At 59.2% G+C, this 114,321-nt stretch carries 103 protein-coding genes, 2 tRNA genes and 3 rRNA genes (2 of these 108 cut by a window edge); 52 read left to right on the top strand and 56 right to left on the bottom strand.

The window, feature by feature from the left end:
* Positions 1-856: the 5' portion of a class II 3-deoxy-7-phosphoheptulonate synthase gene (locus tag K5K95_RS32615; RefSeq protein ID WP_222587864.1), read on the bottom strand. Its footprint begins 491 nt before the window's first position; 856 of the gene's 1,347 nt are visible here — the first part of the coding sequence; it begins with the start codon at positions 854-856; its stop codon lies off the left edge, out of view.
* A 148-nt stretch (positions 857-1,004) separates the two neighbouring features.
* Between K5K95_RS32615 and K5K95_RS32610 the strand changes: the two genes are divergently transcribed.
* Positions 1,005-1,760 carry a spermidine synthase gene (locus K5K95_RS32610; protein ID WP_222587863.1) on the top strand — a complete coding sequence of 252 codons (756 nt, stop codon included), beginning with the start codon at positions 1,005-1,007 and terminating at the stop codon, positions 1,758-1,760.
* A 116-nt stretch (positions 1,761-1,876) separates the two neighbouring features.
* Here K5K95_RS32610 and K5K95_RS32605 read toward each other — a convergent pair whose 3' ends face one another.
* Complete coding sequence (locus K5K95_RS32605; RefSeq protein WP_222587862.1) at positions 1,877-2,668, bottom strand: crotonase/enoyl-CoA hydratase family protein; 792 nt, start codon at positions 2,666-2,668, stop codon at positions 1,877-1,879.
* A 422-nt stretch (positions 2,669-3,090) separates the two neighbouring features.
* Between K5K95_RS32605 and K5K95_RS32600 the strand changes: the two genes are divergently transcribed.
* On the top strand, positions 3,091-4,764 hold the full coding sequence (locus K5K95_RS32600; protein ID WP_059403638.1) for a DEAD/DEAH box helicase: 1,674 nt from the start codon (positions 3,091-3,093) through the stop codon (positions 4,762-4,764).
* Positions 4,765-4,873: 109 nt separating this feature from the next.
* Here K5K95_RS32600 and K5K95_RS32595 read toward each other — a convergent pair whose 3' ends face one another.
* Positions 4,874-5,641 (bottom strand): DODA-type extradiol aromatic ring-opening family dioxygenase, encoded by a 768-nt coding sequence (locus tag K5K95_RS32595; protein WP_222587861.1) that lies wholly within the window; start codon positions 5,639-5,641, stop codon positions 4,874-4,876.
* Between the two features lie 103 nt (positions 5,642-5,744).
* Here K5K95_RS32595 and K5K95_RS32590 point away from each other — a divergent pair, with 103 nt between their 5' ends.
* Positions 5,745-6,398, top strand: coding sequence for a thiopurine S-methyltransferase (locus K5K95_RS32590; RefSeq protein ID WP_222587860.1), 654 nt, complete (start codon positions 5,745-5,747; stop codon positions 6,396-6,398).
* Positions 6,399-6,569: 171 nt separating this feature from the next.
* Here the strand turns inward: K5K95_RS32590 and htpX are convergent, their stop codons facing one another.
* Together htpX and K5K95_RS32580 are read right to left on the bottom strand one after the other, a co-directional pair.
* A complete protein-coding gene (gene htpX / locus K5K95_RS32585) occupies positions 6,570-7,457 on the bottom strand; it encodes a protease HtpX (protein ID WP_123409452.1) in 888 nt (295 codons plus the stop codon).
* 316 nt (positions 7,458-7,773) lie between these two features.
* Positions 7,774-8,985: a pyridoxal phosphate-dependent aminotransferase gene (locus tag K5K95_RS32580; RefSeq protein ID WP_222590496.1), complete on the bottom strand. Its 1,212-nt coding sequence runs from the start codon at positions 8,983-8,985 to the stop codon at positions 7,774-7,776.
* A gap of 225 nt (positions 8,986-9,210) precedes the next feature.
* Between K5K95_RS32580 and msrB the strand changes: the two genes are divergently transcribed.
* From msrB to K5K95_RS32565, 3 genes are all read left to right on the top strand, one after another.
* Positions 9,211-9,606 carry a peptide-methionine (R)-S-oxide reductase MsrB gene (gene msrB, locus K5K95_RS32575; RefSeq protein WP_010461282.1) on the top strand — a complete coding sequence of 132 codons (396 nt, stop codon included), beginning with the start codon at positions 9,211-9,213 and terminating at the stop codon, positions 9,604-9,606.
* Between the two features lie 103 nt (positions 9,607-9,709).
* On the top strand, positions 9,710-10,195 hold the full coding sequence (locus tag K5K95_RS32570; RefSeq protein ID WP_222587859.1) for a glutathione peroxidase: 486 nt from the start codon (positions 9,710-9,712) through the stop codon (positions 10,193-10,195).
* On the top strand, positions 10,192-10,653 hold the full coding sequence (locus K5K95_RS32565; protein WP_222587858.1) for a MarR family winged helix-turn-helix transcriptional regulator: 462 nt from the start codon (positions 10,192-10,194) through the stop codon (positions 10,651-10,653). The genes K5K95_RS32570 and K5K95_RS32565 overlap by 4 nt, the downstream gene beginning before the upstream one ends.
* On the opposite strand, the gene K5K95_RS32560 is transcribed toward K5K95_RS32565, so the two are convergent.
* Positions 10,637-12,958, bottom strand: a complete 2,322-nt coding sequence (locus K5K95_RS32560; protein WP_222587857.1) for a response regulator — start codon at positions 12,956-12,958, stop codon at positions 10,637-10,639. The genes K5K95_RS32565 and K5K95_RS32560 overlap by 17 nt on opposite strands.
* Positions 12,959-13,126: 168 nt before the next feature.
* Here K5K95_RS32560 and K5K95_RS32555 point away from each other — a divergent pair, with 168 nt between their 5' ends.
* Both K5K95_RS32555 and K5K95_RS32550 read left to right on the top strand, forming a co-directional pair.
* The gene (locus K5K95_RS32555) at positions 13,127-14,017 is read left to right on the top strand and encodes an ATP-binding protein (RefSeq protein WP_222587856.1); all 891 of its coding nucleotides are present in this window, start codon (positions 13,127-13,129) and stop codon (positions 14,015-14,017) included.
* Positions 14,014-14,496, top strand: coding sequence for a GAF domain-containing protein (locus tag K5K95_RS32550; protein WP_090186394.1), 483 nt, complete (start codon positions 14,014-14,016; stop codon positions 14,494-14,496). The genes K5K95_RS32555 and K5K95_RS32550 overlap by 4 nt, the downstream gene beginning before the upstream one ends.
* Here the strand turns inward: K5K95_RS32550 and K5K95_RS32545 are convergent, their stop codons facing one another.
* The 9 genes from K5K95_RS32545 to K5K95_RS32505 form a co-directional block, all read right to left on the bottom strand.
* Positions 14,497-17,442: an HD domain-containing phosphohydrolase gene (locus tag K5K95_RS32545; protein ID WP_222587855.1), complete on the bottom strand. Its 2,946-nt coding sequence runs from the start codon at positions 17,440-17,442 to the stop codon at positions 14,497-14,499. It abuts the gene before it with no gap.
* Positions 17,443-17,490: 48 nt separating this feature from the next.
* Positions 17,491-21,132: a transporter substrate-binding domain-containing protein gene (locus K5K95_RS32540; protein ID WP_222587854.1), complete on the bottom strand. Its 3,642-nt coding sequence runs from the start codon at positions 21,130-21,132 to the stop codon at positions 17,491-17,493.
* A gap of 8 nt (positions 21,133-21,140) precedes the next feature.
* Positions 21,141-21,767 (bottom strand): response regulator transcription factor, encoded by a 627-nt coding sequence (locus K5K95_RS32535; RefSeq protein ID WP_090186388.1) that lies wholly within the window; start codon positions 21,765-21,767, stop codon positions 21,141-21,143.
* A 246-nt stretch (positions 21,768-22,013) separates the two neighbouring features.
* Positions 22,014-22,418, bottom strand: coding sequence for a response regulator (locus K5K95_RS32530; RefSeq protein WP_222587853.1), 405 nt, complete (start codon positions 22,416-22,418; stop codon positions 22,014-22,016).
* Between the two features lie 159 nt (positions 22,419-22,577).
* Positions 22,578-23,909 (bottom strand): deoxyguanosinetriphosphate triphosphohydrolase, encoded by a 1,332-nt coding sequence (locus tag K5K95_RS32525; RefSeq protein WP_222587852.1) that lies wholly within the window; start codon positions 23,907-23,909, stop codon positions 22,578-22,580.
* 67 nt (positions 23,910-23,976) lie between these two features.
* Positions 23,977-25,140, bottom strand: coding sequence for an EAL domain-containing protein (locus K5K95_RS32520; protein ID WP_222587851.1), 1,164 nt, complete (start codon positions 25,138-25,140; stop codon positions 23,977-23,979).
* 126 nt (positions 25,141-25,266) lie between these two features.
* Positions 25,267-25,608 (bottom strand): hypothetical protein, encoded by a 342-nt coding sequence (locus K5K95_RS32515; RefSeq protein ID WP_222587850.1) that lies wholly within the window; start codon positions 25,606-25,608, stop codon positions 25,267-25,269.
* The gene (locus tag K5K95_RS32510; RefSeq protein WP_222587849.1) at positions 25,605-25,994 is read right to left on the bottom strand and encodes a phage holin family protein; all 390 of its coding nucleotides are present in this window, start codon (positions 25,992-25,994) and stop codon (positions 25,605-25,607) included. The genes K5K95_RS32515 and K5K95_RS32510 overlap by 4 nt, the downstream gene beginning before the upstream one ends.
* A 2-nt stretch (positions 25,995-25,996) precedes the next feature.
* The gene (locus tag K5K95_RS32505; protein WP_109633587.1) at positions 25,997-26,311 is read right to left on the bottom strand and encodes a YqjD family protein; all 315 of its coding nucleotides are present in this window, start codon (positions 26,309-26,311) and stop codon (positions 25,997-25,999) included.
* 305 nt (positions 26,312-26,616) lie between these two features.
* Between K5K95_RS32505 and K5K95_RS32500 the strand changes: the two genes are divergently transcribed.
* Positions 26,617-27,825 (top strand): ammonium transporter, encoded by a 1,209-nt coding sequence (locus K5K95_RS32500; protein WP_222587848.1) that lies wholly within the window; start codon positions 26,617-26,619, stop codon positions 27,823-27,825.
* Position 27,826: 1 nt separating this feature from the next.
* Here the strand turns inward: K5K95_RS32500 and K5K95_RS32495 are convergent, their stop codons facing one another.
* On the bottom strand, positions 27,827-29,542 hold the full coding sequence (locus tag K5K95_RS32495; RefSeq protein WP_222587847.1) for a cation:proton antiporter: 1,716 nt from the start codon (positions 29,540-29,542) through the stop codon (positions 27,827-27,829).
* A 208-nt stretch (positions 29,543-29,750) separates the two neighbouring features.
* Here K5K95_RS32495 and K5K95_RS32490 point away from each other — a divergent pair, with 208 nt between their 5' ends.
* The 3 genes from K5K95_RS32490 to K5K95_RS32480 all read left to right on the top strand — a co-directional run bounded on the left by K5K95_RS32490 (position 29,751) and on the right by K5K95_RS32480 (position 31,434).
* On the top strand, positions 29,751-29,987 hold the full coding sequence (locus tag K5K95_RS32490; protein WP_222587846.1) for a glutaredoxin family protein: 237 nt from the start codon (positions 29,751-29,753) through the stop codon (positions 29,985-29,987).
* Positions 29,988-30,154: 167 nt separating this feature from the next.
* Entirely contained in the window at positions 30,155-30,472 is a 318-nt protein-coding gene (locus K5K95_RS32485) for a transcriptional regulator (protein ID WP_208669291.1), read from the top strand.
* Positions 30,473-30,543: 71 nt separating this feature from the next.
* The gene (locus tag K5K95_RS32480; protein ID WP_222587845.1) at positions 30,544-31,434 is read left to right on the top strand and encodes a pseudouridine synthase; all 891 of its coding nucleotides are present in this window, start codon (positions 30,544-30,546) and stop codon (positions 31,432-31,434) included.
* 69 nt (positions 31,435-31,503) lie between these two features.
* On the opposite strand, the gene K5K95_RS32475 is transcribed toward K5K95_RS32480, so the two are convergent.
* Positions 31,504-31,725 carry a YgdI/YgdR family lipoprotein gene (locus K5K95_RS32475; protein WP_222587844.1) on the bottom strand — a complete coding sequence of 74 codons (222 nt, stop codon included), beginning with the start codon at positions 31,723-31,725 and terminating at the stop codon, positions 31,504-31,506.
* A 76-nt stretch (positions 31,726-31,801) separates the two neighbouring features.
* Positions 31,802-32,404, bottom strand: a complete 603-nt coding sequence (mobA, locus tag K5K95_RS32470) for a molybdenum cofactor guanylyltransferase MobA (protein ID WP_222587843.1) — start codon at positions 32,402-32,404, stop codon at positions 31,802-31,804.
* Positions 32,405-32,485: 81 nt separating this feature from the next.
* On the opposite strand from mobA, the gene moaB reads away from it, so the two are divergent.
* The gene (gene moaB / locus K5K95_RS32465; protein ID WP_090186349.1) at positions 32,486-33,025 is read left to right on the top strand and encodes a molybdenum cofactor biosynthesis protein B; all 540 of its coding nucleotides are present in this window, start codon (positions 32,486-32,488) and stop codon (positions 33,023-33,025) included.
* A gap of 22 nt (positions 33,026-33,047) precedes the next feature.
* Positions 33,048-34,235 carry a gephyrin-like molybdotransferase Glp gene (gene glp / locus K5K95_RS32460; RefSeq protein WP_222587842.1) on the top strand — a complete coding sequence of 396 codons (1,188 nt, stop codon included), beginning with the start codon at positions 33,048-33,050 and terminating at the stop codon, positions 34,233-34,235.
* Positions 34,236-34,300: 65 nt separating this feature from the next.
* Here glp and K5K95_RS32455 read toward each other — a convergent pair whose 3' ends face one another.
* The gene (locus K5K95_RS32455; protein ID WP_222587841.1) at positions 34,301-34,609 is read right to left on the bottom strand and encodes a hypothetical protein; all 309 of its coding nucleotides are present in this window, start codon (positions 34,607-34,609) and stop codon (positions 34,301-34,303) included.
* A 323-nt stretch (positions 34,610-34,932) separates the two neighbouring features.
* Here K5K95_RS32455 and yegS point away from each other — a divergent pair, with 323 nt between their 5' ends.
* Positions 34,933-35,838 carry a lipid kinase YegS gene (gene yegS, locus K5K95_RS32450; RefSeq protein WP_222590495.1) on the top strand — a complete coding sequence of 302 codons (906 nt, stop codon included), beginning with the start codon at positions 34,933-34,935 and terminating at the stop codon, positions 35,836-35,838.
* On the opposite strand, the gene K5K95_RS32445 is transcribed toward yegS, so the two are convergent.
* The 3 genes from K5K95_RS32445 to K5K95_RS32435 all read right to left on the bottom strand — a co-directional run bounded on the left by K5K95_RS32445 (position 35,835) and on the right by K5K95_RS32435 (position 38,283).
* Positions 35,835-36,494, bottom strand: a complete 660-nt coding sequence (locus K5K95_RS32445) for a response regulator transcription factor (RefSeq protein WP_222587840.1) — start codon at positions 36,492-36,494, stop codon at positions 35,835-35,837. The two genes, yegS and K5K95_RS32445, sit on opposite strands and share 4 nt — an antisense overlap.
* A complete protein-coding gene (locus tag K5K95_RS32440) occupies positions 36,491-37,384 on the bottom strand; it encodes a sensor histidine kinase (RefSeq protein ID WP_222590494.1) in 894 nt (297 codons plus the stop codon). The genes K5K95_RS32445 and K5K95_RS32440 overlap by 4 nt, the downstream gene beginning before the upstream one ends.
* Before the next feature lie 428 nt (positions 37,385-37,812).
* Positions 37,813-38,283: a hypothetical protein gene (locus K5K95_RS32435; RefSeq protein ID WP_222587839.1), complete on the bottom strand. Its 471-nt coding sequence runs from the start codon at positions 38,281-38,283 to the stop codon at positions 37,813-37,815.
* Positions 38,284-38,745: 462 nt separating this feature from the next.
* Between K5K95_RS32435 and K5K95_RS32430 the strand changes: the two genes are divergently transcribed.
* Positions 38,746-39,681 carry a chemotaxis protein CheV gene (locus K5K95_RS32430; RefSeq protein ID WP_046032376.1) on the top strand — a complete coding sequence of 312 codons (936 nt, stop codon included), beginning with the start codon at positions 38,746-38,748 and terminating at the stop codon, positions 39,679-39,681.
* A gap of 92 nt (positions 39,682-39,773) precedes the next feature.
* Entirely contained in the window at positions 39,774-40,580 is an 807-nt protein-coding gene (locus K5K95_RS32425; protein WP_222587838.1) for an MOSC domain-containing protein, read from the top strand.
* 73 nt (positions 40,581-40,653) lie between these two features.
* On the opposite strand, the gene K5K95_RS32420 is transcribed toward K5K95_RS32425, so the two are convergent.
* The 8 genes from K5K95_RS32420 to K5K95_RS32385 all read right to left on the bottom strand — a co-directional run bounded on the left by K5K95_RS32420 (position 40,654) and on the right by K5K95_RS32385 (position 49,982).
* Positions 40,654-40,938: a pyrimidine/purine nucleoside phosphorylase gene (locus tag K5K95_RS32420; protein ID WP_010461229.1), complete on the bottom strand. Its 285-nt coding sequence runs from the start codon at positions 40,936-40,938 to the stop codon at positions 40,654-40,656.
* Between the two features lie 61 nt (positions 40,939-40,999).
* The gene (locus K5K95_RS32415; RefSeq protein ID WP_222587837.1) at positions 41,000-41,548 is read right to left on the bottom strand and encodes an exonuclease domain-containing protein; all 549 of its coding nucleotides are present in this window, start codon (positions 41,546-41,548) and stop codon (positions 41,000-41,002) included.
* A 71-nt stretch (positions 41,549-41,619) separates the two neighbouring features.
* Entirely contained in the window at positions 41,620-43,581 is a 1,962-nt protein-coding gene (locus K5K95_RS32410; RefSeq protein ID WP_222587836.1) for an acetyl/propionyl/methylcrotonyl-CoA carboxylase subunit alpha, read from the bottom strand.
* Between the two features lie 118 nt (positions 43,582-43,699).
* Positions 43,700-44,497: an enoyl-CoA hydratase/isomerase family protein gene (locus K5K95_RS32405; RefSeq protein WP_222587835.1), complete on the bottom strand. Its 798-nt coding sequence runs from the start codon at positions 44,495-44,497 to the stop codon at positions 43,700-43,702.
* Positions 44,494-45,651 carry a citronellyl-CoA dehydrogenase gene (gene atuD / locus K5K95_RS32400; RefSeq protein ID WP_222587834.1) on the bottom strand — a complete coding sequence of 386 codons (1,158 nt, stop codon included), beginning with the start codon at positions 45,649-45,651 and terminating at the stop codon, positions 44,494-44,496. The genes K5K95_RS32405 and atuD overlap by 4 nt, the downstream gene beginning before the upstream one ends.
* Positions 45,652-45,677: 26 nt before the next feature.
* Positions 45,678-47,294, bottom strand: coding sequence for a geranyl-CoA carboxylase subunit beta (gene atuC / locus K5K95_RS32395; RefSeq protein WP_222587833.1), 1,617 nt, complete (start codon positions 47,292-47,294; stop codon positions 45,678-45,680).
* 3 nt (positions 47,295-47,297) lie between these two features.
* Positions 47,298-48,167: an SDR family oxidoreductase gene (locus K5K95_RS32390; protein WP_222587832.1), complete on the bottom strand. Its 870-nt coding sequence runs from the start codon at positions 48,165-48,167 to the stop codon at positions 47,298-47,300.
* Between the two features lie 12 nt (positions 48,168-48,179).
* Positions 48,180-49,982, bottom strand: coding sequence for an acyclic terpene utilization AtuA family protein (locus K5K95_RS32385; RefSeq protein ID WP_222587831.1), 1,803 nt, complete (start codon positions 49,980-49,982; stop codon positions 48,180-48,182).
* Positions 49,983-50,159: 177 nt separating this feature from the next.
* On the opposite strand from K5K95_RS32385, the gene K5K95_RS32380 reads away from it, so the two are divergent.
* From K5K95_RS32380 to K5K95_RS32370, 3 genes are all read left to right on the top strand, one after another.
* Complete coding sequence (locus tag K5K95_RS32380; RefSeq protein WP_222587830.1) at positions 50,160-50,786, top strand: TetR/AcrR family transcriptional regulator; 627 nt, start codon at positions 50,160-50,162, stop codon at positions 50,784-50,786.
* A 92-nt stretch (positions 50,787-50,878) separates the two neighbouring features.
* Positions 50,879-51,673 carry a substrate-binding periplasmic protein gene (locus tag K5K95_RS32375; protein WP_222587829.1) on the top strand — a complete coding sequence of 265 codons (795 nt, stop codon included), beginning with the start codon at positions 50,879-50,881 and terminating at the stop codon, positions 51,671-51,673.
* A gap of 162 nt (positions 51,674-51,835) precedes the next feature.
* The gene (locus tag K5K95_RS32370; protein WP_222587828.1) at positions 51,836-52,648 is read left to right on the top strand and encodes an alpha/beta fold hydrolase; all 813 of its coding nucleotides are present in this window, start codon (positions 51,836-51,838) and stop codon (positions 52,646-52,648) included.
* Between the two features lie 48 nt (positions 52,649-52,696).
* On the opposite strand, the gene dsbG is transcribed toward K5K95_RS32370, so the two are convergent.
* The 3 genes from dsbG to dsbD are packed head-to-tail and all read right to left on the bottom strand — an operon-like array spanning position 52,697 to position 56,045.
* Positions 52,697-53,467: a thiol:disulfide interchange protein DsbG gene (gene dsbG, locus K5K95_RS32365; RefSeq protein WP_222587827.1), complete on the bottom strand. Its 771-nt coding sequence runs from the start codon at positions 53,465-53,467 to the stop codon at positions 52,697-52,699.
* Entirely contained in the window at positions 53,443-54,309 is an 867-nt protein-coding gene (locus K5K95_RS32360) for a TlpA family protein disulfide reductase (protein WP_222587826.1), read from the bottom strand. Before K5K95_RS32360 ends, dsbG begins: the two co-directional genes overlap by 25 nt.
* Positions 54,309-56,045: a protein-disulfide reductase DsbD gene (gene dsbD / locus K5K95_RS32355; RefSeq protein ID WP_222587825.1), complete on the bottom strand. Its 1,737-nt coding sequence runs from the start codon at positions 56,043-56,045 to the stop codon at positions 54,309-54,311. The genes K5K95_RS32360 and dsbD overlap by 1 nt, the downstream gene beginning before the upstream one ends.
* Before the next feature lie 151 nt (positions 56,046-56,196).
* On the opposite strand from dsbD, the gene K5K95_RS32350 reads away from it, so the two are divergent.
* The 5 genes from K5K95_RS32350 (at position 56,197) to leuD (ending at position 61,189) form a co-directional block, all read left to right on the top strand.
* The gene (locus K5K95_RS32350; protein WP_222587824.1) at positions 56,197-56,877 is read left to right on the top strand and encodes a response regulator; all 681 of its coding nucleotides are present in this window, start codon (positions 56,197-56,199) and stop codon (positions 56,875-56,877) included.
* The gene (locus K5K95_RS32345) at positions 56,874-58,199 is read left to right on the top strand and encodes an ATP-binding protein (protein WP_222587823.1); all 1,326 of its coding nucleotides are present in this window, start codon (positions 56,874-56,876) and stop codon (positions 58,197-58,199) included. Before K5K95_RS32350 ends, K5K95_RS32345 begins: the two co-directional genes overlap by 4 nt.
* Before the next feature lie 211 nt (positions 58,200-58,410).
* Complete coding sequence (locus K5K95_RS32340; protein WP_222587822.1) at positions 58,411-58,923, top strand: GNAT family N-acetyltransferase; 513 nt, start codon at positions 58,411-58,413, stop codon at positions 58,921-58,923.
* Positions 58,924-59,156: 233 nt separating this feature from the next.
* Positions 59,157-60,578, top strand: coding sequence for a 3-isopropylmalate dehydratase large subunit (gene leuC / locus K5K95_RS32335; RefSeq protein WP_222587821.1), 1,422 nt, complete (start codon positions 59,157-59,159; stop codon positions 60,576-60,578).
* On the top strand, positions 60,575-61,189 hold the full coding sequence (gene leuD, locus K5K95_RS32330) for a 3-isopropylmalate dehydratase small subunit (RefSeq protein ID WP_222587820.1): 615 nt from the start codon (positions 60,575-60,577) through the stop codon (positions 61,187-61,189). Before leuC ends, leuD begins: the two co-directional genes overlap by 4 nt.
* A 26-nt stretch (positions 61,190-61,215) precedes the next feature.
* On the opposite strand, the gene K5K95_RS32325 is transcribed toward leuD, so the two are convergent.
* The 5 genes from K5K95_RS32325 to soxR all read right to left on the bottom strand — a co-directional run bounded on the left by K5K95_RS32325 (position 61,216) and on the right by soxR (position 65,802).
* Entirely contained in the window at positions 61,216-62,166 is a 951-nt protein-coding gene (locus K5K95_RS32325; RefSeq protein ID WP_222587819.1) for a LysR substrate-binding domain-containing protein, read from the bottom strand.
* A gap of 20 nt (positions 62,167-62,186) precedes the next feature.
* A complete protein-coding gene (gene dctA, locus K5K95_RS32320) occupies positions 62,187-63,485 on the bottom strand; it encodes a C4-dicarboxylate transporter DctA (protein ID WP_222587818.1) in 1,299 nt (432 codons plus the stop codon).
* 96 nt (positions 63,486-63,581) lie between these two features.
* On the bottom strand, positions 63,582-64,457 hold the full coding sequence (locus K5K95_RS32315; RefSeq protein WP_222587817.1) for an alpha/beta fold hydrolase: 876 nt from the start codon (positions 64,455-64,457) through the stop codon (positions 63,582-63,584).
* Between the two features lie 214 nt (positions 64,458-64,671).
* A complete protein-coding gene (locus tag K5K95_RS32310; protein ID WP_222587816.1) occupies positions 64,672-65,130 on the bottom strand; it encodes a VOC family protein in 459 nt (152 codons plus the stop codon).
* A gap of 198 nt (positions 65,131-65,328) precedes the next feature.
* Positions 65,329-65,802 (bottom strand): redox-sensitive transcriptional activator SoxR, encoded by a 474-nt coding sequence (gene soxR / locus K5K95_RS32305; RefSeq protein WP_222587815.1) that lies wholly within the window; start codon positions 65,800-65,802, stop codon positions 65,329-65,331.
* Between the two features lie 95 nt (positions 65,803-65,897).
* On the opposite strand from soxR, the gene K5K95_RS32300 reads away from it, so the two are divergent.
* Positions 65,898-66,278 (top strand): antibiotic biosynthesis monooxygenase, encoded by a 381-nt coding sequence (locus K5K95_RS32300; protein ID WP_222587814.1) that lies wholly within the window; start codon positions 65,898-65,900, stop codon positions 66,276-66,278.
* Here K5K95_RS32300 and K5K95_RS32295 read toward each other — a convergent pair.
* From K5K95_RS32295 to msuE, 4 genes are all read right to left on the bottom strand, one after another.
* A complete protein-coding gene (locus K5K95_RS32295; protein ID WP_222587813.1) occupies positions 66,275-67,378 on the bottom strand; it encodes a sigma-54 interaction domain-containing protein in 1,104 nt (367 codons plus the stop codon). The genes K5K95_RS32300 and K5K95_RS32295 overlap by 4 nt on opposite strands.
* 24 nt (positions 67,379-67,402) lie before the next feature.
* Entirely contained in the window at positions 67,403-68,590 is a 1,188-nt protein-coding gene (locus K5K95_RS32290) for an acyl-CoA dehydrogenase family protein (protein WP_222587812.1), read from the bottom strand.
* A gap of 147 nt (positions 68,591-68,737) precedes the next feature.
* On the bottom strand, positions 68,738-69,883 hold the full coding sequence (ssuD, locus tag K5K95_RS32285) for an FMNH2-dependent alkanesulfonate monooxygenase (RefSeq protein ID WP_222587811.1): 1,146 nt from the start codon (positions 69,881-69,883) through the stop codon (positions 68,738-68,740).
* A gap of 10 nt (positions 69,884-69,893) precedes the next feature.
* Positions 69,894-70,457 (bottom strand): FMN reductase, encoded by a 564-nt coding sequence (gene msuE, locus K5K95_RS32280; RefSeq protein ID WP_222587810.1) that lies wholly within the window; start codon positions 70,455-70,457, stop codon positions 69,894-69,896.
* 401 nt (positions 70,458-70,858) lie between these two features.
* Here msuE and K5K95_RS32275 point away from each other — a divergent pair, with 401 nt between their 5' ends.
* From K5K95_RS32275 to K5K95_RS32260, 4 genes are all read left to right on the top strand, one after another.
* Positions 70,859-71,128, top strand: coding sequence for a hypothetical protein (locus tag K5K95_RS32275; protein ID WP_222587809.1), 270 nt, complete (start codon positions 70,859-70,861; stop codon positions 71,126-71,128).
* 101 nt (positions 71,129-71,229) lie between these two features.
* The gene (locus tag K5K95_RS32270; RefSeq protein ID WP_222587808.1) at positions 71,230-71,844 is read left to right on the top strand and encodes a LysE family translocator; all 615 of its coding nucleotides are present in this window, start codon (positions 71,230-71,232) and stop codon (positions 71,842-71,844) included.
* Between the two features lie 204 nt (positions 71,845-72,048).
* Positions 72,049-73,206 (top strand): cysteine desulfurase family protein, encoded by a 1,158-nt coding sequence (locus K5K95_RS32265; RefSeq protein ID WP_222587807.1) that lies wholly within the window; start codon positions 72,049-72,051, stop codon positions 73,204-73,206.
* A gap of 66 nt (positions 73,207-73,272) precedes the next feature.
* Positions 73,273-75,081, top strand: coding sequence for an aminopeptidase P family protein (locus tag K5K95_RS32260; RefSeq protein WP_222587806.1), 1,809 nt, complete (start codon positions 73,273-73,275; stop codon positions 75,079-75,081).
* 46 nt (positions 75,082-75,127) lie between these two features.
* Here the strand turns inward: K5K95_RS32260 and K5K95_RS32255 are convergent, their stop codons facing one another.
* The gene (locus K5K95_RS32255) at positions 75,128-75,718 is read right to left on the bottom strand and encodes a 2-hydroxychromene-2-carboxylate isomerase (RefSeq protein ID WP_222587805.1); all 591 of its coding nucleotides are present in this window, start codon (positions 75,716-75,718) and stop codon (positions 75,128-75,130) included.
* 36 nt (positions 75,719-75,754) lie between these two features.
* A complete protein-coding gene (locus tag K5K95_RS32250) occupies positions 75,755-76,483 on the bottom strand; it encodes an SDR family oxidoreductase (RefSeq protein WP_222587804.1) in 729 nt (242 codons plus the stop codon).
* A 92-nt stretch (positions 76,484-76,575) separates the two neighbouring features.
* On the opposite strand from K5K95_RS32250, the gene K5K95_RS32245 reads away from it, so the two are divergent.
* Positions 76,576-77,148, top strand: a complete 573-nt coding sequence (locus tag K5K95_RS32245) for a TetR/AcrR family transcriptional regulator (RefSeq protein WP_208669249.1) — start codon at positions 76,576-76,578, stop codon at positions 77,146-77,148.
* On the opposite strand, the gene K5K95_RS32240 is transcribed toward K5K95_RS32245, so the two are convergent.
* Positions 77,135-77,416, bottom strand: coding sequence for a hypothetical protein (locus K5K95_RS32240; RefSeq protein WP_222587803.1), 282 nt, complete (start codon positions 77,414-77,416; stop codon positions 77,135-77,137). The two genes, K5K95_RS32245 and K5K95_RS32240, sit on opposite strands and share 14 nt — an antisense overlap.
* A gap of 168 nt (positions 77,417-77,584) precedes the next feature.
* Positions 77,585-78,472: a threonine/homoserine exporter RhtA gene (gene rhtA, locus K5K95_RS32235; RefSeq protein ID WP_222587802.1), complete on the bottom strand. Its 888-nt coding sequence runs from the start codon at positions 78,470-78,472 to the stop codon at positions 77,585-77,587.
* Between the two features lie 663 nt (positions 78,473-79,135).
* Here rhtA and K5K95_RS32230 point away from each other — a divergent pair.
* The 5 genes from K5K95_RS32230 (at position 79,136) to rrf (ending at position 84,355) form a co-directional block, all read left to right on the top strand.
* A 16S ribosomal RNA gene (locus K5K95_RS32230) occupies positions 79,136-80,672 on the top strand.
* An 82-nt stretch (positions 80,673-80,754) separates the two neighbouring features.
* Positions 80,755-80,831: transfer RNA gene (locus K5K95_RS32225), tRNA-Ile, on the top strand.
* A gap of 28 nt (positions 80,832-80,859) precedes the next feature.
* A tRNA-Ala gene (locus tag K5K95_RS32220) sits at positions 80,860-80,935 on the top strand.
* Between the two features lie 250 nt (positions 80,936-81,185).
* A 23S ribosomal RNA gene (locus tag K5K95_RS32215) occupies positions 81,186-84,076 on the top strand.
* A gap of 163 nt (positions 84,077-84,239) precedes the next feature.
* Positions 84,240-84,355: ribosomal RNA gene (rrf, locus tag K5K95_RS32210) — 5S ribosomal RNA — on the top strand.
* The 16S, 23S and 5S rRNA genes sit together here with 2 tRNA genes alongside, the layout of an rRNA operon.
* A 111-nt stretch (positions 84,356-84,466) precedes the next feature.
* On the opposite strand, the gene K5K95_RS32205 is transcribed toward rrf, so the two are convergent.
* Positions 84,467-85,390, bottom strand: a complete 924-nt coding sequence (locus tag K5K95_RS32205) for a TIGR03571 family LLM class oxidoreductase (RefSeq protein WP_222590493.1) — start codon at positions 85,388-85,390, stop codon at positions 84,467-84,469.
* Between the two features lie 273 nt (positions 85,391-85,663).
* Here K5K95_RS32205 and mrdA point away from each other — a divergent pair, with 273 nt between their 5' ends.
* From mrdA to K5K95_RS32180, 5 genes are all read left to right on the top strand, one after another.
* The gene (gene mrdA / locus K5K95_RS32200; protein WP_222587801.1) at positions 85,664-87,556 is read left to right on the top strand and encodes a penicillin-binding protein 2; all 1,893 of its coding nucleotides are present in this window, start codon (positions 85,664-85,666) and stop codon (positions 87,554-87,556) included.
* 257 nt (positions 87,557-87,813) lie between these two features.
* Complete coding sequence (locus K5K95_RS32195; protein WP_222587800.1) at positions 87,814-89,718, top strand: sigma-54-dependent Fis family transcriptional regulator; 1,905 nt, start codon at positions 87,814-87,816, stop codon at positions 89,716-89,718.
* Positions 89,718-91,436 (top strand): ABC transporter ATP-binding protein, encoded by a 1,719-nt coding sequence (locus K5K95_RS32190; protein ID WP_222587799.1) that lies wholly within the window; start codon positions 89,718-89,720, stop codon positions 91,434-91,436. Before K5K95_RS32195 ends, K5K95_RS32190 begins: the two co-directional genes overlap by 1 nt.
* Positions 91,426-92,103: a S8 family serine peptidase gene (locus tag K5K95_RS32185; protein WP_222587798.1), complete on the top strand. Its 678-nt coding sequence runs from the start codon at positions 91,426-91,428 to the stop codon at positions 92,101-92,103. Before K5K95_RS32190 ends, K5K95_RS32185 begins: the two co-directional genes overlap by 11 nt.
* Positions 92,100-93,389, top strand: a complete 1,290-nt coding sequence (locus tag K5K95_RS32180; protein ID WP_222587797.1) for a lycopene cyclase family protein — start codon at positions 92,100-92,102, stop codon at positions 93,387-93,389. Before K5K95_RS32185 ends, K5K95_RS32180 begins: the two co-directional genes overlap by 4 nt.
* 126 nt (positions 93,390-93,515) lie before the next feature.
* On the opposite strand, the gene K5K95_RS32175 is transcribed toward K5K95_RS32180, so the two are convergent.
* The gene (locus K5K95_RS32175; protein WP_222587796.1) at positions 93,516-95,006 is read right to left on the bottom strand and encodes an aldehyde dehydrogenase family protein; all 1,491 of its coding nucleotides are present in this window, start codon (positions 95,004-95,006) and stop codon (positions 93,516-93,518) included.
* A 274-nt stretch (positions 95,007-95,280) separates the two neighbouring features.
* On the opposite strand from K5K95_RS32175, the gene K5K95_RS32170 reads away from it, so the two are divergent.
* Positions 95,281-95,535 (top strand): DUF1652 domain-containing protein, encoded by a 255-nt coding sequence (locus K5K95_RS32170; RefSeq protein WP_222587795.1) that lies wholly within the window; start codon positions 95,281-95,283, stop codon positions 95,533-95,535.
* 48 nt (positions 95,536-95,583) lie between these two features.
* Here the strand turns inward: K5K95_RS32170 and K5K95_RS32165 are convergent, their stop codons facing one another.
* On the bottom strand, positions 95,584-95,940 hold the full coding sequence (locus K5K95_RS32165) for a hypothetical protein (RefSeq protein WP_222587794.1): 357 nt from the start codon (positions 95,938-95,940) through the stop codon (positions 95,584-95,586).
* Between the two features lie 347 nt (positions 95,941-96,287).
* Between K5K95_RS32165 and peaA the strand changes: the two genes are divergently transcribed.
* The 4 genes from peaA (at position 96,288) to peaD (ending at position 100,852) form a co-directional block, all read left to right on the top strand.
* A complete protein-coding gene (peaA, locus tag K5K95_RS32160) occupies positions 96,288-97,868 on the top strand; it encodes a quinohemoprotein amine dehydrogenase subunit alpha (RefSeq protein WP_222587793.1) in 1,581 nt (526 codons plus the stop codon).
* A gap of 84 nt (positions 97,869-97,952) precedes the next feature.
* Positions 97,953-99,383 carry a quinohemoprotein amine dehydrogenase maturation protein gene (gene peaB, locus K5K95_RS32155; protein WP_222587792.1) on the top strand — a complete coding sequence of 477 codons (1,431 nt, stop codon included), beginning with the start codon at positions 97,953-97,955 and terminating at the stop codon, positions 99,381-99,383.
* 1 nt (position 99,384) lies between these two features.
* Positions 99,385-99,708: a quinohemoprotein amine dehydrogenase subunit gamma gene (gene qhpC, locus K5K95_RS32150; RefSeq protein WP_008145336.1), complete on the top strand. Its 324-nt coding sequence runs from the start codon at positions 99,385-99,387 to the stop codon at positions 99,706-99,708.
* A gap of 25 nt (positions 99,709-99,733) precedes the next feature.
* Positions 99,734-100,852, top strand: coding sequence for a quinohemoprotein amine dehydrogenase subunit beta (peaD, locus tag K5K95_RS32145; RefSeq protein WP_222587791.1), 1,119 nt, complete (start codon positions 99,734-99,736; stop codon positions 100,850-100,852).
* A gap of 87 nt (positions 100,853-100,939) precedes the next feature.
* On the opposite strand, the gene K5K95_RS32140 is transcribed toward peaD, so the two are convergent.
* Positions 100,940-101,341: a lysozyme inhibitor LprI family protein gene (locus K5K95_RS32140; RefSeq protein WP_222587790.1), complete on the bottom strand. Its 402-nt coding sequence runs from the start codon at positions 101,339-101,341 to the stop codon at positions 100,940-100,942.
* A gap of 62 nt (positions 101,342-101,403) precedes the next feature.
* Positions 101,404-101,802, bottom strand: coding sequence for a GFA family protein (locus K5K95_RS32135; protein ID WP_222587789.1), 399 nt, complete (start codon positions 101,800-101,802; stop codon positions 101,404-101,406).
* 213 nt (positions 101,803-102,015) lie between these two features.
* Here K5K95_RS32135 and K5K95_RS32130 point away from each other — a divergent pair, with 213 nt between their 5' ends.
* The gene (locus K5K95_RS32130; RefSeq protein WP_222587788.1) at positions 102,016-102,504 is read left to right on the top strand and encodes an SRPBCC family protein; all 489 of its coding nucleotides are present in this window, start codon (positions 102,016-102,018) and stop codon (positions 102,502-102,504) included.
* Between the two features lie 585 nt (positions 102,505-103,089).
* On the opposite strand, the gene inhA is transcribed toward K5K95_RS32130, so the two are convergent.
* The gene (gene inhA, locus K5K95_RS32125) at positions 103,090-103,767 is read right to left on the bottom strand and encodes an isonitrile hydratase (RefSeq protein WP_222590492.1); all 678 of its coding nucleotides are present in this window, start codon (positions 103,765-103,767) and stop codon (positions 103,090-103,092) included.
* 91 nt (positions 103,768-103,858) lie between these two features.
* Between inhA and K5K95_RS32120 the strand changes: the two genes are divergently transcribed.
* The gene (locus K5K95_RS32120) at positions 103,859-104,842 is read left to right on the top strand and encodes a GlxA family transcriptional regulator (protein WP_222587787.1); all 984 of its coding nucleotides are present in this window, start codon (positions 103,859-103,861) and stop codon (positions 104,840-104,842) included.
* Here the strand turns inward: K5K95_RS32120 and K5K95_RS32115 are convergent.
* From K5K95_RS32115 to K5K95_RS32100, 4 genes are all read right to left on the bottom strand, one after another.
* Positions 104,811-105,713, bottom strand: coding sequence for an alpha/beta fold hydrolase (locus K5K95_RS32115; RefSeq protein ID WP_222587786.1), 903 nt, complete (start codon positions 105,711-105,713; stop codon positions 104,811-104,813). The genes K5K95_RS32120 and K5K95_RS32115 overlap by 32 nt on opposite strands.
* 34 nt (positions 105,714-105,747) lie before the next feature.
* Entirely contained in the window at positions 105,748-106,137 is a 390-nt protein-coding gene (locus K5K95_RS32110; protein WP_222587785.1) for a hypothetical protein, read from the bottom strand.
* A 421-nt stretch (positions 106,138-106,558) separates the two neighbouring features.
* The gene (locus tag K5K95_RS32105; protein ID WP_222587784.1) at positions 106,559-108,385 is read right to left on the bottom strand and encodes a glycoside hydrolase family 15 protein; all 1,827 of its coding nucleotides are present in this window, start codon (positions 108,383-108,385) and stop codon (positions 106,559-106,561) included.
* Positions 108,378-109,178, bottom strand: a complete 801-nt coding sequence (locus tag K5K95_RS32100; RefSeq protein ID WP_222587783.1) for a glucose 1-dehydrogenase — start codon at positions 109,176-109,178, stop codon at positions 108,378-108,380. The genes K5K95_RS32105 and K5K95_RS32100 overlap by 8 nt, the downstream gene beginning before the upstream one ends.
* A 538-nt stretch (positions 109,179-109,716) precedes the next feature.
* On the opposite strand from K5K95_RS32100, the gene mgtA reads away from it, so the two are divergent.
* The 4 genes from mgtA to K5K95_RS32080 all read left to right on the top strand — a co-directional run.
* Complete coding sequence (gene mgtA, locus K5K95_RS32095) at positions 109,717-112,419, top strand: magnesium-translocating P-type ATPase (RefSeq protein WP_222587782.1); 2,703 nt, start codon at positions 109,717-109,719, stop codon at positions 112,417-112,419.
* Positions 112,420-112,521: 102 nt separating this feature from the next.
* Positions 112,522-112,956: a response regulator gene (locus K5K95_RS32090; RefSeq protein WP_222587781.1), complete on the top strand. Its 435-nt coding sequence runs from the start codon at positions 112,522-112,524 to the stop codon at positions 112,954-112,956.
* A gap of 142 nt (positions 112,957-113,098) precedes the next feature.
* Complete coding sequence (locus tag K5K95_RS32085; protein WP_222587780.1) at positions 113,099-113,719, top strand: response regulator transcription factor; 621 nt, start codon at positions 113,099-113,101, stop codon at positions 113,717-113,719.
* 35 nt (positions 113,720-113,754) lie between these two features.
* A protein-coding gene (locus K5K95_RS32080; protein ID WP_222590491.1) for a response regulator crosses the window boundary here: on the top strand, positions 113,755-114,321 show its 5' portion. The gene runs 2,619 nt beyond the window's last position; 567 of the gene's 3,186 nt are visible here — the first part of the coding sequence; it begins with the start codon at positions 113,755-113,757; its stop codon lies off the right edge, out of view.

Raw genomic sequence — 114,321 nt, 5'->3', positions numbered from 1 at the left:
TCGGGTTGTTCACCCCACGCAGGAATTCGACGTGGGCGCCGTCGAGCTGGCGAGTGCGGTCGCCGATCCACAGCATGTGCGCCGAGCAATCGTAATAATCGTTGGTCAGGCTGTCGCGGCGCACGAAGGCTTCTTCGTAGTTCAGCAGCAAGGCTTCGTGGGCGGTGAAGAAACTGGTCTCGCGCAATTGTGGCGAGCTGTCCATGCCGCAGGCGCGCATGAAGGCCAGGGTTTCATCGATGCGATCGGCCAGGTGGCTGTATTTTTCAGCCAGCGCCGAGTTGGCGATGAAGTCCAGGTTCCATTTGTGCACCTGATGCAGATCGGCAAACCCGCCCTGGGCGAAGGCACGCAGCAGGTTCAGGGTTGCGGTGGACTGATGATACGACTGCAGCAGGCGTTCCGGGTCCGGCACGCGGCTCTTTTCGTCGAAGCCGATACCGTTGACGATGTCGCCACGGTAGGCGGGCAGGGTGACGCCATCGATGGTTTCGTCGTTGGACGAACGCGGCTTGGCGAACTGACCGGCCATGCGCCCGACCTTGACCACCGGACAACCGGCGGCGAAGGTCATGACGATCGCCATTTGCAGCAGCACTTTGAAGGTGTCGCGAATTTTCGCGGCGGAAAACTCGGCGAAGCTCTCGGCGCAGTCGCCACCTTGCAGCAGAAACGCGCGGCCTTGGGTCACTTCGGCAAACTGACGGCGCAACTCCCGAGCCTCACCGGCAAACACCAGCGGCGGATAACTGGCCAGGGTTTGCTCGACCTGCTGCAAATGTGCGGCGTCAGGGTAGTGGGGTTGTTGCTGGATCGGCAGGGCGCGCCAGCTGTCAGGACTCCAGGGTTGGCTCATCATGTTCTCTAGGTTTTTCCGCTCGGACCTCCATGTTATCAGCAAATTAGTGCGTGACCTGTTCCGGTCGCTTCGCGGACAATCGCGCCTTTGCCGCTTCATGTTGCGGTTTATCGCGTTGCCGGGCCGGTGACGATCAGGAGACGAAATGACTGAGGAGCGCGTCGAGCATCTGCTCGCCGAGGTACAGGATGAGTTCGGCGTGATTCGCGTGCTGGAAGTGGCCGATTACCGGTTTCTGGAGTTCGGTGATGCCATCGAGCAGAGCTGCGTATTTACCGCCGATCCAAGCTGGCTCGAGTACGATTACACGCGGGCAATGCTGATTGGCGCGCTGTGTCACGAACACCCGGAAAGTGCTTTGTTTCTGGGGCTCGGGGCCGGCACGCTGACTCAGGCGTGCCTCAAGTTTCTGCCGCTCGAAGACGTCGAAGCCATCGAGTTGCGCCCGGACGTGCCGCGCCTGGCCATCGAATACCTTGGGCTGGATGACGATCCGCGTCTTTACATTCGCGTCGGCGATGCACTGGAGCTGCTGGAGACGGCAGAGCCGGCGGACCTGATCTTTGTCGACCTTTACACCGATGTCGGCCCGGGTGTCGGGCATCTGGCGTGGGGTTTTCTGGAAAACTGTCAGAAACGCCTGAATCCGGGTGGCTGGCTGGTGATCAATCAATGGGCCACCGACGACGGCAAACCATTAGGCGCGGCGCTGTTACGCGGGCTCTATCACCGCCATTACTGGGAGCTGCCGGTGAAGGAGGGCAACGTGATTCTGCTGGTGCCTTCGGAACTGGACCAGGAGCTGGACATGGATGGGCTGATTGCCCGGGCTGAAGGGTTGGCGCCGCGGTTGGGCTATTCGTTGCAGTCGTTGATCAAGGCGATTCGCCCGGCGACATGATTGGGTGTCTGTGAAGGCCCTTCGCGGGCAAGCCCGCTCCCACAGTTATTTGCATCGATCACAAAACCTGTGGGAGCGGGCTTGCCCGCGAAGGGGCCTCATAGCCAACACATCCCTCAAATCCCTTTAAAGACGCCGGGCCGTTTTTCGATCATCGACCGCACACCTTCCTTGGCATCCTCGCTCGCCAACAGCTTCTTCACCAGCGGCGGTAACGCCTTTGCCGCCACGGTTTCCCCTTCATAACGAGCCTGGCGCGCAGACATCAACGTCGCCTGTACCCCCAGCGGGGCCTGCCGGGCAATGCGCTCAGCCAATTCAATCGCCCGCGGCAGCAGATCCTCGCTGGCCATGACTTCCTGCACCAACCCCAGGTGCAGCGCGTCATGGGCGTCGAATTCATCGCCGGTCAGCAGCCAGCGCATGGCATTGCCCCAGCCGGCGACTTGATGCAAGCGCAAGGTGGCACCGCCGAAGGGGAAGATCCCGCGCTGCACTTCTTTCTGGGCAAAACGGGTATTGCTGGCGCAGAGATTGATGTCGGCGGCCAGCATCAACTCGATACCGATGGTCAGGCAGTAGCCTTGGGCGGCGACAATCACCGGTTTGCTGACCCTGGGTCCGGCAAACACACCCCACGGATCGCAACCTCCGGGCGGCGCCTGCCAGCCTTCGGCCAGGGCCGCGCTGGCGCTGACCAGGTCGAGCCCGGCGGTGAAATGCTCGCCATGACCGAACACCACGGCCACACGCGCCTCGCTGTCGGCCTCGAACTCGCCATAGGCCAGGCTCAGTTCATTTAGCAGGTCGAGGTCGAACGCATTGCGCTTGGCCACCCGATCCAGGCCGATCATCAGGACATGACCGTGTCGCTCGCGGGTTACACGACTGGAGCCGGACTGATTCATGAAGCTTTTCCTCGGGGCGCAAAGGAGAGGTCAGACCGAAGGTCTGCATCGCAAGGGTGAACCGTTTTAGCGTCATCGTCAGCGGGGCCGGGCCTTTGAAAAATAGACCGTTGCACAAATATCCGCAAAGCCTGTGACACAACGGTGAATCCGTCAGTTTTCCGACAAATAATGCTCCCTTTTTGGGCGAATTCCGGTATAGTGCGCGCCGGCCTTTAACCGGGCCGCGTTTAGGTAGCGCAATTCCCCGAAGTCAGCTTCGGCTGCACGTCCGCACAGCGGACTCTCCCTTAACGAATCTTTTTCATTCATTCGTTTTCGCAAATCCCCGCCGACAAAGCAGCCAGGGCGACTCTTGAGTCTTACACGGCATGCGCAGCTTTGGAGCATGGGTCTTTGCGGATGCACTTAGAGGCAGACCCATGACCCAGGAAACCGGCGGCTTCGCCGCTTTTAATCTTAATCCGAATATCCTTGCAGCCGTCATCGCGACCGGCTACGAAGAGCCTTCGGCTATTCAGCAGCAATCGATCCCGATCATCATGGCCGGTCACGACATGATTGGTCAGGCGCAAACCGGTACGGGTAAAACCGCCGCGTTCGCCCTGCCGATCCTGCATCGCATCGATCCTGCAAAGCGCGAGCCGCAAGCCCTGATCCTGGCGCCAACCCGTGAGTTGGCGCTGCAAGTAGCAACCGCTTTCGAAACCTACGCCAAGCAAATGCCGGGCGTTACCGTTGTGGCCGTTTACGGCGGCGCCCCGATGGGCCCACAACTGAAAGCAATCCGTAATGGCGCACAGATCGTTGTCGCCACTCCGGGCCGTCTGTGCGACCACCTGCGTCGCGACGAAAAAGTCCTGTCGACCGTGAACCACCTGGTTCTGGACGAAGCGGACGAAATGCTCAAACTGGGTTTCATGGACGACCTCGAAGTCATCTTCAAGGCTCTGCCTCCAACCCGTCAGACCGTATTGTTCTCGGCCACCTTGCCGCAGTCTATCCGTGCCATTGCCGAACGCCATCTGCGCGATCCGCAACACGTGAAGATCCAGACCAAGACTCAGACCGTTACCGCGATCGAACAGGCTCACCTGTTGGTTCACGCTGACCAGAAGACCTCGGCTGTATTGAGCCTGCTGGAAGTGGAAGACTTCGACGCCCTGATCATGTTCGTGCGCACCAAGCAAGCGACCCTGGACCTGGCCAGTGCCCTGGAAGCCAAAGGCTACAAAGCCGCTGCGCTGAACGGTGACATTGCCCAGAACCAACGTGAGCGCGTAATCGAATCCCTCAAGGATGGCCGTCTGGACATCGTTGTGGCGACCGACGTTGCTGCTCGTGGCCTGGACGTTCCGCGTATCACTCACGTGTTCAACGTGGATATGCCTTACGACCCGGAATCCTACGTTCACCGTATCGGCCGTACTGGCCGTGCCGGTCGCGAAGGTCGTGCGCTGTTGCTGGTGACTCCACGTGAGCGCCGCATGCTGCAAGTGATCGAGCGTGTAACCGGTCAAAAGGTTGCCGAAGTTCGCCTGCCGGATGCCCAGGCTGTTCTCGATGCTCGCATCAAGAAGTTGACCAACAGCCTGTCGCCGCTGGTCGCTGATGCCGAATCGACTCACGGTGAACTGCTGGATCGCCTGACTGCCGACATCGGTTGCACCCCGCGTGCACTGGCCGCTGCTCTGCTGCGCAAGGCAACCAACGCCCAGGCGCTGACCCTGGCCGCGATCGAGAAAGAACGTCCACTGGTGCCGAACAACGCACCGCGTGGCGATCGTCCAGAGCGTACCGGTGATCGTCCGGACCGTGGTGATCGTGAGCGTCGTGCTCCGGTTCCACTGGCCGAAGGTCGTGCCCGTTGCCGTACCGCGCTGGGTGCGCGTGACGGTATCGCCGCCAAGAACCTGTTGGGCGCTATCCTCAACGAGGGTGGCTTGGCGCGTGAAGCGATCGGTCGCATCCAGGTGCGTGACAGCTTCAGCCTCGTCGAACTGCCTGAAGATGGTCTGGAGCGTCTGCTGACCAAGCTTAAGGACACTCGCGTTGCTGGTAAGCAGTTGAAGCTGCGTCGCTATCGCGAAGATTGATCCGCTCTCGGGCTGATTGATCGCACATAAAAAATCCCCGACTGGTTCGGGGATTTTTTTTTGCCTGCGATTTATGCCTGCTCGTGTAGGGCGTGAATCGGTTTACAGGTTATCCAAACCGGTAAATGTCCATGCCCAACGCTCCCATGGTGAATCCTTGATGGGCAATGTTGAACGCTCCGCCGGCACCCCGGGCAAAGTACAACGGCAGTAAATGCTCATCGCTGGGATGATTGCGCGCCGCGTTCGGTGCCTGCTGACGATAATCGTGCAGCGCGGCTTCATCGTTGGCCGCGAGTTTTTCAATCATCCAGTCACGAAAGGATTTCGCCCAAGGCTCCACGCTTTCCGGGCCGGCATGCCAGTCCAGTTCGCGCAGGTTATGGGTGATGCTGCCGGAGCCGATCAATAGCACGCCGTGTTCGCGCAGGCTTGCCAGCGCATGACCGACACGGGTTTGCAGGGCCGGACCGCCACGGGTTGGCAGCGACACTTGCACCACCGGAATGTCGGCCTGCGGGTACATCAATGACAGCGGCACCCAGACGCCGTGATCGAACGGCCGCTTGGCGTCGATGCGCGCCGGCAATTCAGCAGCCTTCAATAACTCGACAACCTCTGCCGCCAGTTGCGGATCACCGGGCGCGGGGTATTGCACCTCGAACAAGGCCTTGGGGAAACCACCGAAGTCATGCCAAGTGTCGGGCTGCGGGTTGCCGCCGACCAGCAGCTCGTTGCTTTCCCAGTGCGCGGATACAATCACGATGGCCCTGGGCTTGGGCATTTGTGCAGCCAGGCGCGCGAGAGCCGGACCGCTGGCACCCGGTTCCAGTGCCAACATCGGCGAGCCATGGGATATGTACAGGCTGGGGAACATGAAAGAGCTCCTGAGGGGTAAGATGGCACCATCTTCAGTCAGATCATTGATCTAAATCTAATATAAGTTTTAGAGTCTTTTGATCGAATTTTCGGGATTAATTATGCAGCCGGAGTTTTGGCACAAGCGGTGGACGTCGAATCAGATCGGCTTTCACCTGCCGCAAGTGAATCCATATCTGCAACGGTACTGGCCGCAGCTGGACCTGGAAGAGGGCTCGCGCGTACTGGTGCCTTTGTGTGGCAAAAGCCTGGACCTGCTGTGGCTGGCGAAATGCGGTCACGAGGTGCTGGGGGTCGAGTTGTCGGAAAAAGCGGTGGAAGACTTTTTCCACGAGCATCAATTTGACCCGGATGTCAGCGACCAAGGCCCTTTCACGGTCTATCGCGCAGGCTCGATCGAAATCTGGTGTGGTGATTTCTTCGCGCTGACGGCTGGCGATGTTGCCGATTGCAGCGCGCTGTACGACCGCGCTGCGCTGATCGCCTTGCCGCCGAAGATGCGTGAGCAATACGCCGAACATCTGAAGCGGATCGTGCCGAAGGATTCCCTGGGTCTGTTGATTACCCTGGATTACGACCAGGCACAAATGGAAGGGCCGCCATTTGCCGTGCTGGATAACGAAGTGCAGCGGCTGTTCGGCTCATCGTGGACGTTGAAGATTCTCGAGGATCAGGACGTGTTGAGCGAGAACGGGAAGTTCATCGAGAACGGCCTGACGCGGCTGGAAGAACGGGTGTATCGGGTTTCCAGCTGATAGGTTGTAGCCCCTTCGCTCGCAAGCCCCATTAGACCGTGCCCGTTTAAACGACTCGGTCAACTGTGGGAGCGGGCTTGCTCGCGAAGGCGCCCAGAAGAGCGCCACACTCATCATCAGACAAAAAAAGGCCCGCATCGCTGCGGGCCTTTTCTATTGGTGCGGAACCGATCAGCCCCGACGACGCAACGCGTCGATACGCTCTTCCAGCGGCGGGTGGCTCATGAACATGCGGGCGAACCCTTGCTTGATGCCACCATTGATGCCAAAGGCGTTCAAGGTGTCCGGCATGTGCACCGGCAGACCTTGTTCGGCCCGCAGGCGCTGCAGGGCCCCGATCATTGCGCCGGTACCGGCCAGCCGTGCGCCGGCTTCGTCAGCACGGAATTCACGTTTGCGCGAGAACCACATGACGATCGAGCTAGCCAGAATGCCCAGGACCAGTTCGGCGAAGATGGTCGCCACGTAATAAGCGATGCCCTGGCCTTCTTCGTTCTTGAAAATCACCTTGTCGACGAAGTTGCCGATGATCCGGGCGAAGAACATCACGAAGGTGTTCACCACGCCCTGGATCAATGCCAGGGTCACCATGTCGCCATTGGCCACGTGGCCGATTTCGTGGGCCAGAACCGCCTTCACTTCATCCGGCGAGAATCGCTCGAGCAAGCCCTGGCTGACCGCGACCAGTGCGTCGTTCTTGTTCCAGCCCGTGGCGAACGCGTTCGCCTCGTACGCCGGGAAAATCCCGACTTCGGGCATCTTGATCCCGGCTTCGCGGGACAGTTGCTCGACGGTCTGCAGCAGCCATTGTTCATGACGGGTGCGTGGCTGGCTGATGATTTGGGTGCTGGTGCTCATCTTCGCCATCCACTTGGAGATGAACAGCGAGAACAACGAGCCTGCGAAACCAAAGACCGCACAGAAAATCAGCAGCTGATTGAGGTTGAGATCAACCCCGTTGGCCGCCATGAACCCGTTGAAGCCGAAAAGGCTCAGGGTGATGCTGGCAATCAGCACGACCGCCAGGTTAGTGGCCAAAAACAGCAGGATGCGCATCATGGTTGTAGAAATCTCCTCATGCTAAAGATGTAGCGTACTGCGGGGTATATAAGGTGCTGCACCGGGCTATTCAACCGGGTGACTATTTCAAACTGTGTCCTACGGCAACAGTCTAGCTGCATGCAGGGCATTTCCGAGGTTGATGCGCGATGTGTTTGTCAGCCGATTCGCGTCCCGGACCCCGTCGTTGTTAGGCGCGGCCACGCAACGTGGCAAGAGCCAGCGTTGGCGGCGGTGATGTCAGGCGGGACGCAGAGATATGTTGCTGAATCAATCACCGTGCGACATTCGTAGGCGCCGCACGGTAACAGTCCGCTTACTGGCGATAGGTTTTGAGGAAGTTGCCGATCCGGCCGATGGCCATGTCCAGATCATCGACCCGCGGCAGGGTCACGACGCGGAAGTGGTCCGGCCAAGGCCAGTTGAACGCCGTGCCTTGTACCACCAGCAGCTTCTCGGAGAGCAGCAGGTCGAGCACGAATTTTTCATCGTTGTGGATCGGGCAGACTTTCGGGTCGATCCGCGGGAACGCATACAACGCACCCATCGGCTTGACGCAGCTCACGCCCGGAATATCGTTGAGCAGTTCCCAGGTACGATTGCGTTGTTCCAGCAGGCGACCTTGCGGCAGCACCAGGTCGTTGATGCTTTGGTAACCGCCCAGGGCGGTCTGGATCGCGTGTTGGCTCGGCACGTTGGCACACAGGCGCATGTTGGCCAGCATGTCGATGCCCTCAATGTAGCTCTGGGCGTGGTGTTTCGGACCGGAAATGGCGATCCAGCCGGAACGGAATCCGGCGACGCGATAGGACTTGGACAGGCCGTTGAAGGTCAGGCACAACAGGTCCGGCGCCAGGGATGCGGTGCAGATGTGCACCGCATCGTCGTACAGGATCTTGTCGTAGATTTCGTCGGAAAAAACCACCAGGTTGTGCTGGCGGGCCAGTTCGAGCATGCCCAGCAGCACTTCCCTGGAGTACACCGCGCCGGTCGGGTTGTTCGGGTTGATGATCACCAGCGCCTTGGTGTTCGGGGTGATTTTGGCCTTGATGTCAGCCAGGTCCGGCCACCAGTTGGCCTGCTCGTCGCACAGGTAATGCACCGGGTTGCCGCCGGACAGGCTGACAGCGGCGGTCCACAGCGGGTAGTCCGGGGCCGGCACGAGTACTTCGTCGCCATTGTTCAGCAATGCCTGCATCGACATCACGATCAGCTCGGAAACGCCGTTGCCCAGGTAGATGTCTTCAATGCCGACACCTTCGACCTGTTTTTGTTGGTAATACTGCATGACGGCTTTGCGCGCGCTGAACAGGCCCTTCGAATCGCTGTAGCCCTGGGCGGTCGGCAGATTGCGGATCACGTCCTGAAGGATTTCATCCGGCGCTTCGAAACCAAAAGGCGCCGGGTTGCCGATGTTCAGCTTGAGGATGCGATGGCCTTCCTCTTCCAGGCGTTTGGCGTGCTTGAGCACTGGGCCGCGAATGTCGTAGCAGACGTTGGCGAGCTTGTTCGATTTGCTGACCTGCATGGCGATGTGTTCCCGAAAATGAACGATCCAGGCGTCGTATGAACGACCGTGCTGGGAATCCTGCGTCTTCACACAGGTCTGACGCCTTGAGTCGCGGCATTCATAATCCGTTTGAATGCGCGTGGCGTGGCTGCCAGACTGGCGTTTGACGAGGCGCAATCATACGTGCCGCCTGATCCGTGGAAAAGATACAGATCGGGCTTTTTCAGCTGCTGAGGTGTGACGATGGAAAAGTTGGATAAAACCCTGGAAGAATGGAAGGCAATGCTCGATCCGGAGCAATACAACGTTTGCCGCCTCAAGGGCACCGAACGTCCGTTCTCCGGTAAATACAACGACACCAAGACCGACGGTGTGTACCACTGCATCTGCTGCAATGAGCCGTTGTTCGACTCCAAGACCAAGTTCGACTCCGGCTGCGGCTGGCCGAGCTTTTACGCGCCGATCGGTGACAGTGCGATGGTCGAGATCCGTGACGTCAGCCACGGCATGATCCGCACGGAAGTGGTCTGCGCCAAATGTGATGCACACCTGGGCCACGTGTTTCCGGACGGCCCGCCGCCGACCGGCCTGCGTTATTGCATCAACTCGGTGTGCCTGGACCTGGTGCCGCGCGAGTAAGAATTCGGGAGCGATCCATTGATCGCTCATCGGATTATTAAATTGCACACAATTCAATTGCTCGCTATGTTTAGCCCATCTTCCCTCATTCAGAGTCCGGACCATGAGCGACAATCTGCTGAGCATCCCTTGCACCACTATCACGGGTGAGCAAAAGACCCTGGCCGATTACGCCGGCAAGGCCGTGCTGGTGGTCAACACCGCCAGCAAATGCGGATTCACTCCGCAGTACAAAGGCCTTGAAGAGTTGTGGCAGACCTATAAGGATCAAGGTCTGGTGGTCCTAGGCTTTCCGTGCAATCAGTTCGGCAAGCAGGAGCCGGGCAATGAAGGGGCGATCTCCGAGTTCTGCGAGCTGAATTTCGGTGTCAGTTTCCCGTTGTTCAAAAAGATCGAAGTCAACGGCGCCGGGGCTCACCCGCTTTTTGTGCAGCTGAAAAAGCGCGCCCCGGGCGTACTCGGTTCCCAGGGCATCAAGTGGAACTTCACCAAGTTCCTGATCGGCAAGGACGGTAAGCTGGTCAAGCGCTTCGCTCCCGCGACCAAGCCGCAGGACCTGAGCCGCGAGATCGAAGCCCTGCTCAAATGAACACGTTGTCAGTCGATTCGCTCAAGCTCGACAGTCAGCTGTGTTTCAAGCTGTACGCTGCGTCGCGGGCGGTGATCCGTGCCTACAAGCCGATGCTCGATCAACTCGGCCTGACCTACCCGCAGTACCTGGCGATGCTGGTGTTGTGGGAATGGCAGGAAGCGGCTCCAGAACAGCCGACGGTCAAGGCGCTGGGTGAGCGTCTGGCGCTGGACTCCGGCACTCTGACGCCGCTGCTCAAGCGTCTTGAGCAGCTGCAACTGGTGCAGCGCCAGCGTTCGGCGCGCGATGAGCGCGAAGTGCACTTGAGCCTGTCACCAGCTGGCAAGGCATTGCGCGATCAGGTCGGGCCGCTCAAGGCTCGCCTGTTGTGTGACAGCGGCGTGGATCTGGATCGCCTGAGCGATTTGCGCGAGGGCCTGGATCACCTGTTGGGGCAAATCAAAGCACTGTCGTAGTCGGTATCCACAAGTCGAGCAGGGTGGCCAACTCTTCCCGGCGGAAGGGCTTGGCCAGGTAGTCGCTCATGCCCGCTGCGCGGCAGCGTTCGCGTTCCTCGGACATGGCGTTGGCAGTCAGGGCGACAATGGGTAATTCTGGCCAGCGCCCGCTGCGACGGATCTGCCGACTGGCTTCATAGCCGTCCATCACCGGCATGTTGCAGTCCATCAACACCAGGTCGAATTCACTTTGCTCGAGCTGATCCAGCGCTTCAGCGCCATGAGCGGCGACGACCACCTCGCAACCGAGCTTTCCAAGCATGCCCTTCGCCACCAGTTGATTGACCGGGTTGTCTTCCACCAACAGGACGCGCCCGCGTTTCAGGGCGGTGAGTGCTGCGACCCGGGCGCCGTTGATCAGGTTGGTTTCCGGCTGCAAAATTCGCCGCAATGTCTGGTAAAGCGCATTGCGCGCCAGAGGGCGCGCCTGCTGTTGCAAGGGCGCCAGGGCGCTCGCTTGTTCGCTCGGCATGAAATTGCCGTAGGCGGTCACCAGCAGAATCGGGGCATCCAGAGTAGGGCGCAGGCGGAACAGGCATTCGGGGCAGTCAGTAATCAGTACGTCGCAGTTCAGACCGATCAACGAGTCATCAATGGAACGCTGTTGATAGTCGAGTCCCCAGCCGGGCAACAGTTTTTTCAACAGTTCGGCCAAGCCGCTGCTGGCGGCAGTGATCGCGATAACCTTGCCGGGCAAAGGTACCGGCGGCATGGCCCGGGTGTGTGAGGGCAATGGCAGGTCGGCGCAGAACTGGCTGCCGAAGCCCGCTTCAGAGCTGATGGTCAGACGCCCCTGCATGGCTTCGCAGAGGTTGTAGGTCAGCGCCAGACCCAGACCGGTGCCGCCGAACTGACGGGTGATGCCAGCACCTGCCTGCGTAAAGGGTTGGAAAATCTTGACCTGGGCATCCTGGGCGATCCCGATCCCGGTGTCGCATACTTCAATGCGTACGCCGTCCTCGAACGTGGAAAGACGCACGTCGACGCGACCGAAGCGGGTGAACTTGAGGGCGTTGGACAACAGGTTGCTGACGATCTGCCGGACCCGGGTCGGATCCCCCATAACCAGCGCCGGAAAGTACGGATCGATCAGGCATGTCAGTTCGACGCTGGGCGCGGCGTTCTGCGACAACAGGTTGGCGGTGTCTTCGATCAGCGAGCCGAGATCGAAGGGGATGTGTTCGAGTTCGAGCTGGCCGGCATCGAACTTCGACAGGTCGAGGATATCGTTGAGCAGTTCCACCAGCACTTTGCCCGAGTCATGGGCGATGGACAGCTGTTGCTGTTGCTCGGCATTGAGCGGGCCGTCCAGCGAGAGTGCGATCATACCCAGCAAGCCGTTGAGCGGCGTGCGGATTTCATGGCTCATGTTCGCCAGGAACGCCGCACGCGCCTCGGCCATGTCCAGCGCGGTGCTGCGGGCGACTTCCAGTTCCTCATTGGATTGACTGAGCCTGGCGTTGATCGCCTTGAGTTCGGCGGTGCGGGCCGAGACGATGTTTTCCAGTTGCCCTAAATAGTCGGTGAGCCTATTTTCCGCGTTGCGTCGTTGCTGAATCTCGGTGGCAATGTTTTCGAACTGTTGATTGGCCACACTGACCAGGACGCCAATTTCATCGTTGGAGTGCCCGGCCGGGCATTCCAGTGAAGTAGGCTCCGCGCTGCGCGGATCGCGACCACTGAGTTCACGGATGACCCGCACCAGTGGCTTGGTCAGCATGACGTAGAACAATGCGAGCAAAATGCCGGTCAGGATCAGGCTGCGGGCGAAACCGTTGAGCAATGTCACTTCGGCGCGGCGCAGGAAGCGGCTGCCAAAGGCGTATGTATCGACTTGCAGCTGCAAGGTGCCCAATGATTCGTTCGGCAAGTGGTCGAGGTAAAGGCGGTCTTCAAATTGGCGGTTGGCGCCGAACAGGAAGTCGCTGATCATCCGGTAATTGTTTTGCATGGCCGGGCGTTTGACGCTGGCCAGCACTGTATTGTTGTTGTCGGTCAGTTTCGCGTTGATGATCGCCGGCGAGCGCAGCAGGCCCATGGTCAGTTCCTGGGCGAGTTCAGCGTCGATGTTGTAAGCGATACGCGATGCCGGGTTATGGCTGATTTCCAGCAAAGACAGTATTTCGCGGTTGATGGAAGCGTCTTCACTGGCATAATCGATGCCAATTTGCAGCAGGCTGAGCAGCGTGCCCAGAATGAATCCGACAAGCACAGTAAGCCTGGCTTGCTTGTATGACAGCCGCTGGGTGAACTTGATATCCATGGGGTGTTGAACCACTTCCGTTTCCCTTCGCTGCTCAAGCATAGTCGATCATGCATCGATACCGATGTTCTCGCGAGCCCTTGCATAACAAGGGATGCGCCGAACCCCGAACGCTGTGTTTCTTCGTTGTAATGCCATCATCACTGTGAACGTGCCCGAGGAGAAGACGTGGATTCCCGATTGAATGCTTTTCTTGAACGCGCCGATGCCGTTCTGGCCCGTATCGAGCCACTGCTGCCTGCGCCTCGGCAAGCCATCGACTGGACGCATTGCCTGGCCGCACGCTGGCAGCGTGAGGGGCGCAGCGGTTTTCTGTTGCCACTGCAAGTAAGCCTCGACACGCGCTTGTCCGACCTGATCGGTGTCGACCGCCAAGTGGAACAATTGGGGCGCAATACCCAGCAATTCCTCGACGGCATGCCCGCCAACCACGCCTTGCTGTGGGGCTCGCGCGGCACCGGTAAATCGTCGCTGGTGCGCGCCTTGCTGGCCGAGCACGCTCACGCCGGCTTGCGATTGATCGAGATCGAGCGCGATCACCTGGCGGATCTGCCGCGAGTGGTCGAACAGATTGCCAGGTTGCCCCAGCGTTTTGTGTTGTTTTGCGATGACCTGTCGTTCGAGTCGGGCGAGGGCGACTATCGCGTGCTCAAGAGCGTGCTCGACGGCTCGCTTGAACAGGCGCCGGATAACGTTTTGCTGTACGCCACCTCCAACCGTCGCCACCTGGTGCCGGAAAAGGAAAGCGATAACGAAAACTGGAAAAGGGTCGACGGCGAATTGCATCCCAGCGAGGCGGTGGAAGACAAGATCGCGCTGTCGGACCGTTTTGGATTGTGGCTGTCGTTCTATCCATTTACTCAAGAGCATTTCCTCAACGTCGTCGAACACTGGATCGGGCAATTGGCCGATAAAGCGGGCCTGGCGTGGCAGCGTGACGAACAACTGGACATCCTCGCGGTGCGCTGGGCCACGGGCCGAGGCAATCGCAACGGACGTTGCGCGTATCAATTTGCCCGCTATTGGGTCGGGCTGAAGTTGTTGGAGCAAAAAGCATGATCGATTTACAGAAGAGCGGCCAAGGCCTGGATGGTTACGGCATGTTGTGGGCGCAGTTGGAGTCGTTGCTGGCCGATGAGCGTGATTTTATCGCGAACGCAGCGCAGTTCTCGGCATTTCTGTTCAACCAGCTCGACGACCTGAACTGGGCCGGTTTCTACCTCAATCGCAACGATGAGCTGGTGCTGGGACCGTTTCAGGGGCAGATCGCTTGTGTACGGATTCCGTTCGGTCGCGGCGTATGCGGAACCGCTGCATCCACCTTGCAGACCCAGCGTGTGGAAGACGTGCACGCATTTGCCGGGCATATCGCGTGCGACAGTGCCTCCAATAGCGAACTCGTCGTGCCGCTGGTCAAGGACGGTCGCCTGATCGGTGTGCTGGACCTGGACAGCCCGAAGCTGGCGCGTTTTACCGTTGAAGATCAGGCCGGTATCGAGCAGCTGGCGGCGATTTTTCTGCGTCTGACCGATTGTTGATTATCCTTTCAAGCCTGCCTTTAGCAGCAGGCTTGAAGGGTCGACCGTGTCGATTTGCTGCGGGTCGAGGAAGCGCTCGGCGTACTGCTTATAGATGCCGGCGTTGATGAACAATCCAAACAACTCCGGATCGATATGGGCGTCACGGCACATGGTGGCCATGATGCCCAGCGCTTCGCTCAGGGTCTTGGCCTTCTTGTAGGGCCGATCGGCGGCGGTCAGTGCCTCGAAAATATCGGCAATCGCCATCATCCGCGCCGGCAGGCTCATTTCTTCACGCTTCAACTGTTTGGGATAACCGGTGCCGTCCATTTTCTCGTGGTGGCCGCCAGCTATTTCCGCGACATTCTGGAGGTGGCCAGGGAAGGGCAGGTGGCTGAGCATCAGGATCGTCTGCACCATGTGGTGGTTGATGATGTAGCGCTCCTCGCGGGTCAGCGTGCCTCGGGTGATGCTCAGGTTATAGAGCTCGCCCCGGTTGTATTTGTAACGCGGTACATCCAGTTTGAAGCCCCATGGGTTGTCCGGTGGAATCAGTTCGCTTTCGGCACGTTCGAACAGGTGCTCGGGTTTGTCCGCCAACAAGGGCTCACTGACAGGCAAGGTCGGCGCCGGGGTTCGTGCCTGGCGACGATTTTCTTCCCAGGACACACCCAGACGGTCATCCAGGGTTCGGGTCCAGGTCCGTTGGGCAATGCTGCGCAGGCGTTGCAGATCAGCTTCGACCATGGCCTCGCCGCCCAGATTGCAACGGGCGACAAAGGCGAAATCATCATCGAGCGCCGCCAGTGTGGTATTGCGCAATTCAGCCAGAGCCTGCTCGTCACCGCCAGAAGCGATGGCCTGCCAATAGGCGATCCAGGCATCGCGCTTGAGCACTTCGAAACGGGTACGAACCTCGTGAATGCGGTCGTTCAGGGTTTCCAGTTTGGTGGCCTTGTCGACCACGTACTCTGGTGTGGTGACCTTGCCGCAGTCGTGCAGCCAGGCTGCAATGTGCAGCGCCTCCCATTCGTCTTCGGTGGGTTGATAGCCGCTGAAGGCCGGTTCCTGGCTGTCAGCGGCAGCCTGGGCGAGCATCAGCGTCAGTGCCGGGACTCGCTGGCAATGACCGCCGGTGTAAGGGCTTTTGGAATCGATCGCGCCAGCGAGCAATTGAATGAATGAATCCAACAGCTGTTTCTGTTTGGCTTGCAGACGCTGACTCTCAATGCTCACGGCCGCCGCGCCGGAAACAGCCTGGAGAAACGCAATGCGATCCGGGCGGAGTTTGTCCAGGTCACTTGGCGTGCCGCTGTCGGCCAACAGCAGAATAAGCAAGCCCACGGTTTCGTTGTGTCGATTGTGCAAACGGATGCCGATCAGGTGAACCCGGGGACATTCCAGCGCGAGCAAGACTTTTTGCAGATCCCCCGCCTGTTCGAAACCCAGTCTGGTCACGACATTGTCGGCATTCGACAGCGACTGCATCCACTGAGGGCTCCGCGGGTCGTGAAGGTCGTGACCTTCAACAGCGAACGACGGCAATGCCTGTGACGTGTCGTTGATGACCAGGCCATGGGGCTCCATGCGATCGCTATCACGCTCGCGCAGGTAAATGAGACCCGCCTGGGCTTGCCCGATCTTCACGGTTTCAAACAGCACCCGTTGCAGCAAGGGCTCGAAACGGGTCTCGGCGCTCAGGCTGTCGGTAATCTGGAAAAAACTCCCCAGGGTGTCCTTCATCCGCGCCATCGAAACGCTCAGTTGGTCGACCTCGAGCACCGGCGAGCGATGGCCGACGGGAAAATTGAAATTGAAACTGCGCACAGCATCGGCTTCCTGCACCAGCGCACGCAGTGGCTTGACCAGGATTCTTGAGATCAGCCATCCCACCGGCAGGCACAACAGCAACGTCGTCAGGGTAATCAGCGCACCTTGCCAGCGCATGCGGTAGGCATCGACGAGCAATTCGTCCTCGGGCACCAGCAGCGCCAGTTGCAGTCCCTGGGGGCCGCCTTCCTGCATGCTGCTCCGCGCCACGATCCATTGACGGCCTGCGGCGTGCAGGCGCTTGCCGGTCGATGGGTGGGCGAGCAGGGCACTGAGACCGGGGCTCAGGTCGGCTGCCTTGATCAGGCGGGCGGTCTGGTCGTCGACGATCAGTTTGCTGCTGTCGGGGTAGGCAATCGCGTTGCCCTGGGCATCGAACAGTACGATTTCGGTATGGGGGGTGACCACATGCTTGGCCAGGGTTGCCGATAATTCGGCCAGCGTCAGGTCGGCACCGATCACTGCGTCTTCGCCACTGCGCCGGGCCAGGGTGGTGCCGATGTTGTGGGTGGAGAAAAAAATGTAGGGTTCTGTGGTGATCTGGCCCTCGTCGCCGCGCGCGCTGGGAAACCAGGCCCGAGTGCGCGGATCGAAGGTTTCGTCGGGATTGTCCTGGCGGCCGAGCAGGCTCAGGGATTGATCAAAAAACAATGATTGGGAGCGGGGTTGACCACCGTTAACGTCGTGTTCGATGCTCCAGACTTGATACGCCGCTGTATCCGGCGCCTTCAAGGCTGTCTTCAGGGCCGTGGTTCGCAGGGGCCGAACCATGAAAAAGTCGCCGTTGCTGTAGCCCAGATACAACGATGCCAGATTGGGATTGTCTTTGAGCGATTGGCTGAACGGCTTGAGCAATGCCAGGCGCTGCTCCAGATCCGGCGCCTGAGTCGCCGGGTAGTCCACCAGCAGGCTTAGCAAATGGCGAATGGGTTCATAGGTGCCTTGCAGGTCCAGGCGGACATCCTGCTCGATGCGGTTGAAGAGCTTTTCGCTGCTGGAAAGAATGATCTGAGTGGTCTGCCCGTAGTGGAAAATGCCCAGCACCACACCGGTCAGCAACAGCAGGAAGGTGAACATCACACTGATGTGAACGTGCAGGGGAAACCGACGTTCGGGGCGCAGTGGGCTGGGCATTGCGGTCTCTCCATGATGTTTAACACACTGCTCAGCGTCCAAGCATAGTTAAGGCTCCGTCGTTCTGCCTTTGTCGTTTTGCGCTATTTGCTGTTGCAAGGCATGCTCCAGTTCGTGCATGGCACGCTCCATGGCTTTGACGCAGTGAGCCACTTCATCGTGGTGAAACGCCGTGTGGCAGGCGGTTTCGAGCGCCTCGCAGCTGTCGATCAATCGGCAGGCCTGGACGATGCGCGCGGCACCCTTGATTTTATGGGCAACGTCGATGAATGACTGTCGGCCTTGTGAAGGGGCCAAGGCTTGCAACTCTTGCCGGTCCAGGCGGTTGCTGTTCAGTAGCTCGGACAACAATCGCTGGTCCAGGATCGGATTGCCCCCCGTCAACAGGTGCAGACCTTCCAGGCTGAAAGCCGGATCGCGGACCGTCGGTGCCCTTCCTTCGACCCACTGACTCAACGCGGTCAGACTAAGTGGTTTAAACAGGCAGTCGTCCATCCCGGCGTGTTTGCAGCGCTGAATTTCCTCCAGCTGCGCGTTGGCGGTGAACCCCAGAATGGTGCATGGCCTGGCCAGGGTTTGTTGTTCGTGTTGGCGAATGGAGCGAGCCAGTTCGTATCCATTCATGAGGGGCATGTTGCAGTCGGCAATCACCAGGTCAAACGCTCCGTCCTTCCACGCTTGCAGTCCCGCCTCGCCATCCGGTGCAGCGCTGAAGCGATGCCCCAGGAACTCCAGTTGCTGGCACATGAGCAAGCGATTGGCCGGATGATCATCGACCACCAGGACGTTCAACGCAGCCTGGGTGGTGTGGATCTGCGGGGCAGCGGCTTCGGGCGCCTGTCTGGGCGGTAGCGTTGCAAGGTGCAACGAGACCTGGACCTGAGTGCCAACACCGCTCTGGCTGCTCAATTGCAGGCTGCCGCCCATCATTTCGCACAGGTTGCGACTGATCACCAGGCCCAGACCTGCACCACCTCTGGCCGATTGCTCCGAATGATCAGCCTGGGCAAAAGGCTCGAACAGACGCTGTTGATCCTGTTCGCTGATCCCCATCCCGCTGTCCTGAACCTGTAACTGCAGCAGGACCCTGTCGGCGTCATCGGTGGGATGCAACTCGACCACGATCCTGATCTGACCCTGCTCGGTAAACTTGATGGCGTTGCTCACCAGGTTGGACAGCACCTGCTTGAAGCGCATCGGGTCCAGCAGGACGTCGCAGGGCGGGTTGCCAGGATCGAAGTCAAGCAGCAGGACCAGATTTTTCTGGCGCGCCAGACCGTCGAAAATACGAACGACCGATATCACCGTTTCACTCAGGTTGACGCGTTCCGGGCTCAGGCTCAAACGTCCGGATTCGATTCGCGCAATGTCCAGAATGTCCCCGATCAGCTCCAGTAACTCTTTGGCCGAGTGATAGGCCACCTCAATGCCCGGACGATCGCAATGGTTGTGATCGATGCGTTTGAGGGTGAGCTCAAGCATGCCGATAATCGCGTTCATCGGCGTGCGGATCTCATGACTCATGGTGGCCAGAAAGGTACTTTTGGCGCGGCTGGCCTCATCTGCACGCTCTTTGGCAGCCCGCAGGTCGTCGAACAGTTGTCGTCGATCGCTGATATCGATCCAGCCGCCGATAACGCCTTGAACCTCGCCGGTAGAGTCCCGGTAGGGAAGAATCCAATGATAAATCGTCAGCATGCGGTCACCGATGTGCAGTGGCCGGTCGAGAATCAGCGGCCTGCCTTCGGCCACGACGCGCTGGTAATCCGCTTGATACGCTCGCGCTTCGGAGGTGTTGTTCATGCTGCCCTGCGTGACATTCTTGCCCATCACGTCTTCGCGTTTCACGCCAAACGTTTCCAGGTAACTGTCGTTGCAGCTTTGCAGCAGGCCTTGGCGATCACGCACGTAGATCGGATGAGGCGTGCCATTGACCAGCGATCGCATGAATTCGAGTTGATCGTTCAGCGCCAGTTCGGCGGCTTGGCGCTGACGGATCTGGCGACGCATGTAAGCATTCCAGGTGACGGAAATCAGTAGCAGCACGCCGACGCCGATAACGATCTGATAGAACACTCGATGATAGTTGCGCCAGGTTTGCGAGACCGACGAGTAGCCTCGCCAACGGCTATTGATAATGCCCAGTTCTTCCGGCGTGATGCTCAGCAGCGCCTTGTCGAGGATCGAGTTCAATTCGTTGTCGTCGTGTCTGGTTGCCAGGGAGAACGCGGCTTGCTGGGTGCCAATGGTGGTGCTGATCTGGAGGGTGTTTTCGAAGATTCTGGAGGAGATGAAATAGTTGGCGATCACCAGTGAGTTCACGGCACCTTCAGCCTGGCCCTCGGCGAGCATTTCCACGGCACTGAAGGCGTCCGGGGTTTCTATCAGGTGGATACCGGGGAAGTCGCGACGAAGGTAATTCACCAGTGGATTGCCTTGGGCAATCGCCAGGCGCTTGCCTGACAGCTGCATCAGCGTGGTGGGGCTGCCAGCCGCCTTGCGCGTCAGCAGGACAATCGAGTTTTGCAGATAGGGGCGGCTGAAGTTCAGCTCCGTTTCCCGTTGCGTGCTTGGCAGCAGGGCGGCGATGAGGTCGGCCCGATGGCTGCTGACCTGCTCGATCATCTCGTCATCGTTGCGGCTGCGATGAATCTCGAAGCGCAAACCGGTGCGCAACCTGATCAGTTCGAGCAAGTCTGCGGTAACGCCTCGAAAGTTGGCGTCGCTGTCGAAAAAAGTCAGCGGTGCGTATGCCTCGTTGACCACGACGCGCACCACAGGATGTTGCGCCAGCCAGCCCTCTTCGCGGTGGGTGAGCTGCAACTTCTGATCGGTGAGCAGGATGTCACTGCCGGCACTCCAGCGTTTGGCGATGTTTTCCCGTTCATTGGCAGGGATGGCTTTGAGTATCGCGTTGATGATCTCAAGCAGTTGCGGGTTGTCTTTGTGCACGGCAAAGCTGAATCCATGGGCCTCGTGTTTACCGAAGTTGGCCATGCGGATGTTGTTCAGATAACCCTTGTTGATCATGTAGTGGGTTGAAATCGTATCGCCGAGGAACACATCGGCCTGGCCGAAGGCCACCGCATTGATTGCATTCTGGTAGGAGGGGTAGGCGGTGATGATCGCCTTCGGATACAAAGCTTTGACCTCTTCCAGCGGTAGATAGTGGTACACCATGCTCAGGCGCAGCCCGGCCAGGCCATCGCTCAGGGATCGGCTCTCTCCTTCGCGTGTCACCAGAACCGGTTGATCCACGGCATAGGGTGTGGAAAGCACAATATCGGCATTGCGAGCCTCAAAACCGTTGGCGCTACCGAGCAGGTCGACCTCGCCTTTTTCCAGTGCCTGGATCGCATCTCCCCGGGACGCGTAACGCTGAACCTTGACGGGTAACCCGATGGTCTGGCCCAGGATGCCCGCGTAGTCGGCGGTAAAACCTTCATAGTCGCAGCCACTGGCGGTCAGGTCGAAAGGAGGGTAATCGGGGGCAGACGTGCCCAGAATCAATTCACGCTTATTGTTAACCCATTGGTGTTGGGAATTATCCAGTTGGACTTCCATGTTCCCGATCATTGAACGACTGAGCAAGGTGAAGGCCTTGCTGGCGGTCGGCGCGGCTGGCGCTGAGGTGCTCAGGCATAAACCCACCGTCATCAATAGTAAATAATCCTTTAAACGACTGGGCATCCGGTCTCTCACACTAATGCGTTGCGTTTTGCCATATCAATAAGTTCAACGAGCGACTTGGCTTTGAGTTTTTGCATGAGGCGTTTTTTGTAGGTGCTGACGGTCTTGTTGCTCAGGAACATGCCCTTGGCAATTTCCTTGTTGGTGCGGCCTTGGGCAAAAAGTTGCAATACCATTAATTCCCGGTCGTTGACTGATTTGAATAACTCAAGGTCGGCGTATCGAATGTCATCACTTCGAACCGGGTTCAAGGCCTGGCTTGGGAAATAGTTGTAACCTGATAGTACCGCTTTGATTGCACTCACCAGTTCACTGAGATCCTCTTGTTTGCAAACATACCCTGACGCGCCGGATTGCATGCAGCGAATACCGAAAAGCGTCGGGCATTGTGCCGTTAACACTAGTGTTTTAAGGGGGGTACTCATGGCGTTGAATCGGGAGAGAACTTCCAGCCCATCCAGCTTGGGAATGCTGATGTCGAGAATGACCAGGTCGGGCATGCATTCACGCACCATCTGCATGGCGTCGACCCCGTTGTCCGTTTCGCCGACAACTTTGTAACCTTCGTGTTCGAGCAACATTCGGACTGCAAGACGGATGACGGGGTGATCGTCGACAATAAAAACGGAGTTCATAATCAGATCCCATACGAGCTCAAATAAAGCGCGCACCTTAGCTCAGATAGTTGAGGGGGCGCATGAACTGACTGGGCGATAGCAGCAATATAGGACAAATCCTACAAAGGAAGAAGAATCAGACTACGTATCAACTAGGTTCTGCATGAGGACTAGTGAAAGAGTTGCAGAAGTGTCTGCGTCGCTGGAGAACTGAGTTAGTCGTCTTGTTATTGTTGAATATAGTCTATGTTTGTTGGCGTGGTTTTACAGTGAGGCCAAGGTCAACAAGTTTCTAAAGTCTGATTGTTTCAATGGTTTTATCAAGTAGCCCAATAACGGTAGTCTGTGTTCGCAGGCCACTCTTTCAAGTTCGTCCAGTTCAATGGATGTCAGGCTGCTCAGCAGTATCGCTTGCCTGATCATTCCCCTCTGGCTCGCCAGTTCGATCAACTCCAGGCCGGGAAGATCGGGCAGGCATTGATCGCACAGGAGAATGTCGAAGGGGTGCGATGCATCGAACATCTGCTGCAAGGCGGATTCGGCGCTGTCAGTGGCGGTGAGTTGGGTGAAGCCGTAACTCTCAAGCAGATATTGGGTCGCCCTGAGCTGAAAGGGATGGTCTTCCACCAGCAGGATGCGCCAATCGTTTTTGAACTCAGGATTTTTCATACTTCATCTGTCGGGCAGAGAGGGCGCCCATTATTTCGCGATTCGCCCGTGCAATCGATCAGTCCGCTCTGTACAGGGTGTAGGGCAATTCGTTTGACGTTGAAGTGCGGGTGACTGTCGATCAGCCGTCGCCAGTCGTGACGGCTGATCGAAAGGTTCTCACCCGTGGCTGGCGCGACCGGTCATTTCCAGTGCCATTTCACTGGCATAGCTGTCGGTCATGCCGGCAATGAAGTCGATCATTCTCAGGAACGAGTTGTGTAAAGGACCATGAGGATCAGGCGCATTGTTGCCCAGCAGGTCCAGGATGCGGCGGCTCTTGAAGGACGGCGTCCGGCCGTTGTGTTGTTCCAGTGCCGCACCACAGAACGCGTTGAGCAGGATTTCCAGCGTGGTGTAAGCGCCGATTTCATGCAGTGTCTTGCGCTTGTCCTGGAAGATCTTTTTGCGCGCCATGTCTTTGGCATTCAAGACGCAACGTTTGGCCGGCCCGTGCATGTGTTCCACCAGGTCGCCGGTCAGCGTGCCAGCCAGCAGCGCGTCCTGTTGCTCGACGAAAGCCCGGGCTGCGGCATTGGTCAGGTGCTCGATGGCTTTGCCTCGCAGGATTGCCAATTTGCGACGACGCGAATCCAGTGGCCCCAATTGGCGATAGGTTTGCGGAAGATCGTCGCCCACCAGGTCAAGGAGCAGCGACTCGACCTCGGCGTACTCAAGCAGATCCATCTCCAGACCATCTTCCAGATCGATCAGCGCGTAACAGATGTCATCGGCAGCTTCCATCAAGTACACCAGCGGATGTCGCGCCCAGCGCTGTTCCTCCAGTTGGGGAAGACCGAGTTTCTGAGCAATCTGCTCCAACAGTCCAAGCTCGCTCTGGTAGCAGCCGAACTTGTGTTTTTTGTAGCCCAGTGAGTCGGCGTGTTTTGCCGTCCATGGGTACTTCAGGTAAGTGCCCAGGGTGGCATAGGTCAGTCGGGTGCCGCCGTCGAACTGGTGGTATTCCAGTTGGGTGAGCACCCGAAAACCTTGAGCGTTGCCTTCGAAATTAAGGAAGTCGTCACGTTCGACCTCGCTCATGGCGTCCAGCCAGCCCCGGCCTGCGGCTTGCTGGAACCAGTGACGAATCGCGTCTTCGCCGGAATGACCGAAGGGCGGATTGCCGATGTCGTGGGCAAGACAGGCCGATTGCACCACCATCCCCAGATCGCTCGGTTCGCACCAGTCAGGCAAGGCGCCGCGTATGGTTTCACCGACTCGCATGCCCAGGGATCGACCCACACAACTGACTTCCAGCGAGTGAGTCAGGCGTGTGTGGATATGATCGTTGCTGGAGACTGGATGAACCTGGGTCTTGCGCCCGAGGCGGCGAAAAGCCCCCGAGAAAATAATGCGGTCGTGGTCTTTGTGGAAAGGGCTGCGGCCGAGTTCTTCAGGGCTGTGCAGCGGCTTTCCGAGGCGTTCGCGGGTAAGCAGGGTTTGCCAATCCAAGGCTGGGCTCTCCGTCAGGTGACTGATGCTCTAGCTTCGGGGTTCCCGCCTGTGCCCGCAAGTGGAACTAGAGCCCGGCAGCGTCGATGTCGATGAGCAGCAGTCGCTCGCCGTTGTCAAAAAATTGCCCGGCGGTAAGGCAGTACTGATTGCTGGTGGCATCGCGGTAGGTGCTCGAGAGTGTCAGGCGCCGTTCTTCCCAGCCTTCGGCCAGCAAGTGATAAAAGTAAGGACGCCATGACCAGTTGTGACCCAGGTAGCGGTTATCGGCCTCCCAGCCGTTGTTGCGCCATTCCAGATTGGGCGTCAGCTGCGTGCCATGGCGGTCGCATTGATAGAAGCGCAACAGCCAGGGAAATGCGTCCAGTTGTGGCAAGGCGCTCAGCGGTGCACGGGCCTGGGCCCAGACTTGCAGAATGGCCATCAACTCGCAGAGTTGCTGGCGCATGGTATTCAGTCGGCTGCGTTCGTCCAGCTTCTGTTGAACATAGCGTTGGCGCAGTTGTGCGAAATGCTCGACGAAGGCATTGGAAGCGAAAAAGTCCGCTTGCGCCCGGGCAAACAGAAAACCCTGCACATAGCGTGAGCCGCACTCGAGGGCAAAATTCAGTTGGGCTTCGGTTTCCACGCCTTCGGCGATGATCCAGCAACCGGTTTTCTCGGCCATTTGCGCCAGTGCCTTCACCACGTCACTGCTGGGACCGCCCAATGCCGCAGCCTGGAACAGCCGCATGTCGAGCTTGAGAATGTCCGGCTGCAGGGCCAATACGCGATCGAGCTGAGAGTAGCCGGCACCGAAGTCATCGATGGCGATCCGTGCGCCGGCCTGTCGGTAGCGGGCCACGACATCGGCCAGACGCTGAATGTCGCCCCCAAGCTCGGTGATTTCGAAGACGATGCGTTGCGGGTCGACATCGTGCCTGACCAATTGCTTGAGGCTCGGTAGCGCCTGGTTCGGCCGCAAGCGGTTGATCCATCGGGGTGAAATGTTCAGGCTCAGAAACCAGTCCGCAGGCGCTTCATGCAGGCGGCTCAGGGCGTTGTCGCGAATCTGGCGATCAAGACGACGCAGGGCAACGGCGGGCGTTCGCGGGTCCGCAAACAGCGGTCCCACCGAGGCAAGTTGACCGTCGGGTTGTCGAAGTCGACCCAGCGCTTCGACACCCGCGATACGGCCCGTAGCGGTATCGATGAACGGCTGAAAGCAGGCGAGCGGTTGCCCGTCGATCACGAGGCCTCCTTAGTAAGGTCTTGTTTTTGGATAAACCTGCTCACCGGATAGGCACACAGGATTGAACCTCTCGATAAAGAGGTTAATCCCGGTGGTATTGCAAGAATGCAGCCAGATAAAGACTGTTCAGTCTTTGCGCGGAGAGTTTTGCAGGACGAGCTTGATCAATGGCCCAAGCGAGGTGCCCAGGCGAACCAGTCGAGTCAGGCTGCTCACACCACCGCTCTTGGCACCTTTGCCGGTCAGAAACCCGAGCAATGTCACGGCCGCCATGCCCCACAGCGGGGCGTGCTTGATGCCGAAGCCGTCCTGCAGGTTTTGCGTCATCCCGCGTACTCGCTGCAAGGGCAGCAGCAGTTGCGCCGATTCGTGGCGAATTTCCTGGCGATGCATTTCCATGCGCAGACGGATCAACGCCTTGCGCATTTCGGTGCGGGAGCTGTTATGGGGAAGTTCAGGCAGGCTCATGGCAGCAGGCGCTCCCGATCGTTGGCCAATTCTTCCAGGGTGCCGTGGAAGGGTGAGGACTCATCGAAAATGGCTGCCTTCAGGCGCATGGCACAGAAGATCGCCGCGAGCGTATAGAACACGCAGAGCCCGATGATCGCCGGCAAGCGGTAAGTGTCCCAGAACAGGATCAACACCAGCGTCGACAACCCCACCAGCAACAGCAAGGCAAAGACCAGCGCCAGGCCTGCGAACAGCAGCAGGCTTACGGTGCGCGCTTTTTGTTCCTGCAACTCGATGCCGAACAGTTCGACATGGCTGTGCAACAGTCCAAGGAAAGCGGCACCCAAGCGCCGCGATGAAGCGCTTGTGCCCGTCGCGGACGAGCTGGATTCACCGATAGCCATAATTAGCGCCGAGTAGCCAGCAGGCCAATCAGGAAGCCGACGCCCGCTGCGATCCCGACCGATTGCCATGGATTGGTTTGAACATAGTCTTCGGCAGCGGTGACGGCTGCCTGGCCGCGTTCGCGCAGGGAATCTTCGGTCAGCTTCAGGGTTTCGCGGGCGCGCAGCAGGCTGTCGTGAATCTGGCTGCGCAACTCGTCGGCCTGATCGCCAGCCAGCGTAGCGGTGTGCTCCAGCAACCGTTCGGTGTCGCTGACCAGTGTTTGAAAATCGTTCATCAGGATTTCTTGAGCAGTCTTTGCTTTGATGCTGGCCATTGATGATCTCCGTAAGTGGCTTCTGAAACGTTCGAGTATGAGCCCAGTGTGAAGGTTCAGTACAAATGAGTGGTACAACTTTTGCTATGTGATGGTGCGTTAATCCGTGCCACTGCGCTGTTGCCGGGCATGATTTCAGCAAAACCCTAACTCAAACAAACAAAACTCGCGTGAAGGTGACGACCTTGTGCGCCAAAGCGGTTCATCGCGACCACGCGTTGATCATGGCGAGCCGCAACTTGGTGCACGAACGACTCTGCGCGAACCGCTTTGGTGCTTTTTTAGCCTTCAGGTCTGCCAACTCCATGGAAAATCTGCAAAGCGCTGTGGACAGTCTGGTCCATAGCTCCAATACGTTGTTCATCCTCATCGGCGCGGTCATGGTGCTGGCCATGCACGCCGGTTTTGCCTTTCTTGAAGTCGGCACGGTTCGACAGAAAAACCAGGTCAATGCCTTGTCGAAGATCCTCAGCGACTTCGCCATTTCGACCCTGGCCTACTTCTTTATAGGCTATTGGATTTCCTATGGGGTCACCTTCCTTCAGCCGGCGGCGGTCATTAACGCCGATCATGGCTACGCACTGGTGAAGTTTTTCTTTCTGCTGACCTTTGCCGCCGCCATTCCCGCGATTATTTCCGGGGGCATTGCCGAGCGCGCCAGGTTTGTCCCGCAGCTGTGTGCCACGGCGCTGATCGTGGCATTCATCTATCCGTTCTTCGAGGGCATGGTGTGGAATGGCAATTTCGGCTTGCAAGCCTGGTTGCTGGCGCGTTTTGGCGCCAGCTTCCATGATTTCGCAGGTTCTGTAGTCGTCCATGCCATGGGCGGCTGGCTGGCGCTCGCGGCCGTGTTGTTGCTCGGGCCACGGCAAGGGCGTTATCGCGAAGGGCGGCTGGTGGCGTTTGCTCCCTCGAGCATTCCCTTTCTCGCGCTGGGCTCGTGGATTCTGATTGTCGGCTGGTTCGGCTTCAACGTCATGAGTGCGCAGACACTGCAAGGCGTCAGCGGTTTGGTAGCGGTCAATTCGTTGATGGCCATGGTCGGCGGCACGATGGCGGCGTTGATCGTCGGGCGCAATGACCCAGGGTTTTTGCACAATGGTCCATTGGCCGGGTTGGTGGCGATCTGTGCAGGTTCGGACCTGATGCACCCGGTCGGCGCACTGGTGACGGGTATCATCGCAGGCGCGTTGTTTGTCTGGTGCTTCACCGCGGCTCAAGTCAAATGGCGTATCGATGATGTGCTGGGTGTCTGGCCGTTGCATGGATTGTGCGGTGTCTGGGGCGGGATCGCTTGCGGCATTTTTGGCCAGAGCGCATTGGGTGGCTTGGGAGGCGTTAGCCTGATCAGCCAGTTGATCGGCACCGCTCTGGGGATCGTCGTGGCGTTGGCCGGCGGCTTTACGGTGTATGGCGTGATCAAGGCGTTCCATGGTCTGCGTCTTAGCCAGGAAGAGGAGTATTACGGCGCGGACTTGTCGGTGCACAAGATCGGTGCCGTAAGCCAGGACTGACTCACTGTTCTTCATCGTCGTCGGCTCCAGGATAAAAGCCGTGCAGCAGGCGATAACGATCATGGCGTATCTGGTCAGCCCGTTCCTGGACCTGGTGGGCGGGCAACCCCAGCATGATCAGTGCGTGGGAGGCCAGCATCAGGCTCGACTCCAGCAACTCAGGGACGACTTCACTGGCGCCGGCCGCTTTCAACTCGGTCAGCTGACTGTCGTCCCGGGTGCGTACCAGGATAGGAATCGTCGAGTTCAAGCGGCGAGCCTCCTTGAGAATCAGCAGCGCTATGTCGCTCTGGTCCACGGCGATCACCAGCAGTTTTGCGCGCGCCAGGCCTACCGCGAGCAGCAGTTCACCGCGGCGTGAATCGCCGTAATGCACGCAGCTTTCATTGACTGCGGCCTCCTGGACACGCACCGGATCGGTGTCCAGCGCAACGTAGGGTTGTTTGGCGTTGCGTAGGGCTCGGCCGATCGACTGACCGACGCGACCATAGCCACAAATCACCACATGGTTGTGCAAGTCGGCAGTGAGCGCGCTGATTTGCGCCAGTTTTACTTCTTCGTTCGGTTTGCGATGCAGGCGTGTCGCGAGGTGGGGCGCGGCGCGCAGCAATAATGGAGTGACCAGCATCGAGCAGAATGTCGCAGCCAGCAAAAGACCGCCGAAATCGGCGGGCATCATTTTGTTTTGCTGCATCTGTGCCATCAGCGCAAAGCAGAACTCGCCGCCCTGAGCCAATGCCAGACCACTGCGCCAAGCGGTTTCTCCATCGCTGCCGCGCCATTTGACCAGCAACGCAACGACCGTGCCCTTGATCGCCAGCAACCCAAGTGTCAGTCCAAGGATCGCCAGGCCGTGACTGGCAAACAACTTCAAGTCGATCAACATGCCGATACTGACGAAAAACACCCCGAGGAGAATGTCGCGGAATGGCCGGATATCGGCCTCGATCTGATGCCGATAATGGCTTTCCCCCAGCAGCATGCCGGCCAGAAATGCGCCCAGGGCCGGGGAGAGACCGAGCAAGTGAGTCAGCCAGGCAGTAAGCAAAACGATGACCAGCGCCAGCAGCACGAAAAGTTCGGGTGAGCGGGCGGCGGCGACTTCATGAAACAGGCGGGGCAGCAGCCAGCGGCTGGCCAGCAGCAGGCCGATAAACAGCACAATCGTCTTGCCCAGTGTCAGGGGCAAAGCCCAGTACCAGGCCTGGTCGCTGTTGCCGGCGAACACCGGCACCAGGGTCAGCAGCAACACTGCGACCACATCCTGGAACAGCAGCACGGCGATGGCATTCTGGCCGTGACTGCTGAAAATCTCGCCAAGGCTGCTCAGCTCTTTGCTGACAATCGCCGTTGAGGACAGCGAAAGGCCAGCGCCCAGTAACAGAGCTGGGGTGGTCGGCATGCCAAGCGACATCAGCAAGGCACCCAGCACCGCCCCCGTACCGAGTACTTGCAGGCTGCCCAGACCAAACACGACTTGGCGCAGCGCGATCATTTTCGACAGGGAAAACTCCAGCCCGAGGGAGAACAACAGGAACACCACACCCAGTTCGGCAAGGTCTGGCAGCTCTTCGCTTTCATTCACCCAGTTGAACGCCGTCGGCCCGATCATCAACCCCACGCACAGATAGCCGAGCACCGGTGGCAACCGCAGGCGCTGGAACAGTGCAATCACCACCAGTGAGGAGGCGAAGATGATCAACAGGTTGGCGAACACAAAAAACTCCGGTGCTGGGTTCTGGCTATTCAAGCGTAGAACTAAAAGAAACCTGAGCATCGCGTAAATGACATTTATGGCGACTGATATGAATCAGGGTTTTGCCGGTGTCATGGTGATTTGTGCGCCAAGACCAGAAGATTCAATGGCTCGACGGCTTTTGGGGGCAGGCCTAGAATAGTCATTTAATCTCTTAGGTTGAGCGCTCATGCCTCCTGAATGTCAGCTGTTCGGTACTCTTGGGTGCCATCTCTGTGAAGTCGCCGAAGCCGAGCTGATGCCGTTTGTCGAACATGGTCTGCTGGTTGAATTGGTGGATATCGCTGAAAGCGAAAGCTGGTTTGAAGCCTACAGCCTGCGTATTCCGGTGTTGCGTCGGATCGATACCGGGGCTGAGCTGGGCTGGCCATTCAGTGCCGATGAGGTGGTAGCGTTCCTGAGTTAATTGGTTTTTGCGACCTCACTTACCCGTCTGTCGAACTTTGCGATGGATCCCCTTGGCTTAATCGGTCCTCTTCGGATACTGTATGCGCATACAGCTATTCGTTTGTCTGACGGCGACTCCTGATTTTCTGGGGGGAGAGTCGGTTCGGGGCATGAGAGGGATTCATCGTGGTCAATGTCGAGCAATTGAAAAACAGCGTGAACAAGATGTCGGTCGATGTTGTACGCGAGGCTGTCCTCGAGTTGCGTCTGGACGGTCTGGTCACGGAAGGAAAAACTCCGTTCAACAAGCTGCATTTCAATACCTGTTTCGCCGAAATCGAGGCGTTGTTCCAGCGTGCGGGTTATCACCGGCAGCTGGATGTCGTGGGTTATCAGGGGTTGTTGTATGCGCTTTATGACCCTGGTCGCTGGGAAGCGGTTGATGTGCTGCGCTGGCTCAAGGAGTTCACTGAGGCCGCAGCGCGTACGCAGATACCGGCGTGAGGATTCTCTTCTAGGTGTGATCGGGCCAGTGCGGGATAATGCCGTCCTGCATTAAGGGTCAGAGCTTTCGTATGTCCACTTCATCTTTTTCTGCTGCACACCACCAGGCCAGCACGCTTTATTTGCCGCCGGGGCCGTGGCAGACCGTCCTCGATTGTTTGTGCGAACATTTCAGTGCAATCGGTCGTGAACAATGGCTGGCCCGAATTGCACGCGGCCGTGTGCTTGACGCGCAAGGGATGCCGATCGCACTTGATCTGCGTTACAAGGAAGGACTGCGGATTCACTATTTTCGTGAGGTCCCGGACGAAAAAGAGATTCCGGTGGTCGAGTCGATCCTGTACGCCGACGAACACCTGGTGGTGGCGGACAAACCGCATTTTCTGCCAGTGACTCCGGCTGGCGAGTATGTAGAGCAGACGTTGTTGCGACGGCTGATCCGTCGACTGGATAACCCGCATCTGGTGCCCTTGCACCGCATCGACCGGCATACCGCAGGGTTGGTGCTGTTTTCAGCGAACCCTCAGAGCCGTTCGGCTTACCAGTCATTGTTTCCTACACGACAAATCGAAAAACGCTACGAAGCAATTGCCCCGGCATTACCTGAGCTTTCGTTTCCACTGGTTCATAAAAGCCGGATGATCGATGGCGAGCCGTTCTTTCGCATGCAGGAAGGTCCGGGCGTCAGCAACACCGAGACAGCCGTCGAGGTCAGGGAGAGGAACGGTGACCTCTGGCGCTATGGGCTTTATCCCGTGACCGGCAAGAAACATCAGTTGCGGGTGCACATGACCGCGCTGGGCGCCAGTATCTGCAACGATCCGTTCTATCCACAGGTACTCAAGGATATTGAGGACGACTACGCCAATCCCTTGAAATTGCTGGCGCAGGGTTTACGGTTTTTGGACCCGGTCACCGGGCTTGAGCGTGAATTCGAAAGCGCCATCACCCTGCAATGGTGATAGCAGTCCTCCAGGCACGAAAAAGCCCGCATCAAGCGGGCTTTTTCGTATCCGGTAATGCCGTAAAGATTACAACTCTTTGACGGTACGGACCTGATCCTTGTTGATGCGAGTGCGTTTGCCATCGAGTTGTTCGAACTCGTAGAAACCTGACTTCTCATCGTATTTTGGCGCGTCGACGGCCTGGATTTCGCGACCATCATTCAAGGTGATCACTGTAGGCGATGCGCAACCGGCGAGGGTCGCAAGGCCCAAGGCGAGCATGAAAGAGGCGAGGGTCCGTTGAGTCATGAGTGTGTCTCCGAATATGAATTCTTTTGGTTACTGAGCTTGAGACGTATGCATCGTGCGCAAGTTCCTTCTTGCGTCAGTCTGACACAGTGTTGTGTGAGCTTAATAGCTCCGGTGTATTGAGGTTGGCCAGGCGAGGGTCATTTTCGGGGCATTGCAGGGCAGTAGCGCCCAGGTTGCGCATGATCCGCCCCGGACTGCGTTCACCCTCATTCCACGCCTTTTCGAAATCCACCAGGAGTGCCGTCGGGATAATGCAAAGCAAGGGTTCCCAGTGCTCGCCATGCCGCAGCATCAACGGTTTATCCGGATGCTGGTGGGCGGTTTCGCGCATGTCATGGAGCAGGGCGGCATCAATGCGTGGCACGTCGCAGGGCAACACCAGTAAAAAAACATGACGGGCAGCCTTGAGGCCGGCGCGAATACCCGCCAGCGGCCCCGGGAAATCACCTTCGTCGTCATGGACCAACTGGTCGGCGTAAGGCGCGTATTTTTCCATGTTTCTGTTGCAGGAGATGATCAGGTCATCGCTCAACTCACGGGTTTTGCGATGCAGATGCGCGATCAGCGGCTCGCCATGCCATTGCAGCAACCCCTTGTCCTGACCACCCATGCGTTGGCCTCGTCCCCCCGCCAGGAGCAGAATGGAACAGGGCGGTAAATCTGTATTCGGGGTCATGGCAAGTCTCCATGGGGGCGTCGAAAAAATGAGGCGCTGTGATATAACACCGGGCTGTTTATCCTACAACTGGACGAGCCTATGAAAGCCAAGGCTGATGTACCTTTCGCGCCGCTCAATATCGCGGTGTTGACGGTCAGCGATACCCGTACCCTGGAAACCGATACGTCAGGACAGGTCTTTGTCGACCGCTTGAGCGCTGCCGGGCATAACCTGGCCGCTCGGGTTTTGCTTAAAGATGACCTCTACAAAATTCGTGCACAAGTCGCCAACTGGATTGCCGACGATGTCGTGCAAGTGGTGTTGATCACCGGTGGTACCGGGTTTACCGGTCGCGACAGCACCCCGGAAGCGGTGAGTTGCCTTCTGGACAAGCAGGTCGATGGTTTCGGCGAGTTGTTCCGGCAGATTTCCGTCGCAGACATCGGCACTTCGACAGTTCAGTCTCGAGCTTTGGCGGGGTTGGCCAATGGCACGCTGGTCTGCTGTTTGCCCGGCTCGACCAACGCGGTGCGCACCGGTTGGGACGGCATTCTTGCCGAGCAGCTGGATTCGCGGCACCGCCCATGCAATTTCGTGGCTCATCTGAAACAGGCGGCACCCTGTGAATCCCGCGGGTAAGCCCGGCAAAACCGGCAGCCTCATGCCCGTTGAGGTAGCGTTGGCGCGTCTGTTGGAAATGGCGGAGTCGTCAAAAATACTTGAGCGTGTACGCCTGCCGTTGGCGCAGGCCGAAGGGCGCGTATTGGCCGAAGACCTGATCTCGACGCTCGATCTGCCCCCTTGGCCAAACAGTGCCATGGACGGCTATGCCTTGCGCATCGCTGACTGGACAGGAGAACCGCTGCCAGTCAGCCAGAAGATTTTTGCCGGTCAGGCGCCCGAGCCGTTGAAGCCAGGAACCTGTGCCCGGATTTTCACTGGCGCACCGGTACCTGCTGGGGCCGATTGCGTCGAGATGCAAGAGAACGCCGAGGTTCAGGCGGATGAGCGAGTCCGATTCATCGAGACCCTGAGTGTCGGTCAAAATATTCGGCCGCAAGGCCAGGAAACGACTGTTGGCGAACTTGTAATGCCCGCAGGTACGCGCTTGGGTCCAATCGAACTGGGCCTGGCGGCGTCGTTGGGACGTGCTGAGCTGGAGGTGGTGCGCAAGGTTCGGGTTGCAGTCCTGTCTACCGGAGACGAATTGGTAGAGCCGGGGCAGGCGCTTGGGCCGGGACAGATTTACAACAGCAATCGCGTGCTGCTGTGCAGCTGGTTGTGGCGCCTGGGTTGTGAAGTGATCGATGCCGGCATCCTTCCCGATGATTTATCAACCACCCGTGCTCGCCTGGAAGAGTTGAAGGATGTCGACCTGATCCTTTCTACCGGCGGAGTGTCTGTGGGTGAGGCGGATTTCCTGGGCATAGCCTTGCGCGAAGAAGGTGAGTTGTCCTTGTGGAAACTCGCCATCAAACCTGGCAAACCGCTGACAGTCGGACATTTTCACGGCGTGCCGGTGATCGGTTTGCCCGGTAATCCGGCGTCGACCCTGGTCACCTTTGCCTTGTTGACCAGGCCCTATCTCTTGCGCCGACAAGGAGTGAAGGAGGTTGAGCCGTTAAAATTTCAGGTGCCCGCGGGATTCGACTGGCCCAAGGCTGGCAATCGCCGAGAGTACCTGCGCGGACGCCTGGAAAATGGTCGGGCAATCATCTACAAGAACCAGAGTTCTGGCGTACTTCGCAGTGCCGCCTGGGCTGATGGTCTGGTCGAGGTGCTGGAAGATCGCACGCTGGTTGCCGGTGAATATGTGAGCTTCATTGCGCTGAGCGAGTTGCTGGTCTGATCCCTGTCATTGTGTAGTCGCGCAAACCCGGTTGCATCTACCGGGCCTTGCGTGATGTCTGAGGGTCAACGGGCCAGGAGTGTCACGACCTGTTCAAAGCGGCTGTTGGCGACCCAGCCCAGCAACCCAAGGATCACGGCTGTTCCGCCTGCCGAGTAGGCCAGTCGGTGTTTGATGGATTTAACGTCGTTACGCATTTCGTCCATGTCCCTGCGGATGTATTTGAGGTGTGTCTCCAGTTCAATGACGCGAGGTTCCATTTCAACTCCTCCAGTGGGCTTTGCACCGTTGTCAGATTCAGCTTGATGATTGATGCGACTTTCTGCGAACGGCGGTACCGCACCGATCGGCAACCTGAAGTCATGGCTTTGCATGGGCTGAAACGCTCCTTGCGTTGAAATCACTGGAGCGGCCGATCCCGTTGTCGATTGTGCTATTCAGGGCTTTTGCAGCGGGGTTGTTCATTGCATGCACGTCCTTGTGGGGTTGCTAATGATGATTGAGAACCACAGACACCAAGGTCTACTAATCACCCTGGCTGGTCAATTGAGCCGATTCCTCACGTTTCGTAAGAAAAATCCCAGGCCTGTAGGACGCCAACGCAGTGGCGCTGAAATAATTCAATTTCTACCGACTTTTTTCGGCACCCCTGAGGTCAACATCTCTCATAGGGATTTCAATCATGGGGGCGACAACAATGGGTGAGCGCAAGGCGCTGTTGATTCTGCACGGCAAGCAGGCACTCAACGAGGAGGTCCGCGCGGCCGTCGAAGGCAAACGCCAGCAGGGCTGGGAACTGGCCGTCCGCTTGACCTGGGAGGCAGGTGACGCGCAGCGACTGGTAGGAGAGGCGCTGAGTGCAGGGTATACGCACCTGATTGCTGGCGGCGGTGATGGCACCCTGCGTGATATCGCCGAGGCCATGGCGGTGCAATCGACCCAGGCCAGTCTGGTACTGCTGCCTTTGGGGACCGCGAACGATTTTGCCCGCGCCGCCGGCGTGCCGTTGGAGCCTGCGCCAGCCCTGGACCTGCTGGAGGCTGCTCCTCACGCCATCGATATGGGGGAAGTTGGGGGGCAGATGTTTCTTAACATGGCCACCGGTGGATTCGGTAGCCGGGTTACGGCGAACACTTCCGAAGACTTGAAAAAGGTACTCGGTGGGGCCGCCTATCTGTTCACCGGTTTGTCGCGCTTCAGCGAGTTGCATGTCGCCTATGGTGAGTTACAGGGACCGGACTTTCACTGGAGTGGCGAGTTATTGGCCTTGGGCATCGGCAATGGCCGGCAAGCGGGGGGCGGTCATGTGCTGTGCCCGCAAGCGCTGGCGGACGATGGTCTGCTGGATATCAGCATCTTGCCCGCGCCGCAGGAGGTGGTGAGTACGTTGAAGACCTTGCTGGCCGACGGATTCGGCATCGACAACATGTTTGTGCGAGCCCGCTTGCCATGGGTCGAGATCAAGGTTTCCGAAGGTCTGCACATTAATCTGGATGGCGAGCCCCTGGAGGGTGACAGCCTGCGCTTCAGTGCGCGCCCGGCAGCGTTGCGCGTGCATTTGCCTGAAGACTCGCCACTGCTCGGTAACTCGAAAAACGGCTAGTCGTCCAGGCTGATGATTTGCTCGCGTACGGCAAACAGGACCAGGCCTGCCACGTCGTAGATCTGCAAGCGCTTCATGATCTGCGAGCGATGGGTTTCAACGGTCTTGATGCTGAGGCCCAGGCCATTGGCGATTTCCCGGGTGGATTTTCCGCGGACAATCAGTCGCAGGATTTCCAGTTGCCGCGCGGTCAGGTTGTGCGAGTCCGTTACCTGCGGCTGCTGTTTCTGATTGCGGATCAGTGCCTGGTTGATCACCGTGTGAGCGATGGCCGGGCTCAGATAACGTTCGTTGTTACGTAAGGCGTCCAGGGCATGTTCCAGCTCGGTCGCCGTGGTGTCCTTGAGCAAATATCCGTGAGCTCCCGATTCCAGCGCTTGCATGATGAGCGCAGGATCTGTGTGCATCGAAAGGATCAGCACCTTGCTTTGCGGGCGCACCCGCTTGAGCCGTTGCAAGGCTTCAAGGCCACCGGTCTCCCTCATGGAGATATCCAGCAGAACGATGTCGGGGGACAGTTTCTCGACCATTTCCAGTAGTTGCGAGCCGTCGTTGGCCTCGCCGATTACCGCGTAGCCAGGAATGTCCAGCACCAGAGCGCGCACGCCGGCCCTGATAAGCGAGTGGTCATCCACCAGAAGTAAGTTACAAGTCAATGCATAACCTTATTCGAACTGGCCCGTTCAAGCGCTCGGGGCGCCCAGGGAAAAAGTGCTTCGATTTGAGTGCCTTTGCCCGGCTCGCTGGTCACGGCCAGGGTACCGCCCAGTTGCTCGATCCGTTCCAGCATCCCGGCCATCCCGCGTTGTCCCTCTCTGCCGGGGTCGGCTGCTGGCGCGAAACCCAGGCCGTCGTCGCTGATCAACAGCGTCAGGCCCTGGGGCAAACGTTGCAAGCGGACCAACAGATTTTTCGCTTCGGCGTGACGCAGAATATTGGTCACCGCTTCCTGGGTGATTCGAAAGGCGGCCACCGACATTTCCTCCGGTATTCCGGTCAGGCGCTGATGGCATTCCAGGCTCCAGTGTATGGAGGTATTGGCCAGGGTCTTGAGCAGGTGTGCCCGCAGGCTGGCTTCCAGGCCGAGACTGGTCAATTGTCTGGGGTTGAGGATGGCCGAGACATCGCGAACCTTGGCCAGGGTTTCGTCCAGTGTGTCGATGAGCGTTGAGCACTGGCCCTGCATTTCTTCCGGCATCCGGCGTTTGAGCCATTCACTTTGCAGTTTTGCAGCGGTCAGCAACTGGCCGATGTCGTCATGTAATTCGCGACTGAGTCGGTGGCGTTCGTTTTCCTGGACTTGCAGCAGGCGGTCCGCCAGTTCTTGCGGCTGAAATTTTATCGACTTGCGCGAGAAATGACCTTGCCCCCACACAACCGCCAGCACCACAAGGTTGAGGACCATCAGGCTCGCCGGCAGCGGTGTGGAAGTGCCGAAAATCAGCACACTGCCAAACGCCGAACACAGGCACAGCAAAAGCGTGAGCCGTCGCGCATTTTTTGCGGAGGGTGGCCATGGCGTGAGTGATTTGAGGCTGGCGTACATAGCGGATGGAGCCAATGAATGTTCGCTGCGGGCAGCTCCGCCATGGTCGTTGACGGGACTGTATTTGGAAATCTGTAGTGACTCGCTTCAAGCAAGGTGCGGTCCCGTGATTAAGAAAGCTTCGAACTTCCATGGGCGCTGTTTCTTGCTCTGGCGTCACTTCGCCATTAATTGGCGTCAACTAATGGTCGGCATAATAACACTTAAGATACCGTCGGTCGCGTTTGGTATATATGCCCATATGGTCAGGAAAATCGCTATTGGACGATAGTTCCACAATGGAAAAAGTATGCGGGAATGGGGAGTTTTTATTGATGTCAAACTGTCGTTGACAGGTATGAAATATTCAATTGCGACATGAGCGTACTCAAGTTACCGAGCAGCCTCATGGCAATAAGAATAGGTGACACGGCAGGGTATCAGGCGAATTAGGCCTGGCGTTCCGAATAAGCAACGAGCGTGAACGGTTTGGAATTAACCGATGGCTGAAATTGACGGTGTCCGACCTGAAACGCAAAGGCTTCGATCAGGGAAGTCTGTTCACTGTCATCCAGGCTGAGCTGGCCTGTGGTCTGATCGATAAGTTCGAGTTGCCAGGCCATCAACGTGAAGCAGTCCTTCAAGGCATCCAGCGCCTGTTCGTGCAGGTCCATGTGGTTTTGGGCGTGATTCAATAAACCATGAATATGCAGCGAAAATTCAGACACGGCTTCCAGTGCGAGGGCATCGGCCCTGCTCGCCAGCTTGAGCAGGCTGCTGAGGATGCAATCGATTGCGTCTTTGTCATTGCTGATGAGTTGCAGATGGCTGAGGCACTCCTCCGACTTGGCCAGGAGCGTTTCAGCTTCGACAAGGAACTCGGGTAGCCGCTGGGCCCACTGCTTGGGTTGGTTTGGCATGCTTATCTCCACAACGTCATGTCAAATGAGGGGATGTCGCGTGTGTCGACGCGGGCGTCCAGCGCCCTGACACTGCCATGCCGGCATGAGATCGCGCTCCGGCAAGCCTGGACGCAGGCTGGGGAACTCGAGAGGGTGGATGGCCACTTACCTGCGATCGCACACAAAAGCCTGACTCCGTTCATGCAATGAGAATGGCGTCACATTAATGGCTATTGGATATTGCGAACATCAGGTTGGGCCTGATTGTTACTAGGGGAATCCCTTACACGCGGGAACCGAACGGGCAAACCGAGGTCGCGCCGCAGGGAATGTAGCAGATGAAATCACGTAGTCAGTAAAGCATGATGTTAATGTGACATCAATGTTCGTTCGTGGCATTTTGTCTTGGGGTCAAGATCCGGCGATAACAGCCGATAACTCCCTTTAGTGAATTCATCAGAACAAGCCCAGGAGTCATTGATGGCCGGCATTCTCGACACGGTAGACCAACGCACACAACTAGTGGGTGAGAATCGCCTGGAAATTCTCATGTTCCGGTTGGCCGGCCGGCAATTGTTCGCAATTAACGTCTTTAAAGTGCAGGAAGTGTTGCAACTGCCAAAACTGACGTTGATGCCGCAGCGCCATCCCTTTGTCTGTGGCGTGGTCAATCTGCGTGGCCAGACGTTGCCGGTGATCGACTTGTCCCAGGCCATCGGCATGCGTCCGCTGGTGCCAAGCCCGACCAGCACGATTATCGTCACCGAATACAACCGCTCGGTGCAGGCGTTCCTGGTGGGGGGCGTGGATCGCATCGTCAACATGAACTGGGAAGCGATCCTGCCGCCTCCTACCAGCGCCGGCCGCCAGCATTACCTGACGGCCATCAGTAAAGTCGACGACCAGTTGGTGGAAATCATCGACGTCGAAAAAGTGCTGGCTGAAATCGTGCCTTACAACGCCAAGGTCTCCCGTGAAAAACTCGAAGACCCGGTGCTGGAACGCGCCCGTGGTCGTGAAGTGCTGTTGGTGGATGACTCCAATGTGGCCCTGTCGCAATTGCGCGACACGCTGGGTCAGTTGGGCGTGAAGATGCACATCGCCAGTGACGGCTTGAAGGCGCTGAACATGCTCAAGGCATGGGCCGATACGGGTGTGTCGATGACCGACAAACTGTTGATGGTGTTCACCGACGCAGAAATGCCGGAAATGGACGGCTATCGCCTCACCACCGAAATCCGCAACGACCCGCGCCTGCGTGGGCTTTACGTTGTGCTGCACACGTCGTTGTCGGGCAGCTTCAACGACTCGATGGTCAAGAAGGTCGGCTGTGACAATTTCCTCTCCAAGTTCCAGCCGGACAAACTTGTCGACGTCGTGCGTCAGCGCTTGATGCTCGACGAAGTCCCGGCCTGATGACAGCCCGACAGGCTGGCGCTGATGCCAGCCTTTGATTCGGCGATCAAGCTCGTATAGGGTGGCGTTTTTTGTCCACCAGGGAGCTGGCCATGCTGCGTCTGAGCGCGCTTTACCGTTATCCATTGAAATCCGGCAAGGGCGAGAGCCTGCAATCGATCGGCCTCGACAAACTGGGGTTGGACGGTGATCGACGCTGGATGCTGGTGGACGAGGCCAGCGGGCGCTTTCTGACCCAGCGTGCGGTGGCACAGATGAGTCAGTTGTCGGCGTTGTGGAACGCCGATGGCGGCTTGACCCTCAGCGCTGCAGGCCGCACACCCATCGACATCGCTTTGCCCGCCAGCGACGCGGAACTGCGTGGCGTGACGATCTGGCGCGACACCTTGCGTGTGCCGGATGCCGGCGTTGAGGCGGCGGCCTGGGTCAGTGAATTCATCGGTAAACCGACGCGGCTGGTGCAAGTGCCGCTTGATCGCGCGCGGACAACCCAATCGGGTTACGGCAAGGACGATGATCAGGTGGCGTTCGCCGATGGCTTCCCGCTGTTGCTGATCGGCCAGGCGTCCCTGGAGGACTTGTCGCAAAAGGTCGGACGCCCGCTGGAAATGCTGCGCTTTCGGCCCAATCTGGTAATCGAGGGCAGCGATGCGTATGCCGAGGATGGCTGGAAGCGCCTGCGCATTGGCGATGTCGAGTTCCGTGTGGTCAAGTCCTGCGCGCGCTGCATTCTGACCACTATCGACCCGCAAACCGGTGAGCGCAGTGAAGACCGCGAACCCTTGGCCACCTTGCAGAAATACCGTTCCGAGGCCGATGGCGCGATGTTCGGCCAGAATCTGGTCAACGACAGCACCGGCCAACTTGAAGTCGGTATGCCGGTGACGATCCTGGAGTAAAACGCCCTGAACGAAAAATGCCCGCGTCCCAAAAGGACGCGGGCATTTTTTGTCGCGGTGAAAACCCGGGGTTTTAGCCGCGGTATTCGCACAGGTAAGCGGTGTCGACGGCCACTTTCAGCTGGAACTTGCTGTTGGCGGGCACGTTGAACTGGCTGCCGGCGGCGAAGGTTTCCCAATCGGTGCTGTCAGGCAGTTTGACGGTCAGGGCGCCGGTCACCACGTGCATGATTTCACGCTGGCTGGTGCCGAATTCGTATTCGCCCGGAGCCATGACGCCGATGGTCGCAGGACCTTCAGCGGTGCCAAAGGCGATCGACTTGACGGTGCCGTCGAAGTACTCGTTGACTTTAAACATGGGCGATTCCTCGAAAAGGGCTAAAAAGGGCTGGCCAGTATGCACAAGGCCTCGAACGCCGTCACCTTTCGAGGGGGAGAACCTGTGGCAACAAACGCGCTGTATTACGCGCATCTTCCAGCGCCCGATGCTGTTGGCCATTGAACTGCATGCCCGCCATTTGCAATGCGGCGTTGAGTCCCAGCGGGCGCTCCAGGCGTCGGGCCTTGGCAAAGCGTTGTTTGAGATTCATGTGCGGCACGCTGCCAAGGGCGCTGTCCAGTTGCAGACGCTGCCACTCCTGCAGCAGTTGCTTGCGATCGTAGTCGCCCCAACTTGCCCAGCCCTCCAGAACCGACTGATGTTGCCCCAGCCACTGCTCGAACGACGGCCAGACCTCGCTCAGCGTCTGCGCGGCGTCGACGTTTGCCTGAGTGATGTGCGTCAGCTCCCGGCAAAACGGCGTCAGCAGCGGTCGTTTCAAGGGTCGAACGAAGCACTGGAAAAAATCCACTTCGCGCCCTTTACGATCCACCAGGGTGGCACCGATTTCGATTATTTCCATTTCTGTAACAGGCCAGCCACCGTCATCGGTGGTGGCTTCCAGATCGATTACCAGCCAATGAGGCATCGCAGGGTTCCTGGTATCCGCGTCCTGATAGGACTTGAGCGTAGCCAAACCCGACGGATCCGCCTAGCGGCTTATTCAACCTCCAACAAAATCTGACGATTTTTAACCTGATCGCCGACCCGGACCTGCAAGCGCTTGAGCACTCCGTCGATGCCGGACTTGAGCGGATGCTCCATTTTCATCGCTTCGAGCACCACCAGCAGTTGGCCCTTGCTGACCGGGCTGCCCTCACTGACCAATACATCGACGATCGCTCCGTCCATCGGTGCCTTCAGGGTGCCGTTGCTGACGCTCGCCTGAGAGCTGACCAGCGCCTGGGTCCGATCGATCAGCCGCAGACTGCCGGGACGGGTGGACAGCCACAGTTGGCCAGCGTCGAGACGGTAGGCATAGCGCTGACGAATGCCGTCGATGTCCAGCGTCGCCCAGCGCCCGTCGCACTGGATGACCTTCAATTGGAGGGTTCGGGCGCCGACCGTCAACCGGTAAGGCTGGTCAGGCAGTGCGTTCAGTTCCACCTGCCAGTCCTGATCCTCCACGCCGATGCGATAGTGCAGGGGCACACTGGCGTTGTTGCGCCAGCCGGCCAGTGGGGCGAGGTAGGCCTGGGCTGAGGCGTGATAGAACAACGCCACAGCGATGGCCAATTCTTCAGCGACTGGAACGTGCGGATGCAGGCAAGGATGGTCGGCGAAACAGCTCGGGATGAACCCGGTACTGAACTCGCCACTGATGAACTGCGGGTGTTGCAGCAAACTGGCGAGTAAACGCTGATTGCTTTGCACCCCCAGCAACACGTTGTCCTGCACGGCCCGCAGCAACTTGCGCCGGGCCTCTTCGCGGGTAGAGCCATGGGCGATGATTTTGCCAAGCATCGGGTCATAGAACGGGCTGATGGCCTGGCCTTCGATCAAGCCATGATCGATGCGCACACCGTCCTGCAACGCAAGCTCCCAGGCCTCGATCCGACCGGTTTGCGGTACAAAACCCTGCGCCGGATCTTCGGCGTACAAGCGCGCTTCCATGGCGTGCCCGTTGAGTGGCACCTGCTCCTGTTGCAACGGCAGCGGCAAGCCTTCGGCGACCTGCAGCTGCCAAGCCACAAGGTCCAGGCCGGTGATCAATTCGGTGACCGGGTGTTCCACTTGCAGCCGGGTGTTCATCTCCAGGAAATAAAACTGTCCGCGCGCATCGAGCAGGAATTCCACGGTACCGGCGCCGACGTAGTTGACCGCGCGCCCAGCCTTGAGCGCCGCGTCGCCCATGGCCTGACGCAACTCGGTGTTCATGACCGGGCAGGGCGCTTCTTCGATGACTTTCTGATGGCGACGCTGGATCGAACAGTCGCGCTCGCCGAGGTGGATCAAGTGACCGTGTTGGTCGCCGAACACTTGCACTTCGACATGCCGTGGATCGATCAGCGCTTGTTCGAGGATCAGCTCGTCGCTGCCAAACCCGTGCAGGGCTTCGGAACGCGCGGTTCGCAATTGTTCCAGCAGGTCCCCGGCGCTGTGCACCAGGCGCATGCCGCGTCCGCCACCTCCGGCGCTGGCCTTGATCATCAGCGGGTAACCGATGCGCTCGGCTTCGCGGCTCAGGGTCGCATCGTCCTGTTCAGGGCCTTGATAGCCGTCGATGCAGGGCACGCCGGCCGCAAGCATGGCGAGCTTCGACAGGCGCTTGCTGCCCATCAGCTCAATGGCTTCCGGGCTCGGGCCGATGAAGGTGATGCCGGCGTTTTGGCAGGCGCGGGCGAATTCGGCGTTTTCGGAAAGGAAACCGTAGCCTGGGTGAATCGCGTCGGCACCGCTGCGGCGGGCGGCCTCGAGGATGGCCGGGATGTTCAGGTAGGACTGCTGCACCGGGGCTGGGCCGACGTTGACGGCCTGGTCGGCCATTCGCACGTGCAGGGCATCGGCGTCGGCATCGCTGAAGACAGCGACGGTGCGGTAGCCCAGGGCTTGGGCCGTGCGCTGGATGCGGCAAGCGATTTCACCACGGTTGGCGATCAGGATTTTTTTAAGGGCGGGCATTGGGTCTTCTCTTAAGGTATGCGGTGACAGTGATGGCCTCTTCGCGAGCAAGCCCGCTCCCACATGGGTTCTGTGTCGTTCCAAAAAACCTGTGGGAGCAGGCTTGCCTGCGATGCTTTTAAGAAGCCCACCCCGGTTTGCGTTTTTGCACGAACGCCATCGTCCCCTCGATCCCTTCTGCACCAGTCACCGCTTCGCTGAACCACTCAGCCGCCTCATCCAGCAACGCATCGGATGGCTGGCCGGCGCTCGCCAGCAACAGTTTTTTCGTCGTCGCATTTGCCCCTGGCGCGCAGCACAACACATGGGCGAGCACTTCATCGAGGCGCTCGGCCAAGGCTTGCGCGTCATGCTCGACGAAATGCACCAGCCCCATACGCCGCGCCTGGATGCCATCGAACCGCGCCGCTGTCAGCGCCAGTCGACGTGCGTGGGTCAGGCCGATGCGCTGGACCACGAATGGCGCAATCTGCGCTGGCAGCAGACCCAGGCTGGTTTCCGGCAGGCCGAATTGCGCGTTGTGATCGGCCAGGGCAATGTCGCTGACGCACGCCAGGCCCAATCCACCGCCGAGCACCGCGCCTTGCAGCACGGTGATGACCACTTGCGGCGCGTGTTGCACCGCTTGCAGCAGCGAACCGAAGGCTCTGTTCAAGTCGCGATAGGCACTTGCCCCATGAGTGCGTGCATTGGCCATGTCCTTGATGTCGCCACCGGCGCAAAAATGCCCGCCGGCACCACCGATCACCAGTGCACGAACCGCTCGATCGTCGCGCACCGTCGCCAGCACCGCGCGCAGTTCGTCGACCATCTGCAAGCTCATGGCGTTGCGGCTGTCCGGGCGATTGAGGGTGATGTGCAGCACGCCGTTGTGTGATTCCAGCAGCAGGGTCTGGCAAGCAGGCAGGGCGCTCATTTCTTTTTCCCCGGCAGGATGCCCATGAGTTTGCAGATGATCCCCAGCATGATTTCGTCGGCGCCGCCGCCGATCGATACCAGCCGCACGTCACGGTAGGCGCGGGCCACCGGGTTGTCCCACATGAAACCCATGCCGCCCCAATATTGCAGGCAGCTGTCGCTGACCTCGCGACCCAGGCGTCCGGCCTTGAGTTTGGCCATCGAAGCCAGGCGTGTGACGTCCTGGCCTTTGATGTATTGCTCGGTGGCCTGATAGACCAGCGCACGCAAGCATTCGATTTCGGTCTGCAGTTCGGCGAGTCGGAAGTGAATGACCTGGTTATCGATCAGCGCGCTGCCGAACGTCTTGCGTTCCTTGCAGTACTCGATGGTGCTGTCGACGCAGTATTCCAGGCCCTTGATCATGTTCGCCGCGCCGAACAGGCGTTCTTCCTGGAACTGCAGCATCTGCATCATGAACCCCGCACCTTCGTGGCCGATGCGATTGCGCTGCGGTACGCGCACGTTGTCGAAAAACACCTGCGCGGTTTCCGAACTGCGCATGCCGAGTTTGTCCAGGTGCGAGCTGAGGCTGATGCCCGGGGTGTTCATCGGCACCATGATCAGCGACTTGTTGACGTGCGGTTTGTCGTCCGAGGTGTTTGCCAGCAAACAGATGAAGTCGGCGCTCGGAGAGTTGGTGATCCACATTTTGCTGCCGTTGATCACGTAATCGTCGCCGTCCTTGCGGGCGGTGGTTTTCAACCCGGCCACGTCGGATCCGGCGCCGACTTCAGAGACGCCGATGCAGCCAACTTGTTCGCCGGTAATTGCCGGGCGCAGGAACTCTTCGCGCAATTCATCGGAGCCAAAGCGGGCGAGGGCTGGCGTGCACATATCGGTCTGCACGCCGATGGACATCGGAATGCCGCCGCAATGGATGGTGCCGAACTCTTCGGCCGCGACGATCGAATAGCTGTAGTCGAGGCCCATGCCGCCAAACTTTTCCGGTTTGGAAATCCCCAGCAACCCGAGGTCACCGGCCTTGCGGAAGATCTCGTGAATCGGGAAGCGCCCGGCCTTTTCCCATTCCTCGACGTGCGGGTTGATCTCGTGATCGACGAACTGGCGGACGGTGCGACGCAGTGCTTCGTGTTCCTGGGTGAAGATCATTCTTATTGTTCTCCTGTGACCTGCGATCAGAATCTCGCGACGCCAAAACTGTTGGTTTGCAGCGGCCGTACGTCAGCCTCATGACAGATGTCCAGCAGATACCCGAGCAACGTGCGGGTATCGCGCGGGTCGATCAGACCGTCGTCCCACAGATTGGCGCTGCCATAAAGCGCCGTGGATTGGCTGTCGAGTTTTTGTGCGGTGACCTGCTCCAGCATGTCGAGCATTTTCGGGTCGGGCACCAGACCGTCCTTGAGCTGCTTGGCCTCGGTGACGATGCGCAGCACTTTGCCGGCCTGGGCGCCGCCCATCACCGCCGTGCGGCTGTTGGGCCAGGCGAAGATGAAGCGCGGGTCGAGGCCACGGCCGCACATCGCATAGTTGCCGGCGCCATAGGAACCGCCGACGACGATGGTCAGCTTGGGCACCCGGGCGTTGGCCACCGCTTGAATCATCTTCGCGCCGTGCTTGATCACGCCTTGCTGTTCCGATTCGGTGCCGACCATGAACCCGGTGGTGTTGTGGAAAAACAGCAGCGGTGTCTGGCTCTGGTCACAGAGCTGAATAAACTGCGCCGCCTTGCTCGCCCCCTTGGGCGTGATCGGGCCGTTGTTGCCGATGAATCCGCAGGCACGTCCCTGAATGTGCAAATGGCCGCAAAGGGTTTGCTGATCGAACTCGCTCTTGAATTCGAGGAAGCTCGAACCGTCGGCAATCCGCGCGATGATTTCGCGCACGTCATAGGGCTTTTTCGGGTCGTCCGGAATCAGCCCGAGCAGTTCGTCGATAGGGTAGAGCGGGTCTTCCCAATACCGGGCGGGCGCGGCGGGCAAGCGTTCGTTCCACGACAGCAGGCTGACGATTTCGCGGACCTGGCGCACGCCATCGGCGTCGTTCTCGGCCAGGTATTCGGCAGTGCCGGCGGTTTGCGCGTGCATCTCGGCGCCACCCAGTTCTTCGTCGGTCGCAACTTCGCCAGTGGCGGCCTTTAGCAGCGGCGGGCCGGCCAGAAACAGCTTGGCTTTGCCCCGCACCACCACCACGTAATCCGAGAGCCCCGGCTGGTAAGCACCGCCCGCCGTGGCCGAGCCGTGGACCACGGTGATCTGCGGCAGGCCCATGGCTGACATCCGCGCCTGATTGGCGAAGGTGCGCGCGCCTTCGACAAAAATCTCTGCCGCGTAATTGAGGTTGGCGCCGCCGCTCTCGGCGAGGGTGATCACCGGCAGTTTGTTTTCCATGGCGATCTGTTGCAGGCGCAGGGACTTTTTCAAACCGCTGGGGGATATGGTTCCGCCCCTGATCGCGCTGTTGTTCGCCACCACCAGCACCCGCGCGCCGGAGACATAACCGATGCCGGCAATCAGCCCGCCACCGGCCGAGCTGCCGTCCTTGTCGTCGTGCAATTTATAGCCGGCCAGGCTCGCCAGTTCGAGGAACGGCGCGCCAGGGTCAAGCAGCAGGTTGAGGCGTTCGCGGGGCAGCAACTGGCCGCGCTTGTCGAACTTGTCCTTGGCTTCGGCCGCTTTGTTCAGCAGATTGTGTTCGAGCTGGCGCACCTGCTCGATGCCGGCCAGCATTGCGACACGGTTGTGGGCGAACTGTTCGCTGAGCGGGTCGACTTGAGACTGGATGACCGGCATGGCTTATTCCTTGTCCTTAAGCACTTCGGGTAAGTAGGCGCGGTGGAAACCGTTGTACGACACACTGTTGGTGGCCTTGTGAATCGGCCACGCCCGGCCGCCCAGGCTCGCCGCGCCGTCGATTCGCAAGGTGCTGCCGCTGATGAACGCGGCGGCCGGGCTCAGCAGGAAAACAATCGCCGCGCTGACTTCCGATTCCGTGCCGATGCGTTTGAGCGGCACGTGTTCGCGCAGGGTCGGAATTACTGCTTTGAACGCGCCTTCGTAAGTGTCCATGCCGCTGGAGGCGATCCAGCCAGGCGCCACGGCGTTGACCCGCACCCCGGCGTAACCCCATTCGAATGCGGCAGTCTTGGTCAGGTTGTCCATGCCCGAACGCGCTGCGCCCGAATGGCCCATGCCGGGCATGCCGCCCCACATGTCGGCGAGCATGTTGACGATGGCGCCGCCGTGCTTGCTCATGGATTGATTGAACACTTCCCGGGCCATCAGGAAACCGCCCACCAGGTTGGTGCGCATCACGGTTTCGAAGCCCTTCTGATTGATCGAAGCCAGCGGCGAGGGGTATTGCCCGCCGGCATTGTTGACCAATCCATGAATCGGCCCGTGCTTGCGAATCAACTCGCTGACCAGGTGCGTGACCGCGTCTTCCTCGCGAATGTCGCAGGTGGCCCAGTCCGCCGTGCCGCCATCTTCGGCTATCTCGGCAGCGACGCTTTTCAACTTGTCTGCCTTGCGCCCGATCAACAACACATGTGCGCCGAGGGCCGCCAGTTCGTGGGCGGTGCAACGGCCGATGCCACTGCCGCCGCCGGTGACGATGATGGTTTGGCCGGCAAACAGATCGGCTCTGAAAATCGAATCGTAAACCATGGCGACAGTCCTCTAGTTGACCTGGTCGGCGATGCTCTGGGGCACCGGAATCTGGATCTCCAACAGCTGCTGGGCGAACGCCTTGCCTTGCGGATCGATGCGCAGGCTGGCCACGCCACCGCCGCCGAGCGCGTTCTCCAGAAGAAAATTGAAGCTGTGGGTGCCGGGCAAATACCAGCGTTCGACACGTCCGTGAATCGGGTCGAGGACGTGGCTCATCCAGTCGACCATCACTTCGGGCGTCAGGGCTTCGGCGATCCACGGCAGATACTCGGGCTCGCGGGCCATGACGCCGATGTTGCTGTGATTGCCTTTGTCACCCGAGCGGGCCACGGCGAGTTTGATCAGCGCCACGCTGGCATCGGCGCGGCCAGTGGGTTGTGGCGGATCGAACGGTACGGGCAAGTCAGCCGGGTCGAGTACATCGACGGCGGGCAGGGCGCACGGGTGGCGTTGCCCCTTGAGATCAATCTCCATCGTGCAGGCGGTTTTGTCGATGAGGAACGAGAACAGCCGGATCAGCGGATACACCGTCGGGCGGCCTCCGACAATTCCGGTCAACCCCGGCGCCATGCCCGTCGCGGCCTGGGCTATTTCCCTGGAGAACACAATCAAGGCTTGTTTGCTCGGATGGCGCACGGCGAGTTTGATCACCACTTCGCGACTGTCCTGGCGCTGGCCGTGCGGGCCGTAGGTGGCCTCGCTGCCGAGCAGTTCGATGTTCACTTCGCTGTAGGGTGCCCAGCCGCGTTGGCTGAAGATTTCCGAGGTCTTGTTGATGATCGCCTCGCTGACTCGACGGGCCTTGTCGACCGCGTCGATCCCTGCGATCAGGCAACTGGCGGTGCAGCGGAACCCGTCCGGGTACGTGGCGCTGACCTTGTACTGATCGGTGGGCGGCAGGCCTTTTGCGCCGTGCACCTGAACCGCGTTTACGCCTTGTTGCACCAGTTTCACTTCAGTGAAATCGCAGACCACGTCCGGCAAAAGATAGGCCTGCGGGTTGCCGATTTCATACAGCATCTGCTCGCCGACGGTCAGCGGCGTGACCAGTCCGCCCGAGCCTTCTGGTTTGCTGACGATAAATTGGCTGTCGGCACTGACCTCGACGATGGGGAAACCGATGTGTTCGTAGTCGGGCACGTCACGCCAGTCGGTGAAATTGCCGCCGGTGCATTGGGCGCCGCATTCGATGATGTGCCCGGCCAGGGCGGCCTGGGCCAACTTGTCGTAGTCGCGCCAGGACCAGCCGAATTCATGCACCAGCGCGGCGCTGACCACCGCGCTGTCGACCACGCGTCCAGTGATGACGATGTCGGCGCCTGATCGCAGGGCTTCGACGATGCCCGGTGCGCCGAGGTAGGCGTTGGTCGAGACGCACATCGGTGGCAGGGGCGCGCCGCTGAACATCTCCTGGACGCCAAGGCTGCTCAGCTGTTTGAACTGCGGTTGCAGGTCATCGCCCAGCAGCACGGCGATTTTCAACGCCACGCCGGCTTTGTCGCATGCGGCTTGCAGGGCGGCGGCGCAGGCTTGCGGGTTGATCCCGCCGGCGTTACTGATGACCCGGATCCGTTGTTCGGCGAGTTGCCCCAACAGCGGGCTGAGGACTTCGATGAAGTCCCCCGCATAGCCTGCCTGCGGGTCTTTCATCCGTGCGCCGGCCATGATCGACAGGGTTATTTCGGCCAGATAATCAAAGACCAGGTAGTCCAGGCGCCCACCTTCCACCAGTTGCGCGGCAGCGGTCGAGGTGTCGCCCCAGAACGCGCTGGCGCAGCCGATACGGATCGTTTTAGGCGCAGTCAATTCCATAACCTCCTCCGACAGAAGTGTATCGAGACTACCAAGCAAGCGCTTGGTTTGTAAACGGCTGAAATATCTTCTCCCCGAGCGCTTGCTTGGTAGCCGTTGCCAGCTTAAATTGCCCGCGCATCCCGCTGTTTTCGCGGCGAGCGGCGCATCTGATTGATCGACTGTAGGAGAGAACGGGTGGACGAGCAAAAAGCCCTGAGGGTCATGCGCGAATTGGTCGACAGCGGCCAATTGACCGACCCGGACAGCGCCCGTGGCAAATTGCTGCAAGTGGCGGCTCACCTGTTTCGCAACAAAGGTTTTGAACGCACCACCGTGCGCGATCTGGCCGGCGCCGTGGGCATTCAGTCGGGCAGCATTTTTCATCACTTCAAAAGCAAGGACGAAATCCTCCGGGCGGTGATGGAGGAGACCATCCGCTACAACACGGCGTTGATGCGCGCAGCCCTGGCCGAGGCGAGCAACGTGCGCGAGCGCGTTTTGGCGCTGATTCGCTGCGAATTGCAGTCGATCATGGGCGGCAGTGGCGAGGCGATGGCGGTGTTGGTGTATGAATGGCGTTCGCTCTCTGAAGAAGGGCAAGCGCAAGTGCTGGCCTTGCGTGACATCTATGAAGCGCTTTGGCTGCAGGTGCTGGGTGAAGCCAAGGACGCCGGTTTCATCCGTGGTGATGTGTTCATTACGCGTCGCTTCCTGACCGGTGCATTGTCCTGGACCACCACCTGGTTTCGTGCCGATGGCAGCATGAGCCTCGATCAATTGGCCGATGAAGCATTGATTCTTGTACTCGAAGAAAAACATTAAGCTTGTTCTAAGGTCGCAGGAAACTGGCTAAGTGGCCGAAACCGCCTAGCTTGAATGCATTGATGCGTATTTTTGGGGAGTGGGTTGTTTTGATGTCTTCGCCAATCAGGATGGCCTCGCGGCTTTTGCTGGCATCGCTTGCAGCGTTATGCGTATTGCCGTCCCAGGCTGCGCAATTGGTGCGGATCGGTGCCGCACATTTTCCGCCCTATACCGTGCGCCCCGAATCCGGTGCCGACACGGGCCTGCTCCCGCAATTGGCGGAAGCCTTGAATCGGTTGCAGAGCGACTATCAGTTCGTCCTGGTGCCCACGTCGATTCCCCGGCGATTCGGTGATTTCAAGCAAGGCCGGGTCGACATGGCGATTTTCGAGAACCCGGATTGGGGCTGGAAGGACATTCCCCACGTCAGTGTCGATATGGGGCTTGAAGACGCCGAAATTTTTGTCGCGCAACGCGAGCCCGATCGCCAGCAAAACTATTTTGCCGATCTCACCGGCAAACGTCTGGCGCTGTTCAGCGGTTATCACTACGAGTTCGCCAACTTCAACGCCGAACCGAAATTTCTCGCGCAAAACTACAACGCCACGCTGACCTATTCCCACGACAGCAACCTGCTGATGGTGCTGCGCGGGCGAGCGGACATTGCCTTGGTGACGCGCTCTTACCTGAGCGATTACCTGCTGCGTAACGAGAAGGTCGCCGATCAGTTGCTGGTGTCCCAGCGTATCGATCAGGTGTATCACCATTACGCCATCCTCCGCCCGGCCGCCCCCATCAGTGGCGAAGCGTTCGGCAAATTGCTGCAACGGTTGCGGGACAATGGCGAGATGCTGAAGATTTTCGATCCGTACAAAATCGCTGTGGTGCCGGTTCCAGGAAGCTGAAGCCGCGTCACAGGTCGCCCGGCTGCCGCCACGGATCTGTGTTCGCAGGATTCATGTGGGAGCGAGCCTGTTCGCGATGGGGGCGGCGCAAGCACCACAAGGTTGACTGCGGATCGCTGGCGGCACAGTCTTCCCGCTCCAGTTTTCAAGAGGAGACAGTCAATGCCTTTCGCCACGGTTGACGGACAAGCCCTTCACTACATCGATCAAGGCAACGGTCCGGCCGTTCTGCTGGCCGGCAGTTACCTGTGGGACCAGGCCATGTGGGCGCCGCAGATTGCTGCCTTGTCGCAGCACTATCGGGTGATTGCCCTGGACCTGTGGGGCCACGGTGAATCCGGTCCTCTTCCCGAAGGCACGAAGTCACTGGATGACATTGCCCGTCAGGCCCTGGCCTTGCTCGATCATCTGAACCTTGAGCGTGTCACCCTGATCGGCCTGTCGGTCGGTGGCATGTGGGGCGTGCGTCTGGCGCTCTCGGCGCCACAGCGAGTCAACGGCCTGGTGCTGATGGACACCTATGTCGGTGTCGAACCGGAACCGACTCGCCAATACTACTTCTCGCTGTTCAAACAGATCGAAGACACCGGCGTAATTGCCCCGCAACTGCTGGATATCGTGGTGCCGATTTTCTTCCGTCCGGGGATCGATCCACAGTCGGCGCTGTATCAGGAGTTTCGCGCGAAGCTGGCGGCGTTACCGCCGGAGCGGCTACGTAGAAGCATCGTGCCGATGGGGCGGATAACGTTTGGACGCGATGATCTGTTGCCGCGTCTGGGCGAGCTGAATGCCGCGAACACGCTGGTGATGTGTGGTGATCAGGACAAACCGCGGCCACCGAGTGAAACGAAGGAAATGGCCGAGTTGATCGGTTGCCCTTATGAGCTGGTGCCGGAGGCGGGGCATATCTCCAATCTGGAGAATCCGCAGTTTGTGACTGAGGCGCTGCTGAAGTTTCTGTCTGAAAGAAATTAGTCGAGCTTGCTGGCCCATCGCAGACTTGCCCACGATGGGCCAGTGAATTCACTTCGGCCCGAGAATCTTCGCCAGTTTGTCCGGCGACGGCGCACCTTGCTGTTGTTGCAGCTCGCCTTTGTCATCCATATAGAAAATCGCCGGAGTGGCCTGTAGCTCCAGGTCTTCCATCAACTGCATGTTGGCTGCGAGCTTGGCCTGAATCGCTGGCGGTACATCTTTCAGGGCTTTGAGCGAACTGCCCTTGCCAGACTTCTCGTGCTCTTCCAGTGCCTTGCTCGGGTCCTTGGCGGCGAGCAACGCGGCGGACTTGCCCGGGCTGTCTTCGCGAATGATTCCGACCATGATATGGCGCAGTTGCACCTTGCCGGCCTTGACCCACGGCCGTGCCTGTTCCCAGAACATGTTGCAGTAAGGGCAGTTCGGATCGCTGAACAGGTAGACGACACGCGGTGCATCCTTGGCGCCGTCACCGATCCAGTTGCTGGCTTCCATTTTCCCCCAGACTTCCTTGGCCATTGGCGCGTAGACCAGCTTCTGCAACGGGGCGTTGCTCAGGTCATTGCCCTCGGCGTCGTACAAACTTCCCAGCAGCACGTGTTTGCCATCCGGGGTCAGGTACAGCGCCATGCCACGGTTCTGGTATTGCGCCGCGTAACCACGCAGGCCATCGGGCGCATCGAACTGACCGACGATTTTGGCGCCCTTGGCTTCGATTTTCTTGATCGCGTCAGGCAATTCTTCGGCGGCCTGCACCGACGGCAGATGCAGAAGCGCAGCACCGAGGGTCAGTGTCAGCAAGTGGCGGAGGCGGGGCATGGCAGTTTCCTTGAAGGGGTGGCCGAGGCGGCAGGAAGAGGGGAGTCGAAGTTTTCCAGGGCGCGGGCCAGGCTGGCCTGCGAGAGTTCGCCCAAATGGCTGCCCAGCAGTCGACCGTCCGGGCTATAGAACAGCGTTGTCGGCAATGCCATGGAGCCCACGGCCTGGCCCAATCGACCGCTGCCATCGAACAGCACGTTGGCCAGGCTCAGGCCTTGGGTCTCCAGGAACGTGCTGACGCTTTGCATGCTTTCGGCTTGATTGACGAACAGGAAGGTCAGGTCCGGCCGCTGTTGCTGGGCATTTTCCAGCACCGGCATTTCCCGACGGCAGGGCGGACACCAAGTGGCCCACAGGTTGATGACCAACGGGCCGCCCTTATAGTCCGCCAGTTGCACGGTTTCACCAGCGGCATTGCGCAGGGTGATTTCCGGCAGGCGGGTGCCTTGTTCGTAAATGCTCAGCGAGAAGGTCGCCAACAGCCAGAACGCCAGGCCGCTGGCCACGCCAAAGCCAAGCGGACGGCGCAGACCCGGACGTCGCCAGCCGCGATACAACGCCGCGAGCAACAGCACCAGGACCCCGGGCCAGGCAAGGAAACCACCGTCACGCAGATCGATGATCTGCCACGGATTGTTGCGATATTGGGCCCAATAGGCGACCACGAAACAGAACCTGGCTGCCAGCAGGCCGAGTAAAAACAGGCTGAACAGCGCCGACTCCGGATTTTCGCCGCCGCGCTTGGCCACTCGCCAGCCGACAAAAGTCGCCAGCGCCAGCGCACTGATCAGCAGCAAATGGTTAAGCGCGATGGCAAAAGTGCCGAGGGTAAAAGTCAGCATTAACGAGCGTCTCGGGTGGTGGTCCAGCGTTGCAGGAATGTGTCGGCATCCACCTCACCGGTGATGCGCTGGCTGCGGCGCTCTTCACCGTCGGCGCCGATCCACACGAAACTCGGTGGCCCCGGCACTTTATAACGGCCGAGCAGTTCGCGGCTGGCGGCATTGTCGGCCGTCACGTCCAGCCGTAGCAAGCGCACATCGCTCAAGGCTTGCATCACGTTGGCCTTGCCGAAGACCGTTTTTTCCATGACCTTGCACGACACGCACCAGTCAGCGTAGTAGTCCAGCAGCACCCATTGGCCCTGGGCCTTGGCGGCGTCCAGTTCCTGTTGCAGCGCTTGTGGACTGTTTATTGTGGTGAACGCCTCATGACCGCCTGGGCGGGTGGTATTGCCGGAAGCTGTGGCGCTGTAGATCTGCAACGGTTTGAGCAGATCACCACTGCCTCCGGCGGCACCGATTAGCAGCAGACTGCCCCAGATCCCGAGCAACAGTGAGCTTGCGCCGAACAGATGGGCGATGCGGCCAAACCCTTGTGACTGTTTCCAGGCACTGAACGCGGCGATCAGCAGCAACGCACCGCACAGGCCGATCCACAACGACTCATCCAGCACCGGGCGCAACATCAGCAGAGCCGTCGCCAGGAACAGGAAACCGAACACGCCTTTGAGCAGGTTCATCCAGGCGCCGGGTTTGGGCAGGAAGCGATTGCCCACCGTCACCAGCAACAGCAGCGGCACACCGATGCCGATGCCCATGGCAAACAGAATCAGCCCGCCATGCAACGCGTTGCCGCTTTGCGCGATATAGAGCAGGGCGCCGGCCAATGGCGCGGTCATGCACGGGCCGACCAGCAAACCGGACAAGGCCCCCAGCACGCCGGCACCGATCAGGCTACCGCCACGCTGATTGCGCGAGACGTTTTCCAGTCGATCACGCACGGCCACCGGCAGTTGCAACTCGAAGAAGCCGAACATCGGCAATGCCAACAGCACAAACACCGCCGCGAAGCTGCCCAGCAGCCACGGGTTCTGCAACAGCGCCTGAAGGTTCGCACCGAGCATCGCGGCCAACACGCCCATCGCGGCATACACCAGCGCCATGCTGACGACGTAGCTGCCCGCCAGGGCAAACCCGCGTTTGGGCGCCGCGCCACTGCCGACGATCAAGCCAGCCAGGATCGGCAGCATCGGCAACGAGCAAGGGGTAAACGCCAGCAGCAGCCCCAAGCCAAAGAACACCAGCAAGCTCCAGCCCAGCGCACGTTGTTGCAGGTCACTGGCCAGGGCTTGATCCGGCGCCTCGCCGGTCGCAGCAATGGTCGATGTTGCGCCCAGATTCACAACCTGGGTTTGCGGTGGATAACATAAGCCAGCATCGGCGCAGCCCTGGAAGCCGACCTTGATCAGCCCGGTCACGCCTGCTGGAATCTTCAGTTCAAGGCCCTGGCGATAAACCTCTTGTTCACCAAAGAACTCGTCACTGTGGGACTCGCCTTCCGGTAAAACCGGATGGTGCTCAGTGGGCAATCCATCAAACTTCAGGCGTTTCTGATAAAGGTAATAGCCGTCCGTAATTTGCCAATAAAGCTGTGTTTCACCTGATTCGAGGCGCTCGGTGGTAAAGACAAACGCCTTTTCCACCGGCAAAAATTCAGGTTTGGTTTCGAACGGATTGGTCCCTGCCTGGGCCACACCCGAGATCAAGAGAACAAAAAGTAAAAACAGTCGACGCATGGGTAAGCCTTATCCCTGTGCAAGTGAGGTGCACAATGGGCAGCGGCGATTAACCGATGATTAACCGCAACGGCCTTGTGGCTGTGGTTCGGGGCATAATGTCGGCTTAATCGGCCAACGGCTTAATCAGCTTTTTTCTACGGGGCTCACCATGCATGTACTTGTCTGCGAAGACGATGAGCTAATTGCCAGCGGCATTGTCGCGGGGCTCACCGCCCAAGGTCTGACCGTGGAGCATGTCGCCACTGCCTCGGCTGCCAGGGCCATGCTCAAGGTCGCCGAGTTCGACGTGATGGTGCTCGACCTCGGCCTGCCCGATGAAGACGGCCTGAAGCTGTTGCAGCAGTTGCGACTGCATGGCCTGGAGATTCCGGTGCTGATCCTGACCGCGCGGGACTCGGTCACCGACCGTGTCGATGGCCTGCAAGCCGGGGCCGATGATTACCTGCTCAAGCCATTTGACCTGCGCGAACTGGCCGCGCGCCTGCACACGCTGTTGCGGCGAGTGGCGGGACGCAGCGTCAACCTGATCGAACACGGCCGTTTGACCTACGACCCGAGCAGCCGGGAAACCATGCTGGGCGGTCAGCCGGTGGACCTGTCACGTCGCGAGCAGTCGCTGTTGCAGGCCTTGCTGCATAACCGCGGGCGGGTGCTGTCCACCGAACAACTCAAGGACAGCGTCTACGGTTTTAACGACGAGCTGGAGAGCAACGCCCTCAACGTGCATATCCATCACCTGCGGCGCAAACTCGGCAATGGCATTGTCGAGACGGTGCGCGGCCTGGGCTATCGCCTGGGGCCGGCCGATGGCGGAGAAGAGTCGAAGTGATGAGCCTGCGTTTGAGCCTGAGCCTGACGCTCGGCGCCGCCTTTGCGTTGATCTGGGCCCTGGCGGCGGCCTGGATGCTCAGCGACTTGCGCAATCAGATGATGTTTTCCCTCGACCAGCGGCTGGTGGCGTCGGCGCGTATGGTCGCCGGCCTGATGGAGCAATTGCCGCCGTTATCGACCAAGGGCGAGGGTACGCATTTCAGCGCCGAACAATTGAACATCCCCGGCGGCATGGCCTGTCAGGTCAGTTCCTTGCGTGGCGAAATCCTCGCCCGCAGTCACAGCGAGCCGCAACAAACGCTGGAAGCCGAGAAACTGGGCTTCCACGACCAGATGATCGATGGTGCGCCATGGCGCAGTTTCACCCTGGCGCGCGGTGATCTGCGCATCACCACCGCCGATCGGCAGATCGAGCGTGAAGCCTTGAACATGTCGATCCTACTGGCCGCGTCGGTGCCAGTGGGCGTCGCGTTGCTCGGTTGCCTGTGCCTGCTCTGGCTCGGCATCGGCCAAGGGCTGGCGCCGCTCAACCGGATGCGTGATGCGCTGATGCGGCGCAGCGCCGACTCCCTTGAGCCGTTGCAAATCCAGCCGTTGCCCAGTGAGCTGCAACCGCTTTTGGACACCCAGAATCAACTGTTCCAGCGCATCGGCAAGACGATCGAACGCGAGCGACGCCTGACGGGTGACGCGGCGCATGAACTGCGCAGCCCGCTGACCGCAATCAAGACCCATCTGCAAGTGGCGCGCATGACCGACGGCGCCGCGCGGGATCAATCTCTGGCTCGGGCCGAAGAGGGCGCTGACCGCATGCATCGCACCTTGGAACAGTTGCTGTTGCTGGCGCGCGTCGAAGGCAGTCTGTCGTTCGATGACGGTGTGCAATGCAGCGCCGAGCAAGTGGCGAAACTGGCGATTCAGGATGCGGCCAGTGGTGATCGTCAGCGGATAAAATTCCAAACGCCTGCGAAGTTCTCCGCTGCACCGGTGCAGATGCCGGCCGTGTTGTCGATTGCGGCATTGCGCAACCTGCTGGACAACGCCCTGCGCCATACCCCGGGTGATGGGCCGGTTGAGCTGACCCTGGAAACCACCGGCAATCGGGCACGCTTTCTGGTCCGCGATCACGGCCCTGGCATTGCCGAAGACGACCTGCAACACCTGACCCAACGCTTCTGGCGCAACGGCCAGAGCACCGGCTGCGGCCTGGGCCTGGCCATTGTCCAGGCGATCGTCCAGCGCTGTGGCTGCACATTGCATTTCGACAGCCGGCCGGACGGGTTGCGTGTCGAACTGACCATGCCGTTGCAAACCCTCTAGCCAACACCCCAATCCCCAGTGGGAGCGAGCTTGCTCGCGATAGCGGCGTCACATCCAAATTGATGTGACTGACATACCGCCATCGCGAGCAAGCTCGCTCCCACAGGGGGCTATGTTGCACATCAAAAGTAACGTCTCTCCATTAGTCGCTGGGCTCGAACGGCGCTATCGTCCCCGGCAGCTTTTTCTCAATGGATTGAGGTACAGCGCCATGGATGCACCCCTGCATATCTGTCAGGCCACCCCCGCCGACGCCGGCATTATCAGCCGGATCGTCGAGCGTTCCATTCGCGTCGGCTGCGCGCTCGACCACCGTAACGACCCGCGAACCGTTGCCGCCTGGACCCGCAACAAAAACACCGAACACATACAGCCATGGCTGACCGATCAACGGTATTACCTGAACATCGCCCTGTTGCAGGACAAACCGGTGGGTGTCGCCATGGCGGCAATCAACGGCAAGGTTGCGTTCTGCTACGTGCAGCCTGAATGGTTTCGTCGCGGTGCCGGAGCGGCGCTGGTGCACGACCTTGAAGGCTGGCTGATCGAGCGGGGCGCACATCAGGCTCGACTCAACAGCACCCGCACCAGCGAGGCCTTTTACCGCCATTTGGGTTACCGGCCCTGCGCCGACACCTTCGCCGTGGCAGGTCTTCATGCCATCCCCATGCACAAGACGTTGGTGCCCCGTTTAGATACCCCACCCCAAAATATTCTTGAGTGAACAGCATGACCTGTGGGAGAGGGCTTTCATTCGATATGGATGTTGGCTGGCCCACCGCAATCGCGGGCAAGCCCGCTCCCATAAAGAACCAGTGTTCAGTTCAGGTTGGGATATTCCTCGATCCAACACGAAACATGGTTCACGGGATCACTGTCCGGCCATTGATGGGCAGGTCCGACTGCCTAAGATGGAGCGCAGACGCCTGAACCCCGCGAGCCCGAGCGAGCCTCTACATGACTTCAGCAAGAACCCTTTACGACAAACACATCGATTCCCATACGGTGTGTCGCCTCGATGACCAGGGCCACGTCCTGTTGTACATCGATCGCCAGGTCATCAACGAATACACCAGCCCCCAGGCATTCAGCGGTCTGCGCGAGGCCGGGCGCGGGGTCTGGCGTGCCGGCACCGCGTTGGCTGTGGTCGATCACGTCAACCCCACCGCACCGCTGCGCATCGCCGCCATGCCGGACCCCGGTGGTGCGCGGCAGGTGTCGTACCTGGCGGAAAACTGCCGGGATTTCGGCATCGAATTGATCGACATCCTCAACAAACGCCAAGGCATCGAACACGTGATTGCGCCTGAGCAGGGTTTCATCCTGCCCGGCATGGTGATCGCTGCCGGCGACAGCCACACCACCACGTATGGCGCTCTCGGCGCGTTCGGTTTCGGCATCGGCACCTCCGAGATCGAGCACCTGCTGGCGTCCCAGACCCTGGTCTACAAACGCCTGAAAAGCATGCGCGTGACAGTAGAGGGCGAGCTGGCACCGGGGTTGACCTCCAAGGACGTGATCATGGCGCTGATCGGCCAGATCGGCGCATCCGGGGCCACGGGTTATGCCATTGAATTTTGCGGCTCGACCATCAATGCCTTGAGCGTCGAAGCGCGCATGACCATTTGCAACATGGCGGTGGAGGCTGGCGCCCGAGGTGCCTTCATGGCGCCGGACGAAAAAGTCTTCGCCTACCTCAAGGACAAACCCCGCGCTCCTAAAGGTGAATTGTGGGAGCGCGCCGTCGAGAAATGGCGGGGCTTGTACAGCGACCCGGATGCGCAGTTCGACCGCGATGTGACAGTGGACGCAAGCGCGCTGGAGCCGATGGTCACCTGGGGCACCAGCCCGGACCAGGCCTCGCCCATCGGCGCCCGCGTGCCTGATCCGCAAGATGTCAGCGACTTGATCCTGCGCCAGGACATGCGCCGCGCGCTGAAGTACATGGGGCTGGAAGCCGGCATGCCGCTCAGCGACATCGTCATCAGCCATGCCTTCATCGGCTCGTGCACCAATGCGCGCATCGAAGACCTGCGCGATGCTGCCAGCGTGGTTCGCGGCAAACACGTCGCCGACCATGTACGGGCGATGATTGTGCCGGGCTCCACCGAAGTGCGCGATCAGGCCGAAGCCGAAGGGCTGGCGGCGATTTTTATCGAGGCCGGTTTCGAATGGCGCCAGTCCGGTTGCTCGATGTGCCTGGCGATGAACGACGACGTGCTTGCCCCCGGCGACCGCTGCGCGTCCAGCACCAACCGCAATTTCGAAGGCCGTCAGGGGGCTGGCGCCCGCACGCACCTGATGAGCCCGGCCATGGTTGCGGCTGCCGCCATCACCGGACGCTTGACCGATATCCGTCACTTTGGAGACCGCGCATGAGCCTGCAACCATTCACTCAAGTCACCGGCAAGGCGGCCCCGATGCTCGCGGCCAATATCGACACCGACGTGATCATGCCCAAGCAGTTTCTCAAGGGCATCGACCGCGCCGGGCTGGATCGGGGTTTGTTTTTTGATCTGCGGTTTTTGCCGGACGGTTCGCCAAATCCCGAGTTCGTGTTGAATAAGCCCGCATGGCAGGGCGCGAGCTTCATGGTGGTCGGGCCGAATTTCGGCTGTGGGTCGAGCCGCGAGCATGCGGTCTGGGGCTTGAAACAGATGGGGATTCGGGCGCTGATCGGCAGCAGCTTTGCCGGGATTTTCTATGACAACTGCCAGCGTAACGGGGTGTTGTTGATTACCCTCGAAGAAGCAGTGTTACAGCGGCTCGGGCAAGTGGTCAGCGAGCCGGACAGTGCGTTGATCAATGTCGTTCTGGACGCTCAGGAGATTCGCCTTCACGGGGGGCAGGTCATCCCGTTTGAAATCGACACCTTGCGCAAAACCGCGCTGCTCCTCGGCCTCGACGCCATCGGCAGCACCTTGCAGCGCAGCGAGAAAACCAAAGCCTTCGAGCGTAATCACCTGGCGGCCAACCCCTGGCTAAACTGAAACACACATCCAACTGTGGGAGCGGGCTAAACCGACAACCCCTTGAAGTGCTCCTGCAGAAACTCCACACACGCGCGCAATTTCCCGGAATACGCCAACCGCGTCGGGTATACCGCCCAGACGTTGGCGCTCTGGGTGTATTCAGGCAGTACCTGGACCAGCCGCCCTTGTTCCAGCAACGGTTTCACATCCCACAATGAGCGCAGCAACACCCCGCGCCCATCCAATGCCCACTGCAAGACAATCTCCCCATTGTTGGACGACAGCGGCCCGCTGACCCGCACGCTGTCCTGAACCCCGTCGCGTTCCAGGTTCCAGATGCCGAACGCGTTGTCGCGCTCCTTGATCACCAGGCAATGCTGCTGTTCGAGATCCGCCAGCGTCTGTGGCGTACCATGGCGCTCCAGGTAAGCGGGGGCGGCGCACAACACCCGCCGGTTGCTCACCAGATGCCGGCCAATGTGCTGGCCGGGAATGTCGTCGCCGACACGGATCTCCAGATCAAAGCCTTCGTTGACGATGTCCACCACTCGATCGAACAGGTCCAGGCGAATCTCCAATTCCGGATAACGCTCGGCCAGCAACGAGAGGGCCGGCGCCACATGGTTACGGCCGAAACCGAAAGTGCTGCATAAATGCAGGCGCCCGCGAGGGCTGTCGTGGGCGTCGGAAAGTTCGTCGTGCAGTTGCTGGAAGTCATCGAGAATGCGCAGCGCCCAACGCTGAACCCGCTCACCGTCCTCGGTCAGGGCGATGCGCCGGCTGGTGCGATGCAGCAGGCGCGTGCCGAGGGTGGTTTCGAGAATCTGGATGCGCTTGCTGACGTAGGCGGGCGACAGGCCCAGTTCATCGGCAGCGGCGGCGAAACCGCTTTTGCGAATGACGGTGAGTAAAACACGCAAGTCTTCGGGTAAGGGCACGGTGTCTTTCTTGAGGGTCATGACAGAACGGGCACTGGCGGCATGAGCCGCCAGCATAACATCGCGGGGAGAGGTTCTTATTCAGCGGATAGCTTGGCTGCGGCCCGGGCATGGCGCCCACGCTTGAGGGCAATCGGCGCCATTTTGCTGCGGTCCAGTTCACCTTCCCACGCCGCTACCACCAACGCAGCCACCGCGTTGCCGATGATGTTGGTCAGGGATCGGCATTCAGCCATGAACCGGTCCACGCCGAGGATCAAGACCATCGCCGCCACCGGCACCGTTGGCACCACCGCCAGGCTCGCCGCCAACGCCACGAACCCCGCGCCAACCACCGCGCCCGCGCCTTTTGAGGTGAGCATCGCCACCGTCAGCAAGGTCAATTGCTGCTCCAGCGTCAGGTCGATATTGGTGGCCTGGGCCAGAAACAACACCGCCAGGGTCATATAGATATTCGTACCGTCGAGGTTGAACGTGTAGCCGGTCGGCACCACGATACCGACCACGCCCTTCGACGCGCCGAGGCTTTCGAGTTTCTGGATTAACTGCGGCAGCGCCGATTCCGAGGAGCTGGTGCCGAGCACGATCAACAACTCAGCTTTTATGTATCCCAGCAGTTTGAAAATGTTGAACCCGGCATAGCGGGCGATGCTGCCCAGCACACAGGCGACGAAGATGAACGCGGTGAGGTAGAACGTGCCGATCAGTTTCAGCAGCGGCAATAACGAGCCGAGGCCGTACTTGCCGATGGTGAAGGCAATCGCGCCGAAAGCACCAATCGGCGCCACGCGACTGATGATGCCGACGATGCGGAAAAACACCTCGCTGGCCTGGTTGATGATGCCAACCAAGGGCCGACCCTTTTCGCCGACCATCACCAGCGCAATGCCGAACAACACAGAAACGAACAGCACCGGCAAGATTTCGCCCTGGGAGAACGCCTCGAAAAACGTCGTCGGAATTACGTGCAACAGGAAGCCGGTCACGCCTTCGCCGTGTTGCGCCTGGCCGACAAAACCGGCGATGGCGGAGGTGTCGAGGGTCTTCACATCAATGTTGAAACCGGCGCCCGGATGCAACGCATGGGCGGCCAGCAGGCCGATCAACAGCGCGACGCTCGAGACCACTTCGAAATACAGCAACGCCTTGCCGCCGACCCGACCCACCTGCTTCACGTCGTGCATGCTGGTGATCCCGGAGACCACGGTGCAGAAGATAATCGGGCCGATGATCATCTTGATCAGCTTGATGAAACCGTCGCCCAACGGCTTGAGGTCGATGCCGACTTGCGGCCAGTAATGCCCGATAGCGATGCCCAGCGCGATGGCGATAAGCACCTGTACATAGAGGGTTCCCAGCAGTTTTCTGATTGTCATTTTTATTATCTCCAGACGTTTTTTGGGCGTGACGATCCCGCGCAGGCCAGTGACGGCCCGCGGTGGGAATGGACTCAGGTCAGTGAGACGCGGCGATCAGCGCAGGAAGCCGAGGACTTCGGCGAGCAGCAGTTCGGGGGCTTCTTCGGCGATGTAATGGCCGGCGGGCAGGGCTTTGCCGCGCACGTCGGAGGCGACGAGTTGCCATTCCTTCAGCGGCTCGAAACAACGTCCGACCGTGCCTTCGGCGCCCCACAGGATCAGCAATGGCAGGTGCAGGGACTGGCCGCCCGCGATGCTGGCCCGGTCATGGTCCAGATCGATGCTGGCGCTGGCGCGATAATCCTCGCAGATCCCGCGCGCGGTGCCCGGCAGTTTCAGGCAGCGCAGGTATTCGGCGAATGCTTCAGGCGTGAACGGTTTGAGCCCGGCGCTGCGGCTGCCCATGACGCTGCGCAAGTAGGCTTCAGGATCGGCTTCGATCAGGGTTTCCGGCAGCGGCGCCGGGCGAATCAGGAAAAACCAGTGCCAATAGGCACGGGCGAAGGCTTCGTTGGTTTGCTCATACATCGACAAGGTCGGAGCGATGTCCAGCAGCACCATGCGTTGCACGCTATCGGGATGATCCAGCGCCAGGCGATGGGCCACCCGGGCGCCACGGTCGTGGGCCAGCACCGAAAAGTGCTCGAAGCCCAGGGACTGCATCAACTCGACGCCATCCTTGGCCATTTCGCGTTTGCAATAGTTGGTGTGGTGATCATTGGCGGGTGGTTTAGCGCTGTCGCCGTAACCGCGCAGGTCGGCGGCAACCACAGTGAAATGCTCGGCCAGTTGCTCGGCGACCTTGTGCCAGATGACGTGGGTTTGCGGGTGACCGTGCAGCAACAGCAAGCCCGGCCCGGTGCCGCCGATACGGTAGGCGATGTCCACGCCGTTGACGTGGCGCTGGTCTTTCAGGAATCCGGCGAACATGGGGAATGACTCCTTGTTGTAGTTGCCTGCATCCTGGAAGTGTTGTGCGGTTAGGGCAAGGCGCAAAGCGTGTAGGGCTTGTTCATGAAGTGTGTTCCGGTGGCGTTGCTGATGGCCCCATCGCGGGCAAGCCCGCTCCCACAATGATTTGTGTACGCCTGCCCATGTGGGAGCGGGCTTGCCCGCGATGAGGCCTGATCAGACAGTGAAAATCTCAGCCCTGCTGAAACATCTCTTTGGCCCGCTGCTCAATCTGCGCCTGGGTCAAATCCTCCTTGCGCGTGGCCAGAAACCACAGATGCCCATAGGGATCTTTCAAGGTCCCCGAGCGATCGCCATAAAACTGATCCTTGACCTCGGACACCACCGTGCCGCCGGCCGCAATCGCCTGTTTATAGGACTTGTCCACATCGTTCACATACAGATGCAGGCCCACAGACGGCGACTTGTCCGGGTTGCTCAACGGCCCCTGATCACACGGCGTGCCCAGCATGATCGGACAATCGCCAATCCTCAGCTCGGCATGCCCGATGCCACCATCCGGCATGGACAGGCGCATGACTTCGGTGGCACCAAAGGCTTTCTTGTAGAACTCGATGGCTTCGGCCGCTTTCTGAATGCCCAGATAAGGCGTGATGCTGTGATAGCCCTCTGGAATGGGTTTGACGCTCATGACGGTTCTCCCTTGTTGTTGTGAATTGAAGGTGTTCCTTCGCCGATTTCCGGTCGGATAACTATAGGTCAGCGCCTTTACTGCGACCGAGTGCCCGACGAGCAGCACCACTGTTCAGCGATCAGTAAACCTTCAAAATAAAGGTCATCGGCTGTGTTCACAAAGCCCGTGTGGGATCGGGCTTGCTCGCGAGGGGGCTCAATTCGTCCCCGGACCAGCCTTCGATTCCAGCAGCTGCGCCCCCGGCCCTTGCTCCCCGAGCACATCACCGAAGTTACGCAATGGACACGCCTCCATCGACAAACACCCGCACCCGATGCAGCCATTGAGCTTGTCCCGCAGCAACGTCAATTGATTGATTCGCTCATCCAGATCCCGGCTCCACTGCGCCGACATTACCTTCCAGTCCGCCGCCGTGGGCGCGCGGTTATCCGGCAAGGCTTGCAATGCCTCGCCAATCTCCGCCAACGGAATCCCCAAGCGCTGGGCCACCTTGATCAACGCCACCCGCCGCAACACTTCCCGTGGGTAACGCCGCTGGTTGCCCTGGTTGCGATTACTCTTGATCAGTCCCTTGGACTCATAAAAGTGCAGCGCCGTGACGGCTACGCCACTTCGCGCGGCCAGTTGGCCGACGGTGAGTTCCTTGTGCATGTTTTGCGCGGTGATCATTTAGAAAATGCCCCTTGACCTCTAGTTAAGTCGAGGTTTTACCCTGCAGGCCTTCGGATCGCAAGCTCCGGCATTCACGTAACTGGGGATTATTCATGCAGACGCCAGAGAAAAATCGCGGCTTTACCCAACTGATCGAATTCGAGATCGAACCCCATCAGCAACCCGCGCTCGTATCGGCCTTATCGAGACAGACTGAACGTCTGGCCCAGTGCAACAGCGGTTTTCTCAACGCCAGTATCCAGGCCAGCGAGGATGGCAGGCGTGTGCTCAACTACCTGCAATGGCAATCTCGCGAGGCGGGGGAGGCCGCGTTTCATAGCTTTGAAAGCGGCGAGCAGGATTTCTGGCAGTTGATTCGCGCGCACCGGGCGAAAGCCGTGACGTTCGGCTCGTTCCAGGTGTTGCACAGCCTGGAACGCAGCCACGACGACGCACTGCACTGCACTCTGGTGCATCAGGGGATAGGGGTCTAAATCGACAACTGCATCAAGCGCTCACCCTGCACGTTTTCCGTAGGCCTGCGCTTGTTCACCGCCAGCTCGCCGATCTTGATCAGGCGCGTGCGCGTGACGTTGCGGCTCAAGCCGAGCAGGGCGGCGGTGTGTACCTGGTTGTAATGGCTGAAGCGATAGGCGGCCCGCAACAAGGCGTCTTCGACTTTCTCGTGCAGCGCACCAGCCTGTTGCTCGAAGAGCTTTTGAAAGGCCCGGTCGAGCAAGGCTTCCGGTGAGTCGTCGACATTGGTGTGGTAATCGTCCTGACGCTCGATACGCATGTTCGACAAGCGCAGGTCATCGCGTTCGATCACACCGTTGCGGCAGATCAGCAGGGTGTGGTGAATGACGTTTTCCAGTTCGCGGATGTTGCCTGGCCAACTGTAGCTGCGCAGTTTCAGTTCGGCTTCTTTGCTGATGGTAACGGTGCCGTAGCCGAGACGCTGGCTGTAAGCTTCGACGAAGTGTCGGGTCAGCGGCAGGATGTCGCCGGGGCGGTCGCGCAGCGGGCTCAGCTCCAGGCTGACGACGTCGAGGCGGTAGTACAGGTCCTCGCGGAAATGCCCGGCGTTGATGGCTTTTTCCAGCTGCACGTTGGTCGCCGCCAGCACCCGCACATCGATGGGGATACTTTTGCGCGAGCCCAGGCGCACCACTTCGCGCTCCTGCAACACCCGCAGCAATTTGACCTGGATCGCCATCGGCAGATCGCCGATTTCGTCGAGGAACAAGGTGCCGCCGTCGGCCTCTTCGAACCAGCCGGCCTTGGCGCTCAGCGCGCCGGTGAACGCACCTTTCTCATGGCCGAACAGCTCCGCTTCCACCAGCGATTCGGAGAACGCACCGCAGTTCACCGCCACGAACGGTCGGTTGCGGCGGGCGCTGAGGTTGTGGATATGTCGCGCGACCAACTCCTTGCCGGTGCCGGTTTCGCCGATGATCAGCACGCTGGCTTCACTCGGCGCGACTTGTTGAATGTGGGCCAGCAAGGCTTGGGATTTTGGGTCTTCGAACACCTGTGCGGTAGCGCGGATCGAAGTGGCCAGAGCGGGCGAGGGTGGTAGGGTCAGAAGTTGCATTGGGCAGGCTCCAGCAATGGAAGGCTATGAATAAAAAGTCGGGATAGGCAGCGATTGATTCAACGCCCAATCGCCCAGTTCATGGAGTTTGTAATCCACCGGATCGTGCAGGGTTTGCGTGCGCAGGTTGCGCCAGTGACGGTCCAGTCGCAGGGAGGCGTGAGTCGAGCGTGCGCCGGTGACTTCGAACAATCGGCTACAGATGTCCAGGCCGTTGCGCGTTGCCGCGACCTTGGCAGTGGCGATGGCGGTGGCCAGGTGTCCGCGCTCTTCGGCGCTCAGACTCGGGCCTCTCGCCCATGCCTTGTCTAGCAACTCGGCGGCGCGTTCCATCAGCAAGCGAACGCCTTCGAGGGCGACCCAGAATTCGCCGTAGTGACCGAGCACATAAGGATCCTGACGCACATCCTGCGAACTGGATTTGTGCCACGCACGGGTTTCGGTCAGCGTGTATTGCCGCGCTTCTTCGAAGGCACCTTCGGCGATGCCGAGGAACATATGGGTAAACGTCAGCTGGGCAATCAACGGTCGCAGGCAGGCAAACGGTGTACTCAGGGGACCAGGGTCGAGGAGCAATTCCGATTCCTCGACCCGCACCCGTTCGAACGTCGCGCTGCCGCTGTCGGTCTGGCGCTGGCCCATGTTGTTCCAGTCGTTGTGCAAGGTAATGCCGCTGCGACCGCTGGGAATCGCGGCGATCAACAGTTTGCCGCCGGCGCTTTCATCCACCGCCGAGGCAATCAGCATTTCTGAATCGCTGGCGCCGGAGCAGAAACTTTTCTTGCCGGAAAACTCACGCCAGCCGCCAAGGTTTTTCACCACTGTGCGGGTGTCCAACGGGTTGAGGGCGTTGCCCCAGAACCAGTTTTTGCGCGCCGTCTGCTCGAACCAGGGTTGCCACTGTTCGGGCTTGGCGAACAGGCGCACGGTCGCGAGCATCAAGTGATGAAAACCGAAGACATGGGCAATCGAGCTGTCGACCTTGGCGAACTCGCGCACGATGCTCAGGGTGTCACTCCAGCTGGCGCCGAGGCCGCCGTACTGGGTCGGAATGCTTAACGCGAGCAGACCACTGTGGCGCAGCGCGTCACGCTCGGCCTTGGGCGTGCCGCCACGCTCGTCGCGCTCGACGGCGGTCAGGGCAAATCCGGCGGCCAGTTGGCGGGCAGTCTGCAAGGGTGATAACAGGGCGCTTTGCGGCTTGGCAGTCACGCGGGGTTCCTCATTACTGACGACATACGCTGATCGTTCCCACGCTCCGCGTGGGAATGCAGCCCGTGACGCTCCGCGTCACTGGACGCGGAGCGTCCCTAGAGGCATTCCCACGCCGAGCGTGGGAACGATCAGCAGGAGAGGTTTTCAAGCCGTTGCTTTGGTGGGCAGTACGTCATTGGCGATCATTTCGCCAAACGGCCCGGTGAGGTTGGTGACGCCACGTCCTGCCAGGCTCGCGTACGGCTCAGGCAGTAGCGGGAACACCAACTCGGCAAAGCGATACGCCTCTTCGAGGTGCGGGTAACCGGAGAAGATAAAACTCTCGATGCCCAGGTCCGCGTATTCCTTGATGCGCGCCGCCACTTGCTGCGGATCACCCACCAGCGCAGTCCCGGCACCGCCACGCACCAGGCCGACACCGGCCCACAGGTTGGGCGCGATTTCCAGGTTGTCACGACGTCCGTCATGCAGCGCCGCCATGCGCCGTTGGCCTTCGGAGTCGAATCGCGAAAAGGACTTCTGCGCAGCGGCGATGGTCTCGTCGCTGATGTGCTCGATCAGTTTGTCGGCGGCTTTCCAGGCTTCCTCGGCCGTCTCGCGAACGATCACGTGCAAGCGGATACCGAATTTCACCGTGCGACCGTTTCGGGTCGCCCGCTCACGCACATCGGCGATTTTTTCCGCCACCGCGGCCGGCGGCTCGCCCCAGGTCAGGTAGACGTCGACCTGCTCGGCGGCGAGTTCATGGGCCGCCTCCGAAGAGCCGCCGAAGTACAGCGGCGGATACGGTTTTTGCACCGGCGGATACAGTGCCTTGGCGTTCTGCACTTGCAGATGTTTGCCTTCGAAATCCACCGATTCGCCTTGCAGCACGCGGCGCCAGATCTGCAGGAACTCGTCGGTGACTTCATAGCGCTCGCTGTGATCGAGGAAGATCCCGTCACCGCGGTTTTCATCAGGATCGCCGCCGGTCACCACGTTGATCAGCAAACGTCCGTTGGACAGTCGATCCAGCGTGGCGGCCATGCGCGCCGAAACCGTTGGCGAGATGATCCCCGGACGGATCGCCACCAGATAACGCAGGCGTTCAGTCAGCGGCACCAACGCCGAGGCAATCACCCACGAATCCTCGCAGGAGCGCCCGGTCGGAATCAGTACGCCGTGGTAACCGAGGCTGTCAGCGGCCTGTGCCACTTGTTTGAGGTAATTGAGAGTGACCGGGCGGGCGCCCTGGGTTGTGCCCAGGTAATGACCGTCGCCGTGAGTCGGCAAAAACCAGAAAACATCCATGAAGAAATCCTTAAGCGATTTTCAGCAGATTTTTGGGGTGCACGCCAAACAACGGCGCGGCGCGTTCTGCAGCAAGGCGAATGCGGGCCTTCAAGGGCTCACTGGTTATTTGGTAATTGGAGAAATCGGCTTCGGTGGCATAGACGCCGATCGGCAAGGTCAAGGCCTGGAAGAAACTGAATAGAGGCCGCAACTGATGATCGAGCATCAGCGCATGACGCTCGCTGCCACCGGTGGCGGCCAGCAGCACGGGGGTGTCGATCAGCGCGTTGAGATCGATCAGGTCAAAGAGGTGCTTGAGCAGGCCAGGGTAGGAACCGCGATACACCGGCGCGGCCACGATCAGCAGGTCGGCGTTCTCAATAGATTGCAGTTCGGCCTCGATCTCGGCGCTCAGTTCCTGACGTGACGGGGCGGCGCCCAGTGGTCGGGCGATGTCGCCCAGTTCGATCAACGTGCTCTCGATCGGCAAATGTTCAGCCAGCTCGGCCAACAGTGCCTGAGTCAACACCAGGGTGCGGGACGGACGCCAGGTTCCGCCGGAGAGGGCAACGACTTTCAATGGGCGCGACATGATCAGTTCCTTTTTAAACAGTTGCTCTGCGAGCAGTGAGTAGTCACTGGGCTTGAGCAAGAGCTGTACCAATCCTTCAAAGCCCCGTTTTCCGGGGCTTGCAGCGTGTTGAACCGCAGGCACTGTTCAATTGTCGAGGCTGTTTGTTGAAACGCTGTTGCCTGACAAACAGTTGCCTGGACAACAGTTGCGCTGGCACTGACGTTGTTTATAAAGGCTGATCGTTATTCCGCAAAAGACCTTAAATTAATATTTATAGATCGTTTAAATATATAAAGTGCTGGAGCTGACTGGCATTAGTCGTAGTCGATAGCGACTATCGAGAGCGTTGATTTCTGCCCGTCGAGGAGGCCGGGTAGCCTGTGTTCATTGACCCGAACCCAGATGCCAGGACGCCCGACATGAAACCTCTGATCGCCACTTTCTTGATGCTCGCAGTCTCCGTTCTCGCCGGATGCGCCAGCCATGTTTCGCCGGAATTGCGGCCGTACACCGCCGAAGAAACCAGGGAATTGGCATTGGAAGACCTGAATCGCCGCGGTCTGTCCTTCGAGGAATACCACGCGAAAAAAGCTCAATTGCTCGGCCAGCCGCAGAAGTCGCTCAGTTTCGACAAACAAGGTGAAATGAACGCCGGGCGTGCTGTACAGCTTCACGGTCGCCCAAGCTGATCGAAAACTGTACCGCTTGAAGTTTTACCCAACTGTCCGTGGGTTTCCGTCGGGGCGTGCGATAGGGTCAATCTCTGACTGACCCCGATGGACTGCCGCTCATGACCCTCTCATTCGATCTGCTGCTGGGTTTCGCCCTGTTTGCACTTGTCACCTCGATTACGCCTGGCCCCAACAACACCATGTTGCTGGCATCCGGTGTGAACTTCGGCTTTAACCGCACCATTCCGCACATGCTGGGCATTACCTGCGGTTTCTTCGTGCTCGTCGTGGCGGTCGGCTTTGGCCTGGGTGCAGTTTTTCAAACCTATCCAATGCTCTATACGGTTCTGCGTTACGTCGGTGCCGCGTATTTGCTGTACCTGGCATGGAAGATCGCCCATTCCGGGCCGGTCTCGGAGAGTGAAAAGGGCGAGAGCCAGCCGATCAGCTATCTGGGCGCGGCGGCATTTCAGTGGGTCAACCCCAAGGCCTGGATCATGGCCATTGGCGCGATCAGCACCTACACGCCGATGCAGGGTTATTTCACCAACGTGATCGTGATTGCGGCGGTGTTCGCCTTGATCAACTTGCCGAGCGTGAGTGTCTGGGCCGGGTGTGGCACGTTATTGCGCAACGTGTTGAAGGATCGCCGCTGGTTGCGGCTGTTCAATTGGGGCATGGCCTTGCTGTTGGTGGCTTCGCTGTATCCGTTGTTGATTGAAGGCTTTAGCTGACGCATTGCTTCAACCGGTCGCCCGATGCCTGTTAAGCTCGACTTCAGGAGCGTTCCTACGCACTTTTAAATGAAGTTGTTCTTCTTTAACGGCCTCCGATCAGGTATTTCTAACGCTCTGAAATATCAGCGCAGCTCACAAGGCTGCGCTTTGCCGTTTCAGTGACGAGCTTCCTGATCCCGGAACACGCTCTGCGAGTCTTATATGAATAAACGTCCTCTGTATTTCGACTACGCCGCCACCACGCCGGTGGATGAGCGGGTCATCAAGGTCATGGTCGAGTGTCTGGGTTTCAACGGCAATTTCGGCAACCCGGCGTCCAGCTCCCATGCATTCGGCCAACAGGCCCGGCAAACGGTCGAGCACGCGCGGCTCCAGGTCGCCGAACTGGTAGGCGCCCAGGCTGAGCAGATCGTCTGGACTTCCGGTGCGACCGAATCCAACAACCTTGCACTCAAGGGCGTGTCCCAGGCGCGCGGCGTGTCCGGCGGCCACATCATCACCAGCCAGATTGAACACAAGGCGATTCTCGACACGGCGAAACAGCTACAAGACACGGGCGTCGCCGTGACCTATCTGGTGCCGGACGCCGAAGGGTTGATTACCCCGCAAGCGGTCAGCGAAGCGATGCGCGAAGACACCTTTCTGGTGTCGCTGATGCTGGTCAACAACGAGTTGGGCACGGTCAACGACATCGCCGCCATCGGCCAGGTGGTGCGTGATCGCGATGCGTTGTTTCATGTCGATGCAGCCCAGGGCGCGGGTAAAGTGGCGATCGATCTGGCCCGGTTGCCGGTCGACCTGATGTCGTTTTCGGCGCACAAGCTCTACGGCCCCAAAGGCATCGGCGCGCTGTATGTCGGCCCTCGCGCGCAGCAGCGCTTGCAGGCGCAGATTCACGGTGGCGGTCACGAGGGCGGTTTGCGTTCAGGCACCCTGGCGACTCACCAGATCGCCGCAATGGGCGTTGCATTCGCGTTGGCGGGCGCCTCGTTCGAAGATGAACAGGCCAAGATCGTGCGGCTGCGCGAACGCTTGCTTGATCAACTGCTGAGCATTCCCGGCGTTCGTCTGAATGGCAGCCCGACCCAGCGCATTCCCCATACTCTGAGCCTGACCTTCAACGAAGGCGAGTTCAATTCCGCGGTGTTGAGCCAATCGATCGCGTTTTCCGCGACCTCGGCCTGCAACTCGGCCAGTAATGCTCCGTCCCATGTGCTGCTGGCGCTGGGGCATGATGCCCGCGCGGCAGGTCGCACCATTCGCTTGAGTCTCGGCCGGTTCACCTCCGACCAGGACGTCGACCAGGCGGCACAACTGATTAAAGCGGCCTGCGCCAGTGCTCCGGCATTTTGGCAGTAGGGCCTGAAAGTGCCGGCGTTTGATCGGCACTCAACAATAATGATGCAGTGATGAGCAGGAGACACGATGAGTACGCAGCCTTCGATCAATGGATCGGTGCCCGAACGCCTGGCGCAAACCCGCGAACTGATGAGCCGGGAGGGTATACATGCCCTGCTGGTGCCGTCGGCCGATCCGCACTTGTCGGAATACCTGCCAGGCTATTGGCAAGGGCGGCAGTGGCTGTCGGGCTTTCATGGCTCGGTCGGCACACTGATCGTGACGCCGGATTTTGCCGGTGTCTGGGCCGACAGCCGTTACTGGGAACAAGCGACCAAGGAACTCAAAGGCAGCGGCATCGAGCTGGTCAAGCTGCAACCGGGCCAGCCCGGCCCGCTGGACTGGCTGGCCGAACAAACCCCTGAAGGTGGAGTGGTCGCGGTAGACGGTGCGGTGATGGCCGTGGCTTCGGCGCGTACGCTGGGTGGCAAGCTCGAAGAACGCGGCGCTCGCCTGCGCACCGACATCGACCTGTTGAGCGAAGTCTGGCGCGACCGTCCGACACTGCCGAACGAGCCGATTTATCAACACTTGCCACCTCAGGCGACTATCAGCCGTGGTGAAAAACTCGCGAAATTGCGTGAGGTCCTGAAAGACCGCGGTGCCGACTGGCACTTCATCGCTACCCTCGACGACATCGCCTGGTTGTTCAACCTGCGTGGTGGCGACGTGTCGTTCAACCCGGTGTTCGTTTCCTTCGCCTTGATCAGCCAGGACCAGGCCACCCTGTTCGTGGCCCTGAGCAAGGTCAATGCCGAACTGCGTGCTGTCCTCGAGCAGGATGGCGTGACCCTGCGCGACTATAGCGAAGTGGCAGCTGCCTTGAGTGCCGTGCCGAGCGGCGCGAGCCTGCAAGTCGATCCGGCGCGGGTAACGGCCGGTTTGCTGGATAACCTGAACAGCGGCGTGAAACTGGTCGAAGGCCTGAACCCGACCACCCTGGCCAAGTCGCAGAAGAGCCTGGCCGATGCCGAGCACATTCGCCAGGCCATGGAGCAGGACGGCGCAGCGCTGTGCGAATTCTTCGCCTGGCTGGACACGGCGTTGGGGCGTGAGCGCATCACCGAGTTGACCATCGATGAACACCTGACGGCCGCGCGTACCCGCCGTCCGGGATATGTGTCACTGAGTTTCAACACCATTGCCGCGTTCAACGCCAACGGCGCGATGCCGCACTACCACGCCACCGAGGAAGAACATGCGGTGATCGAGGGTGACGGCTTGTTGCTGATCGACTCCGGCGGTCAATACCTGGGTGGCACCACTGATATCACGCGGATGGTGCCGGTCGGTACGCCGACCGCCGAACAGAAACGCGACTGCACCCGGGTACTCAAAGGCGTGATTGCGCTGTCCCGTGCGCAATTTCCGCGTGGCATCCTCTCGCCGTTGCTCGATTCGATCGCCCGTGCGCCGATCTGGGCTGAAAGCGTTGATTACGGTCACGGCACCGGTCATGGCGTCGGCTATTTCCTTAACGTGCACGAAGGTCCGCAGGTCATCGCCTATCAGGCCGCTGCAGCACCGCAAACCGCAATGCAGCCGGGCATGATCACCTCCATCGAGCCAGGCACTTACCGCCCGGGTCGCTGGGGTGTGCGGATCGAGAACCTGGTGTTGAATCGCGAAGCCGGCAAAAGCGAATTCGGCGAGTTTCTGAAGTTCGAAACCCTGACCCTGTGCCCGATCGACACTCGCTGCCTGGAACCTTCGCTGCTGACGCCAGATGAAAAGCAGTGGTTCAACGCCTACCATGCCGAGGTGCGCGAGCGCTTGAGCCCGTTGCTTGATGGCGCGGCCCTTGAGTGGTTGAACACCCGTACCGCGGCTATTTGATCGCAGCCGTTCAGGCGCCCTTTCGCGGGCGCCTGATTATCGGGAGTTAACTCAGGGCTTCAAGGATGAAGTCCAGCCGATCCTGACCGAAGAACATCTGGTCACCGACAAACATGCTCGGTGCGCCAAACACGCCTCGCTGAACCGCTTTCTCGGTATTGTCCTTTAGAGCAACTTTGACTTCCTCATCGGTGGTGAGCGCCAACACCTGGTTTGGGTCGAAGCCGTTTTGCGTTAGTACTGCCGCGACAGTCGCCGGATCATTGAGATTTCGCCCCTCAACCCACAGCGCATTGAACAGGCAATCGATAAACGCCAGGAAGCGCTCGGGATGGCGCAGCTGCATGCCCATGACGGCGCGCATGAGCATCAGGGTATTGATGGGAAAATCAGCGGTGAACTTCAAAGGCACGCCGTAGCGTTTGGCGTAACGGTCCAGATCCTGAAACATGTAGCGACCCTTGGCCGGAATGGTTGCCGGTGAGGCGTTGCCGGTGGCTTTGAACACACCCCCCAGCAGCATCGGTGTGTAGATCAGCTGACTGTCGGTCTGCGCGCAGATTTTCGGCAGTTGGGTGTAGGCCAGGTAGGTGGCGGGGCTACCCAGATCGAAAAAGAACTCCACGGTTTTGCTCATGGTCGGTGCGCTCTGCTTATTGTTGTAGGGGAGGGCTTACCAGCGTTCATTCCAGGGGCGCAGATCCAGCTCGAACGTCCAGGCGTCCCGAGGCTGGCTGTGCAGATACCAATAATTCTCGGCGATGTGCTCGGGGTTGAGGATGCCATCTTCGTCCTTGGTCGCGTACTTCTCCGGAAAACTCTCGCGGATGAAGTCCGTATCGATGGCGCCGTCGACTATGACGTGAGCAACATGGATGTTCATCGGTCCCAGTTCGCGGGCCATGCTTTGGGCCAGTGCGCGAATGCCATGCTTGGCGCCGGCAAAAGCGGCAAAGCCGGCGGCGCCACGCATCCCGGCGGTGGCACCTGTGAACAGAATCGTACCTCGTTGCCGTTTGGCCATTCGCTTGGCGACTTCACGTGCATTGAGGAAACCTGAGAAGCAGGCCATTTCCCAGATCTTGAAATACTTGCGAGCGGTTTCTTCGAGGATGCTGCACGGCACGTTCGCGCCGATATTGAAAACGAATGCTTCGATGGGACCAATGCGGGTTTCGATCTCCTCGACCAGCGCAATCACATCGTCTTCCTTGCGCGCATCGCAGGCGAACCCGTGCGCATCACCGCCATTAGCCTTGATCGCATCGACCAACGGCTGGAGTTTGTCCGCGCTGCGGCGCGTGACACAGGCAATGTAGCCTTCCTGCGCAAAACGCTTGGCAATGGCGCCACCAGTAGCGTCACCCGCGCCGACAACCAGTACGACCTTCTTGTTATTCATGGGTTGATCCCTTTGATGAACGATCGTTAACTGAACGAACGTTATGCTACGATTTGGTAGGCGTCAAGGCGATCAATCCTGAGGGCAAGGCAATGCGTTACTCGGCCAGTCACAAGCTGGAAACCAAAGAAAAGCTGTTGCAGAGCAGCGCGGTGTCGGCGAAGAAGGCCGGTTTTTCGACCGTGGGCGTGGATGGCTTGATGAAGGCCATTGGCTTGAGTGGGGCGGCTTTCTATAGCCACTTTACGTCCAAGGACCAGTTGTTCGCGTCCATCGTCGAGCGTGAGCTGAGTCAGAGTCTCGAGCGATTAGGCGCTGATCAGGACTGCGACAAGCTCGAACGTTGCTTGAAGCAATACCTGAGCATGGCCCATGTCGAGCATCCTGAGTCCGGTTGCGCGTTACCGACATTGGGGGCCGAGATCGCCCGATCAGATGTTCTTGTGCGCGAGGAAGCGCAGGTCTGGATTTGTCGTTTGCAGGAGAGTTGGGCGAAGATCCTGCAAAGCGACAGTCTTGCCTGGGCCATTCTGTCGCAATGCGTCGGTGCGCTGGTCGTGGCGCGAATGCTGGCCTCGACGGATATTCAACGTACGGTGCTGCAATCCAGTCACGATGAGATTGGCCGCCAGATTGCCGGGCGGCATCAACCTATTTGCAAATGACGATCATGCTACGGCTGGTATAACCGGCAGGGTTGAGGCCGAACGGATAATCGCCAGGTTCTTCCACAGCATCCCCGGACTTGGCAATGACCTTGTAGCCCTTGGGTGCACACGAGTTGGCGGCGCTGGTGTAACACTTGTCCCAGGACGAGGATAGTCCGGAACAGTTGATATGTAGCCCTTTCTTGCCATGCTTGACTTGGGTTTTCGATGTCGCCGCACAGCCCGCAACTGCGAGCACGGCGATCAGTAGCAAAATTCGTTTCATTGCTGTCCTTATAGCGTTCCCGGATCTTGTGTCCGGGTCTGGCTGCATTCGCTTTCACTTTAAGCGTTCTGATATCCCTATCCTGAAAAATCCATGCCTGGCACTGGGTTGCGGGCCTAAACATGGCCTAATTGAGCGGTAAATACCAGACCTGCGTGAAATCCGGTATCAATCGGCGGCGACCGCAGTCTTGGCGGCGCTGCCCATGGTCATGGTCGCACCGACAGACGCCAGAATGATGCATATGATGGCCATCCACTGTGACAGTGAGAGGTATTCATGGAGGAACAGCAGGCCTGAGAGGGCGCCAAACGCAGGTTCGATGCTCATCAGGGTGCCGAAAGTCCGGGCTGGCATTCGGGTCAGCGCGACCATCTCCAGTGTGTAGGGCAGGGCGGTCGACAGAATGGCCACGCCGATGGCCACGGGGATCAGTGATGGAGTCAACAGGGCTGCGCCGGCATGGACGATACCGATAGGGGCGACGAACAACGCGGCGATCATCACGCCCAACGCAGCGGTCTGCACGCCGTTGTCCGCTCCGGCTTTCTGGCCGAACAGAATGTAAAGCGCCCAGCAGGCGCCTGCTCCCAAGGCATAAGCGGCGCCCATGAGATCAATTCCCGCGGTCGTTGCACCTGTCGGTATCAACAGCAGCAAGCCGACGGCTGCCAGGGCTATCCATAAGAAGTCGATCGCACGGCGTGAGGCATAGATTGCCACCGCCAACGGTCCGGTGAATTCAAGTGCGACGGCGATACCCAGGGGGACGGTGCGTAAGGACATATAGAAGAGGAAGTTCATGCCGCCCAATGCCATCCCGTAGACGATGACAGTGCGCAGGGATCTTGCGGTGAGCTTTGCCCGCCATGGGCGCAGCAAGACAAGCATGATCAGGCTGGCGAAGATCAGTCGCAGGGTCGTAGTCCCTTGGGCGCCGATGATCGGGAACATGCTCTTGGCCAGCGAGGCTCCGGACTGGATGGATGCCATGGCTATTAATAGCAGCCCGACCGAGAACAGGGTCGAAGCAAAGCTGCGAGGCTGGTCATTCATTGCGTGGCATCGTCCGAAGGAGTGAGGAAGTAATGTACGTTGGGCAATATACTGCGCATTCGCGACGGGCGCGTCTATATATAAGCAATGATTTCGACGATCCTGATAGAAAAGCAAAATCAGGGGTTGACGGCAGATTCTGGAAGTCTATAATTCGCCCCACTTCCGGCGCAGTCGAAACGGAAAACTCCTTGGTAAACAAAGAGTTACGCAGTTTTCGACAGCGAGTTGCTTCAGGTCATCGAAGCCCAGAAGGAGTCGGTAAGGCAGGCGGGTTTGGCCTTATGGACGTTTCGATCTTCTCGGTCGAAAGCGGAGAAAAAGAGGTGTTGACAGCAGCGAGTAACGCTGTAGAATTCGCCTCCCGCTAACGAGAGATCGGAAGCGCAAGTGGTTGAAGTTGCAAAGGAAACTTTGAAAACTTCTGAAAATAACCGCTTGACAGCAACAGAGGCTGCTGTAGAATGCGCGCCTCGGTTGAGACGAAAGATCTTAACCAACCGCTCTTTAACAACTGAATCAAGCAATTCGTGTGGGTGCTTGTGGAGTCAGACTGATAGTCAACAAGATTATCAGCATCACAAGTTACTCCGCGAGAAATCAAAGATGTAACCAACGATTGCTGAGCCAAGTTTAGGGTTTCTTAAAAACCCAAAGATGTTTGAACTGAAGAGTTTGATCATGGCTCAGATTGAACGCTGGCGGCAGGCCTAACACATGCAAGTCGAGCGGTAGAGAGAAGCTTGCTTCTCTTGAGAGCGGCGGACGGGTGAGTAATGCCTAGGAATCTGCCTGGTAGTGGGGGATAACGCTCGGAAACGGACGCTAATACCGCATACGTCCTACGGGAGAAAGCAGGGGACCTTCGGGCCTTGCGCTATCAGATGAGCCTAGGTCGGATTAGCTAGTTGGTGAGGTAATGGCTCACCAAGGCGACGATCCGTAACTGGTCTGAGAGGATGATCAGTCACACTGGAACTGAGACACGGTCCAGACTCCTACGGGAGGCAGCAGTGGGGAATATTGGACAATGGGCGAAAGCCTGATCCAGCCATGCCGCGTGTGTGAAGAAGGTCTTCGGATTGTAAAGCACTTTAAGTTGGGAGGAAGGGCAGTTACCTAATACGTATCTGTTTTGACGTTACCGACAGAATAAGCACCGGCTAACTCTGTGCCAGCAGCCGCGGTAATACAGAGGGTGCAAGCGTTAATCGGAATTACTGGGCGTAAAGCGCGCGTAGGTGGTTTGTTAAGTTGGATGTGAAATCCCCGGGCTCAACCTGGGAACTGCATTCAAAACTGACAAGCTAGAGTATGGTAGAGGGTGGTGGAATTTCCTGTGTAGCGGTGAAATGCGTAGATATAGGAAGGAACACCAGTGGCGAAGGCGACCACCTGGACTGATACTGACACTGAGGTGCGAAAGCGTGGGGAGCAAACAGGATTAGATACCCTGGTAGTCCACGCCGTAAACGATGTCAACTAGCCGTTGGGAGCCTTGAGCTCTTAGTGGCGCAGCTAACGCATTAAGTTGACCGCCTGGGGAGTACGGCCGCAAGGTTAAAACTCAAATGAATTGACGGGGGCCCGCACAAGCGGTGGAGCATGTGGTTTAATTCGAAGCAACGCGAAGAACCTTACCAGGCCTTGACATCCAATGAACTTTCCAGAGATGGATGGGTGCCTTCGGGAACATTGAGACAGGTGCTGCATGGCTGTCGTCAGCTCGTGTCGTGAGATGTTGGGTTAAGTCCCGTAACGAGCGCAACCCTTGTCCTTAGTTACCAGCACGTTATGGTGGGCACTCTAAGGAGACTGCCGGTGACAAACCGGAGGAAGGTGGGGATGACGTCAAGTCATCATGGCCCTTACGGCCTGGGCTACACACGTGCTACAATGGTCGGTACAGAGGGTTGCCAAGCCGCGAGGTGGAGCTAATCCCAGAAAACCGATCGTAGTCCGGATCGCAGTCTGCAACTCGACTGCGTGAAGTCGGAATCGCTAGTAATCGCGAATCAGAATGTCGCGGTGAATACGTTCCCGGGCCTTGTACACACCGCCCGTCACACCATGGGAGTGGGTTGCACCAGAAGTAGCTAGTCTAACCTTCGGGAGGACGGTTACCACGGTGTGATTCATGACTGGGGTGAAGTCGTAACAAGGTAGCCGTAGGGGAACCTGCGGCTGGATCACCTCCTTAATCGACGACATCAGCTGCTCCATAAGTTCCCACACGAATTGCTTGATTCATTGAAGAAGACGATAAGAAGCAGCCCGAAATTGGGTCTGTAGCTCAGTTGGTTAGAGCGCACCCCTGATAAGGGTGAGGTCGGCAGTTCGAATCTGCCCAGACCCACCAATTTTTGTGTGGGAACCTGTAGCAATACGGGGCCATAGCTCAGCTGGGAGAGCGCCTGCCTTGCACGCAGGAGGTCAACGGTTCGATCCCGTTTGGCTCCACCACTCACTGCTTCTGTTTGTTGAAAGCTTAGAAATGAGCATTCCATCGTGATGATGGTGAATGTTGATTTCTAGTCTTTGGCTAGATCGTTCTTTAAAAATTTGGGTATGTGATAGAAAGATAGACTGGACGTTACTTTCACTGGTAACGGATCAGGCTAAGGTAAAATTTGTGAGTTGCTCTTAATTGAGTATTATCGAATTTTCGGCGAATGTCGTCTTCACAGTATAACCAGATTGCTTGGGGTTATATGGTCAAGTGAAGAAGCGCATACGGTGGATGCCTTGGCAGTCAGAGGCGATGAAAGACGTGGTAGCCTGCGAAAAGCTTCGGGGAGTCGGCAAACAGACTTTGATCCGGAGATGTCTGAATGGGGGAACCCACCTAACATAAGTTAGGTATCTTAAGCTGAATACATAGGCTTAAGAAGCGAACCAGGGGAACTGAAACATCTAAGTACCCTGAGGAAAAGAAATCAACCGAGATTCCCTTAGTAGTGGCGAGCGAACGGGGACTAGCCCTTAAGTGGCTTTGAGATTAGCGGAACGTTCTGGAAAGTACGGCCATAGTGGGTGATAGCCCTGTACGCGAAAATCTCTTAGTCATGAAATCGAGTAGGACGGAGCACGAGAAACTTTGTCTGAATATGGGGGACCATCCTCCAAGGCTAAATACTACTGACTGACCGATAGTGAACTAGTACCGTGAGGGAAAGGCGAAAAGAACCCCGGAGAGGGGAGTGAAATAGATCCTGAAACCGTATGCGTACAAGCAGTGGGAGCCCACTTTGTTGGGTGACTGCGTACCTTTTGTATAATGGGTCAGCGACTTATTTTCAGTGGCGAGCTTAACCGAATAGGGGAGGCGTAGCGAAAGCGAGTCTTAATAGGGCGTCTAGTCGCTGGGAATAGACCCGAAACCGGGCGATCTATCCATGGGCAGGTTGAAGGTTGGGTAACACTAACTGGAGGACCGAACCGACTACCGTTGAAAAGTTAGCGGATGACCTGTGGATCGGAGTGAAAGGCTAATCAAGCTCGGAGATAGCTGGTTCTCCTCGAAAGCTATTTAGGTAGCGCCTCATGTATCACTGTAGGGGGTAGAGCACTGTTTCGGCTAGGGGGTCATCCCGACTTACCAAACCGATGCAAACTCCGAATACCTACAAGTGCCGAGCATGGGAGACACACGGCGGGTGCTAACGTCCGTCGTGAAAAGGGAAACAACCCAGACCGTCAGCTAAGGTCCCAAAGTTATGGTTAAGTGGGAAACGATGTGGGAAGGCTTAGACAGCTAGGAGGTTGGCTTAGAAGCAGCCACCCTTTAAAGAAAGCGTAATAGCTCACTAGTCGAGTCGGCCTGCGCGGAAGATGTAACGGGGCTCAAACCATACACCGAAGCTACGGGTATCACTTAGGTGATGCGGTAGAGGAGCGTTCTGTAAGCCTGTGAAGGTGAGTTGAGAAGCTTGCTGGAGGTATCAGAAGTGCGAATGCTGACATGAGTAACGACAATGGGTGTGAAAAACACCCACGCCGAAAGACCAAGGTTTCCTGCGCAACGTTAATCGACGCAGGGTTAGTCGGTCCCTAAGGCGAGGCTGAAAAGCGTAGTCGATGGAAAACAGGTTAATATTCCTGTACTTCTGGTTATTGCGATGGAGGGACGGAGAAGGCTAGGCCAGCTTGGCGTTGGTTGTCCAAGTTTAAGGTGGTAGGCTGGAATCTTAGGTAAATCCGGGATTCTAAGGCCGAGAGCTGATGACGAGTGTTCTTTTAGAACACGAAGTGGTTGATGCCATGCTTCCAAGAAAAGCTTCTAAGCTTCAGGTAACCAGGAACCGTACCCCAAACCGACACAGGTGGTTGGGTAGAGAATACCAAGGCGCTTGAGAGAACTCGGGTGAAGGAACTAGGCAAAATGGCACCGTAACTTCGGGAGAAGGTGCGCCGGTGAGGGTGAAGCATTTACTGCGTAAGCCCATGCCGGTCGAAGATACCAGGCCGCTGCGACTGTTTATTAAAAACACAGCACTCTGCAAACACGAAAGTGGACGTATAGGGTGTGACGCCTGCCCGGTGCCGGAAGGTTAATTGATGGGGTTAGCTAACGCGAAGCTCTTGATCGAAGCCCCGGTAAACGGCGGCCGTAACTATAACGGTCCTAAGGTAGCGAAATTCCTTGTCGGGTAAGTTCCGACCTGCACGAATGGCGTAACGATGGCGGCGCTGTCTCCACCCGAGACTCAGTGAAATTGAAATCGCTGTGAAGATGCAGTGTATCCGCGGCTAGACGGAAAGACCCCGTGAACCTTTACTATAGCTTTGCACTGGACTTTGAATTTGCTTGTGTAGGATAGGTGGGAGGCTTTGAAGCGTGGACGCCAGTTCGCGTGGAGCCAACCTTGAAATACCACCCTGGCAACTTTGAGGTTCTAACTCAGGTCCGTTATCCGGATCGAGGACAGTGTATGGTGGGTAGTTTGACTGGGGCGGTCTCCTCCTAAAGAGTAACGGAGGAGTACGAAGGTGCGCTCAGACCGGTCGGAAATCGGTCGTAGAGTATAAAGGCAAAAGCGCGCTTGACTGCGAGACAGACACGTCGAGCAGGTACGAAAGTAGGTCTTAGTGATCCGGTGGTTCTGTATGGAAGGGCCATCGCTCAACGGATAAAAGGTACTCCGGGGATAACAGGCTGATACCGCCCAAGAGTTCATATCGACGGCGGTGTTTGGCACCTCGATGTCGGCTCATCACATCCTGGGGCTGAAGCCGGTCCCAAGGGTATGGCTGTTCGCCATTTAAAGTGGTACGCGAGCTGGGTTTAGAACGTCGTGAGACAGTTCGGTCCCTATCTGCCGTGGACGTTTGAGATTTGAGAGGGGCTGCTCCTAGTACGAGAGGACCGGAGTGGACGAACCTCTGGTGTTCCGGTTGTCACGCCAGTGGCATTGCCGGGTAGCTATGTTCGGAATAGATAACCGCTGAAAGCATCTAAGCGGGAAACTAGCCTCAAGATGAGATCTCACTGGGACCTTGAGTCCCCTGAAGGGCCGTCGAAGACTACGACGTTGATAGGTTGGGTGTGTAAGCGCTGTGAGGCGTTGAGCTAACCAATACTAATTGCCCGTGAGGCTTGACCATATAACACCCAAGCAATTTGCTGACCTGAGAAGGCACCAGATTGCGGTGTGTGAAGACGAAACGAACCGAAAGTTCGAGAAGACTCGCAAAACACCGACAGCTATCACATACCCATTCGCTGGAGCGTGACCTCGCAAGAGAGCACGAGCTGGCTACCGAATTTCTTGACGACCATAGAGCATTGGAACCACCTGATCCCATCCCGAACTCAGCAGTGAAACGATGCATCGCCGATGGTAGTGTGGGGTTTCCCCATGTGAGAGTAGGTCATCGTCAAGATTAAATTCCGAAACCCCTATCTGCGTATGCAGGTAGGGGTTTTGTTTTGCCCGCAGGAAAGTGCGGCGAAGGGAAGGGCAGCCTTGAGGCTGCCCATGGATCCCCCGCCACTTAATGAAACTTCGGCAGAACGTGCTCGGCGATTTCTTCAATCACTTCTGCCACAGGGCGTTCGCTACGACGCAAGTGCAAGCCAACGTGTTGTACACCTGCCTCGCGCAATGCCTGAAGCTCATCGATCAAGGCCAACCGTCCGCAGCTTCCACCGAAGCGCACGCGCCGCATGGGGGCATGAGGATTCGCTGCCAGGTCCAGGTGTACGAAGCTGATATAGGGTTTGTCGCCCCCAACTTCCCGCCACAACCCCACTCGCCGACGATGCTCATCGGGCGTGCCAGGGTAGGCAAGCCAGCCATCCATGTGTTCACCGATCCAGGCGGGTGATTGCTGACCCAGGCCTGCCACCAGTAACGGTGCAGACTGCTTGCGCTCTGGAAGCAGACGAGCCCCCTCAGGTAAACGACCTTCGCCCTGGCTGCGTATCAATTCAACCGTGTCGCGAAAGACCTCCCCTCGCTGAGCGTAATCCACCCCAAACAACGGGTATTCCATCGGTCGGTCACCACTGGCGACTCCCAATAGCAAACGTCCATCACTCAACTCATCAACACTGTTTGCGGCTTTGAGGGTTAGCCAAGGTTGACGCAATGGCAGCACCACCGCCGCGGTACCCAGCATGATGTGTTCTGTAATTCCGGCGAGATACCCAAGGTAGGAAAAGGTCTCGAAGACCTGTGCCGCATCGCCAAAGTCAGGGTCGTAAATCGGCACATCGCGCACCCATAGGGCTCGAAAACCTGCTTTGTCAGCCAGGCGAGCCATCGTGGCGTGCTGCTTTAAATCGGGAACACCGAAGGGACGATTATCAGCCATCCGACTGCGCTGCCCATCACTGGACCAATCATTATCCAGTGGGAGTTCAAGCCCAATGGAAAATCCGTTCGAGCCAAGTAGACGTTGAAAGCGTGGATGCATGAAAAGACTCCCAAAACATAAATGGAATGACATGCACCCAGTATCTATAGGCGGATCAGCAAGAAAAATGCATGAATCGGAATATCAGTCTTGAACAAAACGCACGAGTCGGCGCAACACCGACTGTCGTTTTGACCTGTGAAGGACAACCCTTATAGGAAATCGCACTAAAGTGACCGTATGGTTTTTGGTATGGTGCAGCTCGTTTTTTAACGGACTGATTTCAGGCCCACGGATCGGCGCCCTTTTTATCGTCATAGAGTTGCTACAGAAATGCCTGAACCCATACCCATCAAGGACCACGAAAAAGAGAAGCATCTGGTCAACAAACGGTTGATCGCCTGCGCCTTGTTCGTCGTCGCCATATCCTGCGCACTCGTGGTGCGCATGTATGTGTTGCAGGTGGTCGAGTTCGACTATCACTCCACCATCTCCGAAAACAACCGTGTCCATGTGTTGCCAATCACCCCTACGCGAGGGCTGATTTTCGACCGCAACGGTGTCGTCCTCGCAGACAACCGTCCCAGCTTCAACCTGACCATCACCCGCGAACGCGCCACCGATGTCAAAGAAGAACTGGATGAAGTGGTCAACCTCCTGCAGCTTCCAGCGGAAGACCGGACACTGTTCGACAAGGCCATGAAGCAGGCGCGTCACCCGTTCGTGCCGGTCACCCTGTTCTACGAGCTCAGTGAACAGCAAATCGCTGTACTCGCGGTCAACGAGTTCCGTTTGCCGGGGATCGATGTCGAGCCACAATTCGTCCGCCATTACCCGATGGGCGCGCACTTCGCCCATTCGATCGGCTATGTAGGTCGCATCAACGAAAAAGAATCCAAGACCCTCGATAACGTTGAATACCGTGGCTCCCAGTCCATCGGTAAAACCGGTATCGAAAAGTTCTACGAGTCAGAGCTGCACGGTCACGTCGGCTACGAAGAGGTTGAAACCAACGCCCAGGGCCGCGTATTGCGAGTGCTCAAGCACACCGATCCGATCCCTGGCAAAAACATCGTGCTGAGCCTGGACGTCAAACTTCAGGAGGCGGCCGAGGAGGCATTGGGGGATCGTCGCGGTTCAGTGGTCGCGCTCGATCCATCGACCGGCGAAGTATTGGCCATGGTCAGCAAGCCGAGTTTCGATCCGAACATGTTCGTGACGGGCATCAGCTTCAAGGAATACGCAGCACTGCACGATTCCATCGACCGGCCGCTGTTCAACCGCGTGCTGCGCGGCCTCTACGCACCAGGTTCGACCATCAAGCCTGAAGTGGCAATTGCGGGCCTCGATGCCGGTGTCGTGACCCCGCAGACTCGTGTCTTCGATCCCGGTTACTACCAGCTCCCGGACTTCGATCACAAATACCGCAACTGGAACCACAGCGGTGACGGTTGGGTGGACATGGACGCGGCGATCATGCGCTCCAACGACACCTACTTCTATGACCTGGCGCACAAGCTGGGCATCGATCGCCTGCATGATTACATGGCGATGTTCGGCCTCGGCGAGAAGGTCTCGCTGGACATGTTCGAAGAGTCTGCCGGCTTGATGCCGTCCCAGGCCTGGAAGCGTGCCACGCGCCGACAGCCGTGGTTCCCCGGTGAGACCGTCATCCTCGGCATCGGTCAGGGCTATATGCAGGTCACACCGCTGCAACTCGCCCAAGCCACTGCGCTGATTGCCAACAAAGGCATCTGGAACCGGCCGCACCTGGCCAAGACCGTGGATGGTGTGGCGCCCGTGGACGAGCATCCGATGCCGAACATCATGCTCAAGGATCCGCGTGACTGGGAGCAGGTCAACCACGGCATGCAGTTGGTGATGCATGACCCTCGAGGGATTGCCCGAGCGGCAGCGCTGGGCGCTCAGTACCGCATCGCCGGCAAAAGCGGGACCGCGCAGGTGGTGGCGATCAAACAAGGCGAGCGCTACAACCGGGCGAAAACCCTGGAGCGTAACCGCGACAACGCCTTGTTCGTCGGTTTCGCCCCGGCCGAACACCCCAAGATCGTTATTTCGGTGATGATCGAAAACGGTGAGGCCGGTGGCCGGGTCGCCGGCCCGGTGGTCAGGCAGATCATGGACGCCTGGCTACTTGATCAGGACGGCCACCTCAAGCCGCAGTACGCCACGCCAGCCAAACCGCCGGGCGACCCTCACGTCTAAGTGATCAAAGCTTCACAGCACAGGCTCACGGATGCTGAGCATGTGCTGGAAGCTTTCGTCGACCGAGTTCAAACGCAGATTTGTGAACGACGCAAACCCTGTGGGAGCGAGCCTGCTCGCGATGAACGATTACTCTGTCCTGCGAATAAACCACAAACGCCGTAAGGCACTTGCCATCGCCCTTACGTTAACGTAAAGATTGCGGCAGGGCGCTGAACTTAAAAAAAGCGCAGGGCGGACCGATCCGGAGCGCTTTGATGACGCTAATAAAAACAACTCCACCCAAGCTGCACCGCGAAGCCCGGCTGGCCCGGGAAAAGCTCCATCTGGAGGGCGAAGTCCCCGATGGCGTGTTGCGCGCGGAAATCGATGCCTCGTGGCGGCGCAGCCTCAGTCACGGCGTGCATTTCAATGGCAAGTACGAACTGGCGCTGGAGTCGGGCGCCAGCCTCGACGTCCTGCTGGCGAGCAATCGCTTGCTGATCGACGCGGCCTTGCCGGCAATCGATTACCTGGCCGAACGCCAAGGCAAGGAAGGCCTGATCATCCTCGCCAATTCCGATGCCACCATTCTCGCCGTCGAAGGTCGCGCCGATCGACTCAAGGGCAGCGGTCTGCAAGACATCACCCTTGGCGCCTGCTGGAGCGAAGCGGCTCGCGGCACCAACGCCCTGGGCACCGCGTTGGTCGAGTCGCGGCCGACGATGATTGATTGCGGCGAACACTACCTTGATCGCTTGACCGATTTTTCCTGCACCTCGGTGCCAATTTATTGCCCTCAGGGCGACATCCTCGGCGTGCTCGATTTGACTCGCGAGGGCCCGCTCGGCCGCGTTCATGACAGCACCGCGTTGTTGTCCATGGCCGTCAGCCAGATCGAAAGCCGCGTGTTCAACGCCAGTTATCCGAACGATATCGTCCTGGCTTTCCACAGTCGTCGGCAATACCTGGAATCGCCTTGGCAGGGCCTGTTGGCGGTGAGCCTTGGCGGGCAGATCCTCGCAGTCAGCGTCCAGGCCTGCCAGTTGCTGCACGCCGAGCGTTCAGCGCTGGTGGGGCGGCGTTGCGAAGAGTTTCTGGGCGTCGACGGCTTGCAACTGCTGTCGCGGCTGCATCAGGGTGGCGTCGGCAGTTTGCAGACCGCCAAAGGTGAATTCTTCTACAAGGCCCTGCGTGCGCCGCAGCGCTCGATCAACGTCAGCACACCGCCGCGCAGCACGGCCAAAACGGTCAAGCCACCACCGGATCTCGAAGCCTTGGCCGGCAGCAATGTGCGTTATGCCCGCGCCCTGCGCATGGCCCGCCAAGGCCTGGCCAATGAGCTGCCGGTGTTGCTGCTGGGTGAAACCGGCACCGGTAAAGAAGTGATTGCCCGTGCCTTGCACATGGCCGGCAGTCGCTGCGACAAACCTTTCGTTGCGGTGAACTGCGCAGCGATTCCAGAAGGCCTGATCGAGTCGGAGCTGTTCGGCTACCGCGAAGGCGCGTTCACCGGATCGCGTCGAGGCGGCATGATCGGTCGCCTGCAACAGGCCCACGGCGGCACCTTGTTCCTCGACGAAATCGGCGACATGCCGCTGGCCTTGCAGGCACGCCTGCTGCGGGTATTGCAGGACCGTAAAGTGGCACCGCTGGGCGCTGGCGAAGAACAAGACATCGACGTCGCGCTGATCTGCGCCACCCACCGCGACCTCAAGCGTCTGGTCGAAGAAAAACACTTTCGCGAAGACCTGTTCTACCGGGTCAACGGCATCAGCGTGATGCTCCCGGCCTTGCGTGAGCGTGAGGATTTCAGTGGCCTGGTCACGCGACTGCTGGCCAAACTCAACGCGCCGGGCGTCCTTCTGCATGACGACTTGAACCGCTTGCTCGGCGGCTATCACTGGCCGGGCAACATCCGCCAACTGGAAATGGTGTTGCGCACCGCGCTGGCCATGCGCGAGCCGGGAGACACGGTGCTGACCCTCGACCACCTGCCCGACAGCATGCTCGACGAATTGTCCGCGACCGAACGGCCATCGTCGGGGAGCATTCGCGAAAACGAACTGGAGTTGATTCGCCAGTCCCTGGACAGCCATCAGGGCAACGTCTCGGCCGCCGCCGATGCCTTGGGCATCAGCCGTGCGACCCTGTATCGCAAGCTCAAACAGTTGCGCTCGTGATGCAGCGCCTGATCGTGCGGCTGATCGACAGCCAGAACCCCGAAGCCCTGCAATCGGCGTTGCGCTGGCTCTACAGCTTTGTGCGACCGCATCGTCTGGCGATTGCCGGGCTGCTCGGGCTGTCGGTCTGCGCTTCGTTGCTGGTGCTGGTGCAACCGTGGCTGACCAAGCTGCTGATCGACGATGGCTTGCTGGCGCGCAACTTTCCGAAGCTGGTGCTGATTGCCGGATTGATGATTGTCGCCGGGCTGCTGGGCACGGCGCTGTCGGGGATCAATCGTTACCTGCACACGCGCTTGTCGGGGCGGATTCTGTTCGCCCTGCGGGACGACCTTTATCGGCATCTGCAAACCCTCTCGCCGAGTTTCTACGGGCAGCGGCGCATCGGTGATTTGATGTCGCGCCTGGATGGTGATGTTGCGGAGATCCAGCGCTTTGCCGTCGACTCGCTGTTCTCGGCGGTGTCGAGCGTGATCGGTCTGGTTTGCGCGGTGGCGATGTTGTTGACCCTGTCGTGGAAACTCTCGCTGCTGGCGTTGGTGCTAATTCCACTCGACGTGCTCTGGCTGCGCTGGATGCGGCGCAAGGTCGAGCGCGATGTGCGGCAGCTGCGCGAGCGTTCGGCGGACATGTCCTCGTTCATGGTCGAGACTTTGCCAGTGATGAAATTCATTCAATCCGCCGGCCAGCAACAGCGTGAATCGCGCCGGCTGGAACGCCTCGGCCAAGGCTACATGAGCCAGTTGTTGCGCCTGCAAGTCACCGAGTTCTTCACTCAGGCCGTGCCGGGCACGCTGACGTCGTTGTCTCGGGCCTGTGCGTTTTTGATCGGTGGTTATTGGGTGGTGCAGGGGACTTGGCAATTGGGCGCCCTGATCGCGTTTTCCACCTACTTGGGGATGGCGGTCGGGCCGGTTCAGAGCTTGCTTGGACTGTACGTCGCGATTCAGCGGATGACAGTCAGCCTCGGTCGCGTGATGGAGTTGCGTGGCGAAGAACCGACTGTCCTCACACCCGTCGAACCCAAGCCGATGCCGGCCTCGGGTGAACTGCGTTTTGACGCCGTGCACTTCGGCCATCCCGGTCGCCCGACGACGTTGCGCGGTATCGAAGCGCGAATCCCCTATGGTTTGAAAGTCGCCCTGAGCGGCGGCTCCGGTGTCGGCAAATCAACCCTGATCGATCTGCTGCAACGCCACCATGATCCTCAATCCGGCCGGGTGTTGCTGGGTGAGGTGGATCTGCGCGAACTGGACCTGTTCCAGTTGCGTCGGCGGATTGCCGTGGTCAGTCAGGACATCGTGTTGTTTCGCGGCAGCCTCGCCGACAACCTTGCTTATGCCGTGCCGGACGCCAGCCGTGAAGCCATTGCCGAAGTCGCACGACTGGCGCAACTGGACAGCCTGATCGAATCCTTGCCCGAGGGCCTCGACAGCCCGCTGGGCGAGCGCGGTCAGCAGTTGTCCGGCGGGCAGAAACAGCGCATCGCCATTGCCCGGGCGCTGCTGCAGGACCCGCTGATTCTGGTGCTGGACGAAGCGACCTCGGCGGTGGATGAAGCCACCGAGCGTGAAGTCATCGAGGCCATCGATCGACTGTTTGCCGGGCGCACGCGGATCCTGATCAGTCATCGCCCTTCAACCCTGGCCGATGCCGATTTGCGCTTTGAGTTGCTCGACGGCGTGCTCACTTCAAAAACGGTGCTGCATGAAGCCTGAGCTGAGGATTGGCGTCGTCGACAGCGGCCATTCGGCGGCGCAACGGGTGCAGGTGATCGCTGGACGGCGGTTCTCATTGCTTGAGGATGGATTGGCCGAAAGCGACTTGCGCGACGATCCGCTGGGCCACGGCAGCGCGGTGATCGAGGCCATCAGTCGGCGGGCGCCTTCGGCCGTTTTTTGTGTGGGGCAGGTGTTCGATCAGCGTGGCGTCACCAGTGCCTTGCAGATCGCCACGGCCATCGACTGGCTAGTGGCTCAAGAGGTGCGGTTGATCAATTTGAGCCTTGGTTTGCGACAAGATCGAAGCCTGCTGCGCGAAGCCTGCGCGGCCGCCGTGGCCCGAGGCATTTTGCTGTGCGCTTCCAGCCCGGCGCAGGGCGAGGGCGTGTTTCCGGCAAATTATCCACAAGTGCTGCGGGTCACTGGCGATGCGCGTTGCGCCGAGCATGAATGGTCGTGGCTCAACAGCGCTCAGGCGGATTTCGCCGCGTGCGTGCACGGGACGTATCCGGGGCAGTCGGGCGCGAGCCTGGGGTGTGCGGCGTTGAGTGGGCATATTGCGGGTTTTCTGGCGGCGCACCCCGACGCGAACAACCAGCACGTCATCGAGTGGTTGCGTGAGCACGCCCGGTATCGCGGCCCCGAACGGCGCGTCGGGCCATGATCGTGATTCTTGGCGCGGGGCCGGCAGGGGCTGCGGTTGCCTTGGGTTTACGAGCGCTGGGTTATGCGGTGACGCTGGTCAGCGAGTGGCGCCGGTTCGCGGCACTCGAAGGCGTGTCGGTCCGTGTGTTGGATGCCTTGCGCGGCGCAGGTCTGCATCAGGCGCTGGCGGACGCAACGTTACCGTCCCAGCGGCAGGTCGCGTGGAACGGCCAGCAGCATGCGCAGAACGTGGAATTTCTGGTGGATCGCCCACGCTTCGACCAAGGCCTGCGCGAGGATCTGCGACGGGCGGGCGTTGAACTCATCGAGGGTCGGGTGCTGAGTGTTCAGGCTTTGGCGGCGGGGCATCGCATCGAGCTGGAAGGGCGCGAAGCGTTGCTGGCGGATTTTCTGGTGGAGGCCCGTGGACGTCAGGCGCCTGCACTCGGCAAAGGCCTGCGTGGGCCGGAGACGGTCAGCCTGCTCAATCGCTGGCAAGGTACGCCGGGCATTACCGCCAGTGCCGTGGAAAGCCTTGAGGACGGCTGGGCCTGGATGGCGCGACGGGCTGATGGGCAGTGTTATTGGCAATGGACCGTGGACGTGGCCAGTGCTCAATTGCCGGGCAAGGCGCAATTGCTCGATTACTGCCGTCAACGACGTCATGGCTCGGCATTGGCGCGTGAGTTTTTCGGTCTGGTGCCGGAAGTCGATCTGCAACTGCATGCGCGCAGCAGTACGGCAATTTTGAGTTCGCAGGTGTGTGGCGATAACTGGATTCGGGTCGGCGATGCGGCGATGGCGGTGGACCCGCTGTCGGGCAACGGCATTTTCCAGTCACTGTCCTCGGCATTGCAGGCGCCGACCGTGATCAACACGTTGTTGCGTAAACCTGAGCGAGCTGCACTGGCGCAGCGCTTTCATCAGGCGCGAGTGGAACAGTTGTTTTGGCGTTTTGCGCGGATCGGGCGGGATTTTTATGCCGATGAGCAGCGCTGGCTGGAGCAGCCGTTCTGGAAGGCACGCCGGCAGTGGCCGGATGCTCAACCGGCGCACGCCGAGCCGGACTTTCAGGCGCTGAGAATCGAGCGGGCACCGGTGTTGAAGGACGGTTATGTGGATGAAAACGACGTGGTGATCACCGCGGATCAGCCGTTGGGAATCTGGCATGTGCAGGGGGTTGAACTGGCGCCGGTGGTGCGGCGCTTACAAACCGAGCCGGCTGAACAGGCGTTGGCCGGGTTGACGGTGGAGCAGGGCAGGATGGTTCGCAGTTGGTTACTGTCACAAGGATTCAAGCCCTGACACAGGCTGATCGTTCCCACGCTCTGCGTGGGAATGCCGCCAGGGACGCTCCGCGTTCCGCTTCGAGATGTGACGCGGAGCGTCACGGGATGCATTCCCACGCAGAGCGTGGGAACGATCTGTGTATTACAACTTGATCAACACCGACTTCAACTCGGTGTAATGCTCAATCGCCGCATACCCCATCTCACGCCCAACCCCGGACATTTTGTAGCCGCCAAACGGCAGTGCCGGGTCCAGGGCGCTGTGGCAATTGACCCATACCGAGCCTGACTTGATCCGCGGAATCATCCGGTGCACCGCCGCCAGGTCATTGGACCAAATGCTTGCCCCCAGTCCATAAGGGCTGTCATTGGCCATGCGCAAGACATCGGCTTCGTCATCAAACGGAATCGCTACCAGCACCGGCCCGAAGATCTCTTCCTGCACCAGCGAATGCTTCTGGTCGACGTCGACAATCACCGTTGGCTTGACGAAAAAACCCGGGCCGAACTGCTCGCCGCCGCACGCGATGGTCGCACCACTTTCCCGGCCCTTTTCGATATAGCCGTAAACCCGTTCCTGCTGACGCGCGGAGATCAGTGGGCCCATCTCGACGCTGGGGTCCAGGCCATTGCCAAGCTTCATGGCGTTGGCAATGTCGGCGATGTCCGCCACCACGTTGTCGAAATGCTTGCGCTGCACATACAGCCGCGACCCTGCGCAGCAGACCTGGCCCTGATTGAAGAAAATCGCGCTGGCGGCACCGGCTGCGGCGGATTTCAGGTCGGCGTCGCCCATGACGATGGTCGGTGATTTGCCACCCAGCTCCAGGGTGACCCGGGTCATGGAGTCCATGGCGATCTTGCCGATCTGCTTGCCCACAGCGGTGGAGCCGGTGAAGGTCAGCTTATCCACCAGCGGATTGTGGGTCAGTGCCGATCCGGCGGTGATGCCAGTGCCGGTGACCACGTTGAACACGCCTTCGGGGTAGCCGGCTTCCAGCACCAGTTCGGCGAGTTTCAGGGCGGTCAGCGGCGTTTCGTCGGCGGGTTTGAGCACCACTGTGCAACCGGTGGCCAGGGCCGGGCCGAGTTTCCAGCAGGCCAGCAGCAGCGGGAAGTTCCAGGCGACGATGGCGCCGACCACGCCCACCGCTTCACGGCGAATGAAGCTGTGGAACTGATCGTTGGGCATCAGCGGCAATGACACTTCAACGCTGGAACCTTCGATCTTGGTCGCCCAACCCGCCATGTAGCGCAGGAAGTCGATGGACAATTGCACATCCATCACTTGGGCCACCGCTGCGCTTTTGCCGTTGTTCAGGCATTCCAGTTGCGCCAGCAGTTCGGCGTCGCGTTCCATCAGGTCGGCGAGTTTCCACAACAGGTTCTGCCGCTCACGGGGGCGAGTGCGGGTCCAGGTGGAATCATCAAAGGCCTGACGGGCAGCAAGCACCGCGCGGTCGACATCTTCCGGTGTGGCCCGTGGCACCACGCACAGCACTTCACCGGTGGCCGGGTTGTGCAGGGGCATGGTCTGGCCGTCGGCGGCCTCGACCCAGTCACCGCCGATAAGCATGCGCGGGACGCGCTGGATGAATGCCGAAGTGGCGGGAAGCAGATAAGGGAGCGTCATGGCGAGGCCTCTTGTTATTCATGAGAACCGGGCTTTCGCAATGGCTGTGCCAAGTGCCAGGAAACGCAGCCCCGCCCTTGGTCGGCGCGGTTTGCGAATACTCAATCGAAACGGCGGGCGCCGGTGGGTTGTTGCAAATTGCGACAACGATGAGACGACGAGCAACCTGTTGCGAACTTGAGACACTGACTATTGGGGACTAGAATTTTGTGGCTCGGTGGATGACGCGACGGACCGTTCATCCGGCCACACATCTGGTGTGAGGGAGGTAGTGATGTTCCTTTCAGCCTTGGAAATTCAAAGCATCATCGAACAAAAAATGCTGCCCGCCGTCTGCACGTGCAGCATGGAGGCAGACCAGTCCCTGACCATACGGGTTTGCGACTGCGTAACGGGAAAAGTGGATCTGGTGGCGACCCACGTGCCCCTGTGGACACTGGACAGCCCTCACGCAATCGCCTCGCTGGTGGCGGATATGCGGCACGAAATAGAAGCCCACAAAGGCATTCATCCAACGTTCATCAGCTGAACCGCCGTCACGCCGCACCACCGAAGTGGTGCGGCGCGAGCCGACGGTTCAGGTGGGAATTTTGCGAGAAAATTCTTCGAATGTGTTGCCATCTACGGCGGCGAGGAGTTTTCTGCCGTCCTTGAGCGTCGCCAGAAAAGTCACTTCGGTCTCCTTGCCCGCCAACATGAAACCGGCAATTGCGCCGATAGGGCCCAGCAACATCGCGCCCGCCACGCCGAAGCCGATGGCATCCTTGATGTTGTTGATCGAATCCTCGTTGGCCACTTCTACACACTTGAACGCTGAGAGCGGGAGGGTGATGCCGGGCCACGGGTGAAGCGACGTCCTGAGGGTGAAAACGCCATCTCTGTACTCTCCATCACCCTGCAGAAAGTCCCCCGCCAGGACAGTGATGCTTGCCATTTTGTTATCCCCTGATTGGCAATCGGTGAACACCCATTTCGCTCCCGCAGGGAATGGCCGTCAATCGTCGACCGATGAACTGTTCCAGTCTGGCCAACTATGCTTTGTCTCAGACTGAAACAAGTGTCGCGATATTAGACGCAGGCGAACTCGCCTGGACGCAAATCGCGACCCTCGTATTGACCTAAAGGCTTGATTTAAAAAGGTATCGGCAAGCTGGCACGCTCCGTGTATTGCTCATCGCAGACGTTTCTCTTGCCTCCGTCAGCGGTGCGCCGCCGACGGTAGAAACCAAAAAAAACGATAAGCCACAAAAATAAGAAAGCACCGTGCGAGGTTCGACGTTGATGAAGAGAAGACTCCGATCAGGCCTGAGTGCCAGTCTGCTGGCCGTGGCCGCTTGTGTAGCGCTGCATTCGCCTTACAGCCTGGCCGCCCGTGACGCCCAGACCATCCTCAAGGAAACCTGTCAGGGCTGTCACACCCCCGAAGCTGATAACGCCCTGAGCCGCATCAGCCACCAACGCAAGACCCCGGAAGGTTGGCTGATGAGCATCGCCCGGATGCAGACCATGCACGGTTTGCAGATCAGCGATGACGACCGCCGAACCCTGGTGAAATACCTGGCCGACACCCAGGGCCTGGCGCCCAGCGAGACAGACGGCGTGCGTTATGCGCTGGAACGTCGACTCAATACCGTCGAGAAGTTTGACGACCAGACCAGCCAGATGTGCGGTCGCTGCCACTCCGGTGCGCGGGTGGCCCTGCAACGCCGTCCGGCCCAGGAATGGGAACGTCTGGTGAACTTCCACCTTGGCCAATGGCCGTCCCTCGAATACCAGGCACTGGCCCGGGATCGCGACTGGTTCGACATTGCCCGCAAGGACATGGTGCCGCTGCTGGCCAAGCGTTATCCGCTGGACAACCCGGCCTGGAAAAAATGGCTCAGTACAGCGCCGAAAGCTGAAACGCTGGTGGGCGGCTGGAGCTTCAGCGGTCACTTGCCCGGCAAGGGTGAACTGGCCGGCGTGATGAGCGTCACGGCCGATGGCAGTGACACATTCAAGGTCAGCGTCAAAGGCCAATACGCCGATGGCAGCCCGTTCAATGGCGATGGCAGCGCGATTCTCTACACCGGCTACGAATGGCGCGGCAACGTGACCATCGATGGCGTGACCATGCGCCAGGTGTTCGCCGCCCAAGGCAATGCCATGCAAGGCCGGATGTTCGAAGCCGAGCATGATGAGCGCGGTCTGGACTTTGTCGCCGCCAAGCAGGGCAGCAGTCGTTTGCTGGCGGTGCAACCGGGTTATCTCAAGGCGGGTGCCGAAACTGAAGTCACGCTTGTCGGCAGCGGTCTCACCGGCAAACCGAACTTCGGGAAAGGTGTGGACGTGGTCGAAGTCGTCGAGCAGAGCCCGCAGCGGATCAGAGTCAAACTCGAGGCTGCGGCCAATGCCCAGCCGGGTCTACGCGCGGTCACCGTCGGCACCCTGAAAGGCCCGACCCTGTCGGTCTACAACTCAATCGCCGAAGTCAAAGTCGTGCCTGCGTTCTCGGTGGCGCGGATCGGCGAGGGCGGTGGTTCGACGCCGAAAGTCCAGGGCCGTTTCGATGCGGAAGCCTGGGGCAAGGGTGCTGATGGCAAACCGTATCGCATCGGTGTGTTCCCGGCGCAATGGAAGGTCGAAGCCTTCGACGACCGCGCCAAGGAAGACGAGGACGTCAAGTTCGCCGGCACCATGCAGGCCGACAGCGGCGTGTTCACTCCAGGGGATGCCGGGCCGAATCCGCAACGCAAAATGTCCACCAACAATGCCGGCAACCTCAAGGTGATTGCCGCCGTCGACGACGCAGGGAAATCCCTGACCGGCGAAGGCCACATGATCGTCACCGTGCAACGCTGGAACAATCCACCCATTCCATGAGTTGGCTGATTCAAAACAAGGCTTCAGACACTTTTCGGAATGACCGCAGGCCCCGTCAAAACGGGGTTTGCACAGGAGGTTGCAATGGGCGCTATTTTGAATCTGGTCGAGCGGAATCTGCACGAAGTGCACGTCGATGCCGACCGCATGCTGTTTCACATCCCCAGCAGTTCGCTGTTCGCCAGCGATGAGCTGACGGGCACCATCATCGATACCTTGCGCGGTCCCGGCTGTACGTCCGAGGACCTGATCCAGCGTCTGGCTTCACGGTTCAACGGTGAGGAAGTCACCGAGACCCTGCGCGAGTTGATGTCCCTGGAGCTGGTCAGCGACGGCTCGCCGCTGACGCCGGACATCGGCACCAAACGGGTCGAGCGTACCGCGATCAATACCGTGGTGCTCAACGTCAACACCGGCTGCAATTTGAGCTGCACCTACTGCTACAAGGAAGACCTCGACAAGCCGTCGGCCGGCAAGAAAATGGACATCGAAACGGCGGTCGCTTCGGTGGAAATGCTGCTGCGCGAGTCGCCGGACGAAGAGCGTTTCACCGTGGTGTTCTTCGGTGGTGAACCGCTGAGCAATCGCAAGCTGATCGAGTACATGGTCGACTATTGCGAGAAGCGTTTCCGCGAGGCGGGCAAGTTCGTCGAGTTCGTCATGACCACCAACGCCACGCTGCTCACCGAAGAGACCGTGGACTACCTCAACGCTCACCGCTTCGGTTTGTCCGTCAGTATCGACGGACCGAAAACCGTGCACGACCGCAACCGCATCACCGTGGGCGGGCAGGGCACGTATGACGTGGTGCGGCGCAAGGCCGAGATGTTGCTGTCGCGCTACAACAGCCGTCCGGTCGGCGCGCGGGTGACCCTGACCACCGGCGTCACTGACGTCGAAACCATCTGGGATCACCTGTTCAACGAACTGGGTTTTGCCGAAGTCGGGTTTGCCCCGGTGACCTCCGGCGACATCAGCACCTTCAACCTCTCCAGCGACGAGCTGATCGAAGTCTTCGCCAACATGAAGAAGCTCGGTCGACGTTATCTGGAGGCGGCGCTGGAGCACCGCAACATCGGTTTCTCCAACCTGCACCAGTTGATCACCGACATCCACGAAGGCCATAAAAAAGCCCTGCCGTGCGGCGCGGGCCTGAAAATGCTGGCGGTGGATTACAAGGGCGAACTGAACCTGTGCCACCGCTTCACCGGATCGAGCCTGCCGACCTTCGGCAACGTCCACACCGCCGTGAAGCAAGTGGAGTTGAACGACTTCCTGTCCCAACGCCTGGACCGCACCAACACCGGCTGCGAAGACTGCCAGATCCGCAATCTCTGCTCCGGCGGCTGCTACCACGAGAGCTACGCCCGTTACGGCGACCCGACCCATCCGACCTATCACTACTGCGAACTGATGCGTGACTGGGTCGACTTCGGCATCGAGGTCTACACCCGGATCATGGCCCACAACCCTGCGTTTATCAGCAGCTACATCACTCCGCGCAAGGCTCACTGATATGAAACATCTCAAGGCAATCAATAATAAAGCGCTGAAACTCGATGAGGCCGCGGCCGAAAACCGCATTGAAGAAGTGGTGGCGATGAGTTCCGTCGCCGGCTGCGCCTCGACCACCGACCCGGGTTGGGAGATCGACGCCTTTGGCGGTGTGTCGTCGCTCTGCCAGCCGATGGAAGCCGACCTGTATGGCTGCTCCGATCCGTGCTGGTGGCCGGCCCAGGTGCCGGACATGATGAGCACCTACCCGGACTGGAACAAGGATGCCCAGGCGTCCAACGAAAACTGGCGCAACCTCGGGACTGTCTTTCCAAAAGACAAGTGATCGGACAGAGAAGAAGGATTCCAGCATGCATCGCATCAAAGCCTGCGGCCTGGCCGCATTTGCCGTCCTGAGCGTCTGTTCGTTCAACGTTCTGGCCGATGAAAACACTGCGCTACAAGATGGTCACGAGTACATGTTGACCACCAATTACCCGAACAACCTGCACGTCATCGATCTGGCGACCGACACCGTATTCAAGACTTGCAAGATGCCGGACGCCTTCGGGCCCGGCACCATCCAGTTGTCGCCGGACCGCAAGACTGCTTACGTGTTGAACAACCACTACGCCGATGTCTACGGCGTCGAGCTGGACAGCTGCAAGCAGGTATTCCACGCCAGTATCACGCAGAAGCCTGGGGAGAAAGCGAAGTCGATGTTCGCCTTTACCCTCAGCCATGACGGCAAGGAGCTGTTCACCGTCGCCAACCCGACGTTGATGCTCAATGACCGTTATGAAGTGCAACAACCACGGCTCGATGTGTACGCCACCGATGCCGGCATGGACGCCAAACCCGTGCGCAGTTTCCCGGCGCCACGGCAATTGACCATCATGCAAAGCGGTGATGACGGCACGCTGTACGTGGCCGGGGCGGATGTCTACAAGGTCGACGTGAAAACCGGCAAGTTCGACGTGCTGATCCCCAGCCGTCACTGGAAACGCCCGAACTACGCCGCGCCGGACGTGCTCTACGTGTGGAACCAGCAGACCTATCGCCATGACTTCTCGCTGCTCTACACCACCGCGAAATTCAAGGACAAGAAGCAGGATCCATTGACCGCCGAGTACCTGTACGGGCTGTTCAGCATTGACCTGAAAACCGGCAAGACCGAAACCACCGACTTCGGCCCCCTGACGGAAATCTATTTCAGCGGCATGCGCTCACCCAAGGACCCGAACCTGATGTACGGCGTGCTCAACCGTCTGGCCAAGTACGACATCAAGGAGAAGAAAATGCTGCAGTCCGCGACGCTGGATCATTCCTACTACTGCATTTCCTTCAACAAGGACGGCAGCAAGATCTACCTGGCGGGGACGTTCAATGACGTGGCGATCTTTGATGCCGACAGCCTGAAGCAGATCGGCAGCATCAAGATGCCGGGTGGCGATATGGCGATTACCACGGCGCAGATTTTTGTCCGGTAATTGCAGAGCCTGAACTGACGCCATCGTCAGATCGCTGCCTGGTTCGGGCGGCGATCCGACGATGAGGCCCTCAACGTCACTAGAGCATCAAGCCCCAGGCACCGGGCAACTCAAATCCCCCTCCTGACATTTCAGGTAATTCCTGAAAGTCTGCACCCGTGCCTTGGTCAGCTCGGTGACACAGTTGCTGTAGATCAGCGGATAAGCACTCCCGCCCTCGACCCCGGCGCTCGAGAACTTGCACTCGGCATCCCGAAACGCAACCCATGAACGCTGCGCGCCAACCAGCAGCTTCTTGCTGTCCGGAGTGCTCTTCAAGCGGTTGGTAATCTGCTGGTAAAGCGCATTCAACTCCTTGTCCGCCGCCTTGTTCTGCTGCGCCGCACACTGGTTCATCGTGGCCTGATCAGTGGCGTTGTCGCAGTCTGCGGCATGGACGACGCTGGCAAGCAGCAATGGCGTCAGCGCCAGAAGGAAGCGTGGGTGCATGGAGAGGCTCGCTGTGACATGGGAAGTTGGGCGCATTGTAGCGCCCTGGAATATCCGGGAATCTACACCTGCCATTCGGGGTATTTTTGAATCGATTGATATTCAAGCCACGGCACGTCATGTGAAGTCCAGATATGGGCTTGAGGCGTCATGCCCGGATCATCATCCAGCGTCGCCACACGAATGATGACGTGAGGCTGGGCCAGGCGCTCCGCCATCAAGTGTGAGCCGCAGACCGAACAGAAATGCCGCAGCTTGCCCGGCGAGGATTCATAGCTGTTCAGCAGATGCTGGCCCTTGATCCAGCGAAAATGTTCGCGCATCACCCCGGCTGTTGATGCAAATGCTGCTGAGTGTGCTTTCCGGCAGGCTTGGCAATGGCAGTGGCTGATGGGCATGTCGAGGTTGTCGAGTTCGTACTCGATGGCTTTGCATAAACAGCTGCCATGCAGGCTTTTCATCGCGTGGATCCTGTCCAGTGAGTCTTGTTTGTATAAATGAAGGCGCTGTGCACGTTAGCAGTTTCAGTGATTGAACGACGTTCCACGCCAGAACTTAGCATCAAAAATGCGGCCGAATATTACAGGCACGCTTGATAACAACTCTGCGTTGATACAACTTTAAGGTTGGTCTTGTGGTCTTACAGGCCTACTGTTCAGTACAGGAGGTGGCTTATGAACCCTGCATCAGATCGCATTGAAAGGAAGATTTTGCTCAAAGTGCCGCGTTCGAAGGTATGGCGCGTGCTGGCCAATGCCGAGGCCTTTGGGCAGTGGTTTGGCGTTTCGCTGGAGGGCAAGCGTTTTGTTTCCGGTGAATGGACCCAGGGGCAGATCACGTACCCCGGCTATGAGCATTTGTTGTGGAATGTGTTGGTGGAGCGGGTCGAGCCGGAGCGGGTGTTTTCCTTCCGCTGGCACCCCTATGCGGTGGAGCCGGAAGTCGATTATTCCCAGGAACCCACTACCTTGGTGAAGTTCGAGCTTACAGACATGAACGATGGCACCTTGCTGACGGTTACCGAATCCGGTTTCGATCACATCCCGCAACACCGCAGGCTCAAGGCATTCCGCATGGACAGCCGTGGATGGGATGAGCAGATGAACAATATCGAAGAGTTTCTCAAGACCAGCGCCAAGACCCGCGAGCGTCAGGAAGAGTGATGGCGGTGGCAATGGATTGGCGTTTGCCCTGGCTGCGAAAAGTCCGCTACAGGCCGCGGAAAACCGGGGCTTGGCTGCTTGATCCCTTAGGCGTCTAAGGGTTTACGGAAGGGTGGCTATAGCGAATGTCTTACGCGCGATGGTAGCTATGTCGTCTATTGCACATTGGATCCGAAGCGTAATCTAGCCTCATCAACTGAAGCACAGGAAGTGCTCCAGGATCATGGATGATCGACCATTAGCAAGGATTCGCTGCCGACAGGGAGTCGACATGGTCTTGGGAAACCCGCTTCGGCGGGTTTTTTTTCGTCTGCTGAAAACCTACAGTCTCCTGCCACTGCCTTCGACAGCTTCAGCAGCGCCGATTTGTGACGTCAGTGGTCAAACGCTTACACCCGCTGACGGGTATGTCGTCTTTTTAAGCTTCACCGATGCCGTTACTCTGGATCCATCAACTGAAGCACAGGGAGTGCTCAGGATCAGGGATGATCGACCATTGGCCAGGATGGCTGCCGACAGGATGTCGAAAATGGTCTTGAGAAACCCGCCTAGGCGGGTTTTTTTTCGCCTGTGAAAAAGTACGACTTACAGCCTGGCTGCTGCTCGCTCGGTGATCTGCGTCCGTTGCTGGAGCGATGGTGCCGCACGGCGTTGCGCTTCTGCCAGGACGCTCGGCGGCGCTGTGTCAGGGCTGCCTGACTGGAACGGTGGTGCCGGCGCGTATTCCAGCTGCAACTGCACCAGCTCGGCCGTGTCCTTATCGAACAATTCGGCCGCCAGGGTCAGGGCAAAGTCGATCCCTGCGGTAATCCCGCCGCCAGTCAGCAGATTGCCATCGCGCACCACCCGATCCTTCACCGGGATCGCCCCCAACGGCGCCAACAGTTCGTGATAAGCCCAGTGAGTGGTCGCGCGTTTACCCTTGAGCAGACCTGCCGCACCGAGCACCAGCGCCCCGGTGCAAACCGACGTGACGTACCGTGCATTCGCGGCCTGGGCCTTGATAAAGGCCAGCGTCTGCTGATCTTCCATCAACGGTCCGACGCCGCTGCCACCGGGGATGCAGATCACATCCAGCGCCGGGCAATCGTCGAAGGTCGTGGTCGGTTTCAGCACCAGCCCCGTGCTCGCGGTGACCGGCACCAGGTCCTTCCAGATCAGATGCACCTTCACGTCCGGCAGTGAAGCCAGCACGTCGTAGGGGCCAGTGAGGTCCAGTTGTTGAACCTGTGGAAACAACAGAAAACCGATCTGCAACGTCATGGCGTTTTTCTCATGAAGTGGGGTGGACGACTTCACTTTAGGCTCGTAGGATCTGGCGCATACGCCAATCACCCCACGAATTACGCCAATCATGCCGAAAACCATTCATGTGCTCGCGTTCGCCAATGTGCAATTGCTGGATGTCACCGGGCCGTTGCAGGTGTTCGCCTCGGCCAACGACATCGCCCGCCAGCACGGTGTGCCGCCGCCCTATGCACCGACAGTGATTGCCAGTGGCGGCGGGGCGGTGATGTCGTCGGCGGGGTTGGCGCTGCTGGCCGAACCGTTGCCCGAGCAAGGCAGCGACACCCTGATCATCGCGGGCGGCTGGGGCGTGTATGCCGCAGCGGAAGACGCACCGTTGGTAGCGTGGGTGCGAGAACACGCGAAGGCTTGTCGGCGGGTTTCGTCAGTCTGCACCGGGGCCTTTTTGCTGGCGGCGAGTGGCTGGCTCGACGGTCGGCGCGTCGTCACCCACTGGACCCGCTGCGAGCAGTTGGCGCAGAAGCATCCGCAACTGCAAGTCGAACCCAATCCCATATTTATCAACGACGGCCCGGTATGGACCTCGGCCGGGGTCACCGCGGGCATCGACCTGGCGTTGGCGATGGTCGAAGAAGACCTCGGCCGCACGATGGCCCTGGAAGTCGCGCGACAATTGGTGGTTTTTCTCAAGCGGCCGGGTGGCCAGTCGCAGTTCAGCGTGACCTTGTCCCTGCAAAAGGAAGGCAGTCGGTTCGACGAGCTTCACGCCTGGATCAGCGAAAATCTGACCAAAGACCTCGGCATTCCGACCCTGGCGCTGCAGGCGGGCATGAGCGAACGCAGTTTCGTGCGTCACTATCGCGCAGACACGGGCCAGACCCCGGCCCGGGCCATTGAACTGATCCGTGTAGAGACAGCGCGCCGTTTACTCAGCGACACCGGCGTGCCGATCAAACGCATCGCCGTGCAATGCGGATTCGGCAGCGAAGAGACGTTACGCCGCAGTTTCCTGCGCGGGATGGGCGTGACGCCACAAGCCTACCGCGAGCGGTTTTCCGTCAGCCCTTCAGCAGATCCAGTAATGCCTTGAGCGTCGCTTCAGGCGCTTCTTCGGGGATGTCATGCCCCACGCCCGCCAGCACTCTTCGCTCATAGCGCCCGGTGAAATGCTCGGCGTCTTCGTCTATTTCAGGCGCCGGGCCAACCCCGTCGTCGGCGCCACACAATGAGATCGTCGGTACGCGGATGGCCGGTTGTCGGGTCAATGCCTCTTCCATCCACTCCAGCGCCGGGTCGCCGGGCGCGTACATGAACCGGTGGCGATAGGAGTGAATCACCACGTCGACGAAGTCCGGATTTTCAAAGGCCGGGGCACTCAACGGATATAACCCGGGGCCGTTGCCCCAGGTGGGTGACCACAATTTCCAGAGCAGCTCACACAAGGCACGACGATTGTTCGTCAGGCCTTCGACCCCGCGCGGGGTGTGGAAGTAGTACTGATACCAGAGGCGATGCTCGGTTTGCGGGTCCAGCGGTCGCACCGAATTCGGGATGTCCTGAAGGTTGTAACCGTCGCCAGTCACCAGGCAACGAACCCGTTCCGGCCACAACGCCGCCACAATGCACGCCGCCCGACCGCCCCAGTCGTAACCGCACAGCGCGGCCTGCGCGATGGCGAGCGCGTCCATCAGGTCGAGCAAATCCTGGGCGAGCGCGGCTTGCTGGCCGGAGCGCAGGGTTTCGGGGCTGTTGAAGCGGGTCGGGCCGTAACCGCGCAGGTACGGGACGATGACGCGGTAGCCCTCGGCGGCGAGCGCTGGAGCGATTTCATCGTAGGCACGTGGGGAGTAGGGGAAGCCATGGAGAAGGATCACGGGTTCGCCGGTGGTCGGGCCGTGTTCTTCGTAGGCGAGCATCAGACTCGCGGTTTTGGCGAAATGCACCTGCGTGTCGTTGTTCATTTAACCCTCCCGCGTGACTGTTTCGGGCCGCTGCCTAGGCTTCGGTTTCCGCCACCTGATTGAAGTACTTCGACCGGTCCGGCGTAAACGTCACCACCATCCGGGTCCGTGAACAGGTCAGCGCGCGCTCGTTATCCAGATCAACATCCAGATCTTCCCCGCGCAAACCCTGCCACTGTGCGAGGTATTTGAGGGATCCGTACTTTTCGAGTTTCTTCAGGCTGCGGCTGACGCCACCTTTCCATCCCAGTACCGGCAGCTCGCCGGCAAGACAACGTTGGGAGAGGTCGGGGAATCGGGCGGCACGTTGGCGGCCGATTTCCCAGCATTTGATCAGGCCTTTGTCGGGGCCTTCCCACAATTCATCGCGGTTCAGGCCTGAACGCAGGGGGGAGTCGATGGGGCGGTGGATGCGTTGAGTCATTCTGGTTCCTTGAATTCGGGTTTTGTTGGACAGCTCCGCTGTACCCGTTGACCGTCGATGGTAGGTGGGGTTGTAACAGCTGGCAACAAGGTATTTCCGGGTGTAGGAACCGGTTGTCGGACAGGTAAACAGCAAAGTTTGTTTAGTCGATGTAGGGGAATGGCCGGCGCGCTTCATGGTTAGGCGTGTTTATTCGGTCAGGCCGTGTTTAAGCGTGCCGAGACCAAGTAGCGGTCCTACAAACGGCACTCTGAAACGGGAGATTTCCGACGGGCTCTGTCGGTTGCGGATGAGCTGTTCAGTCAGCCTTGTGTTGCGGCTGATGGCCCCATCGCGAGCAGGCTCACTCCCACATTGGATCTATGGCGTGAAACAAATCCATTGTGGGAGCGGGCTTGCTCGCGATGGGGGCGACGCGATCTCAAGGCTGCCAGTAATTTTTCTCCCCGCTCAATTTGCGATCGAGAAAACTTGCTGCACTGATCAATGCCAGATGCGTCAAAGCTTGCGGCGTATTTCCCAGATGCCGCGCCTGGCTGTCGAACTCTTCGGCATACAAGCCCAGCGGGTTGGCATACCTGAGCAAGTGTTCGAACTCCAGATGCGCCTTTTCCACGCGACCCGCGCGAGCCAGGCATTCGACGTACCAGAATGAACACGCGGCGAAGGCGCCTTCCGTGCCGTCGAGGCCGTCGATCTGGCTGTCATCGTTGCGATAGCGATAGACCATGCCGTCACGCACCAGGTTTTTTTCGATCGCATCGAGGGTCGCGAGCCAGCGCGGATCCTTGGCGCTGACGAAGCGCACCAGCGGCATCAGCAACATCGAACCGTCCAGCGCAGTACCGCCGATGTGCTGGACGAAATGCCCGCGTTCTTCATTCCAGAAGTTTTCCCAGATGTCGGCGTAGATGGCCTGGCGGGTCTGGTCCCAGCGGGCGAACGGGGCGGGCAGCGAGCGTTTCGAAGCGAGGCGAATGGCCCGGTCCAGAGCGACCCAGCACATCAGCCGCGAATGCAGAAAATGATGCTGCTCGCCGCGCATTTCCCAGATGCCCACGTCCTGTTGCTGCCAGGTTTCACACACCTGATCCACGATTTCTATCGCGTGTTTCCAACCCTCGTGGGAGATGGCGTCGCCGTACTTGTTGACCAGGTACACCGCGTCCATCAACTCGCCGAAGATATCGAGCTGGACCTGATCGTAAGCCTGGTTGCCGATCCGCACCGGCTTCGCGCCGCCATGGCCGGACAGGTGCGACAGTTCGGTTTCCGGCAGTTCCTGGCGGCCGTCGATGGCATAGAGGATGTTGAGTTTCTTGGAGTTGCCGTGGCAGTCGCTGACCCGGCCGCGCATCCATTTCATGTAGGCGTTGGCCTCGTCGACATAACCCAGGCGCATGAAGGCGTAGACGGTGAACGAGGCGTCGCGGATCCAGGTGTAGCGGTAGTCCCAGTTGCGTTCGCCGCCCGGGGATTCCGGCAAGCCGAATGTGGCGGCGGCGAGGATCGCCCCGTGTTTGCGTGAGGTCAGCAGCTTCAGCGCCAGGGCCGAGCGGTTGACCATTTCTCGCCAGCGGCCACGGTAGCTGGATCGGCCGGTCCAGTCGCGCCAGAATTTCATTGTGCGCTCCATGCACAGCGCGGCGGCGCCTTCCTTGAAGCGCGGATCGTCGAGTCCGCCGAGCAGGAACTCGGCGCACTGGTCTTGTTTAAGGGTGAACTCTGCCACCGCCGCGTTGCCGTCAATCTGCACAAGCTGATCCGAGGCGAGCCGCATGGACGGCTGGCCGTCGGCCTCGAAGATCACGTCCTGTTCATCCAGACGGGCGCGGGTGTTGGCGCGGGCGTAGTCATGACGCACCGCGCAGCGCATGCGAAACGTTGCCTGGCCGCTGACCACACGAACACGGCGCATCAGCATCGGCAGATCATCTTCGCTATCGCCGATGGGGAGCAGGTCGGTGATTTCGACCACGGCGCGCTCGCTGAGCCAACGGGTTTGCAGCACGTTGGTGTCGGGCAGGTAAATCTGCTCGCGACGCGCATCAGGCAAGTCCGGTGACAACTGAAAAATCCCGGCTTCGGGTGTGTCCAGCAGTGAGCAGAAAATCGACGGACTGTCGAACTCCGGCCAGCAGAAAAAATCCACGCTGCCCCGGTCATTGACCAGTGCTGCGCTGCGCATGTCGCCGATGATGCCGTGGGCGTCGATGGCACTTTGTCGTTCGGGATGATGATCAGCCATTGCCGCGGAACTCCGGATAGAGGCTCATGCCGCCGTCGATGAACAGTGTGGTGCCGACGATGTAGTCGGAGGCATCGGAGGCGAGAAAAACCACCGCATTGGCGACGTCCTCGACATCACCAACCCGGCCATAAGGGATAAGTTTGAGCAATTCCTGCTCGGCCGCGCCTTCGGTGGCGGCGCGATTGATTGGAGTGCGAATCGCCCCCGGTGCAATGCCGTTGATGCGGATGCGCTGGTGGCTGACTTCCTGGGCGAGGGTTTGCATCAACATGTCGACGCCGCCCTTGGAGGCCGCGTAGTTGACGTGTCCAGCCCAGGGAATGCGTTGATGCACCGAGCTCATGTGGATGATTTTCCCGGCGGCCCGGGACACGCCTTCACGAACACCCTGGCGATTGAAAATGCGCAGGGCGGCGCGGGCGCAGAGGAATTGTCCGGTGAGGTTGACGCTGATCACCTGGTTCCAGTCGGCGAGGCTCATGTCCACGGCAGGTGCGTCTTTTTGCATACCCGAGTTGGCCACCAGAATGTCCAGCGAACCGAAGGCTTCGACGGTGTGCGCGAACAAGCGTTCGACCTCTTCTTCTTTTGAAACATCAGCGCCAATGGCGATCGCTCGACCGCCTTCAGCGATGATCTGCCGGGCCAGTGCTTCGGCGGGTTCAGCCTCGGAATTGTAATTGAGCACCACCGCGGCACCAGCATCGGCCAGGGCCTTGGCGCAGCCTGCGCCGATGCCGGAGCTGGCACCGGTCACCAGGGCGACTTGTTGCTTGAGGGAAATCTGCATCAGCGTTGGCGCCTTGAAGTGAGGGCTTATTTAGCTGACTGGCGAGTGATGGCGAGAGTTCACGTCGAACCATGAAAGTTTCGTCAGTTGATTGTTCCCCGCAGGATCTACAGCTGCTGGCGGGGCAAGCTGCCGCAGTGGCTCAATGGCGCGATCCGGGCTTTATCCTGAACCCTTCCTGAAGAACCCTTCAATTCCCCGATCCGACGCCTTGGCATCGTTTACTCTCTGGAAATCGGGGCGTAAGCTTCGCGCGTTTTCATCCATTACGGAGACCCACAGTGGGTACTTGTTCGAGTGACAGTAGTCGGCCGGTTTCGATAACCGGCACCTTCCCGGCAAGATAACGCGCCACCTGTGTGCCGTTGTCTCGCCTGATAGCGAGCAGCGGCCTCCCGATCGCAGCCAGTCCTGGCCTGCGTCCCGATGCCCCTCTCATCGATGCTGAACCGTGTGTGGTGATCGACTTAGCCGTCGACATCGCAGCGACTCGACACGCCTGCTCGACGGTTTCCTGGCCGACCCTGGGGGAGCTGCCATGAACCTGACCCTGCTCAAGGAATTCTTTGCCGGATTCCTGCGCACCCGCCACATCGCCCGGCATTTTCGTCGCCTGGCGCTGCTGGAAAACTTCACCGACACCACGGTCAGCCGCGAGGTGCCGCCGACCCTCGCGCAAACCCTGGTCCGCGCCGCCAATAGCGACACGGGCCAACTGCTGGAAAACCTCGGCAGCCATACCGACGGCCTGAGCGAACTCGAAGCCGACACCCTGCGCGAGCAGTTCGGCCTCAACGAGGTCGAGCACGAGCAACCGCTGCCGTGGTGGACTCATTTGTGGCACTGCTACAAAAACCCCTTCAACCTGCTGCTGACCTTGCTGGCGGTCATCTCCTGGCTGACCGAGGACATGAAGGCCGCCATCGTGATTTTCTCGATGGTAGTGCTCTCGACCTTATTGCGCTTCTGGCAGGAAACCAAATCCAACCAGGCCGCCGACGCCCTCAAGGCGATGGTCAGCAACACCGCCACGGTGCTGCGCCGGGATGCGTTGCGCAGCGAAGTGCCAATCAAGCTATTGGTCCCGGGGGATCTGATTGTCTTGTCGGCCGGCGACATGATTCCTGCCGATTGCCGGGTGCTCAGCGCCAAGGACCTGTTCGTCAGCCAGGCGGCGATGACCGGTGAATCGATGCCGGTGGAAAAATTCCGTCACCAGCAGAACGGTGACACGCACAATCCACTGGACCTGGACAACATTCTGTTCATGGGCACCAACGTGGTATCCGGCACGGCCATCGCGGTGATTCTGACCACCGGCAACAACACCTATTTCGGCGCCCTGGCGCAACGGGTTGGCGCCACGGATCGTGCACCGACTTCCTTCCAGACCGGGGTCAACAAAGTCAGCTGGCTGCTGATTCGCTTCATGTTTGTCATGGCGCCATTGGTGCTGTTCATCAACGGTTTCACCAAGGGTGACTGGACCGAAGCGCTGCTGTTTGCGTTGTCGATTGCCGTGGGCCTGACCCCGGAAATGCTGCCGATGATCGTGACCTCGACCCTGGCCAAGGGCGCGGTGTTCCTGTCGCGCAAAAAGGTCATCGTCAAGCGCCTCGACGCGATCCAGAACTTCGGCGCCATGGACGTGCTGTGCACCGACAAGACCGGCACCCTGACCCAGGACAAGATCTTTCTGGCGCGCAACGTCGATGTCTGGGGCAACGACTCCGATGACGTGCTGGAAATGGCGTACCTCAACAGCTACTACCAGACCGGCCTGAAAAACCTGCTGGACGTGGCGGTGCTCGAACACGTGGAAATCCATCGTGAGCTGAAAGTCGGCACCGCGTTTCACAAGGTCGATGAAATTCCGTTCGACTTCACCCGCCGACGCATGTCGGTGGTGGTCGCCGAGCGTAATCAACCGCACCTGCTGATCTGCAAAGGTGCGGTGGAAGAAGTGCTGGCGGTGTGCACCCGGGTACGCCATGGCGAAGCCGACGAAGCACTGACCGATGAACTGCTGGCACGCATTCGTCAGGTCACTGCAGCGTTCAACGCCGAGGGTTTGCGGGTGGTGGCCGTGGCCGCGCGGTCGATGATCGAAGGTGGGGAGACTTACAGCCTGGCGGATGAACAGGCACTGACGCTGATTGGTTATGTAGCGTTCCTTGATCCGCCCAAAGAAAGCACAGCGCCGGCGCTCAAGGCCCTGGCTGCTCACGGAGTGGCGGTCAAAGTGCTGACCGGCGATAACGAACTGGTGACTGCCAAGATCTGCCGGGAAGTCGGCCTGGAGCAACAAGGCCTGCTGATGGGCAACGACATCGAGCGCATGAGCGATGCAGAGTTGGCGGTGGCGGTCGAGACCACCAACGTTTTCGCCAAACTCACGCCGTCACACAAGGAACGCATCGTGCGCCTGCTCAAGGGCAACGGTCATGTGGTCGGTTTCATGGGTGACGGCATCAACGACGCCCCGGCCCTGCGCACCGCCGATATCGGCATTTCGGTGGACAGCGCCGTGGACATCGCCAAGGAAGCGGCGGACATCATCCTGCTGGAAAAGAGCCTGATGGTACTGGAGGAGGGCGTGCTGGAAGGGCGCCGGACCTTCGCCAACATGCTCAAGTACATCAAGATGACCGCCAGTTCCAACTTCGGCAACGTGTTCTCGGTGTTGGTGGCCAGCGCGTTCATTCCGTTCCTGCCAATGCTGCCGATGCACCTGCTGGTGCAAAACCTGCTCTACGATATTTCGCAAATCGCCATCCCGTTCGATAACGTCGATGACGAAATGCTCAAGCAACCACAACGCTGGCAGCCGGCGGATGTCGGACGCTTCATGCTGTTTTTCGGCCCGATCAGCTCGATTTTCGACATCACCACGTTTGCCTTGATGTGGTACGTGTTCGACGCCAAAACTCCGGATCACCAGACCCTGTTCCAGTCCGGCTGGTTCGTGGTCGGGTTGCTGACCCAGACGTTGATCGTGCACATGATCCGCACGCCGAAAATCCCGTTCCTGCAAAGCCGCGCAGCCACGCCGCTGCTGGTGATGACCGGGGTCATTATGGCGGTGGGCATTTTCCTGCCGATGGGACCGCTGGCGCATTACTTCAAACTGCAGGCACTGCCGTCGCTGTACTTTGTGTTCCTGCCGGTGATTCTGCTGGCTTACATGGGGCTGACCCAGGCCGTGAAGGGGTTCTACATTCGTCGGTTCGGTTGGCAGTAACGGCGGTGGCCACGGACTTTTAGGAAAAGTCCTACAGAAACCTTCGTGCATCTCCCGTAGCCTCCTGCGCCTCCAACATCCGCCATATCCAGGGAGGCTACGATGCCGAACAAAGCGCTGCGTATCCTGATCGCCGACGAGCAGCATTTCCACCGGATGAAAATCGAGCGGTTGTTCAACCAGCTCGGCTATTACCGGGTGGCGCCGGTGCAGGGCCTTGCGCCCATGTTGTGCCTGGTCGAGTACGGTTGCGAACCGTTCGACCTGGTGGTCGTCAATGCCTCGCTGGTCTGCGGCGAACTGGATGTGCTCGGCTACTTCCTCGATAACCGGCAGGTGCGCAACGCACTGATTTTCGACGGTCAGCGGGCGCAGTTGCCGCCGACCCCGGCGGGTGGAACGCAAAGGGTTCAGGTGAGCCACGCACCTTTGCCTGATCTGACGTATATCCAGCGGCTGATGACGATGATTGATCCGCCGCTGAGCGAAGACCAATACCCTTGGCTGAGCGTGCGATCTGCGCAGACTGTCGGTTGAGTCGCCATTACCGTTTGTCGCCACTGTCATTTCTTACAGGTAGATTCCTGCTTTCGCCCATGCAAGAGTCTTGGCGCAGCCGTTGCGTCTGCCCCGTCTTTGTCAGGCGGGCATTCGTCGAGTCTTTGCGCAGGGAGTTGCCATGAAGTCAGTGCTGATTGCCGAAGATCATCCTGTGGTTCGCGCTGCTGTGACGCTTGTACTCGAGAAGGAAGGTTTCAAGCGGATTCATGAAGCGGCCAGCGTTGGCGAGGCGTTGTCGATTTTGCGTGAGCATACGGTCGATCTGGTCATCCTCGATCTGGTCATGCCCGGCGGAAACGGACTGGATGTGCTGGAGCGAATCAAAAGCAACCAATGGAAGTGTGTGGTGCTGGTATTCACCTCCCTGGATCCGCTGTTCTTTCAAGAACGCTGCATGCGCGCCGGGGCCTTGGCGTACGTCTCCAAGACCAACAACTTGGGTCAATTGCACAAAGCCGTTCAAGCAGTCGATGCCGGGTACACCTATTTCGCGCAGCTGCCCGCCGGGTCGCTGGATACGGTGCAACAAAGCGAAAGACAGATGATCGACAATCTTTCCAACCGAAAATTGACCATTCTGCAATACCTGGCCCGGGGGGTTAAAAACAAGGAAATTGCCGAACTCATGCACTTGAGCCACAAGACCGTCAGCACCTACAAGACCCGTCTGATCGAGAAACTGCGGTTGAATTCGGCGGTGCATCTGCGCGACTTCGCCATACGCAATCACCTGATCTGAGTGCGCCGACCGTGCGTTTTCTGCTGCTGTTTCTGATGTTTTGCCTCGTGACCCCGGCGTCGGTCACCATCGCTGACGAGCCCATGCAACTGCACTTGCTGGGGCGTTCGACCGCAGAGGGCTACCAAGTCACGCTGGATGAAAAGGACCGGCAATGGCTGCGCGACAAGCGGGTGTTGCGCCTTGGGGTGACCGGGCCGGACTACCCTCCGTTCGAGGTGACGCGCAATCACGATGAACTCGAAGGCATCACCGCCGATTACGCCGCGCTGGTGGCACAACTGCTGAACGTGCAAATCGAGGTGCTGCGCTATGTCACGCGTGAAGCGGCCATGGAGGCGCTCAAGTACGGCGAGCTGGATCTGCTCGGCACCTCGAACAACTTCGAAGCGGCCGACCCCGACCTGATCCTGTCCAGCGCCTACGCAGAAGATCAGCCCATGCTGGTCACCCGGCTGGATGAGCACCTGCCCGAGGACCTGGCGGGAAAGCGCATTGCCATGGCCGATGACTATCTGCAGGCGCAAACCGTTGAATCGTTCTATCCCGAGGCGGGCCTGCATCGGTATCCGTCGGCGCTCGATGCGCTCGGGGCGGTGGCG

It is taken from the genome of Pseudomonas sp. DR48 (assembly GCF_019823085.1).
Lineage (GTDB): Bacteria > Pseudomonadota > Gammaproteobacteria > Pseudomonadales > Pseudomonadaceae > Aquipseudomonas.
Note: the sequence above shows the minus strand (reverse complement) of the source record. Positions and strands in the feature narration are given on the sequence as shown.

Bases quoted from the DNA above. Each gene is read 5' to 3' on its own strand.
- K5K95_RS32420 (WP_010461229.1), bottom strand. From the start codon at position 40,938: ATGTTTAAAGTCAACGAGTACTTCGACGGCACCGTCAAGTCGATCGCC.
- K5K95_RS32190 (WP_222587799.1), top strand. From the start codon at position 89,718: ATGCAGCGCCTGATCGTGCGGCTGATCGACAGCCAGAACCCCGAAGCC.
- K5K95_RS32180 (WP_222587797.1), top strand. From the start codon at position 92,100: ATGATCGTGATTCTTGGCGCGGGGCCGGCAGGGGCTGCGGTTGCCTTG.
- K5K95_RS32500 (WP_222587848.1), top strand. From the start codon at position 26,617: ATGGAAAATCTGCAAAGCGCTGTGGACAGTCTGGTCCATAGCTCCAAT.
- K5K95_RS32535 (WP_090186388.1), bottom strand. From the start codon at position 21,767: ATGAACTCCGTTTTTATTGTCGACGATCACCCCGTCATCCGTCTTGCA.
- K5K95_RS32375 (WP_222587829.1), top strand. From the start codon at position 50,879: ATGTCTTCGCCAATCAGGATGGCCTCGCGGCTTTTGCTGGCATCGCTT.
- K5K95_RS32515 (WP_222587850.1), bottom strand. From the start codon at position 25,608: ATGAGCCTGCCTGAACTTCCCCATAACAGCTCCCGCACCGAAATGCGC.
- htpX (WP_123409452.1), bottom strand. From the start codon at position 7,457: ATGATGCGCATCCTGCTGTTTTTGGCCACTAACCTGGCGGTCGTGCTG.
- K5K95_RS32295 (WP_222587813.1), bottom strand. From the start codon at position 67,378: ATGCAACTTCTGACCCTACCACCCTCGCCCGCTCTGGCCACTTCGATC.
- K5K95_RS32430 (WP_046032376.1), top strand. From the start codon at position 38,746: ATGGCCGGCATTCTCGACACGGTAGACCAACGCACACAACTAGTGGGT.
- K5K95_RS32110 (WP_222587785.1), bottom strand. From the start codon at position 106,137: ATGACTCAACGCATCCACCGCCCCATCGACTCCCCCCTGCGTTCAGGC.
- msrB (WP_010461282.1), top strand. From the start codon at position 9,211: ATGGAAAAGTTGGATAAAACCCTGGAAGAATGGAAGGCAATGCTCGAT.
- K5K95_RS32140 (WP_222587790.1), bottom strand. From the start codon at position 101,341: ATGCACCCACGCTTCCTTCTGGCGCTGACGCCATTGCTGCTTGCCAGC.
- K5K95_RS32240 (WP_222587803.1), bottom strand. From the start codon at position 77,416: ATGAAACGAATTTTGCTACTGATCGCCGTGCTCGCAGTTGCGGGCTGT.
- K5K95_RS32605 (WP_222587862.1), bottom strand. From the start codon at position 2,668: ATGAATCAGTCCGGCTCCAGTCGTGTAACCCGCGAGCGACACGGTCAT.
- K5K95_RS32300 (WP_222587814.1), top strand. From the start codon at position 65,898: ATGCAGACGCCAGAGAAAAATCGCGGCTTTACCCAACTGATCGAATTC.
- K5K95_RS32595 (WP_222587861.1), bottom strand. From the start codon at position 5,641: ATGTTCCCCAGCCTGTACATATCCCATGGCTCGCCGATGTTGGCACTG.
- K5K95_RS32410 (WP_222587836.1), bottom strand. From the start codon at position 43,581: ATGCCCGCCCTTAAAAAAATCCTGATCGCCAACCGTGGTGAAATCGCT.
- K5K95_RS32105 (WP_222587784.1), bottom strand. From the start codon at position 108,385: ATGGCTGATCATCATCCCGAACGACAAAGTGCCATCGACGCCCACGGC.
- K5K95_RS32435 (WP_222587839.1), bottom strand. From the start codon at position 38,283: ATGCCAAACCAACCCAAGCAGTGGGCCCAGCGGCTACCCGAGTTCCTT.
- moaB (WP_090186349.1), top strand. From the start codon at position 32,486: ATGAAAGCCAAGGCTGATGTACCTTTCGCGCCGCTCAATATCGCGGTG.
- qhpC (WP_008145336.1), top strand. From the start codon at position 99,385: ATGAAACATCTCAAGGCAATCAATAATAAAGCGCTGAAACTCGATGAG.
- K5K95_RS32505 (WP_109633587.1), bottom strand. From the start codon at position 26,311: ATGGCCAGCATCAAAGCAAAGACTGCTCAAGAAATCCTGATGAACGAT.
- K5K95_RS32175 (WP_222587796.1), bottom strand. From the start codon at position 95,006: ATGACGCTCCCTTATCTGCTTCCCGCCACTTCGGCATTCATCCAGCGC.
- K5K95_RS32405 (WP_222587835.1), bottom strand. From the start codon at position 44,497: ATGAGCGCCCTGCCTGCTTGCCAGACCCTGCTGCTGGAATCACACAAC.
- K5K95_RS32475 (WP_222587844.1), bottom strand. From the start codon at position 31,725: ATGACTCAACGGACCCTCGCCTCTTTCATGCTCGCCTTGGGCCTTGCG.
- K5K95_RS32120 (WP_222587787.1), top strand. From the start codon at position 103,859: ATGCCGAAAACCATTCATGTGCTCGCGTTCGCCAATGTGCAATTGCTG.
- K5K95_RS32455 (WP_222587841.1), bottom strand. From the start codon at position 34,609: ATGCAAAGCCATGACTTCAGGTTGCCGATCGGTGCGGTACCGCCGTTC.
- K5K95_RS32275 (WP_222587809.1), top strand. From the start codon at position 70,859: ATGAAACCTCTGATCGCCACTTTCTTGATGCTCGCAGTCTCCGTTCTC.
- K5K95_RS32545 (WP_222587855.1), bottom strand. From the start codon at position 17,442: ATGCCCAGCCCACTGCGCCCCGAACGTCGGTTTCCCCTGCACGTTCAC.
- K5K95_RS32610 (WP_222587863.1), top strand. From the start codon at position 1,005: ATGACTGAGGAGCGCGTCGAGCATCTGCTCGCCGAGGTACAGGATGAG.
- K5K95_RS32265 (WP_222587807.1), top strand. From the start codon at position 72,049: ATGAATAAACGTCCTCTGTATTTCGACTACGCCGCCACCACGCCGGTG.
- K5K95_RS32530 (WP_222587853.1), bottom strand. From the start codon at position 22,418: ATGAAAAATCCTGAGTTCAAAAACGATTGGCGCATCCTGCTGGTGGAA.
- K5K95_RS32370 (WP_222587828.1), top strand. From the start codon at position 51,836: ATGCCTTTCGCCACGGTTGACGGACAAGCCCTTCACTACATCGATCAA.
- mobA (WP_222587843.1), bottom strand. From the start codon at position 32,404: ATGACCCCGAATACAGATTTACCGCCCTGTTCCATTCTGCTCCTGGCG.
- K5K95_RS32490 (WP_222587846.1), top strand. From the start codon at position 29,751: ATGCCTCCTGAATGTCAGCTGTTCGGTACTCTTGGGTGCCATCTCTGT.
- K5K95_RS32130 (WP_222587788.1), top strand. From the start codon at position 102,016: ATGAACCCTGCATCAGATCGCATTGAAAGGAAGATTTTGCTCAAAGTG.
- peaB (WP_222587792.1), top strand. From the start codon at position 97,953: ATGGGCGCTATTTTGAATCTGGTCGAGCGGAATCTGCACGAAGTGCAC.
- K5K95_RS32100 (WP_222587783.1), bottom strand. From the start codon at position 109,178: ATGCAGATTTCCCTCAAGCAACAAGTCGCCCTGGTGACCGGTGCCAGC.
- K5K95_RS32185 (WP_222587798.1), top strand. From the start codon at position 91,426: ATGAAGCCTGAGCTGAGGATTGGCGTCGTCGACAGCGGCCATTCGGCG.
- dsbD (WP_222587825.1), bottom strand. From the start codon at position 56,045: ATGCGTCGACTGTTTTTACTTTTTGTTCTCTTGATCTCGGGTGTGGCC.
- K5K95_RS32315 (WP_222587817.1), bottom strand. From the start codon at position 64,457: ATGTTCGCCGGATTCCTGAAAGACCAGCGCCACGTCAACGGCGTGGAC.
- dctA (WP_222587818.1), bottom strand. From the start codon at position 63,485: ATGACAATCAGAAAACTGCTGGGAACCCTCTATGTACAGGTGCTTATC.
- K5K95_RS32170 (WP_222587795.1), top strand. From the start codon at position 95,281: ATGTTCCTTTCAGCCTTGGAAATTCAAAGCATCATCGAACAAAAAATG.
- mrdA (WP_222587801.1), top strand. From the start codon at position 85,664: ATGCCTGAACCCATACCCATCAAGGACCACGAAAAAGAGAAGCATCTG.
- atuC (WP_222587833.1), bottom strand. From the start codon at position 47,294: ATGCCGGTCATCCAGTCTCAAGTCGACCCGCTCAGCGAACAGTTCGCC.
- yegS (WP_222590495.1), top strand. From the start codon at position 34,933: ATGGGTGAGCGCAAGGCGCTGTTGATTCTGCACGGCAAGCAGGCACTC.
- K5K95_RS32115 (WP_222587786.1), bottom strand. From the start codon at position 105,713: ATGAACAACGACACGCAGGTGCATTTCGCCAAAACCGCGAGTCTGATG.
- K5K95_RS32135 (WP_222587789.1), bottom strand. From the start codon at position 101,802: ATGAAAAGCCTGCATGGCAGCTGTTTATGCAAAGCCATCGAGTACGAA.
- K5K95_RS32480 (WP_222587845.1), top strand. From the start codon at position 30,544: ATGTCCACTTCATCTTTTTCTGCTGCACACCACCAGGCCAGCACGCTT.
- ssuD (WP_222587811.1), bottom strand. From the start codon at position 69,883: ATGGATGTTTTCTGGTTTTTGCCGACTCACGGCGACGGTCATTACCTG.
- K5K95_RS32205 (WP_222590493.1), bottom strand. From the start codon at position 85,390: ATGCATCCACGCTTTCAACGTCTACTTGGCTCGAACGGATTTTCCATT.
- K5K95_RS32165 (WP_222587794.1), bottom strand. From the start codon at position 95,940: ATGGCAAGCATCACTGTCCTGGCGGGGGACTTTCTGCAGGGTGATGGA.
- K5K95_RS32085 (WP_222587780.1), top strand. From the start codon at position 113,099: ATGAAGTCAGTGCTGATTGCCGAAGATCATCCTGTGGTTCGCGCTGCT.
- K5K95_RS32560 (WP_222587857.1), bottom strand. From the start codon at position 12,958: ATGGATATCAAGTTCACCCAGCGGCTGTCATACAAGCAAGCCAGGCTT.
- K5K95_RS32245 (WP_208669249.1), top strand. From the start codon at position 76,576: ATGCGTTACTCGGCCAGTCACAAGCTGGAAACCAAAGAAAAGCTGTTG.
- K5K95_RS32260 (WP_222587806.1), top strand. From the start codon at position 73,273: ATGAGTACGCAGCCTTCGATCAATGGATCGGTGCCCGAACGCCTGGCG.
- K5K95_RS32580 (WP_222590496.1), bottom strand. From the start codon at position 8,985: ATGCAGGTCAGCAAATCGAACAAGCTCGCCAACGTCTGCTACGACATT.
- K5K95_RS32590 (WP_222587860.1), top strand. From the start codon at position 5,745: ATGCAGCCGGAGTTTTGGCACAAGCGGTGGACGTCGAATCAGATCGGC.
- K5K95_RS32510 (WP_222587849.1), bottom strand. From the start codon at position 25,994: ATGGCTATCGGTGAATCCAGCTCGTCCGCGACGGGCACAAGCGCTTCA.
- K5K95_RS32425 (WP_222587838.1), top strand. From the start codon at position 39,774: ATGCTGCGTCTGAGCGCGCTTTACCGTTATCCATTGAAATCCGGCAAG.
- atuD (WP_222587834.1), bottom strand. From the start codon at position 45,651: ATGATCTTCACCCAGGAACACGAAGCACTGCGTCGCACCGTCCGCCAG.
- K5K95_RS32360 (WP_222587826.1), bottom strand. From the start codon at position 54,309: ATGCTGACTTTTACCCTCGGCACTTTTGCCATCGCGCTTAACCATTTG.
- K5K95_RS32565 (WP_222587858.1), top strand. From the start codon at position 10,192: ATGAACACGTTGTCAGTCGATTCGCTCAAGCTCGACAGTCAGCTGTGT.
- K5K95_RS32325 (WP_222587819.1), bottom strand. From the start codon at position 62,166: ATGCTGGCGGCTCATGCCGCCAGTGCCCGTTCTGTCATGACCCTCAAG.
- K5K95_RS32570 (WP_222587859.1), top strand. From the start codon at position 9,710: ATGAGCGACAATCTGCTGAGCATCCCTTGCACCACTATCACGGGTGAG.
- K5K95_RS32415 (WP_222587837.1), bottom strand. From the start codon at position 41,548: ATGCCTCATTGGCTGGTAATCGATCTGGAAGCCACCACCGATGACGGT.
- K5K95_RS32270 (WP_222587808.1), top strand. From the start codon at position 71,230: ATGACCCTCTCATTCGATCTGCTGCTGGGTTTCGCCCTGTTTGCACTT.
- K5K95_RS32195 (WP_222587800.1), top strand. From the start codon at position 87,814: ATGACGCTAATAAAAACAACTCCACCCAAGCTGCACCGCGAAGCCCGG.
- K5K95_RS32350 (WP_222587824.1), top strand. From the start codon at position 56,197: ATGCATGTACTTGTCTGCGAAGACGATGAGCTAATTGCCAGCGGCATT.
- K5K95_RS32255 (WP_222587805.1), bottom strand. From the start codon at position 75,718: ATGAGCAAAACCGTGGAGTTCTTTTTCGATCTGGGTAGCCCCGCCACC.
- dsbG (WP_222587827.1), bottom strand. From the start codon at position 53,467: ATGCCCCGCCTCCGCCACTTGCTGACACTGACCCTCGGTGCTGCGCTT.
- peaD (WP_222587791.1), top strand. From the start codon at position 99,734: ATGCATCGCATCAAAGCCTGCGGCCTGGCCGCATTTGCCGTCCTGAGC.
- K5K95_RS32390 (WP_222587832.1), bottom strand. From the start codon at position 48,167: ATGGTTTACGATTCGATTTTCAGAGCCGATCTGTTTGCCGGCCAAACC.
- K5K95_RS32340 (WP_222587822.1), top strand. From the start codon at position 58,411: ATGGATGCACCCCTGCATATCTGTCAGGCCACCCCCGCCGACGCCGGC.
- glp (WP_222587842.1), top strand. From the start codon at position 33,048: ATGCCCGTTGAGGTAGCGTTGGCGCGTCTGTTGGAAATGGCGGAGTCG.
- inhA (WP_222590492.1), bottom strand. From the start codon at position 103,767: ATGACGTTGCAGATCGGTTTTCTGTTGTTTCCACAGGTTCAACAACTG.
- K5K95_RS32440 (WP_222590494.1), bottom strand. From the start codon at position 37,384: ATGTACGCCAGCCTCAAATCACTCACGCCATGGCCACCCTCCGCAAAA.
- mgtA (WP_222587782.1), top strand. From the start codon at position 109,717: ATGAACCTGACCCTGCTCAAGGAATTCTTTGCCGGATTCCTGCGCACC.
- peaA (WP_222587793.1), top strand. From the start codon at position 96,288: ATGAAGAGAAGACTCCGATCAGGCCTGAGTGCCAGTCTGCTGGCCGTG.
- K5K95_RS32600 (WP_059403638.1), top strand. From the start codon at position 3,091: ATGACCCAGGAAACCGGCGGCTTCGCCGCTTTTAATCTTAATCCGAAT.
- K5K95_RS32540 (WP_222587854.1), bottom strand. From the start codon at position 21,132: ATGCCCAGTCGTTTAAAGGATTATTTACTATTGATGACGGTGGGTTTA.
- K5K95_RS32090 (WP_222587781.1), top strand. From the start codon at position 112,522: ATGCCGAACAAAGCGCTGCGTATCCTGATCGCCGACGAGCAGCATTTC.
- leuD (WP_222587820.1), top strand. From the start codon at position 60,575: ATGAGCCTGCAACCATTCACTCAAGTCACCGGCAAGGCGGCCCCGATG.
- leuC (WP_222587821.1), top strand. From the start codon at position 59,157: ATGACTTCAGCAAGAACCCTTTACGACAAACACATCGATTCCCATACG.
- soxR (WP_222587815.1), bottom strand. From the start codon at position 65,802: ATGATCACCGCGCAAAACATGCACAAGGAACTCACCGTCGGCCAACTG.
- msuE (WP_222587810.1), bottom strand. From the start codon at position 70,457: ATGTCGCGCCCATTGAAAGTCGTTGCCCTCTCCGGCGGAACCTGGCGT.
- K5K95_RS32385 (WP_222587831.1), bottom strand. From the start codon at position 49,982: ATGGAATTGACTGCGCCTAAAACGATCCGTATCGGCTGCGCCAGCGCG.
- K5K95_RS32550 (WP_090186394.1), top strand. From the start codon at position 14,014: ATGATCGATTTACAGAAGAGCGGCCAAGGCCTGGATGGTTACGGCATG.
- K5K95_RS32250 (WP_222587804.1), bottom strand. From the start codon at position 76,483: ATGAATAACAAGAAGGTCGTACTGGTTGTCGGCGCGGGTGACGCTACT.
- rhtA (WP_222587802.1), bottom strand. From the start codon at position 78,472: ATGAATGACCAGCCTCGCAGCTTTGCTTCGACCCTGTTCTCGGTCGGG.
- K5K95_RS32310 (WP_222587816.1), bottom strand. From the start codon at position 65,130: ATGAGCGTCAAACCCATTCCAGAGGGCTATCACAGCATCACGCCTTAT.